Consider the following 115,343-nt stretch of genomic DNA (forward strand, 5'->3'; position numbering starts at 1 on the left):
TCCAAAATCATGTTATTCACTCTGCGTCCATTAGCATTTAACGTAAAATAAAACGCATCATCTCTAACCTTTCCACGTATAGTCATTGTCTTCATACTCATTTGAATTCCCCCAATTGAAATAGTCGTTACATTAGCAAACTATGATCAACCATTTAATAGAGTGTCGGCAATTGTACTAGCTATAGGGGAATTCAACTTTAATCCAATTGGAACGCGGGGACGGTTCTTCCGTTTCACCTAAATGAAACGGAAGAACCGTCCCCGCGTTCCACTCTGCGTTCCACTGCGTTTTTCTAATTCAAACCTAATTCTGTTAGTTTATTGTTAATTAAGTCTAATACGTAAGCACGATCTTCTGAATTATTTTCAAAGTCTAAGTCATCGACATTAATTTTAAGGACAGGTGAGATGGTGTACTGGGAGAAGTAGTCCCGGTATTCATGATTCAATCGGATCCAGTAGTCCGCTTCTACAACATCTTTCTGTTCATAATCACGTCCGCGTTTTTCAATTCGTTTCATCGCCTCTTCAGGAGATATTTCCAAATAAATCATCAAAGCGGGGGGTTTACAATGTTCGATCATATTATGAAATAAATCCAAATAGATTTGAAACTCCTCTTCAGACATGTCTCCACTATCTCTTAGCAATTTAGCAAAAATTAAATCTCCATAGATTGAGCGATCTAATACTGCTTTTTCATGGGTACTGGCAGATTTAATATTCTTGAACCGTTCGTTCAAGAAGAAGACTTGAAGCGGAAACGAATATCTCTCTCGATCATGATAAAATTTATCTAAAATAGGATTATTTACCACAGGCTCGATATAAGGGACATATCCCTTTGCATCCGTAAGAATAGCCATTAAAGTTGTTTTACCTACACCGACGACACCATCTATTGCAATCATGCGATAATTGACCTCTCCTTCTGTATATTTACCTAGACTTGATAAGTGATTGAAATAAAACACCCACTTTCACCTCAGGCTTCTCTTATTGACGTCCCCCTTTTCACAGGGGACAACAACTCTATTTTGTCTTGCAGTTTGAGATTGGGCAGAAAAAGTGACCCCCTAGAGAGGTCACAGTCCTCTTTGATTATACCAATTTTGAATGAAAGTTTTACAAAAAAGTTGACTAGATTGGTTCTCAAAAAAACTTAAGACTAGTTTCAGGATAATTTATTCCTGTTTGTTTTCACCCAGACTGCATGGAAATGGAAAACGCCAATTAAATTTGATAGCCAACATACGTAAGGAAACCACGCCAAATACAACCAAAGTTAATTGGATCGGATTATCCCAATCAAGCCAAATGCATAGTCCACAGAGAATGGTCAAAACAGCATGAACTTCTTCCTTAAGGGCAAGCGGTTTTTTTCCAGCCAAAATATCTCGAATCATCCCCCCGCCTAGCCCTGTAAACATAGCCGAAAGGAGCAGCAGCCCTAAATAATCATGAACCATTTTGGCTGACATTGCGCCCTGTAAGGCAAATGTGGCGAGACCAATGGAGTCAAAAAACAGCCCCCACTTTTTCCAATGTTGGGTCCATTTCGTAGGTAAAAAGACAATGACTGTAAGAGTCAAAAAGACGATCGTGATCGTCGTTGAATTCCATATGGAAGAAAGAGGTGCCCCAATTATTATATTTCGAATGACTGCCCCACCGAAAGAAGTTGATAAACCCAAAACATAGATTCCAATAAAAGAATACTTTGCCTCAATGGCAACAAGAGCCCCACTTACTGCATAAGCCACTATTCCAATGATGTGCAAAACAATCCAAGACACCGACAAGACCTCCGTTTTCTAACAAAAAAAACTCCCCATAAAGACCATATACGTTTGTATAGTCCTTAAATAGGGAGTGAGTAAATCAGCATTCCATACTAAATTACCATTCACCGATTCTATTAAGTTCCAATAACTGCGTTGCCTAAATATCCCATAAATTAATGTTATAAGTATATCTATTCATAATCAGTATTTCAATAGTTATTAAGAGTTATATTTTACAAAGTTTTCCTGAAACACGGGGACGGTTCTTGCGTTTCGTTCGAAAGTCGAATGAAACGCAAGAACCGTCCCTCTGTTTCACTTTTCGTGTCAAATTATCTAACAGGTTTATTTTAAATCTTGGGAATTCCTTTAGAATCTTAATTATAAAGTTAATTTTTAATATTTAGAAATCCTCTTTTGTAACTCGTTTGACTTAATTTTATTATGGAGAGGGGTCCCCATTTGGAAAATAGTACTTTACTAACATCTAAAAAAGAAGGGTTCCGCTTTGAAGAGGTAACTGTGAATGAACTGTTAGCGGGATATGAGGAAGGCAGCTTCACGGTACAAGAGGTTGTTCAGTCCTATCTCGATCGAATTGAAGAATTCGAAGACTCTTATAACGCTTTTACTTTTTTGAACCCAAATGCTTTAGAAGAGGCAAAGGACATGGACCGTTTGCGCGAAGAAGGATCTAGACTTGGACCTTTGGCAGGTATTCCTATTGTGATTAAGGAAGCCGTCGATGTGAAGGGCTACCCTTCCACATTTGGCTGGGCTCCTCTTAGCAAGAGCTGTGGAGGAATTGAACTATTACCTGAAAAGGATGCGGAAGTAACGGCACGTTTAAAAGAAGCCGGTGCCATCATCCTTGGAAAAACAAATATCCCTGCATTTAGCTGCGCCTATAATGCCAACACTAGTTGGGATGGTCCAACTTATAATGCGGTGAATCGCGAGCTTTCACCTGGTGGAAGCAGCAGCGGCACAGCTATGGCTGTCTCAGGGAACTTTGCCGTCCTTGGTGTGGCTGAAGAGACTGCGGGCTCAATACAGGTACCCGCTGCCGCTCAAGCACTGGTCGGGATCAAACCCTCCTTTGGTCTAATTCCTACCACTGGCGTGACACCCCTCGCTGGGAGCACTAGAGATGTTTTAGGACCGCATGCACGTACCGTTCAAGACGCCGCCATCATGCTTGATGTCATGGCCGGTTATTCTGAAGAAGATCCGAAGACCAAAGCTTCAATCGGCAAGGTTCCAGAAGTTGGCTACACGACTTTCATTAATACGTCTGCCCTTAAAGGAAAACGTGTCGGGTTATATGGTCCCGGTTGGCGCACAGAGTCCCTATCCCAAGAGACGCAAGACTTATACGAACAAGCCATAAGAGAATTAAAAAATCAAGGGGCAGAAGTCATTGAAGATCCCTTTGCTGGAACCGATTTTGCGGCATACATGAAGTCTAAAAATAGTTTTATCGGAATGGAGACCTTCTTCCACGACTTAGAAAAATACTTAAACCATTTAAATCCTGATCTTGATAGTCAAACTGTTTTTGAAAAGGCAGGTCAAGTACCTTGGGCAGAAGGTGGCCCTTTAAATTTAGCTCATGACATGCTTAATCCTGAAACCGCAATGGCCGACCCCAGTCTTTTACCAGATTTGACTGAATTTAATGAAGTCAAAACCGAGTTATTATATCTCGTTAACAAAGTGATGAAGAGGTATGAGTTAGACGCTTTCGTTTATCCTCAAATGCCTGAAGCGATTCCTGCCCTTAACGTTGAAGAGATCAAATCAACAACGATATCTGAGATCAATATCAGCGGGTTGCCTCTCATCACCGTTCCAGCAGGCTATTATGAAAGCGGCTCTCCCTTCGCACTCGCCTTCTGGGGGAAAATGTGGAGTGAAGCTGAACTCATAGGTATGGCGTATGCTTATGAACAAGCCACAAAACACCGAATGGCTCCAAACCTGTCAAAAATATAATCCTGTTTTGTACACTCCCTATTCCAATGGGGAGTTTTTTTATTGAAGAAAAGCGTGATGGCCCGGATTCCTCCTCATGCTTTCTAGTCGGTTGCTTCAGAACTCATGATCTAAGCTTCAAACAGCAGGCCTCCTGTACCTTCAAGAGGACTTTCCCCAACCCGAAAAAATGACCTCAGGACTCATCATCCTAAGGTCGTCACTTCGAATTAAACATTTTAAAATCCTTTCATCAAGCCTCTATTCTATTCAATCATTCCAATTTGAAAAACAGGCATTGATTAAGGGACATTTTTTACTGGAGGTTTCCGGTGATGGGTCGCTTGTTCATAGGCATAGGCGAGTTCGATTAATTTCGGTTCTTGGTACATCCGGGCACACAATTCCATGCCAACAGGTAATCCATCCTCCGTAAAACCTGCCGGAACAGCGATTGCCGGAAGTCCGGAATAGGCGCTTAAAGCACCATTATTATACGCCCATCTCTCCTGTCCAATAAGCGGTGGAGGTGACTGAAAGGTCGGATACAAAATCGCGTCAATGTCAGAGTCATCCATCGCCTGTTCCACCGATTCTCGAAACTTAAGCCGTTTTTCTAATCCGGCTTTATAATCGGGGTCCTCCATCGATTTTCCTAATGCAGATGTGAGAGCTTCCATAATCCCAGGAATACACAGGCCAGAATCCACGATTTCTTGTAACGTTGATACAGGTCGATCTTCACCAAGCTCCATTAAATAACGCTCAATAGCTGTTTGAAATTCATACTTGGGTAAATCCCCCTCTTTTGCTTCATGGAGTTGTGAGAGTTCAATGTCAAGGCAATTCGCTCCTTCACCTTCTAGTTCTTGAATCGACTGTTCGATTACACGATTGGCAGGTTCTGTTTCATTACTCTCACCAAAACAGGCTCTCAGAATTCCAATGCGAGCTCCTTTTAACCCATCCCTCTTCAGAAAAGCCGTATAGGTATCTGGCCTCTTATCTACCCCAAGTTTAGTCGACGGATCTCTTGGATCTTCAAAGCCTGCTAAGCGATCCATGACAATGGCAATGTCCGTTACTGTTTTAGCCATAGGCCCTCCGACATCTTGCGTTATGGAGATCGGAATAATTCCTGCGCGACTTGTTAATCCATATGATGAACGCAAACCAACTAAACTATTATAAGAAGAAGGATTTCGAATCGAACAACCTGTATCGCTCCCCATCCCGAAGACTGCAAAATTAGCTGCAATGGCGGCCCCAGTCCCGCCGCTTGATCCTCCTGGATGATGATTGAGCCCATAAGGATTAAAGGTTTGCCCGCCTAGAGAGCTCATACTGGAAATCCCATAAGCAAATTCATGGAGATTTGATTTCCCCAAAATCACTACACCTGCCTCGCGCAACCTCGCAGTAAGAAAGGCATCCCGAAGCGGAATCGAGCCCTCCAAAGTTTTTGAGGAAGCCGTTGTCGGCATATCGTACGTGTCATAATTATCTTTTAAAATGATAGGGATCCCATGCAAGGGGCCTCTAGACCCTTTTTCCATGCGCTCTTGGTCAAGCGCCCGCGCCGTCTCTATTGCTTCCGGGTTCACATAAACAAGCGCATTAAGTGCAGGACCCTTTTTGTCATATCTTTCAATGCGATCTAAGTAGAACTTCACTAATTCTTCCGATGACACAAGCCCTTGTTCCATTGCGATTTGTAAATCCTGAATAGAAGCTTCGAGAATCGAAAATTCCGATAATTGCAGCAAGTCTTGTTCCTTTTTCATGAGCAGTCCCCTTCCTATTTTAAAGTGCCAAGCTTTAGTTTAGATTTAAAGCTTGCGTTAATGAAGGCTATTAACCTTCCATTGGTTGCGTTTATTCAATGACAAACCGTTTGATTAGCACCACCCTTCAGTCCTTTTGTCAGTTCGTCCCTACTTATACAACCTTTTCGATCTCTTGCGGATGAAAACACGCATAATGGTGATCGCCATTTACGCTATTCATAGGAGGATGATCACTTAGACAAAGCTCAGTCGCATGGGGACATTTTGCAGAGAAAACACATCCTGATTGATGATCAGTCATAACCAATTCCTTCTCCTCCTCAATCGACTCCTTTTCCTCCTCTAGTTCTTTATCCAGCGTTAAAACGGAAGCCAACAAGAGTCTCGATACCGGATGAAGGGCTTTAGAATAAAGGCTGGTACTGTCTGCCAATTCTACTAATCTCCCTTTATACAAGACAGCAACTCGGTCACAGAAGAACTCAATCACACTCAAATTGTGTCCAATAAAAAGATAGGTTAGTTGAAACTCTTCCTGCAAATCTAATAAGAGATTGAGAATTTGAGCTTGAATCGACACATCAAGAGCAGAAGTCGGTTCATCCAATACAAGGAATTCCGGTTTTAGAGCCAGCGCTCTTGCAATGCCGATTCTTTGACGTTGGCCACCTGAGAATTCATGCGGATAGCGATAGAAATGCTCCCGTTTTAAACCTACTTTTTCGAGCATTCTCTGCACCTGTTCCTCTGCTTTCTTGCGAGAGACCTCGACACCCAGACGCAGCATTGGGGTCACTATTTGATCACCTATATTCTTTCTTGGATTAAAAGAGGATGCGCTGTCTTGAAAGATAATTTGCATTTTTTGATAATAAGCCATCATCTCCCTATGAGTGAGACGGGTGATGTCCTTTCCGTCATAAAGAATGTGTCCTGAAGTCGGTTCAATCAGTTTCAAAATCATTCTCCCGATAGTCGATTTCCCTGAACCAGACTCACCAATTAAGCCAATGATTTCACCCTTCTGTATCGTTAAATTGAATTGGTCCACAGCAGTAAACGTTCCTTTACTCTTAAGCAGCGAGGTCTTAGTCGTTGAAAAAGTCTTCGTCAGATCACGAATTTCAATTAAATTAGACATAGATTTCCTCCTCATGGAAGCATCTTACAAGATGATCTTTATCCTGCTTCACCTCAGGAAAAGCTTGCAGACACTGGCTGGTGGCGCGTTCACACCGTTCATAGAAATGGCAGCCAGACGGCAAATCTAATAGATCAGGGGGGGAGCCCGTTATTTGTTTGAGCCGGAATTTCTTTGAACTGCCTTTTGTTGATAGAAAAGCTTCCAATGAGGTTTCAGGCATGGCATCCATTAATCCTTTTGTATAAGGATGCTTTGGTCGTTTTAAAATCTCTTCCGTTTTGCCATATTCAAGAATACGGCCTGCATACATGACACCCACTCGATCGCAAAGATTCGCCACCACTCCGAAATCGTGGGTGATGAATAAAATACTCGTATTCAATTCTTGATTAATCTTCTTAAGTAGAGATAAAATTTGTTTTTGTATCGTGGCATCAAGCGCTGTGGTCGGTTCATCGGCAATTAATAGCTTCGGCTTACAGCTTAATGCCATCGCAATCATTGCTCGTTGCCGCATCCCGCCGCTTAGGGCGTGAGGATAAGCGTTCAGAACCCGGTTATGATCATGAATCCCAACTAGATCAAGGAGTTTCTTGGCTTCATTTAATGCCGCAACCCTTGAAAGCCCTTGACGATCCCTTATAATTTCCAACAATTGATTACCGACTGTAAAAGAAGGATCCATAGCGGATAATGGATTTTGGAAAATCATAGCAATTTCTTGACCGCGAATTTTCCGATAATGCTTCTCCGTTTTGCCAACCAGGTCTTCGCCGTTAAATAAAATACGTCCATTTACGACCTTACCATTGGGCTTTGGGACGAGACCCAAGATCGACAACCCTGTAATACTTTTACCGGAACCGGATTCACCAACGAGCGCCATTATTTCACCTGAACCAATTGAAAAATCAACCCCATTGACTGCTTTAACAACCCCGTTTGCTGTTGAAAAGTGTACCTCAAGGTCCGATATGGTGAGTACATCCATGAATTCTGCCCCCTTTATAGTTGTGTGCGTTTAAAAGGATCAAGCGCACTTTGCAGACCATCTCCAATCCAGTTAAAGGCAGTCGCCACAATTAAAATAACTAGGCCCGGGATGGTTGCAATATGCGGAGCACCTTCTGTTAAAACACTGATTCCACCTGTCACCATGCGCCCCCAATCGGCTTGAGGCGGTTGAATGCCGAGTCCAATGAAACTAAGACCCGCTGCAAAAACAATCGTTGTGCCCATTAAAGTGGTTGAATACACGATTAGATCCGTCATCACATTCGGGCAAATTTCCTTAAACAAGATCTCGAGTTTATTTGCCCCGAGCGCTTTTGCTGCTTCGACATATTCCTTGTTTTTTTCATTTAATGTCGAGGTATACACCACACGAGTCATATAGGGAAGCATGACGATACAGACCGAAAGCATTATGGTTGTTAGTCCTGTTCCGATGATTGCTGAAATAGCAATAGCAAGTAAGGCAGTAGGAAAAGCAAACAAAACATCCAAAACCCTCATGATCACTTCACCGACTTTTGCAAAATAACCGGCGATTAAACCAAGACCCAAACTTATGAAAAACATAATTACGATAGGGAAAACGGCTGAAGCTAAAGAAAGTCTCCCGCCATAGATTAACCGGCTTAAGATATCACGTCCTTCTTCGTCTAAACCGAGGATATGGCCCGGAGTTCCAATCGGAAGTAATCGCTTGGTTCCATCACCAATGTTTGGATTATAAGGCGTTATCATGGGAGCAAAAATGGCAGCTGCTGCGACAATAAAGATAATAATTGCTCCAATAACCGCCAACCGGTCTTTTGAATAGACCCGTGCAGTTTGCAAAAATTTGCTGCGCCTGATTCTTTCAGCGCGTTCTCTTTTCAAGGCGACCTTCTTATCAATAACCACAACATCCCGATTCATCATAAACATTCCTCCCATTAACTTTTGGCCGTTTCCAAAAGGATTGCTGCTTTTGCTTTGCCCCTAGAAACTGTCCCTACCTAGGAATAGAGCCTACTTGCAACAATGTTTACAAGAACAGCCTAACTTTTTAATCTAGGATTCAAAAAAGCAATTATGATATCATTGATCAGGTTAATTAAGACAAAACAGGCCGCAATGAAAAGGACACCCGCTTGAACCATTGGCATATCTTCCGAAGTAATAGACGCGTAGATCTGGCTGCCAATTCCCGGCCAATTGAATACCACTTCTACAAATAGAGCGCCTCCTAACAGATAACCAATTTGTAAACCTATCATGTTAAGGAGCGGGGCTAAAATATTTCGGAAGGCATGCTTCCAGATAATTTTGGATTCAGAGATCCCATTTGCACGGAAAGTTTTAATAAACTCAGCATTCATGACATCAATCAGACTACTGCGGGTTAAACGCGCAATCACTGCAAGGGAAACGGTGGCGGTAGCAAAGGCTGGCATGATGAGGTGTTTTATTAAACCTATAAAACTCGGACCTGTACGGACATCATACATGCCAGTTGATGGCAGCCAGCCTAGCTTTGTCGCAAATAACCACATCAAAGTAATGGCTAACCAAAACCCAGGGGTATTCGCACCAAACTGTGCCAAAAACATTAAGACTCGGTCGATCCAGGTATACTTTCTAAGGGCTGAGATTAAGCCCATTCCAATTCCGATGACGACACAAACGATCAACCCACCGGCTGCAAGGATTAAAGTATTGATTAATTTAGGAAACAAATAAGCGGAAACCGGAATTTGCATCGTAATCGATGTCCCCAAATCGCCTCTTAAAATATTTGATAGCCAATGAATATATTGAACTAGAAAGGGTTGATTCAGACCTAATTTCGTTCTTAAAGCTTCAATCGCAGCGGGTGCCGCCTGCTGACCGAGCATCATTCTCGCTGGGTCACCCGGCATCAAGTGCATCATGGAAAAGACGAGAAACGAGACGCCAAATAAAATCGGAATCATATAAAGAAGTCTCTTGGCTAAATAAGCTCCCATCCTGAACCCCTCCTCATTTTTTTTTAAAACGTTGTACGCGTTATGAGTGACCGTTACATTTGGATAACGTTCAGACTAACCTATCTAATTTGATTTTTTAATATAAACATTGGTCAGGTCATACCATTCTTCGTTTGGTACGACAAAGCCTTTGACATAGTTGGCCATTGCATATGGAGCCTTATCACTCACAATCGGAATGATGGCCGCATCTTTTGCGATCAGTTCATTTGCTTTTTTCCAATCCTCCGTTGCTGTTTCTGTGTTGGTTGCGGTCATGGCCTCATTAACGACTTTATCAAAAGCAGGATTTGAGTATTTCCCGGCATTGGCCCCGCTAGTGGAATAAGCAATATTGTATAAGTAATAAGGTGTGGACATCCCCCAAGACATTTGGTTAAAGCCAACAGATGAAGACATATCCGACCATTTTCCGAGATAAGAGATCCATTCATAGGTTTGCAGCTTTACCTTTATCCCAATCTTCGCAAGATCCTGCTGAATCCATTCCGCCATTGGCACCGGAATGAGTTGTCCTGAGCCATCTACAGAGGTCTCAAAGGTCGTGGTAAAACCATTTGGATAGCCTGCCTCAGCGAGAAGCTGTTTGGCTTTTTTAGGATCATAAGGATAATCCACAAAGCTTGGATCATACGCATCATTGGCCGGTGATTGAGCGCTATAAGCGGGTGTGACGGTATTTTTCAGCAGCTCTTTAGCCATCCCTTTTCGATCGATCGCCATCGCAATGGCTTGGCGGACTTTCAAGTTTTTCATATAGGGGTTATTGAAGTTCGGACTTAAAAACCACACATGCGGTGGTGCCCCGTACTCAATGTTAAAGCCCTTCTCCTTCAAACTCTTGATAGCATCAGGCGGTGGAACGGCAATCATATCCACTTGCCCGGACTCAAGAGCTGCAACACGGGCTGAATCATCAGACAGTGGGACGAAGATGACACGCTGAAGTTTAGGTTCTTTGCCCCAATAATTCGGATTACGGACTAGAACGATTTTTTCCCCTTTGACGCGCTCCTGAAATTCAAATGGCCCCGTGCCAACCGGGTGTTCTGAGTAGCCGTTATTTCCATATTTTTTCAATGCTGTCGGGCTAATCATAGCGACTTGACTGGAACCGGCTAACATTCTCAAAAAGGCGGAAAATGGTTTTTTCATAGTGAATTCAATGGTGTTATCATCAATGAGTTTCATGCTCTTAATATCACTAACCGTATTAGTCAAATTGCTGGCACTTCGTTGATCATAGTATTTAAAATTCTTATCGATGAGTCTTCTGAAATTGAATTCAACGGCTTGAGCATTAAAAGGCGTGCCGTCTTGAAATTTGACATTTTTTCTCAAATGAAAAGTATAATGGAGACCATCTTTCGAAACATCCCAGGAGGTTGCTAAGCTTGGTTTTAGCGGGGGAACTGATTGACTTTTGGAAGCCGCAGACAAATCCTCAGTCAGTAGACCTTCATGAATTTGCCTATTAATTCTATAAGTGACCCATCCTCCAGCACGATCAGGATCAAGAACATCAGCTTCAGATTCAATGCCAATAACTAGAGTTTTATTAATGTTAGATTGTGTCGTACCAGAAGTTTGAGAGGAACAGCCCTGCAAAAAGACTAGCAATAAAACAACTAATAGAATCAGATATTTCTTCATCCTGTTTCGCCCCATTTCTCTCTTAAAATAAACGTCTTCTAAAAACTCCCTTTCGAATAAAGTTTGGTTGAACTAGTTTTAGCTTAGTTTAATAACTGAAATTTTTAAAATAATTAGTCAAATTATCTAACAATCTTATTTTGTCGAAAAATCAGACCCGCGCCCCACTGAAACCCCTGCCATTCTTGATGTACCGGGCAAATCTGGCATGAAACAGAGGGACGGTTCTCCCGTTTCAAAAAACAGGAGAACCGCCCCATATTAACTAGCCTATCATCGATTTGATAATGGGGTGAAACGGGAGATCCGTCCCCGCGTTTCACTGTGCGACTTCAGAAGTAATTAATCCATATTGCTCGTGTTTGCGTTTATAGACGATACTCATCTGCTCTGTTTCAGCATCTTGGAAAACAAAAAAGTTATGGTCGAGTAGATTCATTTGCAAAATAGCTTCTTCGACATCCATTGGTTTTAATTGAAAGTGTTTGATCCGAACAATTTCCTCATTCTCTTGGTCTTTTGACCGATCATTTAGCTCCAGTTCCTGAACGAAACGCTCTTTTCGAATTCGATTGACTTTTGTTTTATATTTTCTTAATTGCCGTTTAAGCTTATCTTCAACTAGATCAATGGATTTATATAGATCATTCGTTGTCTCTTCCGCGCGAATTGTCAGATCACCTAATGGAATAGTCACTTCTATGCAATGATTTTTCTTAAAGGCTGACAAATTGATGTGAACAGGAATAGCTTCTGTTTCCGTTAAATACTGGTTCACGATTTTGCTTATTTTTGTCTCAATCGTTTTCTTCATTCCATCTGTCAATTGGAGATTTTTATAGTGCATGATCATAGTCATTACGTTTTCCTCCTATCAATGCAGAGCTTTAAGCTTTAGAGTAAAAATGTTAAGTCTGACCAAGAGATTTACGCGTTTAACGGGTCAGCTTTGAATGAAACAGGAGATCCGTCCCTGCGTTCCACTCTTAAATGAAACAGGAGATCCGTCCCTGCGTTCCTGTTAGACATGTCCCCCAAGGTGAGGATGGTGGTGATTGTTCGTGTGGAATTTGTGGGCTAGTTTTTCGTATGTTAAGATTTGGCGAAGATAATAATCTAAACCTAATTTACCTGCATTTGCCCCTGCAACAAGTATGAACATGGTTAAGAGGACCATTTGTGGGTTCGTACTGGTTGTACCAGATAACATATAAGCGAAATTCATAACAGCTCCCATGAGAGCGGCAAAGGTTGTTAAACCACCAAGGATTAAACCAAGACCGACTAAGAATTCACCCCAAGGGATTAGGAAGTTAAAAATTCCGGCATTTGGTAGTGCTACACCATTTAAGAAGCTCGCCCACCAATGCTGAACAGCTGGGTTTTCACCCGTTGCTTTTTTAATAGCTCCAATTAAAAATCCATTGGCTTCAAATTGACCTGTAAGTTTTTCCAGACCTGCCTTCATCCATTCGTACCCAATATAAAATCTTAGGACTAGGAGAAGGTAAGAAGCGATTTTATTTTCTCTTAAAAATTTGACGATCATGACGATCACCAACCTTTGATTTAGTAGGAAGGTTTATTTCCTTCCTTGACTTTAATTTACGCCTATCTTAGTAATAAGTTTGTGATATTATTCACAATCTTTTTTGACAAAACCGTGGCAATCAGATTGGGAAGCGGGTGTGAAATTTGGGGACGGTTCTCCTGTTTCTGAAACGGGAGAACCGTCCCCGCGTTCCACACCGTTCCACAACAAAAAAAAACAATTCCCCCTGTTTAGTTGAGAAATTGTTTTTCGTTTTTTCTTATAGAACTATACTTACAATTACAGCTGATAAGACACTTACTAAGGTTGCGTCATAGAGGAGTTTTAGGCCAAATTTAGCCACGACGTTTCCGTTTTTTTCATTGAGACTTTTGACGGCTCCGGCAATAATACCAATCGATGAGAAGTTAGCAAAAGAAACAAGAAAGACGGAAATAATGCCAAGTGTTCGCGGGTCAAACGATTTGGACATTTTCGAAAGGTCCATCATCGCCACAAACTCATTCGTTACAAGCTTCTCGGCCATAATACCGCCTGCTTGTACTGCCTCTGACATTGGAACTCCCATAATGACAGCAACTGGTGAGAAGATATAGCCTAATAGCTGCTGGAATGTAATATGGAAAATTAAATTGAAAACATCATTAATAGCAGCCATCAGGGCAACAAATCCGATTAACATCGCCCCAACTATAATCGCGACTTTAAATCCATCCAGTATATATTCACCTAACATTTCAAAGAAGCTTTGCCTTTCAGTTTCTTGAATGTCCAAAATATCTTCATTAGGATCCACTGTGTAAGGGTTGATTATGGAACTGATAATAAATCCGCCAAATAAATTAATGACGAGTGCGGTTACAACATATTTAGGTTGGATCATCGTCATATAGGAACCAACAATGGACATCGATACCGTTGACATGGCGGATGCACATAGGGTATACAAACGATTGGCCGGCAATAACCCCAGTTGTTTTTTCACAGTAATAAATACTTCGGATTGCCCTAGCATTGCAGAAGCAATCGCGTTGTAAGATTCCAATTTCCCCATCCCATTGACTTTACTTAAAACAAAGCCAATCCATTTCATGATAAACGGCAAGATTTTCAAGTACTGGAAAATTCCAATTAAGACCGAAATGAACACGATCGGCATGAGGACATCGAGGAAAAATGGTGCTTGTCCTTTGTTTGCAATGCCGGCAAATACGAAGGAGACACCCGCATCTGCATATTCCAATAATTTATTAAATATATCAGCAAAGACCTTGATTAAGGCATAGCCTAATGTTGTGTTTAATAGTAAAAAGGCCAAGACAATTTGAATAATAATCATTAGAATAACAGGCTTGATCTTAATATTTTTTCGATTGTTACTTGCAATAAAAGCAAGTCCAAAAACGACAAGTAAACCAACAAGTGCAATTACATACTTCATCAAATCGATCCTCCATTGATGTACTAACTCTTAAGTTGCAGCTTATAACGGCCTTACAATTCACAAAAAAACGGTTTGACTTAATAAGAACTGGACGAAGCTTGGCCGTTCATGATTTTCACACCTGAGCTCGCTCCAATTCGATTGGCGCCCGCATTCACAACTGCTTCTGCGTCCGCCAAACTTCTAACACCACCAGAAGCCTTAACACCTATCTCCGGACCTACTGTTTTTCTCATTAACTTAACATCTTCCACCGTTGCACCGCCTGTAGAAAAACCAGTCGAAGTTTTAACAAAATTAGCCCCTGCTTTGACAGCCAGCTGACAAGCTTTTACTTTCTCTTCATCCGTTAAAAGACAGGTTTCAATAATGACTTTTGTTAAAGCTTTTCCTTCTGCAGCCTTCACGACCGCCCTTATATCCTCTTCGACAAGATCATATTGGCCATCTTTTAAAGCACCGATATTAATGACCATATCGACTTCATTTGCCCCATTTTCGATCGCGTTTTTGGTTTCAAAGGCTTTTACTTCTGATGTGGTAGCCCCAAGCGGGAAGCCAATTACCGTACACACCTTTACTTCAGGTGTGTCTTTTAGGAATTCAGCAGCTGTTTTCACCCAAGTTGGATTAAGGCAGACTGAAGCAAATTTGTAAGTTTGAGCCTCTTCAAGTAGTTTTAGGACATCAGCTTTTGTTGCGTCAGCTTTAAGTAACGTATGATCTATGAGTCCTGCTAGATTTTCCATCGTGATCGTCTCCTTTACGACTAGTGTTAATAAGCTTTAATTCGTTCTACCTGGTCTCCCCTAAGGGCAACGCTTTCATTCTGGATGAAACTTTAAGTAAGCAAATAGAGATAAATTCCTATGTATACTTAGATTTTCAAGGTCTCTAGAAACCATCCCGATAACTATATCAATAGAAAACAGACTGTGTAAAGAGGCTTGGAAATAGTTTAAATTTTAAAATGATTGGAGCGAAACCATTCAACATGTAATGATTAATGGAATAGTAAGTTCGGTATTAAAAAATGGTAAGTGCAAGGTTTTAATTTGAAAAATGGATTGCTTAGGCAAAGTGCCAGCACTAGATAAATGAAAAAGGGTATCCTTCAACCACAAGCCATCCAAATTGAACTTATTTTCAGGGGAGTATTCCGAACAAATAATGCTTAGTTAGGATAACCAACAATTTTGTTAACTTTTGTTCCATAAACACTCAATCAGATGAATCATAATAATTGAAAGCCTCTCGTTTCTCCTTCATAATCATAAGTAATGGGATCGGGATAGTAGTTCTTGAGAGAGTATTCTTCTTGATAAAATTGACCGGTTATTCCCAACAAATTAATAGTAACAACCAATTTTTTAAGGATTACAGGAGGTTAAATATGATTAATGTGAAAGCACGCGCAACATTCACCCCAGAAGGTCCGTTTCAATTGACCACGATCGAACGAAGAGATCTCCAACCTCATGATGTCCTCATTGAGATTAAGTACGCTGGTATTTGTCACTCTGATATACATACTGCCCGCGGTGAGTGGGGTCCGGTTAACTATCCTCTTGTTCCTGGCCACGAAATCGCAGGAATTGTCACTCAGATAGGTTCTGAGGTAACCAAATATGCTATTGGCGACCGCGTTGGTGTCGGCTGTATGGTGGACTCCTGTGGAGAGTGTGTCAATTGCCATCAAGGCGAGGAGCAATTTTGTCTTGAAGGGAATACAGGTACTTATGCCTCTGTCGACAGATACGGACAGTACACACAAGGCGGTTATTCCACCCACATCGTCGTGACGGAGGACTTTGTACTTCGAATTCCTGAAGCAATCGAGTTAGATGTCGCAGCACCACTGCTCTGTGCCGGCATTACCACCTACTCCCCACTTCGTCACTGGGGTGCCGCACCTGGCAAGAAAGTAGCCATTGTAGGACTTGGCGGGCTCGGACATATGGCTGTGAAACTTGCTCACGCCATGGGAGCTGAGGTTACTGTTTTATCACAAACTTTAAAGAAAAAAGAAGACGGATTGAGGCTTGGCGCCGATCATTATTATGCGACGAGCGATCCAGAGACATTTAAAAGTCTGGCGGGTTCCTTCGATCTTATCGTTAACACCGTCAGCGCTAAGCTTGATCTTAATGCCTTCCTTTCTTTACTAGCATTGGATGGTACATTAGTTAACGTCGGTGCACCAGCAGAACCATTAGAAGTTAATGTCTTCTCACTAATCGGCCAGCGCCGTTCATTTGCCGGATCCTTAATAGGCGGCATTCGCGAGACACAAGAAATGCTTGACTTCTGTGCCGAACACAACATTGGCCCAGAAATCGAAGTTATTTCCGCCAATCAAATCGACGAAGCATGGGAGCGAGTACTCGCATCCGACGTCCGCTACCGATTCGTCATCGACATCAGCACCATGGAAGACTAACTGAAACGCAGGTGAAACGCAGGTGAAACGCAGGTGAAACGCAGGGACGGTTCTTCTGTTTCAAAAACAGAAGAACCGTCTTTTTCTTTTAAACTAGGAGTGAAACGCGAGAACCGTCCCCGCGTTTCAAACTTGTTGACTTCGACAAAAAGTTCCAGATAATTCGGAGGTCTCCAGATGAGTGATTATTTAATAGGCGAAGCGGCGGCAAAATTCAATCTCCCACAATCAACATTGCGTTATTATGAAAAGAAAGGTCTGCTACCGCTCATCAAGCGTGATGAATCTGGTAATCGTCTATTTTCAGAAGATCAAATAGCGCTCTTTGAAACGGTGATGTGTTTAAAAAGTACGCATATGCCAATAAGCAGTATTAAAAAGTATATTGATTGGGTGGTCGAAGGTGAGACCACCGTTGAAAAAAGACTTGAAATGATGAATCAGCACAAACAGGATGTTTTAGCTGAAATAGCATTAATGACAGACTCATTAAAAGGAATTGACTACAAGATTGAGCGTTATACTAAGCAGATGCAGGAAAGTAACTAACCATTTTAAGAATTTTACGCAGGGCATCATGAGGAAGTCTCCGGATTCGAACTTATGCTGAATTCTATCAGTAGCCTGACTCGCGGATTGCCGCGGAAAGCGAACCTATTTTCATTTTGTAAAAAGCAATAACGTTTACGAAAACAGCCTAATTAAAAGAAAGAAGGAATTAGAATGAAACTTACGGGAAATACAATACTGATTACTGGCGGAAATGCTGGAATTGGCCTGGCTTTTGCAGAACGCTTTTTAAAAGCTGGAAATAATGTTATTGTGTGCGGACGACGTGAAGAAGTCCTTCAAAAGGCAAAGGAAAATTTTCCGAATCTGATAACTCGAGTGTGTGATTTGTCCATTGAATCCGAGCGTGTTGCCCTCTTTGATTGGGTAACTTCTAATTATCCTGATGTGAATGTGTTAGTTAATAATGCAGGGATCCAACAACGGTTTAATTTGCTAAACGCAGACGCAAAGAACGATTGGAGTTATTTCAATAAAGAAATCGCAATTAATATTGAAGCTCCCTTCCAACTTTCTATGTTGTTCGCTCCCTATTTTGCTACAAAAGAAGATGCCGCTATTATTAATGTGACATCTGGGTTAGCCTTCACTCCATTTGTGATTGCTCCTATCTATTCCGCAACGAAAGCAGCCCTTCATTCCTTTACAATGAGCCTCAGACACCAGCTTTCTGAAACATCAGTGGAGGTGATTGAAGTGGCTCCACCTGCTGTGAATACTGATTTGGGCGGAACTGGCCTGCATACGTCTGGAGAACCTCTAGATGCATTCGCAGATGGTATTTTCAAAGGATTAGCTGAGGGTAAAAAAGAAATCGGATATGGGTCTTCAGTTGATCGCTTGCGTATGTCCCGTGACGATATCGATCTATACGTAGAGAAAATGTACCAAGCAACGAAAAACTTTATTCAATAAAGAACAAAATGTCTGTAATACGGGGACGGTTCTCCCGTTTCTGAAACGCGAGAACCGTCCCCGCGTTTCGAGCGCATAAATTGCTTTTGAGCACATTAAATTAGAACATTTTCAAATGGGAGGACTTCAAGATGAACACTAAATATAATTCCTTGTTTGAGTCATTGACTCTTGCGAATGGGCTTCAATTAAAGAATCGATTAGTGATGGCGCCTATGACTCACTTTTCATCAAATCCAAATGGAACCGTATCTGATGCTGAGATCGGCTATTATAACCACCATGCTAAAGATCTTGGCATGGTAATTACGGCTTGTATCAATGTTTCTGAAAACGGCAAAGGATTTCCCGGCCAATTTTCAGGTACGAGCGATGACAAGATTCCCGGCCTCAAGAAACTAGCAGCCGGGATTCAAGAACAAGGGGCTGCGGCGATTCTGCAAATATTCCATGGCGGTCGAAGCTGCCCGCCTGACCTTGTTCCAAACGGGGACATTGTCAGCAGCAGTGCAGTTCCTGGTGTTCAACTTGATGGAAGTCAAGGCCCTACTCCTAGAGAACTAGAGGCGCTTGAAATTGAACAAATTATTCGCGATTTTGGAGAAACAACACGCCGAGCAATCGAGGCAGGATTCGATGGTGTTGAGATTCACGGAGCAAATGGCTATTTAATTCAACAATTCTTCTCCCCTCACTCCAATCAGCGTGAGGATCGATTTGGGGGTACTCTCGAAAAACGAATGACCTTTCCTTTAGAAATCATTAAAGAGGTCAAAAGGGTTGTGGATGCACATGCAAAAACACCTTTTATTATTGGTTATCGTTTTTCTCCTGAAGAACCAACTGAACCGGGCATTACAATGGCCGATACACTCGCTTTTGTAGATGCCTTATCTGAACAGCCGCTCGATTATCTCCATGTCTCGTTAATCGACTATAAGTCAGAACCAAGACGCGGTGTCGTCACGAACAAAACACGATTAGAATTACTGGCAGACAAAATTAATGGACGTGTTCCTTTAATTGGTGTTGGATCCGTTCAAACAGCCGAAGATGCCCTAAATGTATTGCAAACCGGTAGCGACTTAATTGCATTAGGCCGGGAAATCATCATCGATCCAGACTGGGTTCAGAAGATAAAAAATGAACAAGAAGATCAAATTGAAACCGAATTAGATCTTAATGGACAAGAACGCCTTGTCATCCCAGACCCACTATGGAAAGCCATTATTGGCGCCCCAGGCTGGTTCCCAGGAGTAAAATAAAGCGCAAGGGGAACGCAGGTGGGAACGCAGGGACGGTTCTCGCGTTTCAATGGGGTTCTCCTGTCCCCCACTTCCCGAGCAAGGTGGACAGGGATTAATTAAATAGAAGAAAACACAACAACCCTTCAGTATTCATCAACTGAGGGGCTTTTGTGTTTCGTTGAAAAAAAACGGCTTGCCCTTAAGGACTACTGATGTGACTTTTAAGAAAGTCACATCAGAGGAAGTCGCCAAGTCCTGGCTAAAGCTTTAGATAAAAGTGGGGATTTTGCGTAATCCAGCACGGAGATAAAAGTCTTGAAATACTCCATGCTTGTACTTTGTAAAGAGCTGTTGTCCCGGCGTCTACAAGTCTATGCTAACGGAGCGGGCTTCCTCGGGACAAGCCAGCACGGAGTCGTTCCAAGATGTGAAATCACGAGGTTGATTCAAGGAGTAGGCTTACTATCTCCGTAATCGTGAAAGTTTAGGCTTTCTGATCGTACAAAGAAAACGGTTCTCAAGTGAAACGCGAGAACCGTCCCCGCGTTTCATCTTCAAAAAAATGCAGCACATATTCATAGAAGACTTTTTCTGAAGGTGAGAGGTCTCTGTTTTTTGGGATGATGACTCCGACTGTTCTTTTAACTAGCGGCTGGCGAATTTTTAGTTTTTTTGTGCCAGTGGGCAGATTTCCAAAGAGAGTCGTATCGGGTAAAAGGGTGACACCCATTCCGGCTGAAACAAGACCTTTAATGGCATCCAGATCTTCTCCTTCAAAAGGAATTAAGGGGCGAAAACCGGCTTGATGGCACGCATCAACCGCTATTTTACGTAAAATAAATCCGTTTGGAAACAAAATAAAAGAATCCTTTTCTAATTGATCTAGAGTCAAGCTTTCTTCTTTAGCAAGCGGATGCGTTTCAGGCAGAAGAGCGAAAATATCTTCTGAAAAAAGAACATTTGCCTGTAAATCAGGATCATCAATCGGGACAGGGCCTATAAATGTTAACCCTACCTCTCCACTTTTTATGGCTTCAGTTAGAAATTTATAGGAACCTTGGCGTAAATTAAACCGAACATCTGGATGTTCTATTTTAAAAGCCGAAATGACTGCCGGCAGCAAACTGCTTGCTAAACTCGAAGGAAACCCAATCCGGATCACCCCGCGTTCTGGGTCCAAATATTCTTCAATGAGTTTGGTCGAATTTTCAATGGCCTTTAGGGCAATCTGCGCTTGATCTAAGAATAAGCTCCCAATAAAAGTCAGTTTGACATTCCGACCTTCTCTTTCAAACAATTCGACTCCTAATTCTTTTTCCAAAAGTTTAACCTGGCGACTTATTGCGCTCTGTGCGACATGTAACGTTTCTGAAGCCATTGAGACATGTTCATTTCTTGCCACTTCAACAAAATATTCGAGCTGTCTTAATTCCATAATTTAGTCACCTGTATCATTACCTGAGGTTTATTTTTAGTGCAAATATGATCAAGATTACCTTTTATGTGTCTGAACAAATGGGTAAATCACTTAATTAGTCGAAATAGTATAATTAAATCTATCTTATTTTACCATAAAAAAATAGAAATCTTGCTAATCCCTTTTATGTCAATTCGATTGACAAAAAACCACATTCTGTAATGGCAGCCCGTTCCCTTTCTTTGGACTTACCAATAACGGGGATTGGGAGTTGTAAAAAGGACTGGATGAACTAAATGAACGTCTACCCTTAAATTCTCCTAAGATGTGTCCTAAGGTGATGAAAAACATGGTTCTCCAACATTTAGGGCCTAAATAGAACTTATAATAAATTGCTAGAATGTGATTGATTGACACCGCTCCTTTTTAAGCTAAGTTAAATAATTTACAGAATATAACAAATGTTAAAATCAGAGGCAAGTAAACTTCCTTTGTGTTCGATTTGAAACGCGAGAACCGTCCCTGCGTTCCATTCCTCCGTTCTATTCTGTATTCCACTTTCCTACTGTGCCCTTTGAAACGCGAGAACCGTCCCTCCGTTCCATAAAATCTATTAAATGAATCATATTTACTGAGGGTTGTTCATACCTATTAATATCTGACTTAATATTACTAGGAGAGTGACCCATTACTATGAAAAGATTAATCCTTCTATTAACTGTTGCAGCCTCTTTATTTGTTTCAGCATCTCCCTCGTTCGCGGAAAACTTGTATACAGTAAAAGCTGGAGATACCATGAGCCAGATTGCGTCTGAGTTTCATCTTACCCTTCAGGAATTGTTAGCAGCAAACCCTCAAATAGAGAATGCTAATCTCATTCATCCTGGAGAAAGCATACATATAAATAAAGAAAATGGACAAGCCTCTTCTTCTAAAAAGGTTGGGGTTTCTAAGCAAAGCAGTTCAATTATAAGTTCTGCAGATCGCGATTTGTTAGCACGCTTAGTTCATGCAGAAGCGGGAGGAGAACCTTTTGCCGGCCAAGTTGAAGTGGCTAACGTTGTCCTCAATCGAGTAGATTCCAATCAATTTCCAAATTCGATACCTGAAGTTATTAATCAGCCAGGACAATTCCAAGCCGTTTCCGATGGAGCAATCAGTCAGGAGCCCGATAGCACCAATTATAAAGCTGTTGATGAAGCCATCAACAATCGACATAATGATGGGAGCTTATATTACTATAACCCGGCGCTTTCTACTCCTGCCAACTGTGATTGGTTTGCAACCTTACCAACCGTCACCATTATTGGCCATCATATCTTTAAGAAATAAAAAGATGAATTAATCACGTGGGGGGGTCTCCTTTTTGAAACAGGAGAACCGTCCCTGCGTTCCAGTCGCCCGCGTTCCAGTCTGTGCCCCTTTGAAACGCGAGAACCGTCCCTGCGTTCCAGTCGCCTGCGTTCCGGTTCATAAAAAAAGGCCTACTTAAAGTAGACTTTTTGGGGTTTTATATAGGGTTCTGTTAGTGCCTATAATAAAGGTCAAAAGTTTAGTTCATCGGGGCAACCTTTTCTTTGAGATTTGTTTTTTTAGGAAAAGCAGTAGGTCTTCGGTTTGGCTTCTTCTATTTGCTTCAAGTTGTGAAAGGGTTGGGATCGGTGAATAAACTCTTGATTTTTTTTGAAATTGCTTCAAACATCATCACCCAATTTAGTGTATTTAGTACCTTGAATAGTGTATGCAAATTGGGGGTAAATATGAACTAAGACAACAACCATGGGCTATTGTCTATCCAGAACAGAACGTTATTGATCCGCATCTTCTTTTGGACGAATAAATTTTGAACGCTTCTTACCGTACGTTTCAATAATTCGTTCATTCTCTTCCATTAATCTCAAGGTGCTTGGGCTAATTGAAACGGTTGGTGATTGAACTCTTGACCGCTTCTTAAAAGGCCTCTTTGTATCTTGATCATCATTTTCTCTAAGCAGGATAGCTGAATCATTTTTACTCAACAAAGTCACCGCCTACAAATAAAAGTCTTATGATTTTCAGTGGTCTTCAGGGACTGCTAAATCATAAATATGTATCATTACGACAAAAAGTAAACAATCCATTTCAGAAATAGGCCTTTTCCCCGTAATTTTCAACACATACAACTCATTATCAAAAAGATAGACAGGGTGCAAAGCATACATTTCTTTGGTATTATAAACCGTTTCCTCCCGATCGAGTTTGGCACGAATAGAATCGGGATTGGCAAAGGACAGCAGAGCCTGCTCTTTTTCAGATAGGGTTGTAAATGGGAGCAGATTGACCGTCATATCTTCTTTCTTGGCATATGACTCTAGAACGTCCCTTAAACCTAATAGGTATGCTTCCTTAGTACCATAATAACCTATTATTCCTTCATTATTCAAGGTATGCACCATATTTTTGGTCATGGAGAGGTGATCTTGGATTAAATTTTCATTAGCAGAAACGGTATTTGTAAACCGATCCAATTCATAATCCCCTGCTCTTTTCAAGTACATGTTCAAAAAAATAAAGGCATCGACGCCAAAAAAGATAATGACAACAATCAGATAATTCTTCCATTCCGTAAAAATACTCTCAGGATACTGTGTCCAATAAATTAACGCCCCCAGAATGTAAAACAAATACCAAATCTTTCGAATGAGAAAGACTTTACCATCCATCTTTTCTTCGTTTCTTCCATAAAGAATGGTATAAAGGATCAAGGCAGCAAAACACATCCACACGCCTATCTTAAATAGCATGACCAATTCAACCACTCCTTTCTCATCCGATCACAAAATTATCATTTTTTTCATTCTACCATGAAAAATTAGGAAATTCGGTGATTCTTTAGACCTGTTTTAGAAGAAACAAGAGTTGAATTCGTATTTTCGGTCTCTACACTGTAGGTGATGTAAGATTTCAAAGCTTGCATTACTTCCATTTTTTTCTATTCAGAAATGCCTCTACTTCAGAACTAGTGGGCATTCCGGCCTGCGCGCCGATCCGGGTGATGGATAAGGCCGCAGCCGCATTCGCATACTTAACGGCCTCTATCATCACCGTTTCACCTTGTCCCAGTTTATAAGCGAGAGCTTCGTTAAACGAATCACCCGCTCCTGTTGTATCCACAATGTATACTGGATGGGCAGGAATGAGGGTTTCAACGTCATCGTTGTAAACAGCAACCCTTTCTTTTCCTTTCTCGCGTTTTTCATTTATTGATTCATAGCCAAGGTGAAACGATCAGGGGAACGATCTCTAGTGAAACGCGAGATCCGTCCCTGTGGTTCCCCCTGTTTCAGTGAAACGCGAGATCCGTCCCCGCGTTTCAAGGGCGTTTGGCAGCTAGGATGAGGCTGGATAGGACGGCTCCGAGGCTGGATAGGAAGATGACGATTCCCATCGAAATGGCGGGGTTTTGTCCTAGTCCAACGAGGGGGGAGGCACTGCCTCCAAGTACGAACATTAGAACGCCTAGTAATGCTGAGGCGCTTCCGGCTGACTTCCTTTGATTTTGCATGGCTAATGACGTTCCGGATGTGCTTATAATTCCAACGCTTGCAACGACAAAGAACAACGGGATAAGGATAAAAAATAAACCTGCATGCAAAAGGAGTAAAAGTAATAAGGCACATGCTCCTATAAATGATAGGGTTAAGCCTGCAAAGAAGAGGCGTCTGACCTTTAAACGTTCCGCCAATCGGCCTGTAATTTGGCTAAAAAGGATAATTCCAATCCCATTTATGGCAAACATCATACTGAAAAGCTGTGGTGAAGCGCCATATATGTTTTGCAAGACAAAAGGTGACCCCGAAATATAGGCAAACATAGAGGCATAGACAAGACCTTGTGACAATGCATATCCGATAAAGCTTCGATCAACAAAAAGCTTTTTAAAGGTTTTCAGGGTGTTCGACACTCCTCCAACCGATCGTGAATCTTTATCCAGCGTTTCGGGCAAACGGAAGAGAACAACCAAAAACATAACGAATCCAATACCGCTCAAGACGAGGAAAATCCCGTTCCATGGTGCAAAACGTAGGAGTTGCCCTCCAAAAATCGGTGCCAGAATGGGAGCTACCCCATTCACTAGAGCAAGTAATGAGAAAAATTGGGTCAGTTCTTTTCCGGAATACAGATCGCGAACAATCGCCCGTGAAATAACAATCCCTGCTGCGCCGGAAAGACCTTGAATAAATCTGAAACCAATTAAAAACCAAACTGAGGGACTGTACGCACACAAGAGTGAGGCTACAAAATAGACGAGCAGCCCTATTAGAAGGAGATGCCGGCGACCGCGTACATCACTTAGCGGACCTATGATCAATTGGCCGAGGGATAAACCAATTAAAATAAAAGTTAAGCTAAGTTGGACGAATGAAGGCATGGTGTGGAGCTCCTTGGCAATATGCGGAAGGGCCGGTAAGTACATGTCAATGGATAATGGCCCAAAAGCGCATAACGTCCCTAAAAGAACCGCTAACTGAAGTCGGCTTAGGTGAACAGGGTTGCCCTCTTCCTTTATTTTTTTCAATGAATCATTCATTAAGACATATCCTTCCTTTCTATAAAGGTCAACAATCGTGTTTAAAGCGCAGAAAAAAGTGACCTTATGATGACTATCCAAATAAAATGAGTCACTTATTTAAATTCGACAGACCTAGTTCGCTTCCTCTTTTAAATCGATCATTTGAAAGTCTAAAAAATACTCCAAAATAGTTTTTCTCCAAGGAAAAAGCATCAGCATTGTTTTGATCGTCCCTCCCCTGAAATAAGTCCAGAGCATTCATTGGTGGCAGTGCGCCACGAAAGGTTGCTTTCTGTAATTGTAAACCTGATACACTCACTATTAATATAGACTTTATGATGCGCGGCTTTTTTGATTGACCGGCACCTATTATTGTTATGAGGTTGGCATCAAAAATTTAACGGCTCCCCTGTTCAAATAACAGGAGAGCCGCCGATCTTTCTTCTTCCTTCGATTTTCGAATGAAACGGGAGAACCGTCCCCCTATTTCATGGCCACTGCAATCTGCAAGGCGGTCAGTGGGTTGCGGCTTGATACTTGATAGACCATTTGGTGATATTGCCATTGGACGGTTGTCAGGGTGGATTGATTCCAATTAGTAATGGTGACAACGCCAATCATTTGGGGAGCTGGAAGGGCATTATCGTGTAAATAAGCAACAACGTTTTCAGCTAATTTTTTACTGTCTGGGTAGGCTTTATTTTGATAGGCCGGATCAGTCGGACTATCGACTCTGATGCACCAACGACCTTCATTCCAGTACAAAAAAGCATGTCCGGCAGCCCCTTCACTTAAAGCTTGAATCCCATTTCCAAGATCAACCATTTGCCCTTCGGTTGCTTGGACTTCTGTATATCCAGTTATTTGTTTTTGTGCCTCTGCTGAGCTTTTATACTCTGTGCCTTCAACTGTCGCAATCGCTGTCCCGGCGGAAGCTTCCTTCGAATTGATACTTGCCGGCTTGTTTGTCTCGAATAATTGGGCTTTGTAATACCAAGTTTCGGAATGGGTGGCCGCTGTCAAATAGTGACCTTTTGCAACGGGAACATCGGTGGGTAACATCACAGGAACCTTCGTCTGTATCGATTTTGACACATCATTTAAAGCCCTTTTGATTGTGGTCGGTGCAGTGTTGGTTTGCCCATTGCTTGAGCCGTTTCCACTGTTAGCTGTTGACCCCTTTGTTGAACTTGACCCGTTGTCCGTATTTGCTTCAGTCGATTGACCGGAATTTTGAGTTTGACTGGATTCAGAAGACGGTTCCGACTTTTGGGATGAAACTGAACCGTTGTTTGCTGACTTGTTTTCCTTCGTTGTTGACGCGTTGGTGGTTCCAGTCGATTGACTGGTAGATGGTGTTTGCTCTTTAGTGGACTTTGATGCCTGATCCGAGCTGCATCCACTTAAACCCAATATCAAGGCACATAAAAGACTAGCACCAACGCCTAGTTTAATTCTCATATGAACGAGTTCCTCCTTTTTTTACGTTCACTATATAGTCGTTTCAGTCGAACGATTGTTTCAGTGGAACGCGGGGACGGTTCTCGCGTTTCAGTCCGCGCAAAAAAATTGGAACGGGTCAACCTTCTCTTGCCATAATTTATTGTGAGCATTGGTTAGACAGGAGGCCATTTTATGAATTCGAATGATCCTTATTACTCAAATGTGAATCCGTATGAGGTTAGTCCTTACCAAGATGAGACGAATTTTGTTCAACAACAGAGCAGCACTATGGAACGCGAAAAACCGGTCAAAGGGGAAGCCACTTGGACAGATGGCGGAAGCATTACAAAATGTAATATTCCTTGGTCTGATAACCATTATATGACAGCAGGAGTTGGAACCAATAGTCCTTATAAATGCGGCGAGATGCTTCATGTGAAGAATTTATCCAACCAAAAAGAGATAAACGTAATAGTCGTAGATGAGATTTCTAGTAATCACCCCAAACGGATTACCCTACATCGAAAAGCCTTCGAAGCCCTGGGTGCCAAATTAGAAGAAGGTCTCATCCATATTGAAATAGTACCAGTCTCGAAGTCTGCTAGTCATACTACTGGACGAAGCGAATGGGTGAATTATTTAGTAAACGTGACGAGAGCCGCCTTTCCTCACTATATAGTAAAAGGCTACCGACCTATTGAAGAAAGACAATACACGCCTTCACACATTCAAGAATCCTTTGACTTCTTTCTGCAATCGCAGTCAGGTACCAAATTTGTTCGAGGAACTGTCCTTTTCGATGTCACATCCAATCAAGTCCTCTCAGTTGATTTGAAAGAGCTTTGATCATCAACGACGCTCACATTTTTAGAAAAACAAAAGGACGGTTCCCCCATTAAAATAAGAGAATCGTCCTTTGTTTAAGTGTTTATTTCAACTTCCGAATGAAACGTGAGAACCGTCCCCGCGTTTCCCCGCGTTTCAAACCTCTAATTTTTTAAGCTGGCGGTAGGCCTTCTCACGTGATAGGTTGTAGGAGCGCCAGTCGGCATGATGGGTGTTTGCTTCTATCTTGCGTTCTTGCAGCAGGTTTTTTAATCCTGGGATATCGGGATTTGTTTTATACAATTGTATGAGCCCTTCAACACCGGTGTAGGACAGTTGGTTCAAGTAATCTATGTCGATTTTGTTCGTGGCCTGATAACGCTGGATATTGTGGTCGACGATTAAGCGATCGAGCGGCATGATATTAATTAATACATAGAAGACAAGGGCAGCAATAAGATAAAAGTGAATAAGCGGCAAGCGCCGGATCCAAATTTTAATTAACGTATAAGCGAAAATCACGGCAAGGAACACCATAAAACAATGAACAAGAATTCGGATAGTGGTAAACCCGTAAGCTTCTTCATACATCGATAAGCGCATCCAAGAGGAGACAAGCATAATGCCGCTGAAGATAACGAGGCAGGATAAAATCATTTGAATGGTTCGTTGTAAACCTCGACTCGCTTCCTTCACAAAAGTCACAACCGCAATGAGGATCGACAAATTAATCAAGGTAACAACCATCAACTCACCAAAACCGTGCCTAGCGTACTCCGCATAGGTCATATCCGATTGCAGCGACTGGCCAAAGAAATACTTGAATTGAACAATCGTAAACAATAAGTATACAAGATTCAATAAAATGAGCACGGTGCTCGCCATAATCCCGCTCCAACTAACAGTCTCACTATCTGGCTGAGCTTTCCGGACAAGGCCTTTTTTATAAAAAGCGACTTGCATGACGCCAAAGAAACCTAACGTGTACAGGAGAATGATAATCCCGCGACCGATGAATTCCTGTAACTGAAAGCCTAGCAGCCACTTTGGCACACTGGTCAATAATCGACTAAAGGCGAGATCGGCCGACGAAAGTAAGACTAGAATGATGCCAAGCAGCGGCACTGCAATGACAAGACCCAAGATCACCTGCTTGACGACAGCGGCCTGCTCCGTGTTCAGCCCTTTAGTTAAGGCCTTTAAAAGGAGGCCAAAAAATTTAACCACATAGACGATCGCGGCTCCCATTTTCACAAACAAGTAGCCAATGAATGAACGCCTGAACCAAGATAAAAACTTTGGGCTTGTCACCAAGATGAGATGAACGAAAACCAGAAACGGGATCGCCAGTATATTCAAAGCATAAAATACCATGTTCGAATAGCCAAAATAAGTGAGCGCTAAGAACCAAATAGAAAAATAGATCAGATACCCAAGGCGTTTATTCGTAAAACGATAGCCCTTAAAGCGCACAAAAAACACCAGATAAAAGCCTGCCAAGAAGATAAGATAAGACACACCAATTTGACTCTGGAAGAACATCTCCTCTGCCAAAGCACCAAGACCCAAACAAACCAATAAAAACCAGCCATCGTATTTATGAATACGTATTTTCATTGAAAAGCCTCCATATGTCGTTTTTCTATGTATATAGTTATTCTAGGTATTACCTTAAAAAAAGAGCACCTGTATCATGTTTCTTTGTATATAGAATTGCTAGGTAAACACTCAAAAAAATGTATATACATCCGTTTTTTTATGTATATACCACTAAACCGATGCCCTTCTCCCCCACCGGTAGCCAAGCCAGCTGATTGGATAAAGAATCATCGTTGAAACGATACACCCTATTATAAAAGGACGACTCAGCAGCGGGTCAAACCAATAATAAGGAATCAGATGAAAGACCGTTAAGGCCATAAGAGAAAGGTTTGGAACAAGCGCTAGTAAAAACGTGTTCTTGAGTAAACGGCGTCCGCTATGACCAAACGCTTTGCCGACTTCATAGCCTAATAGCGCCCAAAAGAACATGTAGATGAGCATAATCATCATTGGAATGGAAGTCAAATACCGCCAGACAAGCTCAGCCGGACGCCAATCAAAGATGTTACACGTCAGCGTCAACAGCCCCCCTGCCGCAAAAAAAATCAAATTCGCGATCAGAAAAAGTTTATTTAGTTTGGAAGGCGTGACAACCGCCTCTTCCCTCCACATGTCACTAATTTCTTCTGGGGAACCAAGCCTTTCAATGATGTAATCCAGTTCTGTTAATCCCTGTTCATCTGCAGACCGTTCTAAGAGGATTTCATTAATATGAACCGCATACTCTTCAAGAATGGACTCCTTTTCCGAGTGATCTTTTAGACCTTGCGCCAACTGGGACAAGAACATTTCACTCGCTTGACTCATGGTTTTGGATCCTGTATGACTTGATTCATAACCCGAACAAATTGCTGCCATTCGCTTGTCTTTTCAGCCAAAATCTCTCGGCCAGCATCGGTAATTTTATAATACTTTCGAGCTGGGCCCTTCTCTTGCTCCTGCCAGTAGTAGATGATATAGTCTTGCTTTTCCAGCTTATGCAAGGCGGGATATAACGTCCCTTCCTTCACCTGCAAATGATGCCCGCTCCGCTTATCCAGCTCCTTTACCAACTCATAACCGTACATATCGCGTTCATTTAATAACTGCAGAAGGATTAACGATGTGCTCCCCTTCACTAACTCTCGGTTGAACATTTTTGACGTTCACCTACCTCGTATTCATATGTATATAGATATACTACATGATCCTTTATATAAATGTAAAGGGGTTTGGAAAATTAAGATCCACTTTTTACTCATTAAATGGCTAAAGCGAACTTTCTAAATAAGCGGAGAAATTCCGCTTATTTAGAAATCAACATTGAAAATAGCTAAAATAGACGGAAGAATTCCGACTATTGACTCGAAAAACATAAAAATAGGTCATTTCTTTTGGTTTAAACGGAAAAACTCCGCTTATTTACGACGAACTGAACGCTACTTTGGTTGATAACGGAAAAATCTCCGCTTATTTCAACGTTCACAGGTGCCGCTAAAATTTCTTGTTAACCATGACAGTCCGTTTTTTACTTTAAGAACAATTCGATAATCCAACTTCTATTTTAACATATTTATCCAAATACCTTGGTAATCCCCCTACCTTTCACTTGCTCAATCACAGGTTAATTCACACACCGCCAATAATTATATCCACACCATGTAAATTACACTGTGCTTTGAAAAGGTCAATAAACATTGATCTTACAATAAAAATCGCACGGTGAATGACTATGTGAACCCGTGCGATTTACCTTGATAGTTAATGTTTGCACCTCTGAAGTGAACCCGTTAGCTTTAGAGCTTAACGGTTTTTTCTATGTATAGAATTGAAAATCAATTAATCCGAGATGACTAGTTATTCGTTCAATCCAAATAGCGTTTCGGCTTCCTGCTTATCTTGTTTCATTTGTTCTATAAGGGGTTCTAATCCGTCGAACTTGATTTCTCCCCTCATGTAACTTAAAAAGGAAACGGAAACCTGTTTACCGTATAAATCTCCGGAATAGTTCAGTAAATAAGCTTCAATTAAGTAATGCTTGCCATTTACTGTGGGGCGATATCCCGAACTAATTAAGGTATTCCAATAGTCGGTTATCCCCTGTGATTCGTCATGGATACCTACGATCCCGATATAAACGCCCGGTTTTGGAGTCACGTAGGATTCGACATTCCCTAAGTTGATCGTTGGGAACCCAAGCTCTCTTCCTAGCTTTTCTCCATGTATAACTGTACCAGCAACTGTAAAGGGACGTCCCATTAACGTTTGAACAGCTTCCATTTTGCCTTCTTCAACGAGACGAATGATCTTGCTGGTTTCTATAGGATGTCCGTTAACCGTTAGCTCTGGAACGACTTGAACCTCTATATTAACTTGCCGACAGAGATCCACTAACTCTTTAAAACTCGACATCCCCATTTCTTCCACGCGGTACGATTGTCCGACAATAATCTGTTTAATAGACAATTTTGCCAGACACTCTAACACCCATTTTTTTGCTGTATCTGCCAATCCATCTTCTGGTAAAAATGAATTATAATATTTTTGAACACCTAGATTTTCTAGCCTCTCTAACTTTTCACTAAAGGATGTTAAAGCGTTTGAATGGCTTGATTCCTGATGAGCCGAGGAAAAACCAATAATAGCCAAATGATCCTTTTCCCCGATTAATTTCTTTGCAGAACGAAGAATCGCTTCATGGCCTAAATGAACGCCGTCAAAATTCCCCAGAACCGCAACCAATGACTCCGAATCACCCTTTAATTCAGGTGTTAATTCAATGACTTCCACACTCTCACCCACCAATTAGACTAATGACTATTGATAACTAAACATAGAGTTTGCTTTGAATTCTCTTTAACAGGAGAAGCTCTTTTAATAGGAATGGTTCTTAGATCGAGAGCGCGTTCTTTAATTCTTCTCGAGTGTTTTCCAATAATGAAGAGTGATTTTTCACTAAGAAATCTTTTAATAGGTCTTTGGATTTGGCATCCATTTTATCTAGAATAATATGTCCCTTTAATGCCTTATCCATATTGTTGACGTGTTCAGGCATCGATTTATAGCCAGGTCGAATCCGGCGTTCTTCTTTTGAAACCCTTAATTCACAGGCTGCTATCCCACTAATTTTTGGCCCCTTAAGGTCTCTATCCACAACCACCCAAACGATCCAATACAAATTCGAATTTTCTAACATCGCTTCTCTGTCCGGTGAAAAACGAACACGCTTTTCAATCTTGCTTCTTCCATGCATCGCCTGCATATCGATATAAGCCTCACCCTGCTGCGGATCGATAATTACCGGCGTGACATTATCTAAATTGATGGTGCCGACTCCAAAGCTGCCATCCCCATCTGTTGAGTCCCCGCTCAGTATGGTAAATTGCTCTTTGCTTTTATTTCCGGAAATATCTTCTGACATGTTTTGACCTCCATCTCTAAAGCTTTGACAATCTCTAATTGAAAAATGCCAACTCTTCTTCAATTTTTTGTTTTATTTTAATTAAACACTCCTCTGCTGAATTTGCAAAAATCCGTTTATTATTGACCATCGCATACGGCTTGAGCCGGCAAATTCCGCAGAAAGATAAACAATCACTTGTGATCACCGAAACTTCAGGGTAAATGGATTCAATCTCTTCTTCAATATTTAGATTATTAATGAGACTGGCTTCGCAAATCTCAACAACCACAATCCCCATTGCATTCATATCATATCATTTCCTAATCATTTTATTTAGTTTTAAAATTCCCATCAACCGTTAAGTTAACATTATTCTTATTAAACCGCAAAATTTTTGTATTGGATAGCTTGGCTTACTGCCAAATTATTAGTGGAGGAAAACTTAGAGGGCCCGCTGCTTCAACTTATCAGAGGTTAGCTTCCTAGATCTTTCCTCATGTTGGCTTGTCCCGAGGAAACACGTTGCGACGTCTAGTGGTTAGTCAAGGGACAAGTCGTTCGTTCACTGCGAAAAATCCCCTTCTTTTAACTTAGGATTTTAAATGAGTGTAAAAAAGGACGGTTCTCCTGTGAAAGGAAAACCACCCCTTTGATTTTAACGTTTCATTCGGTTTTTGAATGAAACGGGAGAACCGTCCCCCTGTTTCAATTCGTCGAGGGTTTCTTGCCAGCGGGCGATGACGGTTGAACTGTCTTTCAGGTGGATTTGGACGCCCGATGTAATGTCCGCATATTTGGCTTGATCTTCTTTGATATGTGTGAGGTCCGCTTGAAAGCGAGCGCGATTATGCTTAGGATTCTCAAGCTGGGACATTGGACGAAGCTCAAGGTTTAGATAGCACGCTTTACCCTTGTAAAATAAAACAACCATGGCTTTTCCGGTTCTTAAGATATTTTGGGTTGTTTGCGTAGTGGGCCATAAGGCGAGTCTCAGATGGCTCGAATCCATGGCAATGATTTCTCCCACACTGATCATGGCGGTATGCGGCCAGCCGTCTTCGTTCACCGTTTCAAGCATGAAGGCTTCATGCTGCTTCTTCTCTAAATGTTCTCCATTCAAAAGGTCATAAAGATCATCAGACAATTTAGGCTGAACATCGGTCATTGTGGTTCTCCTCCCCTTGAACTGCTTTTAATTAGGCTTTACGTTCTGGGATTGGCGGAACATTGATGGCATTTGCAATGTCAGCCGGATTAATTTTAAAGGCTTTCTTATATTTTTCTGGATTCGTGATCGTTTCGGGTTCGCTTGAACGCCAAGTAAAAATACAAACCGGACAGAGATAAATTTCCCAAGCCCCTTTTACTGGAGATTCGAATACGACTTCTGCTTCTTTTGACTCACAACGAGGACACACATGCATCATAGAACACTCCTTATTATTTGTTCATCAAGTCACTTAAGATTTTTTCCCACTTATCCACAGCTAATGGGGCATCTAATGGCTGAGAATAGTGGCCTCTTACATCAGGGGCAACCGGTGTGGTGGCATCGAGAATCATTTTATGGGTGATTCCAGCCGGTTCCGATCCTGGGTCCAACGGAAGAACAGAGAGATCTGGAACGATGACAACATCATGCTTCGGATGCATTTTCGTCGAAAGTGCCCACATGACCTGCGGCAGGTTGAATGGATCGACGTCTTCATCAACAACAATCACTAATTTACAATACCCGAGGCCATGAGGAGTGGTTAGGGCGCGCATTCCAACTGCCTTAGCAAATCCACCGTAACGACTCTTTGTTGAAATGATCGCCACTAAACCATGAGTATACATGGCATTTACTGCTTTCACTTCGTTCGGATACGCTTCGGTTAATTGTTGATAAAGAGGAACGCTTGTATTGATACCGATCATATAATCCGTTTCTGTCCAAGGCATCCCAATGTATAAGTGTTCAAAGATCAAATCTTTTCTATGATAGACTCGATTTATTTTAATAATTGGCATTTTACGACCGCCCGAATAGTGGCCCGTAAATTCACCAAACGGTCCTTCAATTTCACGTTCACCTGCAAGAATTTCACCTTCAAGGATGATTTCAGCACCCCATGGAAGGTCGAGATCAGAATCCTTAGCTTTAACAATTTTATAAGGGGCCTGTTGAATGGCAGCGGCCATTTCATATTCAGATTGATCATATAACAATGGCGTTGCGGCGGCTGTCACAATGGCAGGTTCATTTCCAAGTGCAATAGCAACCGGCAGATTCTCTCCGCGCTCTTCGGCTTGGCGAAGGTGAATCGCGATATCATGCTGCGGTACTGGCTGAATGCCTAAGCGATCCTTCCCTTTCACCTCCATACGATAAATCCCTACATTTTGTTTTCCGAAATTTTCAGGGTCGTCTAGGTCACGGGAAATCACACAAGCTTTATCTAAATAAAACCCGCCATCCCCTTGATTCAATCGGAAAAGAGGAAGGATTTCAAAGAGATTAATATCCTCGGTCATTTCGACCTCATGAAATGGTGCAGTTTCTTCGCGTTGAATCTCTCCAGGAAATTGCTTGTAACGCTTAGCAAATTCAAAAAATTGTTCTTTGATCGGTGTATTTTTTGGCATACCCATCATAAGCGCATGGTTTGGCCAAGAACCCATCACGTTCATGGCCACTTTTGCCTTGTTGTAACCATTAATAGTGTTAAACACAAGGGCTGGTGTTTTATCACCAAAACGCCCCATAGCGGCAGCCGCTGAAGCAATATCCGGTTCTGGCAGTACTTCTTGGTCAATCGTTAGTAACTGACCCTCTTCTTCTAATTTTTTAAGGAAGTCACGAAAATCTTTGTAAGCCATTACTGTAATATCTCCCTTTTTTTAAGTATTTTTGATGCCGGCCCATCTCTTGGCATTCGGCAAGCGAATCCCAAACTGATCAAGCGTCCGGTAGGCGATATGATTGACTAAGTCATCAATCGTATTAGGTTGGTTATAGAAGGTCAGCATTGGCGGCATAATGATCGCTCCCATGCGTGACAATTCCAACATGTTTTCAAGATGGATGTTATTAAAAGGGGTCTCTCGGGTGAGCAGTACCAACTTCTTTCGTTCTTTCAACATTACATCCGCTGCTCGAGTCAGGAGATTATCTGCCAGTCCAATACGAATAGAGGCAAGTGATTTCATGCTGCAAGGTGCGACAATCATCCCATCCACATGGTAGGAGCCACTTGAGATTCTGGCGGCCTGATCGTTGTAGGCATAAGAAAAATCCGCCATTTGCTTAACCTCATTTGCAAGGTATGGAGTCTCCAATTGGACCGTCGCTGTCGCCCATTGAGATAGGATTAAATGCGTTTCAACGCCGGCATCCTTCAACATTTCTAGAATTCGTATGCCAATGATGGCACCGGTTGCGCCGGTGATGCCTACAATCAATTTCAAATGTCATCCCCCCTCAGGGTCCCTTTCACCTTCTTAAGATGACCCTATAAATTAAGTGTACTCCTAGGATAATCATACTTAAAATATATAGAAAATATGGACTGCATAGGTTTAATGTATGGAGTGTCAAGTTTCAAGCACAACATTTACAGAATAGGGCAATGGAAGATCGGGGACATTGAGGATGTTTATGATTTGTGAAAAAGCCGTCTTCAATTATAAAATGAGAGTAGGTTAGAAAATGGTAAATAAGTACCAATGTCATGCCTTTTTGGCCGATTTACCAGCTAAGCGGGAGATTTTAACTGTTTTTTGCAAGGTGGACGGTTATACAAAAGAAACTGCTATTGAAAAGATTCAAAAGGAATTATCGGTACACAAGCCTGACAATACCTATGATGCCAAATATATTGGTGTTGTCGATTTCCATGATATTGATAAAGATCTTATAGAGCGTCAAAATGAGATTTTTGATAAACATGATTCAGTTTGGATTTTAAACTGTTCATATAAGAAAGATTGACTATATTACGCAGATATTTTTATAGAAATTGGGGAGAGGCATGGATATTCGTCAATTGCGTTACTTCTGTACCATTTATGAGGAAAAACAGATTACGAAGGCCGCAAAAATCTTACACATGGCTCAACCACCGTTGAGCCATCAGTTGCGGCAATTAGAAGAGGAATTAGGTGTTCCGCTCATAATTAGAGACCTCAAGAAATGGGAAGTGACCGAAGCGGGTCACCGATTGTATGAACGGGCCAAAAAGGTACTAACTTTCTTAGAGGATACAAAAAAGGAAATTACTGAAATACATAACGGAATGAGCGGGACTTTATCGATTGGAACCTCTTCCATTTGTATGTCCTACTTAACTGAACACTTAAATAAGTTTCATAAGGCTTATCCGAATGTCTATATAAAAATTTATCACGGAGATACGAACTATTTGGAGGGGCTTCTGCAGCAAAAGCAAATTGATGTCGCGCTTCTGCTCTTACCTGTAGAGGAATCGAACTACTCGATTTATCCGCTCACTGAAGATCCCTTTGTGGTTTTAGCGCCACGCCAATGGGAACATAATTTTCCTGAAGAGTTTATCAGCCTTAAAGACGTCACTCAGTATGACCTGTTGTTAACGAAACGAACCTCTGGAGTCGGCATTTACGAAACCATATTAAATCAGTTTCATAAAGCCCACTTAGAACCAAAAGTTGTCTTAGACAGTCCGGACATTTCGACTATTCTTACCCTCGTTGCCACTGGTATGGGGATTACGATCATCCCCCAATCACAAGTTCATCAGATTTATCGCGACCAATTTAAAGTTCTTCAATTGGATGAACCGGCTTTTTCAACTCGCCCTGTCCTCATTTGGTTAACCGATCATTATCAATCCAGTGCCGCAAAAAAGCTGATTGAGTATTTTAAGTGAAGCGGAAAATCTTGTTAAAGTGGCATGGACGTTTTTTCATTTCCTTTTCTAGAACAATTGAAAAACCCTATTAAGTTAGTGTCACTTAATAGGGTCATTTTATTTAGAATGTTCTTCTAAAAGCAGACTTTAGATCGAAATATCTTTTGAGCGGCCAAATTTGTAAACCGCAATGAGGAAAAAGGCGGCCGCAAAGGCTAACAGAATCAAATAATTTAAATATAAACTCAACATGGAGTGCCCTGCTTGCAATTGATCAATAATGTCTAACAACCAATGCTGGGGTAAGAAATCAGCAATCTCTTTCAGCACTTTCGGCATTGTGTCGATAGGAAAATAGCAGCCGGCAATCAAACAAGTCGGCGTTACTAATAGAGTCTGTAAAGCATTTGCTGCTGTAGAACGGCCGGCAATTGAGACAACGACAAGTGATAATCCTATTGAAACAAAGGCAAAGAGCACCAAACTTACAAATAATTGCAAGAGTGGAATATGAGGCGAAATATGAAAAACCACTATCATAAAGAAAAGAGCAACGATGATTTGAAGAATCATAACCATAAGATTTACAATAATATTTGCCAGAACATAAAGTCTGTTATTCACAGGAGTTGACATTAAACGGAAGTAAGTTCCATTTTCTTTATCTTTTATGATTATACTAGATAAATTAAACGCCGATAGCATCATAAATAAGATCAACCAGCCAATCGTTTGATAGGTCATGTCTTTGTTTTTTGACTTATCATTGAGAGGAGTTGCACGTACCTTAAAACTCGATTGCTCATATTGTTGATACATCTGATCAAACCGTTTGTCATTCCCATTCGCGGCATGGCCGATCGACGTGATATTTCCAATGTAATTGTTCAAATCAGCTTTAAGATAGGCTGTTACACTCGAACCTTTGATGGACATAATTCGAAGAGAGATCGGATCACCTCGCTTCAGACTTTGAGAAAACCCTTTTGGAAAGACGACCACACAATCGAGTTTACCTGATGAGATCTCGTCCCGCGCCGCTTTTTCCTGTACATTGCTCACTTGAACATGATTCAACTCGCTAATAAATTGAATGGTATTGGACGTCAGTTTACTAGGATCTTGATTGACAATCCCCACATGCAGAGTTGTTGCACCCGATCCCCCGTAAATCAGAAGAGAAACAAAAATACCGAGCAAGGGCATTCCTGTCATCATGATGAATTTTCTTTTATTCTTTAAAAGCCGGAGGATCATATTTTGAACCAACCATTGAATATCTCTCATTTATAATCCCTCCCGTCTTTGCAAAGAGACACTTGCAAGTATGAGAAAAAGTAACGATATACAGATATTTAACAAAATGGTGTGAACAGCAGGAATCATATTATGAGTATAGATCAGCTGATTAATAGCGGAAATCGTCCAATTAATCGGGGAAAGATGACTCACAAAACCAAGAATGCCATCAATCCCATTTAGTTGGAAATAAGCTCCTCCAAAAAAGGCGGCCAACTGCACGAATACATTGATAAAGGCAGATGCAGCGGTTTCTGATTTTGCAATAAAACTCAAAGCGAGTCCAATGCTCGTTGCCAAGATAATTTCAGAGAAAAGGATCAAAAAAGCGACACCCAAATGCTGACCCCAATCCGCCTTAAAGGCGTATTTACTAAAGAAGATCACCATTAACATGCAGAGCGCATTTGTAAGAAGACTTCCAAGGAGCTTCCCTAAAAGAATTTCACCCTTCGTTATAGGTGCCGCTAATAATCGGTTTCCCGTTCCTCGGACACGCTCACCACTGATAAGGTGGATCGCTGGCATAGCCGCAAACATGGCCACCATGGCTGCAATCGAAATCGCATAATAATCCATTGCTCCTGGCTTTTTCTGAGCACCCAATGAGGTTTCCCGAATAGCGTTTGCAGCGGTCTGACTTTGAAGGACAGCACTAACCTGACTTGGCGCCACCTTCGCCACAGCTGTCACCACTTTATATTTATCCGCAAAAGCACCGAGCATCCCTTGTATTAGACTAGCTTCAACACTATTGCGATCATTTTCAAATAATTGAATGCCTTTTTTCGAAACCACAACATAGCCATCTGTCTGGTCTTCCTTAACGGCATTCTTACTCGCCGCAGCATTTGAAACCTTTTTAAAATGAATTCCCGAATGATCGGTTCCTTTTGTAAAAGATTCAAACGCAGATGAAACGGGACTGTTATCTGTTACGGTATACAGAACATGGATGTTGCTGACAGATACCTGATCGTTGAAGGCACTGTTTAGAGCCGTACCCAAAATAAGAATGAGTAGAATAGGAAACGCCAAGAGAAAAATGAGTGTTTTTTTATCACGATACTCCATTTTAATTTTAGTTAATGCGATATTAACAATGTTCATGTTCACCCTCCTTCACCATGAATTCATCAATCCCTAAGCATCCGTCCGGTTAAGGTTAAAAATACAGTTTCGAGATTAGGGGCTTTTTCTTCTAATGAGCGAATTTCGATCTCATTGCTTATAAAAAATTGTATGATTTTATTTAAATTTTGGCTCTCTGCTTCCGAGTGAATTTTGATCCTATTGTCTTCCACACTGACTTCCTTAATTCCAACAAGATTTTTTAATTCATCTAGGTTTAAGTGACTCGTCGATTTCACCTCAACCCATATATCCTTTGTGTCCGTAATGATCGTTTTGAGTTGAGCCTGAGTCCCCTCTGCAATAATTTTGCCGTGGTCAATGATGGCGATTCTTGAACAGATCTCTTCGACCTCTTCCATATAGTGACTTGTATAAATAATGGTACAGCCCATTTCATTTAGCTTACGGACGGAATTTAGAATATAATTTCTGGACTGCGGGTCAATGCCGACGGTCGGTTCATCCATAATGATCAGCTTTGGCTGATGGGCGATCGCACAAGCAATGTTCAATCTGCGCTTCATCCCTCCGGAAAATTGCTTGGGATACATTTTTTGCTTATCTGTAAGCCCAACAAACTCCAAAGCCTCTTCCACACGCTGATTTAGTTCAGAACCGCGAAGTCCAAATAACCCTGCAAAAAACTTTACATTCTCATAAGCTGTTAACTCTGTGTAAATCGCGATATCCTGTGGAACAATTCCGATGTTACGTTTAGCCAATTTTTTATTTTTCCGAATGGTTTTTCCAAGAAATTTTATATCACCATCATTAATGTTCAAGAGCCCTGCGATCATATTGATGGTTGTGCTCTTACCTGCTCCATTTGCCCCGAGAAAGCCGAAGATCTCTCCCTCTGCTACGGATAAGGACATATTATCCACTGCAATAAAATCTCCAAATTTCTTTGTGAGATTTTTTATTTCTAAAATGTTCATCTCTTCACCTCATATCGTTACTTTCGCTTGCCGCCATGGATGGCGAAAGCATCCGTTTTATTTTTCTTAATCACCTTTGGCTAAGTTTTAAGCTTTCTTAAAGTATAAAAAGAAAAGATGAACCATGACAGTGCATAAGTTCATCCTTTTCACATGAGATTATTCACTTTTTAATGTGAGACTCCTCATCACTCACTGGCAGTAAGGTAGTCACAGAAAAACCATTTGATCCATCCACAATGATCTTGCCGTTTAACGAAGCCGTTCTTTCCTCCATTCCGGAAATTCCCAACCCTTTTTTGATCTTCAGAGCCCCTTTCCCATTGTCCTTCACATCGACTTTGACAACTTTATTTAAAACCGTCAAATCAATCGAAACAGCCGTCGCTTCAGCGTATTTCAGCAAATTTGTAAGGGATTCTCCCACATTCTCCAGAATCACTTTCCATTGAATTGGTGTGACGACATCCAAGTTTCCCTTGTATGTAAAAGCGGTATGAATAGGATGCTTGGATGAAAACTCATCGATCAAGAGCCTCACTCGATTAATCCCCATTTGCTCAGATGGCGGTTTCATATTTTTTAAAGTTTGCCTGATCTCCTCAATGCCCGATTTCGAGATATTAATCGCATTCTGCAAAAGATCATAGGCTTGTTTCTTATCCGTATTGGCAATGGCCTTTGCCGCTTCCATTTGGATGAGGGCCCCCGTCATTGAATGGCCAATTTTATCGTGAATCTCTTGGGATAACCGGTTCCGTTCCTCTAACTTAAATGTGTATTCCGATTGTCTCATGTATTCTTTATTTTCGTTCAAACTCTTAGATAACCGTTGTACGGCCTTTCGCAGGTCATCGGATTGATGTTCAAGTCTCATCAGTTTTTTTGTAGTAATAGCCCCCATCAGAAAAATAATAAAACAGAGCAAACTGATTAACCCATAAGTCATATGAAGTGGCTTTTCAATAAAAGTTTCAGGGATCCATGCAACAACGACAAGCATCCACTTTTTTCTTAAACGATCAAAACCAAGCTCATAGATATTCATCGGAAACAGCAAAATGATGAGGGGATCAATCCATAAGGAAGCAAGGATTGTAAGAGCGAGTGATAAGCCATGCACCACCCGCTTGACCACTTCTTTAGTTACTATGTACAGGACAAGATTCAAACAGAAATAAATTAATAAGGCCAATACAATCCAGGGTAATCCGGGATGATTAGAGAGTGAAAAGATGAGATAGACAAATAAAATTAATTTTGTAAAGATGATCCATGTCTCCATCAGTTAGTCCTCATAAGCTATTCCAAACTGCCTTTAAGATAATAAATGGCAATTTGCGTGCGATGCTCAAGCCCCGTTTTTGATAAAATGGACGAAATATAATTAGCGATGGTACCTTCAGATATGTAAAGATGTTTCGACATTTCTTTGTTGGAAAGTCCCTTCGCTATGGCGGCCATAATATCAAGCTCGCGCTTTGTAAAAAGGCTTTGATCAATTGCAGGTGCTGCCCCTGATTCATCTTTTGTTTGCAGATTGGTTCTTAGTTTATCTAATACCACATCCTGAAGAACCGTGTGACCGTTGTAAACGCTCTTGATGGCATCTCTAATCCTTTCAGGGTCCGTATTTTTCAATAAGTAACCCTTCGCCCCGCTTTTTACGGCATCCAAAATAGACTCATCATCATCAAACGTCGTTAGAATAATCGGCTGCGTACTCGTATCTTCTGAGATTAGCTTTGTTGCCTCTACCCCATTCATTTCAGGCATCCGAACATCTAACAATGCGATATCCACCTTATTATGTAAACAATAATTAACGGCTTCCTTTCCATTTTCGACTGTAGCCAACACCTCAATCTCATCATAAGTATTTAAAATAATTTTCATCCCTTCCCTTACGAAAGAATTATCATCCGCAATGAGAACTTTAACTTTTTTAGTGTCGCCATTTTCTTTTTCGACCAAGCAAGTCACATCCTTTTCATAAACCTTGCCCCCAGATACTGCGAGCCTTTTATAACTAGTTCCCGTAATTATCTGCTCCCATTTATTTAGCAGTCGATGAGAAGAACTTTTTTTCAAGCTCTTTGATCAACCGATTTTACTAACAAAATTAATTGCTATTTCACGAACCAAGTTAAGAGGAGTCTATAAGATTTTTATGATGCAAGTAGCTGTAGGAAAGCTCTCGACTTAACCACCTTCATTTATTATATCAATCTTTATGTTCCATATTTAATTATCGAACAATCGTTGCACTATTTTGCTTAGCCTTCTCATTTTAACATTACCCAATCGCAGTTCTAAATAGAGAAGTTCCTGCCGCTTTGATTAACCTCTTCTAATTCTGGGAGGGCTTTGTTTGTACGCTAGCCTAAACAAAAAGACCACCTAGAATTAAATCCTAGATGGCCTTTTTTTAAGAGTAAAAGCATTTGCTTAGCTTTAATTTGCGGTGACTATCGAACTTTAGTCTCCATTTCCTTGTGAAATAAATTAATAGGGGTTAACCCATAAAATTTTTTATCCGTGATCCATCTTGCCTTCCATACTTTTTCCATATATAGTCACCTCTAGTTATAGGGAAACCATAAAACTAATAAACACGAAACAAACAATCTATTGCAGTGATTGATTGCTACATCTTCCGTTTTTTAGTAACTCTTTATGCTTTTGTCAATCATGTCAACATCAACCTGTCATTACTCAACCACTATGGATTCTTCCCCCTTATTTAGGCTATCATTTAATTCTTGTATTAGTTTTTTTATTTGATTCTCTGACAGACTGAATAAGGAGTGATCTAACAAATCAGAAAGCTTATGTTTCTTTAATTGACTTAAAATATTACGATCTTCTAAAATTGGTAAATATTTTACCAGTAAATTTCTTTGACCCTCATTGTCAAATAATTCAAGCAGTCTAGTTTCTAATGTCACCTTAGCTAATAGTCTATTATGATGTGGATAAATAAATTTATAGGAACCGGAACCTAATTCAAGTAGAAGGCCCTGCTCACTTTCTGTAAAAGGAGCTTCTCCAATTTCTGCAATTCCCCTGTTGCATTCTATTAAATGTTCGTAAGTGGCAAAAGGTAAAAAAACTTCAGCTGTAGTGTTAGCTGGAAGTTCAATTTCGACTGTAATAGTTTCTGTATCCACTTCCCACCCAGACACCACCTTACCATATAGCGAGTAAAAGCTTGCTTTTGCTTTTGTTAACTCTTTATTTCCTAAATGGGGTGAAATACGAATGCTTTTAAAGCCAGGATCGGCTTCATTAATGTCTAATCCCGCTACACTTCGATACAGCCAATCACCAATAGCTCCGTATGCATAATGATTAAATGAGTTCATGTCGTCACTCCAAAAGGATCCATCTAATTTTATTCCATCCCAATGCTCCCAAATTGTTGTTGCGCCTTTGGTTATAGGATAGAGCCAAGATGGATAGGTCTTTTGAAGAAGCAGCTTTAAAGCTGTCTGATGATAACCATTTTGAGTTAAAGCAAAACAAATATAAGGAGTTCCAACAAATCCAGTCGTTAAATGATAATCACTTTCTATAACGAGTTCATTTAAATCATGTGCAATTCTTTTCTTAATGTCTCCATCCACTAAATTAAAAACTAGAGGCAGTACATGAGCGGTTTGCGTTGGAGCGACCATTCTTCCATTTGGTGAGATAAACTCGTTACTAAAATTTTCCTTGATTTTATTTAATAGCTTACTATAAGTCCGTACCTCTTCTACTTTATTAAGAACTTCTGCTGCATCTCTGAGAATTCGAGTCGAATAGGCATAGTAAGCTGTAGAAACTAGATCATTAGGCGTTGCACCAAAATAACTGTTTTCTTTGGCATCAAGTGCAAGCCAATCCCCAAAATGAAAGCCTGTATTCCATAGATATTCATTTTTCCCCTGTTTGCGAATATAGTCTACCCATGCCTTCATACTTGGGAATTGTTCTTCTAATAATCTTTTATCTCCATACATCATATAGACCGTCCACGGGCAAATAACTGAAGCATCTCCCCATGCCGATGAGGAAGCCCCCTCCAAAACATTTGGTATAACAAAAGGGACCCCGCCATCATCAAGTTGATCGGCTTTAAGATCTCGAAGCCATTTTGTAAAGAAAGGGCCTCCTTGATAATTAAATAAAGCCGTTCTTATAAAGACTTGAGCATCTCCCGTCCAGCCTAAACGTTCATCACGTTGTGGACAATCAGTTGGAACATCAACAAAATTACCTCTTTGCCCCCACCTAATATTTTGTTGTAATTGGTTTACTAGTGGGTGAGACGATTCAAAATGCCCAATTTCCTCCATATCAGTATGCATCACTTCACCAACGAATTTATCAACCGGTAGTTCTAGTCCCGGATACCCTTCCACCTTTACATATCTGAATCCTTGAAAAGTAAAAAATGGGGCATATTCCTCTTTTCCTTTTCCATTGGTAATATACCTTATCGTTTGTTTAGCCGTTCGAAGGTTTCCAAAATAAATAGTCCCTTCCTTATCAAGGATCTCAGCATGTTTTAGAACGATTTCGGTCCCTTCAGGTGCTTCAACTTCAAAGCGGATTCTTCCCACCATATTTTGCCCCATATCAATAACCTGGTCTCCATTTGGAGTCAAGAGAACTCGAACAGGCTTAATTTTTTCTGTTACTCGAACGGGATCATTTTCTTGTGCAATTAAGTGATCGAAAGCAAGATCCAGTGTCGATACACTCGACCAATCCGAATCATCAAATGAATAAGAGCACCAGCCCTCCTTAATGAGACGTGCATCAAAAGTTTCACCGTGATAAATTTCTGAGTAACGGATTGGACCAGTTGAAGCTTTCCAAGAAGAATCTGAAACGATGATTTCTTCTGTTCCATCAACATAATTAAGACAAATTTGTACAAGTGCTGCCCTGCGATTACCATAAATATTCCTTTTACCTTCCCAAGCTAGATTTCCCTTATACCAGCCATTTGCTAAAACAATTCCTATACTATTTTGATTTTCCTGGAAGTTGTCCGTTATATCATAAACTTGGTATTGAAGTCTCTTATTATAAGACGTCCAACCTGGTGCTAAGTAGTCATTCCCAACTTTTTCCCCATTTAAGTAAAGTTCATACAAACCTAGACATGTCACATAAGCACGGGCGGAAGCAACGGGCTTTTTCAATTCAAAGGGTTTTCTCAAATAAAAGGCTTCTTCCATGTTGGGATCCATTTCTAATTCGTTTGGAGTTATCCATGTCGCTTTCCATTCCTCTCGTTCAAAAAAAGCGGTTTCAAAATAATGGATCGTACTCCAATCAGACTCTCTTTCATAATTATCTTTGATTTTTACTCGATAAAAATATCTAGTTTGTGAACTTAGTTCAGTTCCATTATAGTCAACCTGTACCGACTGATCTGATTCTAAAAATTGCGAATCATAAAAAGGGTTTGTAAAAGAAGCGTTTAATGACACCTGCAATCGATAGGCCGTTTGCTTCGTTCCGCGTTTTTCGGACATCATTTCCCAACTAAACCGTGGCTTTTTCACGTCAATCCCTATAGGGTTTAGTTTATACTCACACCGTATCCTGCTTATAGTTAAATCAGCCATTTACATTAACTCCTCTACTAAAAGTTTTTTCTATTAATCTTTTAAAGCCTAATATTTTATTCAACTAAACATGATTAACAAACACACCTATTTTCACCTCAAAAAAAGAGCATGAGATTGATTGGAAACTCGGGAAGGTTATTTAACTTTTTCAATTTCAATAACAGCCCCATTCTCTTCGTGTGAACGGATCGCTGCCTCTATCACCTGTTGGGCCGCTAAAGCATCCTTTCCAGATCCTTCAACCTCCTCTGGGGAGACCCCCTCCTTAATTTGTTGGATAAAATGATTAATTCGATTTTTAAATGTATCATTAAATCCATCCATACCGGTCAATATTGAATTTCTAACTCCTTTAATTTCTTCACTACCATGAGGATACATGGTGATAGTCTCAAAAACATTATCGATTACAAATCTCCCCTTATTTCCTCCAACTTCACAATACTCAATGGGATGACCATTATACATATCATAACTTCCCATTAGGTGACCAACAGCTCCCGACTCAAATTCGAGATTAATAGAAGCAGTAGACCAAACGGATCTTCCAGGTGCTCGCGTCATAAAGGCTTGAACTCGTCGTACATCTCCGCAAAAATAGCGCATAACATCAACGGAATGTGGGTGAAGCGCTCTTAAATGAATCCAAGGTGTCGACTCATTCGGATTTCCAATTGTTAATTTCATGTTCATAAAGAGCGGTGTTCCAAGTTCTCCATTATTAATCCATTCTTTACCTTTATAAGCTACCGGTACAAAACGATGATTTAGATTACAAGCCAATCGCACCTTTTTTTCTTTTGCATATTGGATCATTTCTGTTGCTTCAGTTAATTGATTGGACAATGGTTTTTCCACTAATACGTCTTTTCCTGCTCGAATAGCCATCATGGCAGGTTCAAAATGATGAGACCCATTTTCTACCCCGCCTGTTGCTATACTTATGACGTCAATTTCTTCTTTTTCAAGCATCACAGGGAGACTATCGTATGTCTTCACCCCTAGATCTTTTCCTACCGACTCGACAAGTGCTTGATTTAAATCACAAATGGCAACGAGTTCGACATTTTGGTTTTGCTGATAGGCTTGACAATGAATTTGGCCAATATGATTAACTCCTACTACGGCAGCCTTTATCATTCTACAACATCCTTCCCTGTTTAACTCTTTCGAAAAGTCCCTTTAAAGGAAAACCCCACACAAGTGCTTATCACTTCATTCAACCTATATAAAAAAAGGGGGAAACTTCCCCCTCATTTTTTAAAACTTATTTTTTGACCTTGGCCTGTAGTCTAGCGGCGTTATTAATCGATCCTATATACAATGAATCATAGGCTTCTTGTGAGGATTCAAAAGGGCCTCGGTCTAGTCCATGCCAATTAAGATTGGTATACATTGGGTTTTGACGCCCTGTCACCTGTTCTCTTTTGGCAATATGGTTTTCCATTCTGGCCGTCAACAACTCGACCATTTCAGGTTCTTCACTTGCCACATTGTGTTCTTCTTTTGGATCCTTAATTAGATTGTACAGTTCCACCTCTGGCTTAAAATGAAAATCCGGTTCTAAAGCCCGTATCAGTTTCCATTCAGGTGTTCTCCAACCATGTTTACGCATCCATGTACATTCCGTCATGTAAAACTCTGGTTCTTGATTAAATCCGTCTTCCTGATTAATTACCTGAACAAGGTTCCTCCCATCAAAACAAATATCTGTTTCGACTCCGAGAATACTTAGAATTGTGGGCATCACATCTTTGATTTGGGTGGTATCGGATATCCTTTTCCCCGCAGGCAATTTACCCGGGTAACGCAAAATCAAAGGAACAACAAGTGTACATTCATATAACCCATGGTGATCATACCAACAATCATGTTCATTCAATGTCTCACCGTGATCCGAGGTGACAATAACCAACGTTTCATCTTTAATCCCTAATTCGTCGATCGATGTAAAAATAGATTGAATGCAAGCATCCATATATGCCACCGCGCCATCATATTGAGCGTTAACGTAATTGGCATCCGTACAGCCTTCAGGAATCCAAGATTTTAGGAAATCCGCAAAAGGTTTAAAATTATACATCTCTTTTAATGACTCATTATCTGAATCAAACTCATCCCCTTCGTAAAACATCCGCTCAAAAGGTGCAGGCGGCAGATAAGGTGAGTGGGGATCCATGTGTCTTAAGAATAGAAAGAAAGGTTGATCTTCATTTGCTAACCTCTTTAGTTCAGGAATGGCGACCTCATTAATATGATCCGCTTTTGCTGCACGACCCGTTTCGTCTGGCTCCCAAGCTTCGTAATCTAAGTAATTTTGAAATCCCCTAGAAGAAGGGTTCCCTGTAAATCCAATACAACTCGTGGCATAACCCGCTTCACCTAATACTTCTGCTAAGGTTTTATTATGCTCTCCCAAGTTTCCTGAGTGTCTCAAAGCCACGACATCTGTTCCAAAACAATCCATACCTGTTAACATAGACGCGTAGCCTGGCGTCGTTGGTATATTAGGACTAAAGTGATTTTCAAACAAGACGCCCTCTTCTGCAAATTTACTAATATGAGGAGTTGTTAGACGCTCATAACCATATGCACTCATGCGGTCACGCCTTAAGCTGTCAATTCCAAGAAGAATTACATTCGGTTGGTTTCCCATTGCTAAACATCCTTTCTCTTATCGGTTACCTTGCATCGAGGGCTTTTAAACAGGCATTTAAATACCCATAACTTTCTGCAGCAATTATGGATACTTCTGCTAAAGAATGATTATTTGCTCCAATTACTTCTAAACAAACAGGACCAGAATAATTTCCCTCAACCATTGCCTGACAATATGCAAACAAATTGATGTCACCACGGCCACAAGCTTGATTCTGAATCTCGCCAGGTCCTTTTGTTCGACCTTTACAATCTCTAATATGAATGTGCTTAACTCGGTTTAAAATTTTCGGTAATGCTGATTCTGGATCCTCATTGCTCCGATAGATATGACTTGGATCCATGTCAACTCCAAAAGCAGGTGATGAGATTCGATTCATTGCCTGTAAAGTCGTTGCTGTGTTATGAATCGCATTTCCAAAATGAGCTTTAACACAAAGAGTAACACCATAACTCTCTGCTTTTTTAGCTAAGTGATGAAGAGTTTCAATGGAGTGATTCAAATCCTCTTCAACACCGGATTTTCCACCTGGTCCAACATTAATTACTGGAATCCCTAATTCGGCACCTGCTTCAAAAGCTTTTGTTAAACGATCTTCATCTAGAGAAGCTACTTCCATTGATAAAAACGCTAGCCCAGTTTCATCCCTAATAGCTCTTAATTCACTCACCTGTCTTTTCCAATTATCCAGTACTAAATGTTCACACATTCCTTTAATGGCTGCTATTTCAACACCATCATAACCACATAACGCGATGTGTTTAGCAGCTGTTGCAAAATCAAAGTCACGAAACAAAACAGAATTAGCACCAAGCTTAATCATTCCTTTTAAGCCCCCTCAGTTTTAGGTAAAATAGAGTTTGATAGCTCTACAATTTTTCCGGTTTCCCAAGATTCAATAGCGGCCTCAATAATGTTTTGAACTTTTAAGGCATCAGCCCCCGAACCATTAACTTCTTTATAATTAACACCGTCTCTTATCTGATCGACAAAAGAAGAAATTCGACTCTTAAAAGTTTCATTAAACGATCTCATGCCACCAAGGTAGTAGTAACTTTCTGTTTCAATACTGTGTCTTGGGTAAAAGGTAAGTTGTTCACACGCATCCTCGATTACAAACCGTCCTTTTGAACCGACAACCTCACATCGTTCCAAACCGTAGCTCGCACCAGCATCATAACTGCCCACAAGATTTCCAATGACACCGTTTTCAAACTCAAGCAGCACTTGAGTGTTAGACCAGATAGAACGTCCTTCCCCTTTCATCATAAAGGCGGCGACTCTTTTGACATCACCGCAAAAGTATCTCATGACATCAAAGGAATGCGGGTGTAGAGCTCGCAGATGAAACCATGGAGATGATTCAACTGGATTATTAATCCACATTCTCATGTTAATCATATGAAGTTTACCTAACCGACCTTGGTCAACCCACTTTCTTGCTTCCAAAGCTGCCGGTGTAAAACGATGATTGAGATTTATTCCATAGGGAACTCTATTCCTTTCTGCAAGTTCAACCATCTGTTTTCCTTGTTTGATAGTATTTGAAATCGGCTTCTCCCCTAAAACAGGAATACCTGCTTTCAATAATTGCATTGTCGGTTCATAATGCTCGCTTCCGTTTTCTTCTCCCTTTGTACAAACGCTTACAAGATCTAGTTCTATTCCACTATTGAGCATTTCTTCAACATTATAAAATGGTTTTCCGCCAAATTTTTCGGCTGCAGCCAATGCTTTTTCTTGAACAAGATCACAGACCGCCACAATCTCAGTTTCTGGATTTTCTTTATATACTGATGCGTGAATACTTCCAATATTCCCCACACCTACAATTCCTACTTTAAGTACCATCTTTCTAACTCCTCTCAGTCTATTAAAAGACTTTAATGTCATTGGAAACCCTAGTTATTAAAGTCTAGGAATTCATTTTGGAAGACAGGCTGACCCTTTATATTTCCCATATGAACCATTTTTAAGAACAGACCCATTTATGGGCTTAGTCCAAAATAAAGATCTTAATTCCACTTCACCTACAACTCTTCATCTCTTCTCAAGTCTTTACATCACCCTTCTTTAGAGAACTCTAAACGCTTAATCAATCTATACTTATATTGTAAAAGTTAAACGTTCAGAAATCATAGCTTATTCAGCCATCTTAATTGTGTATTTCGCCTTTGATAGGGTCATTTTAATAACTCATCATTTTCTGTCTGTACTTCCCTGGTGAACACCCTATGTTTCTACTGAATAATCTTGAAAAGAAGGCCGGATCATCATACCCTACTTTAAAGGCAATGTTTATAATTTTTTCATCTGTATTTTCCAATAAATACTTGGCTCGTTCAATTCGAATCTTATGTACCATTTCTAAGACTGTTAAGCCTGTTTCTTGTTTGAAAAGTCGATTTAGATGTCTTGTGCTAATTGCAAATGAATCACATAGTTCAGAGGCGGATATTTTTGTGTCATAATGTCTTTCCAAATAGCCACAGATTCTTTTTATTAGAACCTTTTGTTCATTACATTGATAACTTTTAAGATTTCGGTTGGAAAGCGTCTCCTTAAAAATTCTCGATAATAAGATTAATAACTCAATCATTTTTAACCGAATTAAGGTTTGAGAATCAGGACGAAAAGAGTTACATTCTACAATCATGCCTTCTAATAGAGATTGAACAGCATAAGAATCCTGAACAGTTAGATTAAGATGGTTATGGAACCGTTCATTATGATCTAAAAAAGGATGTATATAGAAAAAATCCATGGAATCTGATATGCCTAATCCTTTTAATAAGGCATTATCTATTAGATTCGGTAAAAAGAGGCAATTAATGATTTCTAAATTGGTCTCTGGAGGGATATAGAACGTATGCTCTTCACCTGGATTGATCATAAAAACATCTGATTGTTTTAATCTGTAACGTTCTCCTTTAAAAAAATGTTCACTTTCACCGTTTACCACATAGACCAATTCCACAAAATCATGCTTATGAACAGGTGGTGAATTCTCATTATCGTGAACCCAACGATTTATATAAAATGGAAATTTTTCTTTCATGAATTCTTTACTAGTATACGTAATCATTTTTTATTCTCCCTTCACCAACCAGTATAAGTGAATAGGTAATTAAATAAGATCACCACTCCATTCATCCATCAAAAAACAATAAATGAATGGAGAGGATATAAGTTTTTTGTGAAGGCTTATTGGCAATATGTTTACACTCTGAATGTAGACTTAATTATAAACACCTCTTACATTTTTACAGCACCCGATGTAAGTCCCTTCATAAACAATCTCATTGTAAAAATAAATAGTATTAACAGTGGTAAAGACGCGATTGTATACCCGGCAAACATGGGTCCATATAAAGTTTGTTGAACAAACTGACTTTGAAATTGTACCAACCCAACTGTAATTGGAAATTTATTTGGATCACTGATTAAGACTAATGGCATCATATACTCATTCCAGATAGATAAGAGGTTCCAAATAGCCATTGTCCCAATAATTGGTTTAGATAGTGGGAGAACGATCTGCAAAAAGACTCGAAATTCTCCGCACCCATCCATTCTTGCCGCTTCGAATAACTCCTCTGGCAATGAGGCAAAGGATTGCTTCAGAACAAAGATCGTAAAAGCTTGCCCCCCTGCAGCAAATGCAATAATTAACCCTAAATAACTGTCCAATAAACCAAAGCTTTTTATTTCCAGAAATAAAGGAATTAATGTCAACAGTCCTGGAATCATTAATAGTGCAACAACCGACATAAACAGAAAATTTTTACCCCAGAAACGAAGTCTAGCGAAGGAGTAGCCGGCGAGTGACGCAAACACAATGATAATTAAAATACTGCTTAGACCAATAAAAACAGAATTAAAGATATAGGAACCAATCGCTTTCCAGGCAACCACATAATTCTCAAAATGTAACGGAAATGTGATTCCAAAAAAATGTTTATAAAATTGACCATTACTTTTAAAAGATGTAATCACCATATAAATAAATGGATACAACGAGATAAACGCTAAAATTATTAGAAAGATATGACTTGGTAAGTCTTTTCTTAAATTCTTTGTCATTGTTTAAAAAACCTCCTTTCAAAAATACTAGGCTTTATATTCAGTACTAGGGTTAATGTATTTCATTTGAATCCAAGTAAGAATAAGCACGATGATAAAAATAATCATAGAGACTGCCATCCCGAGGCCGAACTGCCCATTTTGAAAAGCAAGAAAATACATATATAACCCTGGAACATAAGAGGAATAGCCTGGTCCACCATTCGTCATAACTAGAGGAAGGGTCACATTTTGCAAGAGCTGAATAATGGTTAAAATCAAGATTAATTTGACTTGCCCCAAGACAAGTGGAACTTCTAATTTGAAGAATCGCTGAAATCTTGTAATTCCATCCAAACGTGCAGATTCATAAACACTTTCTGAAATGTTTTGCAAACCTGCAAAGAAAATAAGTAGATTAAAAGGAACTACAAATGGAAACCCAACAAACATTAGGGATATTAAGGCAATTTTTGAGCTCCCTAACCAGTTCAAAATAAAATGACCAAGACCAAGTGCATGTAATAAGGCATTCAACACACCTACGTTAGGATCATAGATAAAACTCCAGATCATGAACATGACAATTCCCGGGACAACAACAGGAATGACAAATAATACCCTGTAAATGTACTGCATGCGCTTACTTTTTAAATGAAAGATAACCACCGAAACAAAAAGCGGAACAAATAGTTCAATAAACGATTTTACGATCGCCCAGATGGATACGTTTCTCATAGAGATCCAAAATACCTTATCTGTCAATAAAGAGATATAGTTTTGTAATCCAGTAAATTGCGGAGGATTAAAGCCATCCCAATTTGTAAAAGAGAACCCAATTGCAACCATTGCCGGATAGTACATAAAAAGGATTAACAGAATGAAGGAAGGGATTAGCATTCCGTATCCTGCGCGCCAATTATATTTTAATTTACTCTTTTTTTTCAGTTGAGCCTCGGTCTGCACGGTCCCTATTTCTTCGAGAGTCTTTGCCATTCTCCTACTCCTTTCAAAAGGAGCGGGTTATCTCCTACATCATTCGATAACCCGCCCTTCCCTTATTGGTATTAGTTATTAAGATATTTAGAAAGATCCCAATGATTTTGGGCAATCAATTTATCCGCGGCTTGATTCATCTGAGTGTCACACGTCTGAGCAAATTGATTCAGTGTGACATCACCTGTAATATAGCTTTGGAAAGCTCTATATATAGCGTCCTGCTCTTCCTCCGTTAAATTAATGCCACCAAATACACTGTTTAATGGTTTATTTGTCAAAGCTGATAAATTTTTAAGTGCTGGTATTGCCTGAGCTCCCTTAACAGTTGGGACATATTGACCTAACTCGTTTACAATCGATTGATCATGTTCAGGTGTAGTAATAAACATTAACCAATCTATAATGGCCTTCTCTTTAGCTGGTGTGATTGTGTTATCCGCTTTCTGTGAAGCCACTGCAAATTGGAATGCAGAACTAGGTCCGCCAATTGAGGCTGAAGAATCAAAGTTAGTCGCATATTGGGAAGTAGATGGATCTGGATATGGATTTTTAAAGGAGCCCCAATTAAAACTAGGCTTAGCAGATGCGATTTGTGAAGCGGCCCATGAACCATCAAAATACATTCCCACGTTTCCTTTTACGAACGCTAACATGTTCCCTTGCCCATTGGAATCGCCACCCGTATAATCCTTCTGCCAATACTGCGAGAAACTTTTAATTATTGGATATAAAGCTAACCATTTCTTGTTCTTTGGACCAAAAATCCCCTTTTTAATAGCAATGACTTGATCTTCAGTTGTCATCGTTTCATTTCCAGTAAATAGAAGCTGTTTGTATTCACTTGAGTAAAAATTCGTATAGAACAAACGTGATAACCAAGTTAGCCGATCCATCCCTGTTGGTGTTGAGGCAAGATCCCATGAGAATGGGGTATAGCCAGCAGCCTTTAATTTCTTGCAAGCATCAATAAACTCGGACCAGGTTTCTGGTAATGTTGTAATTCCTGCTTTCTTAAACGCGTCTTTATTATAAAATGTTGCGGTCCCAACATAGTCTCCGTTTAAAACATAAGAGCTCCCATTAGGTGCTTTTGTTTCGGATACGATTTGACTATTCAAAAGCGAGCTCCACGGCTTGTTATCAGCATAGGGATCAGGTTGTTTATAATATTTAGATAGATCTTGCAATGTCCCTTGGGCTAATGAGGAATTCGCATCATACCATTGAGACCAAATGACATCTGGTAATTGTCCTCCCGCTGCTTTCGTTCGTACCCAAGTCATATAATCTTGACTGGCAGGCAACCCTTTTATAAATTCGATTTTGACTCCTGTTTTTTTATAGTACTCGTCAGCTAATTTTTTTAATTCTGTCGCTGGTTTCTGATTGGCTTGTAGGACTGCTGTCGGGCTATAGTTACCCGCATACATAGTAATCGTGCCTTTAAATTTTCCGTTAGCAGTTGTTGAAGTGCTATTGATCCCTGAACACCCTGCGAGTGCAACAACTAAAAGAATTCCGAGGAAAACAAAAAACATTTTTTTAATCGGACTCATTCTCATTCTCTCACCTCTTAATAATTTTTAAAAAGACCGGTGTAAAAAACATAATTTTCAGTAAATAAAATCAATGAGGTATAGATCTAACCTCCAACCTGGATGGGTCAGGGTTTTCACACCAATCCTCCCAAGTAATGCCAAAGTGTAAAAGAATTTTTTCAATTCTATTCTTAAAAGGTAAACCCTCTTCTCTAAGAATGGCTTGCATAGGGTCTTCTCTGTCACCTAATTTTCCCCTCGTCCATTCAGCTAACTTTTCTTCAAATCTGGTCGTTAGGTCTGGTAATGAGTCAGCTAAGTTAATCTTTTCATTTGGATCCGACATTAAATTATATAATTCTTGTTTTGGTCGAATAAAAGGCCCTGAATCAAATGTTTTGATATACTTATATTCTTTAGTTCGAATCCCTCTAGCTGCCTGCCATGAACATTCACTGAGAAATATTTCTTTTCGATAATTTCTATGTTTCCCCTCTATTAATGGCCACAAAGATTCACCGTCGAGTCCATTAGGTATATTAAGATTTAAGGCTTCTAATATTGTTGGCATAATATCGGCATGCTGAATAAGGTCAGTCGATCTGATGTCACTTGGTATTTTTTCTGGCCAACGCATAATGACCGGCACGTGGACCGTCGCGTCATACAAACCGCAGTGATCCCAAAAAATATTATGTTCAGTTAAACTTTCGCCATGGTCACCAAATAGAATTAATAAGGTCTCTTCCTTTATTCCTAATCCTTGTAAATGTAAATCCAAATCTTTAATTAAATCATCTAAGTATCGAATTTCAGCATTGTAGAGAGCGCTTACATAATCGGCATCCGTTATTCCACCTAATAAATCATAATGATGATATTTAAAGAAGGGGTATGCCCGATGATGAAAAGCTTCTCTCATACTCATGTTTTCGGGGTCTGAAGGATTTCGTTCATTACTATAAAATGGCGAAATGTATTGTTGTGGAGGTAAATAGGGTGTATGCGGGTCCCAGTAGTGTAAAAATAAAAAGAAATCTTCGTCTTTGTGTGCTTTGATCCATGGTTTAGCTAAATTATTAATATCTTGACCATCAATCCATCTCTTTTCTCCTTTTGTATTAATATAATAATTGTAACCTCTCGCAAACCATTCTTTTAAATGATACAGATTATCTATTGCACCTGTTAGATAGCCAGATGCTCTTAGGAGATTTGGCAACCATTCGACATTTTTAGGTAAGTATTGCGAATTCGAGCCATGGGCTACAATTCCTGTGGTTAAACCTACTTTTCCTGTAAAGAGGCTCGTATGGGCAACTTCTGTAGGGATATCAGATGCGAAAGCGTTTTCAAAAATAATACCTTGTCTTGCTATTTCATCTAGATGTGGGCTAGTTGGCAAATGATAACCATAACAGCCTAAATGGTCAGCTCTCAAGGTATCTAAAGAAATTAAAATGACTTTCAACCTTTCCCCTCCCCCCTTTATGTTATATAGAAATTTTATTATTTTTGAAAAATTAAATCATTGCCGAAACAGACATGAACCTGTTCAATTTAGCCATATTTACTCCTATCCCTGTTAACCACTTCAGCCTTAAATAAATTCAAGCTCCAAGAAAGTGAAAACTGAGTACCACAGCACTCAGTTTTCTTACCAATCTTTTAATAGTTCGCTCTCCTGTTAGCATTAAAAATTTACAACGGAATAGTTTTATTCCTTAGTGTGACGTGGATATCTTCTTCGCAGTGGCGGATAAGCTCGACTAGGTTATCAACCAGTTTGTAATGGTAGATCTCTCCGTTTTCTTTGTTTGATACGGTGGCGTCACCGACGACTCCGATATTTTTGGTTTTCGCGCGATAGGTGGCGACGTCGCTTGGTACAAAGACCGAATCTCCTTCTATGAATGGGTCATGATTGAAATAACGATGACTTGTGCTGTTATTTTCAATCGCCTTAGTCATGTCGCATAGTTCTGGATGTAAATACAGCATATGGGAGGTTTCCAATCCAGCTGCGTGCCCCGGTGCACCAGGATTCGGTGCCATCAATTCGGCCCCTATGGTTCTTGCAATATAGAATGGGTCTGCAACCGCTACAAAAGAACCTGTGTGATTCCGAATTTTAACTGCTGCATTCTTTATCGGTGGCAGATTAGCTTCTCGATGCCCGTTAAGGATAATGATTTTTTCAAAACCGTGATAGACCAAACTTTGTAACATATCCACTAAGAGATTGGTCAAAGTTTCAGGTCGGAGCGTAATCGTTCCGGGATAGGCCATGTGATGCGGAGCCAGTCCAAACCAAGTGGGCGGAGCAACCAGTGTTCCTGTTTTTTCTGCTGCAGCTTCAGCAACATCCCTTGCGACAAACGTATCAGTACCAAGCGGTAAATGAAGCGCATGCTGCTCGGTGCTTCCAACAGGGATGATAATCGTCTTCTTCTCCTCTAAATAAGCTTCAACATCGGACCATTTATTGTTTTGTAACCAAACATCCTTCATACTTGGCCTCTCCTTCTCATATCTATTTTTTAGATTCTTACTTGGATTTTCTTAGAAAGACGAGTTGCTGTCTCTCTCACTAAATCAATACACTGATCAAGATCACCTTTGTTAACAAATTCACGTTCTAAGCCAGCCACACTGATTGCCGCTATGACATCTTGATCTGAAATTAGGATCGGAGAAGCAACGGCAATTGTTCCCTCATGAAGTTCCCCATAGCTTATAGCAATCCCCTTTTCCTTAACATGGAGTAATTCTTCTTGCAGTCTTTCTTTTTTTGGAATTCTAGGATACAACGAATAATCGATTTGATTTAAAATACGCTCCTGCTCTGTCAAACTTAAAAATGCCAGTAAAGTCCTAGGGCAAGCGGCCGCGTATAAAGGAGCTCTCCTGCCTACCTGAGGGTAGATCTTGATTGGATTTAAGGATTCAATTTGATCAATGTAAACCGCTTCTTCCCCATCTCGAATAACCAGCTGCACCATCAGCCCTGTCTCATTTCGAAGCCGAACCATATCGTCATGAGCTTGTTCCCGAATATTGAGCTGGTTGAGGACGATATTAGATTTACTAAGAAATGCCCAGCCCAATGAATATAACGTTTCTTTATACCTTTTATGGCTTTTGATATAGCCATATTTTTCAAGAGACTTAAGTAATCTAAACGTTGTTGTCTTAGGAAAGCCTGTTTTCTCTACCAGTTCTTCCAAGGTTAAAAAGGGATGGGCATGATTAAAACACTCTAATAACTCGAGTCCTTTTTCCACACTATTATTCTTGCTCACAAAGTCAGTCATCGTTTTTCTCCTAGACATTAATTAGGCTGATTTTTTTTGAGTCGTATGTGCATTCTTGTTCGTAGCCTTGTTAATAAAATAAATGACGACACCTGTTGCCAACCAAATGATTCCCCAAAGAATGGCTTTTGGAGTGATGTAATACATCTCAGCAAGTGTACCGATAATTGCGAGAATCGGAAATGTATTACCTAATGGAATTTTAAATGGTCTCGGCTGATCTTTTCTCTTTTGACGAAGTATAATGACTGACACATTCACCCCCAAGAAAACGACCAAAGCGGTGAAAACACCAGCTGATGAAACAAGACCTAGATTTCCTGTGAGGGTTAGTAAAATAGCAAAGATACCACAAATTAGGGTTGCTGCGCTTGGTGATTTAAACTTTGGATGAATTCCACCAAAAAAGCCCCAAAGATGACCGCTTCTCGCCATAGCCAAACCAACACGCGGTCCGCCTATTAAACAACCAATCCCAGATGTAATGGTTGCTGCAATACCAGCTGCTGCTACAAAGTTAGATGCCCAACCGGATGTTACAGCGGCCAAAGCCGATGCCAGAGGAGCACTTAATGTTGGCAGAACATTTACTGGAACAAGTGTCACGACAACCCAGCCTACCAAACTATATAAAATGACAACACTTATAATAGCCCACACCGTTGCGCGAGGAATATCCTTATAGGGCCGTTTCGCTTCTTCTGCTAGAGTCGTGATAGCATCAATATGTATTTGACCAAATGCAATCAGCGCAGCGGCTGCCATTAAACCACCAACTCCATTCGGTAAAAATGGGTGTTGATGGATGGGCATAGGAAGTTTAGGATGCATAATCCCAATAACAATAAAAATGAGCAGTGCCAAAACCTTGAAAAAAACAAGAATATTAATGACATTTTTGGATAAGGAAATGCCTAAATACAACATGGCTACTGTTAATATCCCAATAATCACAGCCCAAGATGTCGTAGATAGTCCTGGTGCAAAATAACGGGCATAGAGACCAAATCCCAACCAAACCGCTGCCCCAACCGCCACATACTGCGTCATCATAGTCCAACCAATAATAGCCCCTACAAAATCTCCTGCCTTTTTCCCGAGCTCCGAGAATGCCTGTCTGCAATAGACGTAACTCGCCCCCGCCTGAGGAAACATCGATGATAGTTCGGCGTAAGACAAAGCTGTAAAAATGGCAATGATTCCCGCAATAATAAAACTGACAAACAAGCCGGCACCAGCTGGTTTAGCCGCAACACCTGTTACAACAAAAATCCCCGTCCCAATGAGCGCAGCCACTCCCATTGAATAAAGATCCCTAAAAGTTAGCGTACTCGCTAACTTTTGATCCTGCTTCTCCATTTCAAGCCCCCTCTATTCCATTATGCGGAATTAAAATTCCAAAATTAAAACTATAAACTAATATTAGAATTATAAAAATTAAATGTCAATTTTTAAAAAAAGAACAATTGACCATCCCAAATTCCACTTTGTACCCAAAACGTTTTGTGTTTTACTTTTGTGACGAAACGAACTACATCGATTGTTAATGGTGTCTTGTATATAAGAAATGACAAAGGAAATAATGGGGAGAACCTTTAAAAGAATGGATTGAATAGAATGGAAAGAGCCTTTGAATATAAACAGATTGTCAATAAAATCCTTACCACTAATCTCAACACAGTTCTCTAGATACCTCGGCGTAATAGTAACTGAACCACTTGGTAAAGGGTAAGGCGCAAAATCTGAGAAGGTCCAGCACTGACCCTGAGAGAAACAAACGTTCTCCTTGCAGCTGGCCTACTTGATGTTAGAGCGGAACATTTCAGACAGGTGAAATTTGTACTGGGACAAAATGATTTCTAAAATATCTCGATAGGATTCGAATTCTTCAGTAAGATCCCCGCTAAAGATAAGTTTATGCACCATGTTGATGCCGATCTCTAGGCTTTTCGCATCGTCTGGCAGATCCCAGATATGATAAGGAAAATCTTCGTAACCACAACTAAGCTGGGCGATTGAAAGGACTAATCGACTATTGATCGGTCGAAATAGAATTTCAGACCTTCTCGGATTTTTGGCGGACCTTCTATGATTTTTGTGTAACCTTCTTTGATTTTGCCTCAACCTTTTAGGATTGAGCACGCTCGCTTGCAGTTAGTGCTGGACCTTCTCGGATTTTGCGCCGACCTTTTAGGATTTTTGTGTAACCTTCTATGATTTTTCTTCAACCTTTTAGGATTGAGCATGCTCGCTTTTGGTCGGCGCTCGACCTTCTCGGATTTTGCGCCGACCTTCTTGGATTTTTGACCGACCTTTTAGGATTTTCGCGTAACCTTCTTTGATTTTTCCTCAACCTTTTAGGATTGGGCACGCTCGCTTGCGGTCAGTGCTGGACCTTCTCGGATTTTGCGCCGACCTTCTCGGATTTTTGGCCGACCTTTTAGGATTTTTGCGTAACCTTCTTTGATTTTTCCTCAACCTTTTAGGATTGGGCACGCTCGCTTTTGGTCGGCACAGGACCTTCTCAGATTTTGCGCCGACCTTCTTGGATTTTTGGCGGACCTTCTAGGATTTTTGTGTAACCTTCTAGGATTTTTCTTCAACCTTTTAGGATTGAGCACGCTCGCTTGTGGTCGGCGCTGGACCTTCTCAGATTTTGCGCCGACCTTCTATGATTTTTGAGTAACCTTCTTTGATTTTTCCTCAACCTTTTAGGATTGAGCACGCTCGCTTGCGGTCAGTGCTGGACCTTCTCGGATTTTTTGGTGACCTTCTTGGATAAATGGGGAAGCTTCTCGAATTTCGCTCCCTTGCATGTGGGCAGGGTTAGAGCTTCTGTGATTTTTCTGCCACCTTTTAAGATTTTTGACAAACCTTCTCAGATTTTTCCTCAACCTTTTAGGATTGAGCACGCTCGCTAGTGGTCGGCGCTGGACCTTCTTGGATTTTCAAGTCCACTTAGGTTCAAGTAGAATAGCGCTAAATCAAATCGAAATCCCCACCTTAAACTTTTGGTGGGGTGCTGCTATCTGATGCTTACACTATAATGCCCTCAACAAAAAACAAAACCGTCGTTCTAGGCCGCATCTAGCCGAAAACGACGATCCAATTTTATTTCCAGTCACACGATCTTCTACATGTAGACTTGAGTGGCCCTATTCCCTTGTATCAGTGGGATTCCTCCATTTTTTCTCCTGTTCCATACAACTTATTTAGGTTGATCCGCTTCCATCCTCCGTTAAAATAATAAATAAATAGTAAAATATCTGAAACAATGAAACTAATTGGGAAGCTCCACCAAACCCAATTAATTCCTAAGTGGTAAGCGAAAAGATAAGAAAATGGAATACGAATCACCCATAGAGTCACAAATGAAATGAGCAATGGGAATAAAACAGCACCAGTAGAGCGCACTGTGCTCACAAGAATATTCATGACTCCAAACAAAATAAAACTCCAGGCTGTAACATCATTAACATGTATTCCAAGTTGAACAACAGCAGGCTCCGTAACAAACAAGTGTAATATATCTTTGTTGAATAAATAGACAAGTCCTGCAAGTGCACCTGTCATAACCAGGTTGTACACAAGACCCGCTTCAAATGTACGCTTGACTCGATCCCACTGGTTAGCGCCAACATTTTGTGAACAAATATTCGAGACAGAAGCGCCGATCGCCATCGCCGGCATGCTGATATAATTCGTAATGTTCATTGAGGCACTAAACGCAGCTACTGCCGTGGAGCCAAACGTGTTTACCAAGTCGATCAGCGCCATAGAACTCGTAGAAGCCACCATCATCTGAAGCCCCATCGACATGCCGCGTTGTGTCATGAGCTTCACTAAATTTGGAATTGGCAATAAATACCTTAGCTCTTTAACGCGAAGTGACAATGGGTGATTAATATAATAGAGAAAACTAATTAAACAGGACAAACAAATAAATTGCGCCAATAATGTCGCAGTTGCCGACCCCTCAATTCCCATCTTCGGAAAAGGACCAAGACCAAAAATCAATACTGGATTCATAACGGTATCGATCACTACCGAAACTAATAGAAAATAAAAAGGTGTTTTTGAATCACCGGCACCCCGTAACGCCATTGTTATAAAGTTGTACAAGTTTCCAAACGTAACCGTTATCATAAAAGTTCTTAAATAAGGGACTGCGTATGGCATGACCGATTTTGGTGTATGCAACAATCCGAGGAGATCAGTGGCAAAAACTTCACTAAGAACGGTAATGACAAGAGAAAACAAGAGAAAAAAGGTAAATCCAGTTCCAATTACGCGTTTGGCTTCGTCATATCTTTTAGCGCCGTAGTGCTGTCCGACAACGATTGAAGACGCCATCGCAATGCCAAACGTTAAACTAAAAACTAGAAAATTGATATTATTGACATTCGCCGTTGCTGCGAAAGCATCGGCACCTAAATAGTGGCCGACCCAGATGGAATTAATGGTTCCATTTAATGACTGCAAAATGTTGCCGAGCAACAAAGGTAAAGAAAAGAAAAAAACAGTTCGGTAAATCGGGCCCTCGGTGAGTTGTCTGCGTTCCATAACCTTTCCTCCACAATATTCAGTTGTAACAGAAAATTATATTACTCTGCGCTCGAGTTTTATTATTTTCGAGTGATGAATGTCAGCGCTTCCGTAACTTCGATTGGCGATTGACATCGATTAAAAATCCTCCTTCTGCTTATTTAAGCATGGAATTATCATAATCGTCCATTTTTTTAACTTCATTTTAGATAATTGGCAAACTGCTGATTATTCAAGAAGGAATACGTAGAACGGTTCCCTTCAAATCCTGTGATTTCGACGCTGTTTGTATGTAATGACTGGAGAATTTCAAATGCCAATCCGCCATTTTTCTCCATGACTAAGAGTGTCACTGTGTAACAGATTCGACCTTTGGATTATTACACAACAGTCAGAAAGTTACACAGTATGGAATCTCACCAACTGGCACCTAGCAGCTTTCTAGCTTTACCAAAAGAGAAACTGAGCACCATAGTACTCAGCCCTCCTAATCTTTGCTATTTTGATTGCCTTACTTATGCCGCTTATATCTAATTGTAGATACTATATATGAGACGTTAACCAGATACCTCTTGGGTCTGGACCAAAAATTATAAGAGGCTGGGACAGAAGTAGTTGACGAATAGAAAAAACCGAACTTATTCACTGTTTAACGTGATGGGTTCGGTCTTTCATTTATAAGTTAAGTCACTTATGAAACGCTAGTCAAAATACGTTGCTTTCCGTGGGCACGGCCCAAGCCTCCTCAGCAAGGAAAATGCTTGCTTGCGGGGTCTTCGGACACGTGCGGTTCGAGCAGGAGTCTCCGTATTTTGACTGCGCTTCCTATTTGTTTGTGTCTAATAAAAATTTAGTGTTCGGAATTTAAGTCAGTTAGTTTAGTTTTGTCCCAGCCTCGATCACACAAAAAAGGTTTGACAATAATAAGTTCAACGATTTTAAATAGTTTTTGAAACCGGCCGATTCATACTTCCTGATTTATTTCCATTTAAATCAAAGATCACCTACATACCTATATTTTGAAGCGTCGAAGTCATGGTAACATGATTTCATTTCCCATTTTTCCAAGCCCAACAATAAATCTCGATTATGCCTTTCAATTGGCGTTTGAGTAATAAGGAATTTTGCTCAAAAATTTATTCTTCCTCATCATCTGTCATCCCCCCTAAACGTACGATCGCATCCTAGCCCATGAAAAATCTGTTTATAATATTAGTCCACTTGTATTTTAAAAACGACGGGTTGATCACTTGATACTTTGTTCGTTTTAATCATTAGGCCATTTTCACCTCTGCTCCACTGAGGCTGCTCTTCAAACCCTAATACTGTAATGCCCTTTATTACTCCATGGAAGTGAGGAAGCTTTGAAGCGTCTTTCTCCCCTAGAGATTCTATGATCACTTCACCGTTTTTGGGATAGTTCAAAACAATTGCGTACAAATACGAGCCATTAACAGTAAAGCGGATATCTTGTGGTGTAAAATGTTTTGAAACGCTATCAGTAAACTGCCCTTCAATAACTTTTGTGGGACCTTCCCCATACTTTCTCCAAACTTTACTACTATAAATGGCCTCTCCATTTATTTCAAGCCATCTCCCAATTTCCAATAAAATAGATTTATCCTCATCAGGAATCGTTCCATCAGATTTTGGTCCAATATTGAGTAATAAGGTTCCATTTTTACTTACAATATCTACAAGATCACAAATAATCTCATTAGGTTGCTTGTAGTCGTTATTTTTAGTATAACACCATGAATTTTTGGCTACAGAGGTATCTGTTTGCCAAAAATAGGGCTTCTGTTCTGAAAATTGCCCTCTCTCTATATCAACTACTGCACTTCCAAACATGAAGGCATCATGCTTATAATTGATCGCAACTTCGATCCCCCATTCATTCGCACGGTTATAATAATAAGCTGCAAACTTTTTTAAATAAGGCTTGACCGCATGGTGCTGAATCCACCAATCAAAGTAGACAATCTTGGGTCGGTAACGGTCTACGATTTCACAAGTTCGAACTAACCAATCTTCCATGAATTCTTTAGATGGGGAGGGACTAAATAAGTCATGATGATTGGGTTCAGGCATGGCTGCCCAATAAAAGTCTCCTCTTTCTAATGGTTCTTTAATATCGCTGTCAAAGTCTTTTCCATGTCCCATGAAGAACCAATGTTCAATTCTATGGGTAGACGCACAAAGAGGGATGTTTCTTTTCTCAAGTGATTGTCTAAGTTCACCTAAAATATCACGTTTAGGTCCCATTTCATAGGCATTATATTTAGACACATTACTTTTATACATTTGGAAACCATCATGATGTTCCGCAACTGGCATCACATACTTTGCTCCTGCCCTTTCAAAAAGGCTTGCCCATTCCTCAGCATCAAATTTTTCTGCCTTGAACATTGGAATAAAATCTTTGTAACCAAACTCTTTTTGTTTTCCATAAGTCTTAATATGATGGTCATACTCTTTGGAGCCTTGAATATACATGTTTCTCGGATACCACTCATTACCAAAAGCAGGAACAGAGTAAACGCCCCAATGAATAAATAATCCAAATTTGGCATTTTGGTACCATTCTGCTACTTTATATTGTCCAAGAGAATCCCAATCATCTTTGTACTTTCCATCTCTTATAACTTCGTCAATTTCCTGTAAATAGTCTTTGATCGTTTTCTCAATCTGAATATTAATAGTTAAGCCCTTCCTTCACTATAATTCACTTATATAAATAAGAAACTATTCCTTAATTGAGTACCAATCATATCCAAAAGCAACGCTCTTCAATTTCTGATAAACTTTATGTTTCAGAGTGTACCTTCAAAAGCCATTATTATTCTTTTTTAAATTTATTTTCTAGTTTCCCTAGATTCTCAACTTCAACAGTAACGACATCGCCGGGTTTTAAATAGACTTGTTTTTCTTCGGGGTAGCCTAGTACGACTCCTTCTGGTGTTCCTGTTAGAATAATGTCACCGGGTTCTAATGTCATATGGTCCGAAATGTAGCTGATAATTTCAGCACAGGAAAAAATCATGTCAGAGGTATTGGACTCTTGACGAACCTCTCCATTTACAATTGTCTTTAAAGATAAGTTATTAGGTTCTCTCACCTCGTCTGCCGAAACTAAATAAGGACCTAATGGGCTAAAATCATCACAAGATTTACCAGGCAGCCACTGAGGTGTTTTTAATTGCAAATCTCTTGCCGAAAGATCATTGGACGTACTATATCCGAAAACATAATTTAAGGCTTCGTCCTCGCTCACATATTTTGCCTTTTTTCCAATAATAACGGCTAATTCCACTTCATAATCGAGTTTGTCTGTCACTTTTGGTATGGCAATATCTTTTTTGTGTCCGGTTAAAGTATTGTTAAATTTGTTAAATAGAATTGGCATTTTAGGATAAGGGGCATTGGTTTCATCGGCATGTTTCCTATAATTGAGTCCAACACATATAATTTTGTTCGGCCGTGTCACACTGGGGCCCCATTCTATTGTTTCTTCATTAAGGACATAAGTCTTGTTTGATCTGTCAAGATTATTGATATAGTTTTGAAGACTTGCGAGCCTTTCTTGACCTCCTCGTATCACGTCCATAACATCCGACGTCAGATCCTGTGACGGCACTTCTTTCAATGCCTCCTCCATATCAATAATTCCCTCCTCGGTTTTAACACCGAGTATGTATGTTCCATTTTTATCGATCGAAAGCAGTTTCATTTGCTATTCCTCCTTTTAAATACCTTCTGAGACTTTAAAAACTAAGCGTTTTTACCAAATGTCACTCCACCATCAATAAATAAAGGAGAACCCATCATAAATTTAGATTCATCCGAGGCTAAGAATAATGCAGCATTTGCAACGTCTTCTGGTCTTCCTAGATCACCACTTAGCTGACGCATTTTAATTTGTTCAAGAGCTTCGTCCGGATCATCATAGGAGTTTTCTAAATAGTTCTCAACAAAAGGGGTTAAAATAGTACCTGGTAAAAGGGCATTAATTCGAATATTATATGGGGCATAATCTACTTGAGTTGATTTTGTAAGAGCAAGAACTGCTCCTTTAGATGTCGAATAGGAAGCCCTTTTAGCTAACCCTATTTCGGCAATGCAGGAGGACATATTAATGATTGAACCTTGTCTTTTTTCCATCATATGAGGCAAAACATATTTGCTAACAAGAAAAACCCCTTTAACATTAACGTTAATCACTCTATCAAAGTCATCCGGATCAACTTCATGCAGACGGCCTACACCACTGATACCCGCGTTGTTAAATAACACATCAATTCGACCATATTTATTTATGATCTCCTCGACCATACTTTGAACAGATTCTGGATGGGTAACGTCTGCTTTTATAAATCTGGCCTTTCCTCCATTCTGGATAATGTTAGCAACCGTTTCCTCACCTTTAATTGGATCAAGGTCATTCACGATCACCGTTGCCCCTTCTTTTGCAAAAAGGATCGCTGTACTTTTACCAATTCCCGAACCAGAGCCAGTTATTAAAGTTATTTTATTTTCTAATCTCACCAAAAATCCTCTCCCTTAGTTATTCATACCTTTATTAAAAGAGTTTTTTTAAACAAATTTCCATTCCGCCTTAATACCGGCGCCATACCCTAGAGTTGCACCACCATCGACCGTAACAACTTCACCTGTAATAAAACTCGAATCCCGGTTACTAAGAAATAACACAACACTTGCTATTTCCTCAGCTTCCGCTGTATAGCCCAACAAGTGTGAACGATCCTGTTCAAGTTTTGCTAGGTCTGGATCTGGTTGTTCCTCGAGCCATCTTTCAAGTAGTGGAGTCATGACGCCTGCAGGACATATGGCATTAATACGCACCCCTTTAGGTGCCATATCAACCGCCAATGACTTGGTTAAAGAAATGACGGCTCCTTTGGTGGCAGAATACGCTGGATTTCTTCTTTGGCCCGCAACACCTGTCATAGATGCCATGTTAACAATACGACCCTTCGTTTTTTCTAAAAAGGAAAGGCTATACTTAATGGTTAAATACATACTTTTTACATTAACTTCAAACAGTCGATCCCACTCATGGCTTTCTATTTCATCAATCCCCTTTGATAAAATCGTTCCTGCATTGTTAAAAAGGACATCCAGTTTTCCGAAGGTTTTAATAGTTGTATTAATCAAATGTTTCACTTGCGTTTCCTCTGAAACATCACCGCATACCCCAACCACTTCTCGCCCTTGGGCTTTTAACCGATTAACGACGGATTCTAATTTGTCCTTATTGAGATCAGCAATCACAACTTTAGCACCTTCAGCCGTGAAAAGGTCAACCGTTGCTTCACCTATTCCACTGGCACCGCCTGTAACAATCGCCACTTGACCATTTAATTTCAATTCCCTCACCACCTTAAAAAATGGACTCTATTAAAAACAATGTGACTTTCTATTAACCAATTCTATAGTCTTCTAATACTTTATTCGTAAATTTACAACCTAATCCCGGTTCTTCAGGAAGTGTATAATAACCGTCAATAACTTTAATGGGATTCTCCCATATATCTAGCAATGATTCGTAACAATATTCAACCATTGGGGCATTCGATGTGACAGCTGCAAGTTGAACATGTAATTTTTGCTGGACATTTGTATGCGGAATAACTTCCAAATTATAACAGCGTCCTAAAGCCGCAACATCAAGCCATTCATCAATGCCTGAAAGTTTGGTACAATCAGCTTGAACAATGTCAACAGCACCCATTTCAATATAGTCTCGGAAATCATATTTTGTATAAATCGTCTCCCCCACTGCTATCGGAACATCCAAACGATGGGCAAGCTCCGCATGTGCTTTTTTATCAAAGGGATGCATGGGTTCCTCTAACCATTCAATATTAAATTCTTCTAAACGCCGTCCCCATGTTATAGCTGTTTTCAAATCCCACACCGTATTAACATCAACCATTAGTTTGACGTCATCACCAAGTGCCTTTCTTACTGCTTTAACCCGTTCATAGTCTTCACGAGGATCAGGGCGTCCGAGCTTCATTTTCACAGCATCAAAACCACGATCAATAATACTAGACATGTCTTGAATCAATTCATCAGTGGTCCATGATAACCATCCGCCATCCGTATTGTAAGCCTTCACTTTAGTCTTGCATGACCCTAAATATTTCCATAAAGGTTGATTTGCAAGTTTCAACCGAATATCCCACAAAGCAAGATCTACTGCGCAAAGACCAACCTGTGTAATGCCTACACGCCCAATAAAGTGATTCGTATAGAAGAGATCTCTCATTAAATTCTTGTGTTCAAGCGGATCCCTCCCCTTTAGAAGAGGAGCATAATTATCTTCAATTACAGTTTGAACCGCTCTCATTCCCTTTGTGTAATTCCAGTTAAATCCCCATCCGGTGATCCCTTCGTCGGTATCCAATCGTACAGCAACAAATTCAACAGATTCAAGACGCGTTTGCGAATCTGTAATCGCTTTCTGTTTTAACGGGACATCTAGTAAGAACGTTTCAACATTTGTGATTTTCATAATAAGTCTCCCTTTAGTATATTTTATTTGAATCCTTTAATAATCTTGTATTTTTAGAGTGAATCAATTATTCCAGAGGCTTCATATTCAATTAAATAAGTTTCTCCAGGTTCTGTATTGAATAATAGGAAATTATTTTCAATGGTGTTAGAGACTCTTACGCCATTATTTGTAACAACAAAAGAATCTCCTTTTTTAATTTTTAGACGACAAGGGTTACCTTTTTTCGAATAAATGAAAACACGTTCAACCCTTCCTTCACGCCAGGAAAAATCAACCTCAAAACCTTTTCGGGCTCTTAGTCCTTTTACTTTGCCTGTCTCCCATTCTTCGGGTAGGGCGGGTAGTATTTCCATTACACCTGTGTGTGATTGCAACAGCATTTCAGCAACCCCTGCAGTAAATCCAAAATTACCATCGATTTGAAAAGGTGGATGAGCGTCAAAGAGATTAGCGTACAGTCCTCCACCATTTTGATAGTTAATATTACGCTCTGATACTAAGTTAAATAAATTCGAGATGATGGCTAAGGCATGATTTCCATCTTTAAATCGCGCCCAAAAACAAATCTTCCAGGCAAGGCTCCAACCCGTCCCCTCGTCTCCTCTAAGTTCTAAAGATCTTTTGGCAGCCTGGAACAAGTCGGGATGTTGACTTTCCGTAATTTGCCTTCCAGGATGGATCGCAAAAAGGTGAGAGGTATGACGATGATGGGGATCTTCTTCCTCAAAGTCTTTTGACCATTCTTGAAGTTGATTCAACTTCCCAACTTGGAAGGGATATAATTTATCTCGAGAAGACCTTAATTCGTTTGTTAGCGACTTATCCAGTTCTAGTACTTCTGCAGCATTAATGCAATTCGTAAACAAATCCCAAATTAATTCCATATCCATCGTGGACGCGACACCAACCCCAACCTTTTCACCATCTGGAGCTATGAAGAGATTTTCTGGTGACGTGGAGGGGGAAGTAATTAAGTAGCCTTCATCATCTTCTACTAACCAATCTAAATAAAATAATGCCGCTTCTTTCATAATAGGATAAGAGCATCTTAGGTAGTCCGTATCCCCAGAAAAATCATAATGTTCCCATAAATGCTGACATAACCAAGCTGATGCCATTGGCCAAATAGCCCAAACCGGACTCCCATGTCCAAAATCTCCTACGGGAGCCGTTTGCCTCCAAATGTCACTGTTATGGTGGGCCGTCCATCCTCTGCAACCATAATTAATTGTTGCTGTCTTTTTTCCATTTTCAACTAATTCTGAAATAAACCTTAATAAAGGTTCATGGCACTCTGATAGGTTGATAGTTTCTGCTGGCCAATAATTCATTTCAACATTAATATTATTGGTCATATTACTGCTCCATGGGGGACGAATATCTTGATTCCATATCCCTTGTAAATTGGCTGGTTGAGTACCTGGCCTTGAACTTGCAATTAAAAGATAGCGTCCATACTGAAACAAGAGCTCAATTAATGAACGGTCGCTTATACCATATTTTTCAATTCGTTGATCCGTAGGTAAAGGCTCCATACTCATATCTGAATTTAAATCCAATTCAACCCTTTTAAAAAGGGAATGATAGTCTTTTACGTGATCATCGAGCAGGTTATTATAGGTTTTGGTGCTGCATTTACTTAGGTGATCCATGACTAATTCTTCTGGGTTTCTTCCTTCTCTTGCAGGTGATCTATTAGATCCGTTAAAACTAGTGGTTGCGTCAAAAACTAAAGTGACATGGGTCGCATCTTTTATATGAAGCAGATGATTATCAAAATAAAGATCGCCGTCATTTTCTATGATACGCAGTCTTCCCTCAAAATGCATCGCTTCTGTACGATCAAGTTCTCCATAAACCACAGGTAAATCATGAGTATAATAGCTTGGTTTCACTTCTTCAGGAGCAATCCCCTTGATAACTAGGTCCTTATCCTCTAAAAACGTCGTATATCTCTGTTTACTAGAGAGTATTGCTGATAATCTTAATGCCTTTGGGTGACTTGCTTTTAAATGTATAACCAAAACTTGGTCAGGATAGGAAATAAACATTTCACGGGTATACAGAACATCACCAATTTGATAGTGAGTTCTCGTAATCGCATTTTCGATATCAAGCTCCCGTTTATAGTTGTCGTATTTATCCCCATGATGCATTTTCAAATAGAGATCTCCTAGAGGTTGATAGGATTGCGTATAAGGACCCATAATTTCATGACAAAGTTTTTCAGCCTCTGAAAACTTTTCCTCTTTTAATAAACTTCTAATCTTTGGCAAACTATTTTTAGCATTAGGGTTGTTTGAATCCTTTGGAAACCCTGACCAGAAAGTATCTTCATTAAGCTGAATATGTTCCTCCTCTACATGACCATATACCATAGCTCCCAGTCTGCCATTCCCTAACGGAAGAGCTTCTGTCCAGAATTCCGCTGACTTATCATATGTTAGTTTCAAGTCATTCACTCCTCTCAAGTATCAATTAGATGTAACTAAAGGATCATTAAAAAGATATACACCAAAGCATTGCTTAACTCAGCTGATAACCTTTTTCAATGTATATCTTGTTTTTAAATCTTCAACAAACGCGAGGGAATTCGCTGCTCTGATAATTAATAGAAAGGCACGCCACCTAATAATTAAGATGGCGCTTTTTCTGTTTAACTATTAAAAATCATTTGAATGATTTATCATAGGACTGCTGCATAATTTGCAAATAACGATTTATACCTAGTTTATCTAAACCTTTAACATAGGTATTCCAATCTTTATTAATGTCTAGGTCACCTGTTATAAATTTAAGGGTATTCTGCTGAACATAATCATCAATATTTGTTTGTAGCATTGCCTCTTCATCTGCAACGGATGGATCAATCCACACTGCCCAAGATGGAAAGACTTCACTAGGCTGTTTGCCATCATATAATTTGGTCGCATCTTGCAGTCTGCGTTCATAGCCATCAGCAGTATAAATTTGTGTAGATTGTACTTGTGCATCTCTAAAGGATTTAGGAGAACCATACTGAGCAGTTGGACCCCATGCGTTATTATCTGGCTTTGCTCCATCCGGTTGAGGAATTGTTGCATATTGAGGTGTGACATTTTTTCCTCCTAGAGCTACATCACCTGATTTCGGCTTACGCCAGTCCACGCCTTCTTTCCCAAATTGCCCTTCAATTTGTCCCTGAGTTGTAAATAAATAGTCGATGATTTTAATCGCAGCAATTTGGGCTTGTTTAGACGCTTTATTTGTTAACACAAAGTCTGCCCCTGGAGCCACAGGATAGTAGTAAGTCGAATAAGAGTCATTCGGACCTTGAAGTGGTGCTACTGCTTGATAGTTTGAGGAATATAGTCTTTTTGAATCATTAACGAACTCACCTGGATGTGTTGCAGCTCCTGCCCCGAGAATTTCCGTATTTGCATTGTTTCCTAGTTTTAGATAGGCATCACCATTTTGTGTAAAGGCACCTGGATCAATAAGTCCTTTTTGATATAAGGTGTGAATATACTCCAACCCTTGTTTCCACCCTGATTGATTGGCCGCAAAACTGACCTTCCCATTATTCATTAACAAGTATTGATGCCCGTCATCATAAATGAACCCATCCATTAAAAAAGGAATAATATTTTGATCCGATACGTTCGTAGATCCACTTAAAGGAATTTCATCAGCTTTTCCATCACCGTTTGGATCCTTTGTTTTAAAAGCTTCTAATACTTTTTCAAAATCCTGTGTGGTTTTCGGCATTGACAAGTTTAGCTTTTTCAACCAATCTGAGTTAATCCACATTTTTTGCGGATAGGAACAATGGTAGCATTCGTTCAATTCAGGGATCCCATAAATGTTTCCATCAGGTGAAACCGTCATAGCTTTAAAATTTTTATTTGTATCGAGTTCCTTCTGAATATGCGGGGCATACTTCTTTATTAAATCATTCAGAGGAATAAGAACACCTTGTTTCCCATACTTTAGGAGCTCATTCGTTGAAAATTGATCAACCCAGGGGATGAGCATATAGGCATCGGGATAATCTCCGCTGGCTAGTGAAATTTGTCGTTTTTGGCTCGCAGTTGTAGAATCCCAGGTAGTGGTTTGAAACTTGAGATTAACATCAAACTTCTTTTCCATTAATTTGGTAAATGAGTTCGTATTCAAATCAGTACCCGTATTTTCTTGAGCAAAGATCGTGAGTGTTGGTTTGCCATTACTAGCTGTTGCATCCGTTTTGTTTGAATTACCACATCCTGATAGCAAGACACTGCAGATTAACACTAAAATTAAACCAATAATCCCTTGCGTTTTCATTAGAAAACCTCTCCTTCATATTGTTTTCAACCTTTGATCGAGCCAATTAGTACACCTTTCATAAAATGTTTCTGAACAAATGGATATATAATTAGCACAGGCAAGCTTGCAACTACTATTAATGAATATTTCATTAAATCAGCTAGCTGTTGTAACTGCATCAACTGACTGGCATTCATTGTTGAATCAGTTGTATTTAAGATAATAATATCCCGAAGCACTAGTTGTAACGGAAAGAGTGAAGCAGACTTCAAATAAATCATGGCATCAAAATAAGAGTTCCATTGAAAAACAGCATACATAAGTACTAATACGGCAATAATCGGCTTCGCTAATGGGAGAACAACTGACCACAGAAAACGAAGATCACTGCATCCATCCATTTCACTTGCTTCCACCAACTCCTCTGGAATACTTAATTGAAAGAAGGTTCTCGCAATAATAACTTGCCAAACTGCTATTGCTTTTGGAATGATCATAGACCACCTTGTATCAAGCATGTGAAGATCTTTGACTAACAAATATTCAGGAATTAATCCACCAGAGAAAAGCATAGTAAATAAAATAAAGATCATGAGTATATTCTTCCCGAAAAAGGTTTTTCGTGAGAGTGGGTAAGCTAACACAACAGTTAACGTGACACTGACCAACGTACCGAAAACCGTATAAAAAAGAGAGTTTGCATAACCTACTAAAACTTCTGAATTACTCAATATTGCCTTATATCCTTTTAATGAAATATCAACTGGCCACAACCAAACTTTTCCTGATGAAACTGCCAGAGGACTGCTGATTGAAGAACTGATAATATATATTAGGGGGTACAGAATTATAATTAGCAGTAAAGATAAAACAATATAAACGATAGTTAAGAAAACCTTATCGCCAAATGTATTCTTTACTGAGCGTGCTTTAATCAATTTTTACACCCTCCTTTATAAAAAGTTACCATAGGCCGTTGCCTGTAACGCGCTTAGCTAAAAAGTTTGAAATCAAAATAAGAATTAAATTTACAAGAGAGTTAAATAGACCAATTGCAGCGGCTAAGCTATAATTAGCATTTAGGAGACCCATTTTAAATACATAAGTCGCTAAAACCTCGGATACACCTAAATTAAGCGGATTTTGTAACAAGTAAATTTTCTCAAAACCTACTGCCATGAGATTTCCTATAGTTAGAATCAATATAATGACCATAGCCGGCATAATACCAGGAAGATCTATGTGGAGAATCTTTTGAATTCGAGATGCCCCGTCCATTTTTGCCGCTTCATATAAAGATGGATCCACACCAGCAAGTGCGGCTAAATAAACAACAGCTGAATATCCTGTATTTTGCCAAGCATCCGACCATACATAGATAGACCTAAATAAATTTGGATCCCCCATAAAATTAACAGAATGAAAACCAAGAGCCACTAATATATGATTTATTACGCCCAATCTAGGTGAAGTCATCATAATAATCATTGAAACAAGCACGACAGTTGAAATAAAATAAGGGGCGTATGTTACCATTTGAACTGTTTTCTTAAATACACCCTGACGAATTTCATTCAATGCTAGAGCGAGTAAAATGGGTAACGGAAAACTTACTAAAATATGATATAGACTCAAAAACAATGTATTTTTAATGAGACTCCAAGCCATTGGATTATTAAAAAAAAGTTTAAAATACTTAAGTCCCGCCCACGGACTGCCCCAAATCCCCTGAACCACACTGTAATCTTTAAAAGCTATTATGGTTCCAAACATGGGGATATATTTGAAAATGATGAAGTAAAGAACTGAAGGTATAATCACCAGATAGAGTTGCCAATGTTTTCGGAAACTATATTTGGCTTTCTGCCCAAGAGTCTTTTTTTTATAAATTGTTGAAGTACTGTAACCTTTATTTAACACGAGGCTACTTTTTTGAATGTTCGTTTTCAGCATAAACTCCTCCCCTTAGTCAACTCCTTGAGTAAAATGAACTACCTTTAATAACATGCAAAAAAATAATTTTCTCCACTCCTTTTCGTTTAAATTTGACCATTTCGATCAGTTACAAGAGAATTAGTTTACCAGTTACGAAGGTAAGATGTTTCCGCTTTCATAAATTGTCAAAAAACTTTTTCTTTGTGATGATTAAGATACCATACGAGCTTAGTGATGTGTAGGTACAATCCATTTCTTATGGTACATCCTTCAGGAATAGCCTTTTTCTCCTACTTTCACACCCGGTAACACAATAAGGTACAATCGATTTATCAAGGTACACAATCGGTACCTATACTTACTGTTGGATTAGATTCCCATTTATTGCTTTCCTGTACTGATTCGGAGTCACATTTAACATTCGTTTAAAGGCTCTCCGAAAGGAATGCGAGCTATTGTATCCAACTGTGCAACCTATATCTTCAATTTTCATCTCTGTTTCAATTAAAAATTGAGCAGCTTTCTTCATTCTAATTTTCTCCAGATACTCCATAAGATACATGCCTGTTTGCTGCTTAAACATTTGTGCCACATATTTTTCCTGTAGATCAAGTTTTTCCGCAATTTCATTTAAAGTTAAGTTTGCATCTCCATAATTATCTTCTAAGAATTCTTTAATAATTCGGATCATCGCATTATCCAATTCAATTTTCTTTTTATTAAATGAACAACAGATCTCTTCAATAGCTTGATTAAATAATTGATGAATTTGTTCTAATCTATCCGTTGATTCCAAACTTTTTAATTTTGTTTGTAAGGCTATTAATTCACTTGATTCATTTTGCCTTTTTATATCTAATGTTTTAAGCAATGTTGCTTTTATTTCATTAATAAGCTGTAAAGCCATCTCAATGGATAATTGATTTTCACTAAAGTTTTCTTCGAAAACTCCATCGAGTAGCGCTTTAGCTGTGGACGCTTCTCCTGTTTTTAAAGCATTAATGATTTGCAATTCTTGATCGATCGTATATTTATATATAATGGTTTCTTTTTTAAATTCATCGTGCCAGAATAAACCAGATTGATTCATTAATACCGAATAATCCATTAATTGCTTAGAATCTTGGAAGGATTGATTCACATCTTCCAATGTTTCAAACATTGATCCAATGGCTATTGTTATAGAAAATTGATACTTCTCTTCAATACATTGAGTGATACTATTAATCTCATTTCTAATCTTTTGGAGATCCTTTGCTTTACTTTCCAATTCAATCCAATATATGAAGACGAGTTGATCAACACTGTAATTTGTAACTTGAATATTCTGATCCAATTGCATTAATGTATCTTTTGTTAATAATCGAGCAATAGCCAGTTCATTATTATGGATCTTGTTTAAATAACCATTGAATTTTAAAATGCCAACATATCCATAATTCTGAGGTTTCGAACCAAAATGTTCATTTATCTCTCTTATTTCATCTATTGAATAAACATCACCTTGAATAAGGCGTTTTAAGTACGTTTCTTTAAGTATAGGAAGCTGATGAGATAATTTATTTTCTAGGGATTTATTTTGGGAAAGAAGCTTCCCAATATTTCCTTGTAAAAAACGATACTCATCTTTTAATTTTTCTCCTTCTAATCCAAGGTGCTCTTTAACCGTTAAAACTAAACCATGTATTGGACCACTATTTTTTATTGCAAATACCAAGCAAATAAAACCACCTAATATTAAGGTCAATAAGGTAATCCAAAGAGACATTCTCTTTACAATATTCGCGCTTTTTAACAGACTACTCTTAGGTATACCGGCTACATAGTACCAACCATTATGAGGGGAATACGATGTTATAAGTAAGGTGTCATTATTTAAGAAACGATGCGTGTTCTTTTTGTACGCCCATGGCCTTAGATTCAAATTCTTTATTTGTCTATTACTAATTCCATTTTTTGCTAAAGTATTTCCATCTTGATCGGTGATGTAGGCCCAGCCGCCGTATAGTTTTTCAAAATTTGTTAAAAGATCATCAAATTGATTTTCATTGATCTGAACAACTAAAGTACCAATAGGTTGATTGAAACTATTTAAAGGAAGGGATTGGACATAATTTATTGTAGTATGTGCACCGTTAGTTTTTGACGTTAACGGAATAAAATCCCCATTATGATTTTTCTCTAGTACATTTTTCTTCCAATCTAAAAAAGAATTATGACTGTAGTTATTTAAAGAATAAAAATCCTTATCCCGATAAAACACAGATTTAGGAGTAATTACGGTTTGATCCCTTTTTATATATAGATAACAATTTTGCAAATAGTCATTCGTAGTCGCATAACTTAGTAAATCTTTTGAAATATTCCATGCGAGGAAAACTGAGCTTTTTTTATCCGAATCTCTTAAATTGAGCAACTCAATGACATCATTGTTAAACGCAAACTGTCTAGTAAAATTTCCAATTTCATTCATTCTCTGATCTAGAACAAGCTCACTTTGTTTTAACACAGAAAAACTGTTTGTAATTGAACTTGAAATTGCTAAATTAATCGAAATTCTATAGATAATAAAGCCCGTTATCATGGGAAGGATTAGAATTAAAAGGTAAGAAATCATAAACTTTTTAAATGTAACTGTGAATCTCATTAATTCTCACATCCTCTAAAAACACTTTTATAGAAAATAGTTTGTAATAAACAGATTTGGAAATACCAAAAAATTTTCTGGAAATGACTCTTGGCGATAGCAGTTATTATGGTAATAAATTTTCTTTGTAATTTCTTCCAAAGTCCTTATACCTTATAAGTATTAAAAAAATGGTGACTCAAGTAACCAAAATCACTGTATGCGAACTTCGAATAAACCCTTAAAATTATTAAATTTTAAAACTAGCTCCTAATTATAAACTCCGTGAGAGAAATGCAGTCTGCCACGGAGTTTTTTAAAATTATTAAGCTATATTTAGTTCATAAGGTTTTTTTCTAATTAACCCATTTTTAAATTCGAATATTCAGTCAACTATTTCGATATAACAAGGCTATCAAATAAAGAAAGGGGCGTCGTTCGAGTATAGTTTGAGCAATATTATCCAATTATGTTGGTTTCTTTTAAAAGGAATAAAGACTGGTCTTCCACCAATCCTATCTCTGTTGCCATTTAACCCTTTAGCCCTTTCAAGTATAGTCGGAAGGTATATGGTCTATTGGCAGGTAACGTAAATTCAGGATGTGTTCGAGAGCCCCAGCTGTCATCACCGCCTACACCCATTTGCTTATAGTTAACTCTAACTACCGTTTTACTAATTTCCGGTAGTTTATAAGCGTGATCGCACTCCTCTAGCTCAAATGGAGTGTACGGCAAAACATTCCATTCAAATGGTGTAGGTGCTGTAATCAAAAAGCCAACATCTTCTAAGTTGGTGACTTTTGCAAACCTAACTTCGGTTTTATTTCCGCATTCCTGGGGGCGGAGATATGGTACAAATTGCTCTTCTACTTTCCCATTATAACAGCCTATTTTTGCCCCTGTTTGACGATCCCAGTAAGACTCATGCGGTCCCTTCCCATACCATGAAATATGCTCAAAACAGGCCTCCATTTCAAAGCTAATGCCAACTGTCGGAATCTCTGGTAAGTATTGGGAGGGTATCAATTCTTGAAGTACTTCAACGGTTCCGTCACCAACTATTGTATAAGTGAGGTTACAGAAAGAAGCTGAGATCGTAGGCAATTGATAGGATGCCGTTACCTCAACATTACCGCCTGACTTTTTCCATTCAAACGCAAGTAATTGTCGATTCAAACTCGCATCACGCCAAGCAGCTAAACGTTGATTACTTCCATTTCCTCGATCGTTATCCGTATATGCTCTCCAAAAATTGGGTTCGAGTGCCCGTTTAAGCAACTCAGTACCCGCTATCAAATAAGAGATCATATTCCCTGTTTGCCTATTAAAGCAGATTGAGAAATCATTTCCGGTAACACGAAGTATTATATCTTCTTCGTCGGTATGCAACCCTAACTTTATGTTACTTTTTGATAAAAGATGGGATCTTAAGGGAGTGAGTTGAAATTGCTCAAATGCGATCTCATGTCCCTGTTTTGCCCACACTGTGTCCTTTGATAATTCCAACCGAACCGTTAACCAATATTCATTAGATCCAGACAAACTCAACGGGACAGTCATTGGAAGGGAAATCGTCTCTTTCTCACCAGGCAGAGTACGAATGCTCATAACTCCATCTTCAACAACTTTTCCGTTTTTGAGGACCTCCCACACTAAGTTAAATTCGCTGAGTGGTGTAAACAAATATCGATTCTCAATAGAGATCTTCCCCTTGCTAAGGTCAACCGAACTGAACTTAACACTTTGATAACACTTTTTAACCTCGTATAATTTTGGTGAGATAGACCTATCAGCAAAGATGAGACCGTTTCCGCAAAAATTGCCATCGTTTGGAGAGTCATCAAAATCGCCACCGTATGCAAAGTATTCGATCCCTTCGGCTGTTCTTGTTCGTATCGATTGGTCAACCCAATCCCAAATAAACCCTCCCTGAAGGACTGGATAACGATCAAACATTTCCCAGTACTTCTGCAATCCTCCGTTTGAATTTCCCATTGCATGACTGTATTCACACAAAATAAACGGTTTTTTAGGATTGCTTAGTGCATATTGTTCGATTTCCTCAATAGGAGAATACATCCGGCTCTCGATATCACTAGCCGCTTCTGATTCACGGTAGTGTACGACACCTTCGTAATGAACTAGACGGGTTGGATCGGCTTCCTTCAGATAATCATGCATCTTAATAAAGTTATCCCCACCAAACGATTCATTCCCAAGGGACCAAATAATGACGGAGGGATGATTCTTATCCCGCTGAAACATGGAGTTGCAACGATCCAGCACGTTTTCTGTCCACTCAGGGCTGCTGCCTGGTATCGCCGTTCCGAGACCTTTTTGCCCAAAAGTCCACGTCCCATGTGTCTCAAGATTGGTTTCATCAATCACATATAAGCCAAATTCATCGCACAATTCGTACCAACGTTGATCATTAGGATAATGTGACGTACGCACTGCATTGATATTATGCGCTTTCATTAATTGTATATCCTTAAGCATGTCTTCGTACGCCAGTGATCTTCCTGTATCACAGGAAAATTCATGCCGGTTTGTCCCTTTTAAAACAATACGCTTACCGTTTATCATCATTAAACCATTTCTTATTTCAATGTTTCGGAAGCCTAACTTGGAACGAACTGTTTCAAAGAGATGCCCCTTTTCATCTTTCAGAGTTATAACCAATATGTAAAGGTTTGGCGTCTCAGCACTCCATTTAAGTGGAGATTTAACATGTGCTGCTGTATGAATATGAATGGAACTCTTAGACCCTATATCCGCAGTGATTTCAAGTGGTTGATCAAACACTGGTTGATGTTCTCTATCAAAAAGAAATACTTCGGCTTTAAGTGTGCCCAGATTCTTTCCAAATTCGTTGAAGATTGTAGCATCCACAATTATTTCTGCATCTTGGTATAATTCATCTAAGTTGGCTTTAACAAAAAGGTCAAATATGTGGGCGTCAGGAGTCGTGTATAAATAAACATCACGAAAAATGCCACTAAGTCTCCAGAAGTCTTGATCTTCAAGCCAACTCGCGTCACACCAGCGGTACACTTCAACAGAAAGTTTGTTTTCACCCTCAATTAGATATGGAGTAAGATCAAATTCTGCGGGAGTGAAGGTGTCTTCACTGTAGCCGACAAACTCACCGTTTAACCATACATAAAAAGAGGATTCTACACCCTGAAAACTGATGAATACAGGCTGGTCTATCCATTCTTCTGGAATAATGAAGGATTTAATGTATGAACCGACAGGGTTATATTCAGTTGGAGCAATTGGTGGCTCAATGTTTTCCTTCCCGTGCCAAGGGTAGCGGATATTTGTGTACTGTGGATAATCATATCCTTGAAACTGCCAATGGCCAGGAACAGAAATGTCATCCCATCCACTTAAGTCATAGTCAGATTCATAGAAATTCTGAATACGTAATTCCGGGTTTGTTGCGAATGAAAATTTCCAAACGCCGTTAAGAGAAAAATAATTAATTGAAGAAGTATTATCTAGCCTTAGTGCTTCTTCCAACGTTCGAAACGGTATCAATGTGGCGTGCGCCGGCATGCGGTTTAATTGAAAAATTTCAGGATTATTATTCCATTCTGGATAGCCATTTTTCGGTGGTTTATAGAGGTATTTCTGTGGCATTTGATCATACTCCTACTTTATATAGTTAATTTGATCCTGATCCTTAGCATCGAGAAAAAATAAATACCTCCATTAATAAAAAAGTATTATATTTATGGATGTGATTCTATATTGTTTAAATATAATGTATCTTCCTTATAACGCGGACACAATAAATCCTTTTTAACAACCTTATTGACTGTTCTTTGTGGAATTCATTAATTGGTACCTCTTTAATCTTATTTAAAGAATCAAGTACCTGAAAAAGTTAAATAACCCCTTTTTTTAGCAAAATGTTTCCATACAGAGCGGTTTCTCCAGTTTGAATAACAGCGTATGTTGCTTTTGTTCTTTCATAGAAGGCAAATCGTTCAATATATTCGATTTTAAATGGCTCACCACTTTTCTTTAAAATGTTTTGATACTCATTCCAAATGTCTGGCTTTGCATGATCGCCCGGTACTACTTGCATGAGTCCCACTTGCGTTTTAGAATAACAATCTAACGGGAATAATTTCATAATGGATTCAAGAAGTCCCGGAATTCTTAGACCATCAGCGCGAATAACTCTAGAATTTAAAGAAGATCCGGGAAAATTAGCATCTGCTAAAACGACTTCATCACCATGGCCCATCTCCATAAGGACTTTTATCATCTCTGGAGATAAATTTTTAGGGATACTTTTAAGCAATTCCATTCCCCCTTTCACCCTAAGACGTTAAGTTATTTTTATGATATCGATAACATTAATGTATCTGAAAACACACCCCTCGTCAATCGTTGAAGACAGAAAATTATGTATGTTAGTCATTTTATTAGTAGCTACTTAACAACTTTGATTGTTTTTGTTACCGATAACATTAAATTCTTGCCAAAGTAATATCGTTAAACTAGAATAATAGTGGTAAAACTTAAGGGTGTCATAAGGAGTTGGACGATGGTTACAATTTATGATATAGCCAAAAAGGCAAACGTGTCTGCCATGACCGTTTCAAGGGTCATTAATAAATCTGGAAAAATTAGTAAAGAAACTAGAAAAAAAGTTGAATCAGTCATTAAAGAACTAAATTATATCCCTAATAACTCAGCTAGAAACTTAATCACTAAGAAAACAAAAATCCTATCCCTAATGATTACAGATATCTCTAACCCTTTTTTCACAAGTGTTGCAAGGGGGGCAGAAGATAAAGCCATGCAAATGGGTTACCAGTTACTATTGTGCAATAGTGACGAGAACTTTGAGAAAGAATCTAAATATATGGATATGTTAATATCTACTGGTACAGATGGGGTCTTGATTGCTCCAGCAAACGAATCTTCAAAGAAAAATATACAAAAATTGACTAAACATGCGATTCCATTTGTATTACTGGACCGAAACATCCAAGGTTTGGAATGTGATCAGGTTCTAAGTGATAATTCAGCAACAACTAGGACTTTAATTGAGCATTTAATTGATCAAGGACATAAAAGGATCGCCATCGTTAACGGACCTTTAGATGTCTCAACTGCACGTGAAAGACATCAAGCTTATATAGATACATTAAGGATTCACGGCTTAACCATTGACGAGAATCTCATTAAAGAAAGCCAATTCCGTGAAAGTAATGTGTCAGATACCATTCAACAGCTGCTTAATTTATCACCGGATCGGCGGCCTACTGCCATATTTGCAACGAATAACTTTATTGGTTTTAATACACTTAAATTTCTTTTCAAATTAGGTGTTAAAGTTCCAGAGGAGGTTGCAGTTGTCTCTTATGATGTCATTCCCAATTATTCCGAAAATGAATCGATCTTAACAGTTGCCGAACAGCCTGCCTATAACTTTGGATATATGGGGACACAATTATTAATCGAACGAATAGAGGGAACAGCACCCGAAAAGCCACGAAAAATTATACTGCCAGCTGAAATACATTTCAGAGCTTCTTCGCTTTTTACCAAATAAAAAGCCTTAAAACACTGCTTTAATAAAACACCTTTCTCAATTAAAATCTGATTACCTTCAGATTGAATGGAAGGTTTTTTTTATGAATTTATCTAAACTTTAAAGGTCAGTTTTAATTACTTCTATATATATCTGAATATTCAAGTTTACCACTTGGCCAGGTTTTGTTATGAATTGGTTTTAAAATATCGAGAACCATTTCTAATAGTTCCTCATCAATGGTTTCATCTGCCCATTTTACATTTTTTGTGATATTTTCAACGCTTGCCGAACTTACCAAGGTGGTTGGTATATTTGTATTTTGCACAGAATATTGAATTGCCAGCTTCGATAAATCGGCCCCTATTTCCTCACAAAACGCCGCTGCTTTTTTACATTGATCTCGAATCTCTTGATCGGCAGGATGCCATTCGGCAATTGGTCTTGAGCTTAAAAGCCCCATTGATAACGGAGAAGCGTTAATGATTCCTATATTTTGGCTTTCAAGTAAAGGAAGGCGTGATAAAAGAGAATTATCGTTTAGAGAATAATGACAATAAGACAGGATGACATCCAATTCGGCTTTTTCCAAGATTTTATCAAAGATCATCAATGGAAGACCTGAGACGCCAATGAAACGTGTTTTTCCTTGTTTTTTAAGTTCTTGTAAAGCAGGAATTCCGTCCTCCATTATTTGATCAAATGATCCAAATTCAATGTCATGAAGAAGAAGGATATCGACATAATCCGTCTGTAAACGTGAAAGACTCTCTTCTATGCTAGACAAAATTCGTTTTTTTGAGAAGTCGAATTCCTTCTCACCGTAACGGCCAGCTTTTGTAGATAAATAGAAGGTGTCTCTTGGAATGTCTTTGATCGCTTTTCCTAGAACTGTTTCAGCTTTGGTTAATCCATAGTAAGGCGATACATCAATAAGGTTAATCCCTTGATCTATTGCTGTGTGAACGGTTTTAATACCTTCACTCTCATCGATCTCCCGAAAAACAGATCCAAGTGAAGAAGCGCCAAAACTAAGAGACGATACATTTAATCCCGTTTTTCCCAGCTTTCGATAATCCATTTAAAAGGCCTCCCTTTAATTAAACGTTCTTTTTTTATAACTTATCTAGTTGATAAAACTCTATTGCGTTAGCTCCAAAAATTCGTTCTATCTCAACAGAAGTTATATTTCTTGGAAGTGTATCCTTCAGCAATTGATAAACTTGGTTATAACTGGCAGACAGTAAACAAACCGGCCAATCACTTCCATACATGACACGATTTGTTCCAAATTCCTCTATGATGTGATGAACATAAGGGATAAACTCTTCTATTCGCCAGTTATTGTGATTAGCTTCTGTCACCATCCCTGATAATTTACAGTAGATATTTGGATGTTTTGCAATTTCGGAAATCTGTCGTTTCCATGGTTCAAGCTCACCTTTTGCAATGTTTGGTTTTGCTATATGATCAATGACTCCTCGGATAGACACTTGATTTAGTAATTTTAAAAGAACAGGAAGTTGACTGGCTTTTACTAGCAAATCGATAGGAAGATCTAATTCCTCTAAATAGGCAAACGCTTCCAAATAATGCGGTTCTAAAATTCTACTTTCATCTGGCATATCTTGTATCATAATACGGATCCCGATGAATTTCGGATGTTCTCTAAACTTATTAAGCTGTTCCTTATAGGTTGGATCCTCTAAATCAACCCATCCTACGACGCCAGCGATTGAAGTAGAATGTGTACTCAAATCCAAAATGAATTCAGTTTCTTCAATTGTTGGAGCTGCTTGAACAACAATGGTTTTATCTATATTATTTTCTTCCAGGTGCTTCTTTAAATCGTTTACCATAAAATCTCGATATAGGACAGGGATATCTGGGGTAATCCAGCCATAATCAGCTCTGTTAATCTTCCAATAATGCTGGTGAGCATCAATTCGCATTGGAAAACTCCTTTCCTCTATTTCGATAATTCTAGCAGATAAGGCTCATATCACATTTGAACGATGGCCTTCACCACACCTGTCTCGGGCTTCATCCACTCATCAAAATGTTCAATCATTTCCTCAAAACTTGAACGATGGGTGATGTATGAACCCACATCAACTTTGCCTCTCTTAATCGAATTGATGACATGAACAAAGTCTTCTTTAGTCGCATTCCGGCTTCCCATTAAGGTAAGTTCTTTGGCATGAAAATCGGGATCAAAAAACATAATATTAGATCGGACTAATCCAACATAAATTAACTTTCCTCCATTTGCCGGATACTGAAAAGCTCCTTCCATGCTTTTTCGATTTCCTGTCGCGTCAAACACAATGGTTGGCAGATCCCCTCCCGTTATTTCTTGGATCGAATCAATAGGCGACTCTAAAGCATTTACGATAAAATCTACATTTGCCCAACGTTGACAAAAACCTAATCGCTCTTGATTTATATCCATTGCAATAACCTTTGCCCCCTCTTGTTGGGCAAAAGCCATCACACCCAATCCAATAGGGCCTGCACCTATAACAAGGGCATATTCACCTTTTTGAATGCCTGCTCTTCTCACGGCATGAGCGCCGATACTTAAGGGTTCGACTACGGTTGATTCATCGAGCGACAACCCATCAGTTTTGATGAGGTTCTCATGAGGGACAGAAATCTTTTCGGTCATTCCTCCATCAATATGTACACCTAATACCTTCATTTGCGCACAGCAATTGGTTTTGCCTCGCCGACATGCCACGCATTCACCGCATGCTAAATAAGGAATTACCGTAACCTGATCTCCTTCTTTTAATCCTGCGTCGTTTTCACCTACCCATTCAATTACACCGGCCAATTCATGCCCTAAAACTCTTGGATAGACAAAAAAAGGCTGATTGCCTTTATAAGCGTGATAATCAGTACCGCAAATACCAATTTGTTTTATGGCAACGATCGCTTCTCCTTGTTTTTGGGTTGGATGCTCCGCTATGACCGGTTTAAACTCGTTTGGTTGTTCACAAACGATGGTTTTCAATAATAATCTCCCCTTCTATATAAAGACTTATTTTCATTAGAGGTTCTGTTCAAGACCGTTGTTGATAATAGGAGGAAACAGGCCCGCTTTCCGTGAGAGTAGAGCCTCTTTCGTCTAATTCTAAAGCAATTAGAAAATCAACATTCAATATTAACAGAGTCTAATTAAAATAGGGTTAAGTTATCGATAACACTAATTTAACATCGCGTGTGACAACCGTCAACAAATTATTAATCATCCTCTCTCCTAGGGACCTTAAAAATTTTACGTTAAACAAAATCACAATTAAAAATCGTTTTTATACTTACTATTCATAATTGGTTAACAAACTAGATGGATTTTATAAAATTTAACAATAGCTATATTAATTGATCTTTCTCTATTTAAGTTCGGATTCAAAATTTTTGTTTGTTTATTAAATTGATAAACGCCCTCACTTGAAAAGGGACGGTTCTCCAGTGAAAGGAAAACCATCCCTTTGTTTTGAGGTTTCATTCGGTTTTCGAATGAGACGCGAGAACCGTCCCCCTGTTTCCTGAAAAGATCGGCAGTAGGACTTCATCCACTAACTGGATAAGGTAGTCTTTTGTTACAGTGCCACCGCTTATGATGTTCACAGAACGTAATAGATCAAAGGGTAAACTCATTTGCATCGAAGTGAATTCATGATTGATTTCTCCACGTTCTTTGGCAAACCCTTCTATCTTCTTCATTATTTCAATATTACTTTCACGTGCCCTAATTGACCACTGTTTAAATTTTTCATTTTTCTTGCTTAACTCCAACAACATGGCACTTAGAACTTCTGGACTAGCGGCGTCAAAAAATTGTTGGTAAACTTCTACAACACCTAGTAAGTCCAAACGCAGGCTGCCCTTTTCTTGCACTAAATCAATCATATTACCACCAAGAGCTTGTGTGAATTTATAACGAACCAATGCGTGCAATAGATCAACAGGTGTTTCATAGCGTCGATAGATGACTGTCCGACTGGTTTCAGCTAGTTTGGCTACATTTTGGAAGGTCATGCTCTCATAACCTGATTCATGAATAATTTTATCTGCCGCCTCTAATATCGCTACTTCTAATTCCTCACCGCGTTTTCGTTCATTTCCCATGGTATACCTCCCGCTTAGTTACTACTCATTATTTTACCATTAATTTAAGATACGCATTGTACTTTATATAATTCAGGTGTATACTTCTTAATATCAAGATACAGATTGTATCTTAGAAGAAGAGGAGTGTAAGTTATGACTAAGAATAAGAATGAGAAATTACCGAAAGAACTGATCAACATAGCGCTTGTGCTTGTACTTGGGGCAATTGCTCCCATGCTAGATACAACGATGGTGAATATAGCGGTTAATAAATTTGGTACTGACTTTCATACGTCACTTGATGTCATTCAGTGGGTCATTACGGGTTATGTTTTAGCAACCGGAATTGCCGTCCCGTTTTCTGGATGGCTCATCAATCGATTTGATGGAAAACACATTTATTTAGCGGCAGAATTCCTATTTTTAGTAAGTTCTATTCTTTCAGGGATTTCTTGGAACATCGATTCTCTTATTATTTTCCGTATTATACAAGGTTTTAGCGCAGGTCTTATCATTCCATTACTGACCACATTGTTAGTTCAAACGGCCGGACAAGAAAATATGGGGAAATTGATGTCGATCGTTGGATTGCCGATTATTCTTGGTCCCATACTTGGACCTGTAATTGGTGGAGGAATTGTCGAATACACTTCATGGCGCTGGATCTTTTTTATCAATATTCCAATCGGACTAATTGCCTTATTTTTTATATACAAAAAACTACCAAATTTTGCTGCATCTAATAAAGGTGCCAAGCTTGATTGGCTAGGTGTCATTTTGTTAGGGGGGCTATCCGCCAGTTATATATACGGGATTACCCAAGCCGCATCAGGTTCTGGATTCACTAATTCTAAAACAATCGGATTCATTCTATTGGGTCTTCTTCTAACGATTGTTTATGTGATTTACGCTTTATTAAAATCCAAGAAAGTCATTCTTCCTTTGAGTTTGTTTAAGTATAAGAGTTTTACAGCTTCCATTGTCGCCTTATTCTTAGCGGGAATTGGGACGAATGGACCTATGCTGCTTTTGCCTCTATTCTTTCAAAATATTAGACACGATTCCGTCATTCTTGCAGGTCTCTCGCTCATCCCACAAGGTCTTGGTATGCTGGTTGCTCGACCAATGATTGGTAAACTAACAGACAAAATAGGAGCAAAGCTCGTGGTGGTCGTCGCGATCGTTATTACTCTCATCGGGACTGTTCCTTTTCTATGGTTTTCACAGAGTGCTGACTATTGGCTAATCGGAGCGGTCTTATTTATTCGCGGAATTGGCGTAGGAGGCATTACGATTCCAGTTATGACGGATTCATACACAGGTCTTTCTAGGAGTCAAATACCGCAAGCTAGTATTGCGACGCGCATTATACAAAATATAGGCGGTGCTTTTGGTTCAGCGCTATTGGCCACGGTTGTTGCCAATCAAATGATGAATGTGGCTCCAAACCTAACCCATTTAACATCCGCCTATCAAACTGCCTTTTTGGTTGCCAATATTTTAACAGTCGTTATGTTCATTCCCGCCCTATTCTTAACAAATAAAGCAAAAAGGAAGGCAAAGGGTTGATGTAAGAACTATTATCTAATGGAATGAAACGGTTCAATGCGAGTCGTCTTATTTAGTATAAAAATTGATAATGGGGCGGATCTGATAGATTATGGACCGCCCTATAAAATTAAACACTCTGCTTGAGGCATGTGATGTATCGGCTAGCGTTTTGCTTTGCCCAGCTTGAAAACTCACCAAACCAAAATAAGAGCCTTCAATATTGTTAGTTTGTTTCTGACAGTTTACTATCTATCAATTCAAGTTTCTCTTCACCATCTCCTCAATCACTTTCCTGCTTTGCCTATTTTTATTGTTCTGTACTCTGTAACTATGGTCCTTGGTCAATCTCGGCCTTATTCCCAGCAACATCAATCGTTATGCAAATAAAAAGAAAGTTATCCTATTTCTGAAACAGAAGAACCGTCCCCGCGTTTTGCGTAGGTTCATCGAATTATTTATAATGGCTAGACATATATTTTAGTTTAAAAAGAGCAATCGTTTTACACTTTATCTGTAAGGAGGGATTGACAAGTATGGGTGTTGGGTATTTAACCGTACAATCCCGAACGGCTAATGGGGCGTTACCACTAGAAGGAGTTCGAGTGAGAATCAGCAATCAACAAGGTCAACTACTCTATGAACTAACCACAGATCGGAATGGAGAAACCAAACCAGTTCCTTTAGAAGCAGTAGACAGAAAATTTTCGCTGGATCCGACTTATTCAGGAGATCCATATTCTATTTATATTCTAGATGCAGAAAAAGAGGGCTATAATTCCTTACACATTGCAGATGTTCAAATTTTTGACGGCGAGAAAGCCATTCAACCTTTAGTATTGATCCCCATGCGTGCAGGGCAAAAAGTTCCTATCCAACAGACGCTCATTATTGGAAAACCTGCCATTCAAATGACAACCCCCAGAAACCCAGCTGGGCCAATCGTTGAACCTCGTATACTTCGACAAGTCATTATTCCAAATCCAATTACTGTTCATCTAGGTGCACCTAGTGAAGATGCTTCGAATGTGCAAGTGACCTTTATCGATTATGTTAAAAATGTTGGGAGCAGTGAAATTTATTCAACATGGCCAAAGGCTTCGCTTGAGGCTAATATTTATGCCATCATTACATTTGCTTTAAATAGGGTTTTTACTCAATGGTATAGAAGCCGCGGCTTTAATTTTGATATCACAAACAGTACCGCCTACGATCAATATTTTGTGTATGGGCGAACCATCTATGAATCTATAAGCCAGATTGTTGATCAAAACTTTAACCAATACGTTCGAAGAGAAGGCCAAATCGCCCCATTTTTCACCGCGTTTTGTAATGGCACGACTGTTACTTGCGATGGGTTATCCCAATGGGGGACCGTAACTTTAGCCGATCAAGGTATGTCAACAATGGAGATCTTGCGCTATTATTTTCCAGATGATATTGAATTATCACAAACCAATATCATCACAGGGATCGTTGAAGGATTTCCAGGTAATAATCTTCAGTTAGGCAGTACTGGACTCGATGTGCAAGTGGTTCAGTATAGTCTGAAACGGATTAAGCAAACCTATCCTGATCTTCCGGCTATTACTGATGAAGAGGGTAAATTTGGAGATAGTACAAAGGCAGCGGTCATGGAATTCCAGAGTGTGTTTGATTTAACTTCCGATGGTATTGTTGGAAAAGCAACATGGTATAAAATCTCTTATATATACGTTGCGGTAGCCAAGCTCGCCAGTTTAGAAAGTGAAGGGACTAACTTGGGCATTGGAACCATCCCACCGAACTCAGTCCTTCAAAAAGGATCCATTGGGATAGATGTGATCACCCTTCAATATATTCTAAGTGTTATAAGCGCGTTTTATCCTACTGTTCCAGATCTGACACCAGACGGCATTTTTGGTAGTGAGACAACTAACTCTGTTATGGCCTTTCAGAAAACAGTGGGCTTAACTGCGAACGGGATCGTCAATGCCTCAACCTGGAACGCGTTATATAATTCCTACTGGGGCATTAAGAATAATATCCCAATTAATTATACGGTTCAATCTGGAGACACACTATGGTTACTCGCTCGGAGGTTTAACACCACTGTTGAGGCCATAAAAGACTTAAATAACCTGACAAGTGATGTGCTCAATATTGGGCAGACGTTGAAAATTCCTGGTAGATTCATTACCTATACCGTCCAGTCAGGAGATACGCTTTGGTTACTGGCACAGAAGTTTAATACCACCGTTAATGCCATCAAAACGACGAATAACCTAAGTAGCGATCGAATACTAGTTGGGCAGACACTGTTTATCCAGCAGTGATTTCTATTATTTATTTCTCTATTAAAATGACACATCATCCAGTAGGACTTGACAATCACCAAAATATCCCAGCCTCCCATTTATCAATAACTTCTGACAAATGGCTCGCCTTTCCTACAAAATACGGCTTTTTCGCATTACTCTAACGGTTACCAACCAAAGAAGGCGGTGTCCCAAAAGGCTAAATTTTGAGACACCTCTTCATTTGCCTGACCTGAGCTATGACCAACTATCTGAGCTTTTCATCTTTTCAAGTGTATTTGATGCTTCTTGCTTTTGCGTTTTTTAAATAGGAACTATCCATTCTCTTTTTAAAGACCCACATCACTATTTCCCTGCGCCAATTTGACATTGGTGATTCGCTTTCAAATGTCATGTATTCGACCCACTCAGACATCTCTTGAACAGTCCCGCTTCCAACGTTGCCGCAAATATACGGTTCCGCGCCTAATAACTCGCACAGAAGCATAAATTCATGCGTTCCGAAGTGATTGTTCTCAACGACACCGCCCCAGTGCGTATTAACCATCTTTTTTCGCGTCTCTCTTGGTCCAATGCCATCCTTCCAGTGATATTCATCCGCAAAGCACCCACCTGGCCAACGGAGGACAGGCGCCTTAATATTCTTCAAAACAGTGAGAACGTCCTTTCGAATTCCATACGTGTTAGGAATCGGAGAATCTTCCCCTACCCAAATTCCTTCATAGATACACCTCCCGAGGTGCTCTGAGAAATGACCATATATGTTTTTATTAACAACAATAGACTGACTCAATCCCCCCCAAACCCAATCAATTTTTATTAAAAACTTGCTTATAAGGATAAGCGCTTTCCCAGACATTTCTACTATTTTATAAATTCCCTGTTCTGAACCAAGTTTCCAAAATGGGGGATCCCGTCCTCATCCCAATCAAATGGTTGAGCGCAAGTATGTCGATTCGGATCATATAAAGGGTTACCAGTTATTTCTTTATAGTTCCTGGCATGATAAATGAGGACATCTTTTAATCCATCTTCTGAAACGGTAAAACTATTATGTCCAGGACCAAATTTATTTACCTTTTCATCCGTTTGAAAAACAGGTTGCGGGCTTTTTGTCCAAGATGCGGGATCAAGAAGTGGACTTGACTCATCCGCCGATAACATCCCCATACAATAATGGTGATCGGTTGCGCTTGCCGAATAGGTGATGAATAGCTTTCCCTTTCTTTTTAATACCGCGGCTCCTTCATTCACAAGAAAACCACTCTTTTCCCAGTCATACTCAGGCTTAGAAAGCATCACTTGCGGGCTTTTGATCGTCCATGGGTTTTCCATCTCGGCAATGTAGAGATTAGAGTTTCCTTCGATAGTCGGATCTTTTTGAGCCCATACATAATACCGCTTAGACTGATGTTCAAAAGTTGTGGCATCTAAAGAGAAGGACTCCCAATCTGTTTTCACTTGCCCTCTCTCAGTCCATTGCCCCTCTAATGGATTGGATGAATGATTCTCAAGCACATACATACGATGATCAAACTCTGCCTCTACTCTTGCTGCCGCAAAATAGACGTACCAGCTCTTATTAATAAAATGAATTTCAGGCGCCCAAATATGTGAACTCATTGGGCCTTCTAAACGCTTGGTCCATACCGTTCTCTTCTTGGCCTCATTAAGACCTTGTATGGTTTTTGAACGCCTTAATTCAATCCGATCAAATTCAGGGACTGATGCGGTGAAATAATAGTAACCATCTGTGTGTTTATACACCCAAGGATCAGCTCGTTGTTCAACAATTGGGTTTTTAAGTTCATAGTCCATAAAAGCACCCCTAGAAGTTTATTTGATTAATTAATTAGTTAATCATTAATCTTTTTGTTTATAATTATTCTATTTCCAATAGATCAAACTGTCAAATAAAACGGTTTCAATAACCTGCTATTTTTATAGCGTAATTATTCAGAGACGAGAGGACCAAGTCCCCTCTTTATATTTGTTTAATTTATTTCTGAACAGTATTATTAACATAAGAAACTAAAAAGGAGATCGACATGAAATTAGATATTTCAGACCACTCACTGCCTGTTTATGAAGCGTTAGCCAGTAGTGTTCGGATCACTATTATCCAACTTCTATCAAAGAATTCCATGAATATAAAAGAACTTGCTGAAGCGTTAAATCTTAGCAGTGCCATCATGACTAAGCATGTTAAAAAATTAGAAAATGCAGGGCTTGTCCGTTCAGAAATGATCCCCGGTAAAGGCGGACTTCAAAAGAAATGTCTTCTAAACGAGGACTACATTGAAATTATTTTTCCGACAAAAAAGGCAGAAGAAAGAGAATTTATGGATCAAGAAGTATCCGTCGGGCATTTCACTGATTTTCAAATTAATCCAACATGCGGACTCGCCACTCAAGAAAAAATTATTGGCGAGTTTGATGAACCGCGCTATTTTTTAGATCCAGAGAGGGTTAATGCCAAGATCCTCTGGTTTGGACATGGGTATGTCGAGTACAAAATCGCTAATTTTCTACATTCAAAACACAAGGCTGAAGAATTGGATATATCGATGGAAATTTCTTCAGAGGCGCCTTTTACGAATGACAACTGGCCATCAGATATCACGTTTTACTTAAATAATGTGGAACTTGGGAAATGGACCAGTCCTGGGGATTTTGGGGATCAGCGCGGGAAATATACACCTTCATGGTGGCCAAGCGTCATCAACCAATACGGATTGCTTAAACACTTAAGAGTCAATGAAAAAGGAACATTTATGGATGGAAATTGGTTATCCGATGTCACCATCAAAGATATTCACATTGAAAATAAGCAATGGACGTTTCGAATATCAGTCGAACAAGATTCCGTACATGTAGGCGGTGTCACGCTTTTTGGGAAAGGCTTTGGAAACTATAACCAAGACCTCCTTTTCCGCCTCTATTATAGTTAACTGCCGCTCAAAAGATTCTTTTGTGTAGTTTCGGTAATTTGTGCCGCCTGACCACCCAATCTTTAGTTCATTCGTCTTTCAAAGAACCCCCTTATTAGAAATCACACTCATTTTCGCGGCAAACGACGCTTAAGCGGATGCAGCCTTCTTCTGAAAGGCAGACTTTGTCCACTTTTTTCTGCGATCGCCCTGCGTTGTAGCATTCCTTAGCGTTACCACCTCAAGAGACCAGAATGGATCCATGTGTGAGGGCCCCTTAAGTTCAACCAACTGCCTCATAAAAAATAGAGATTCTTAACGTAAAAAAACATGAGGAAGAAAAGACGTCACCATGCCTTTTCTCCCTCACTTTACTCATTACGAACGGTCTCAAAATGCGAAAACGAATGCATGAAACACTTTAAGTTATTAATCAGCAACAGGCTCTGCTTCTCTTCCACTCGTGACTTCCGTCTTATAATAAAGACGGAACAAAATATCCTGGTCGTAGTTCCCAAATCCTTTCCCGAACAGCGTAACCCCCCCAACGTGTACTTCTTCATCATGAACCGCTATACGAAATGTCCATTGTTTTTCACGTATTTTGATATCCTCGATGGTCACATCAGACAACCAGTTCCCATCCATATAGGTCCCTTCGTTAGTCACTCTTAAACGCTTTAAGAGTCCATACTGGTTTACAATTCCCGGCCACCAAGAAGGGGTATATTTGCCTCTATTGTCCCCAAAATCTCCCGGACTCGTCCATTTCCCCAATTCAATATCATTTAAGTAGAACGTGATATCGGATGGCCAATTATCATTTGTGAACGGTGCTTCCGAAGAAATCTCCATTGAAATTTCTAATTCTTCCGGAATGTATTTGGAATGCAAGAAATTAGGTACCTTGTATTCGATATACCCTTTACCAAACCAAAGAATTTTCGCGTTAACCCTCTCTTGATCTAAGAAATAACGAGGTTCATCGAATTCACCGATAATTTTTTCAGGTGTAGCAAGACCACATGTAGGCTCGACCGAAAAGTCCGTGTAATGCCCGACTGACAAGCTAGTTTCTTGATAGTCTCTGGATGCCAGATATTTTTGTGGAAAAAGCACTTCGATTTTGTCAACACCTAATTCGCAAATTTTTTGTACTCCGGCTTTTCCAGGAACCATTTTAGTTCGAATAATCCCCCCTCTTTCAAGTTTCTTGATATGCATCGTCATAATAGCCGTACTTAAACCAACCGACTCTGCTAGTGCGGTGATATTCATAGATTGTTTAGCTAAGATTTGAATGATCTGAATCCTCACTTTACTTGACAGCGCTTCAAATATTGGAAGTGATTCATTAGTCACATCTACTTTCATCCTCTGTTGCCCCCCTCCATCCTAAACTTAACAGTTACCTCTCCATTTTGCATGATAAGTGCTTTTCACAAAGAATCTTTTTAGTCTAGGCTGTTTTTACAAATTTTAATGGTTCTGACTATCCGAATGAGATGGCTCTCCAAACAGTCCCTCATTATTTAACATACGTCGCTTCAATTTGCCTGATCAACTTGCGTAAGACAAAGAACGTAATCATTGAAAACAAAGGCAATCCCCAAAATATCGCGATGTTAACAAAATGTTTATAAAATAAGAAAATAGCGATGACTAACAAGATAATCAGGATCGATTTTACCGGACGGTTGAATAATAAATAGAAAGAAAATCGGTGTATGTCCTTTACCTTCATGACAAATTTGCTATTTAAAATAAGCGCATAGACAAAACTGACGACCACCAAGACAAACACAAGGTATAAAAGAGGAAGTAAAAAGGTGTCTTTATGTGAGACGTTTAGGAAATAGAGATCGCAACACAAGATCAGCAGGACAATAAAGTAAGGCAACCATAACTTAATAGAAGATCTAAATCCCTTACGATAATGATGAAAATAAGTCCTCATCACTTTACATTCCAAGTCATTCAAACTATCAAAAACCGTTTGGAACATAGCCCCCATTGTAGGTCCTATTAAAAGGAAACCGATTAGATACAAGACACCTGTTAGAGCATTTAACGGAACACTTAAGAATAGACATACAAGAAGAAGACTTGTGATCAACGTGCAAATCCCTATCAAAAATAGATTCCAAACGATTTGAGTTAGACTAATAAATGGATTTTTAGTATACATGTTCTAGACACCTCTTTACTCGTTTTAACCTTTTACCCCGCCAATAGTCATACCTGAAATAAACGATTTCTGATTCAATAGGAAAATGATTAGAATTGGAATAATCGACATCACAGAACCAGCAAATACGATATCATAATTGTTCCCATACGGTGTCATCGCTGTTAATAATCCAGCTGGAATAACGAGATTCTGATCCGATTTCATGACAATTAATGGCCAAAGGAAATTATTCCAAGCATTCATGGACGTGAGAATGGTCATCGCTCCAAAAGCAGGCTTCATCATCGGGGTATAGATTTGCAAGAAGATACGAAATTCCCCGGCTCCATCAAGCCTTGCCGCCTCAGCAAAATCGTTAGGAATACCAATCGCATACTGTCTGAAGAAAAATACAGTTGCAGGTGGAACAATACCTGGCAAAATAACACCCGCATAAGTATCCATTAATCCGAGACTGGTCATTTCCTTATACAATGGAATCAATAAGATGTCACCAGGCACCATTAACATAATCAGGACGAGTGCAAAAATAAAGTTTCTTCCTTTAAATTTATATTGGGCTAATCCATATCCTACCATTGAGGACAAGGCTAAGACGATAACAGTCTGAAGAATGGTAATTAAGGCACTGTTTTTAAACCATACCCAGAATATTCCATTTTCATTAGTGAATAATTTCCCGTAGTTGTTAAAAGTCATTTTTGCAAGATCAATATGAATGTTTAATCCATTAGAGAAAATATCCTTGGCTGATTTAAATGAAGAGATCAATAAAAACCAAAAAGGAATTAAAATGATAATACCAACGATAAGAAGTACCACGAATGTAATAATTGAGATCAGTCTTTTTCTAGATCTGGTTTTCATGATTAACCCTCCTTAAACAAGCCTCTAATAGAAACCTGTATTAAATTGATGACGACAACAATCACAAACATGGCAACACCTAATGTAGCAGCATAGCCAAAGTCCCCATCACTAAAGGCACTTTTATAAATATAAGTCAAGAACGTTGTCCCAATATCACCAGGAGATGTCGCTCCCCAGTACACATAACTTTCATTAAAAAGAGAAAATCCGCCTAAAATCGAGATCGTAATGACATAAGTCGTGATCGGCTTAACCATTGGCAGGGTTATATTTTTGAACTTATCCCAAGAATTTGCCCCATCAATGTCCGCACACTCATAAAGATCTTTTGGGATACCTTGTAAACCCGATAAAAAATAAATCATATTAACCCCTAACCAACGCCAAACACAAATGACCACAAGGGCCAACATTCCCGTACCGGCATTATCAAGCCAATCAATGGGACCAATATGGATGTAATGTAACCAGGAGTTGAATACTCCAGATTTCTCTTTAGCAAAAGCATACTTAAAAATCAATCCAACAATAACCGTTGAAGTTAAAACAGGCAGAAAGAAAACAGATCGAAAAAGGGATTTAAACTTTGTCGTATCCTTATTCATTAAAATCGCAAGAAGTAAGGGTAATGGAACTAAGATTAAGATGGTCCAAAATGTATATTGGACGACATTCCATAAAGCTTTATAAAAGACCGGGTCTGTGATTAGGCGATGATAATTGGCCAAACCGATGAATTTGCTTTGACCGAAGTTGATGCTTTCCATACTCATCAAAATCGAATTAATGAACGGATACAATGAAAAAACAAGGAAGACAATGATAAATGGCGAGACAAAAAGATAAGGGACAAAAGTTTGTTTCGTTATTTTTTTTCTAGTCTTTGGCTTTTTATTTTTGGCTCTTTTCTTTAGCTCATCCTGTTGGTATTCGAATTTTTCAGCACTTGAGGACATTTTTCTTCCCTCCTTGAATATATAGGACAAGTCCCACATTGTGGGTATAGGCGGATGTGGAATATCCCGATCCGCCTATTTTCCTTATAAGTTTACTTTCCAGAAACTAGCCTCTTATCTGCATTTTCATCCACTGATTTTAAAGTTGAATCAACAGGGGCATCCTTTTGCATGATCTTAGGCATGCCGTTTGTCAAAAACTCATCCGTAACGGTTGGATAAGCATTATTCGTATAACTTAACGTACCCACTTGACCGTTTTGGATTAGGCTGCGAAGCGTATCAACAACATCTGGTCCAAAATATTGGATATATTTATTGTTTGGATCTTTCATTTGAGGCATATCCCATACTTGCTTATTAATTGGATCGAAGCCTAATAACGTCCATGTTTTGAGCGACCCTTCTTTGCTGGCCTTAGACTGAACAACAAACTTCGTGGCTAGATCTTGATCATGCGCCTGGTTAGTGACGACAGTAGCTGTACCACCGATACCAGCTGATGTTTGATCGCCACTATTGAAGACAGGCATTGGCGTCATTTCGATCTTTCCTTTTAGTTTTGGCATATAATCAACCATACGGCTCATATACCAAGCAGGCATTATAACGGAAGCGTATTCACCTTTATTAAAAGCTGCATAGTATTGCTCGTTATCCTGGTTACCGCCTTCTGTTTGTTTGGCAATATGATACTTATACTCGAGATCTTGCAAATATTGTAAGGTTTTTTCATTGACTTGTGAGGAAAAGTTCGACTTTCCATCCTTTATCACATCAGAATGTTGTTGTGAAACCATTGACGTGAAGACGGAATCTGCGTTAGTCTCAACAGATGTCATATATTTACCTGTTTTCTCTTTGACTGTTTGACCGGCCTTCACATAGTCATCCCATGTCTTAATAGTCTTTGGATCAATACCGGCCTGTTTCATAATGCCCATATTATAATAGACAACGTTTGCTCCAACATGATAATCTAAGCCGTAAATTTTACCGCCAACTGTGTAGTTATCGACACGTGCTTTTACTAGATTAGGTAAGTAAGGTTTGAGTTCTTTCGTCATATCCACGAAAGGCACATTATCTGGGTTCTTTGTATAATTGGCAAACTGACCAATTTCAACGTCCGCGATATCAGGTGCACCACTTCCAGAGTTAAGGGCAACTTGAAGCTTTTGGAACATTTGAGCAAAAGGTAACACGCTGACTTTCAAATCAATCTGTTGCTTAGGGTGGCTTTTATTCCATGTCTTCGCTGCGTCTTTCCAATAGTCCGCATGCTCCTTAACAAAAGTCCACATAACAAGCGTTGTTTTCCCATCTTTTGTAGTACTGGAGCCTTCTGTATTTTGGCTTCCGCAACCCGTTAAGAATAGGGCTGATACGACTAACAGTATGAGTAAGCTTGCTATAAACTTACGCGGCTTTTTATGCTTCATTTCAATTCCCTCCTAATTTGATCCGTTATTTGGTAGCCTTTTCAAAAAAAGTGTCCTCATAAGTAGAGGCGTCGGATTAAATGAGGCAAGTCGCTTTTGGACCCTAGGCAGCCCTCGCTGTTACCTTAGCATGCCAGTTCCTTTACTTGAACCTATCTTGTATTCTTGCGTCTAGACCTCTTAAACCTATAGACCGACTTCCTCGTAATAAGCCAGAACTTAAGCTGCCTAAAGTGCCTCATGGCAATCCGTCAAGTCGTGATCTACTTTCAATGTTCTTCAAAAGGAATTAGGACCAAAAGCAACCAAACCTCTAAAAAGCTAGCGTCTTATTTTTTTAAGCGGATGACATTCCATGATGCCTTAGGTAAGTGAGCAAATAACCTTCCATCTTGAAGACCAGCATTCCCATTAGAATGAGGCTTCACTTGCTGCTTTCCAACTGAATTAGCAACCTTTAAGTCTGAATTTTCAAGAACGATATGTTCAATAACTTGGTAATCTTCAAAGCTTCTAATATCACATTCAAGTTCTAGCTGTTCCTCTAAATGTCGATTGACTGCAAAAATGGTTAACTCTTCATTTGCTTCATTATAGACAGCAGCTGACTCAAGATAAGGAACATCCGTATATTCCTTACTGTCATATTTAGAAGATTGGATTACCGGATTAAGAGAAACTCCTCGTCCGTACACAGAAGCATGCATATAGGGATAGAAAATCGTTTGTTTCCAAGCGCCTCCCCCATTTTCAGTCATGATAGGTGCGATCACATTAACAAGCTGAGCCAAACAAGCCATCTTGACACGATCAGCATGCTTTAGGAAGGTAATAATTAACGTTCCTACTAATAAAGCGTCTTCAAAATTATAAATATCTTCTAATTGAGGCGGTGCGATTTCCCATGGCTCAATCTGTCTGTCTTGATCATTGGAATGGTACCAGACATTCCATTCATCAAAGCTTAAATTCATCGTTTTCTTACTTCGTTTCTTGGCCTTTACATAATCACAAGTTGCAATAACCGTTTTGATAAAATCATCCATAACCATTGATTTGGCTAAATAATTCGCCGTATCATCGCTTCGATTGCCATAATATTGGTGTAAGGAAATATAATCGACAGCCTCATAAGTATGATCCAATACGGTAGCTTCCCACTCAGGGAAAGTAGGCATATCAGAATTTGAACTCCCGCAAGCTACTAATTCAATAGTTGGGTCTACTAGTCTCATAGCTTTAGCTGTTTCAAGAGCAAGCCGTCCATATTCATCGGCTGTTTTGTGGCCAACCTGCCATGGTCCATCCATTTCATTTCCTAAACACCAGGTCTTAATCCGGTGAGGTTCCTTAAAGCCATGCTTAATGCGAAGATCACTGTAATAAGTGCCACTAGGATGATTGCAATACTCAATTAAATGACGGGCAGCATCAATCCCTCTTGTGCCCAAGTTCACCGCCATCATCACTTCAGCATTCACTTTATTGGCCCATTTCATAAATTCATTCGTTCCAACTTCATTTGTTTCGATTGTTCTCCAAGCTAGTTCTAGACGTCTCGGTCTAAGTTCTTTAGGCCCCACTCCGTCTTCCCAATTGTAAGCGGATACCATATTCCCGCCTGGATAACGAACGATTGGAAGTTTAAGTTCATTGACTAAATCAATAACATCTTTTCTGAAACCGTCTTCATCTGCATCCGGGTGGGTAGGATCGTAAATTCCTCCATACACCGCTCTCCCTAAATGTTCAATGAATGAACCATAGATGCGTTTGTCAACTTCTGCAATTTTATACTGTTTGTCTAAAACCATCTTCGCCGTGTTTGTCTTTATCTTAGTAGTCACTTTCCTTTTCTCCTCCACCCTGTCGATTTTGTAACATTAATAATTTTATTAATGTTTAACATTTTCAAATAGATAGTAACATAGGCGAAATTATCAGTCAATAACAAAAATAACATTTTTGAAAATAATTAATATAAATATTAATCAAAAGGCCTATATTACCACTAAGAAAAGGAAACGTCGATCAAATTACCTATTGCTGCACTTGTTCGATGTCTTTTGATCCTTGCCCAGAAACAGTTTTAATCTTGATTTAATCTGACATTCACCGTCGTTTATTGCATTTTCATTTTAAGTTTTGGTTCCTATAACCCTCCTACCCATCCTCATGAAGAATGAAATGATTCATTAATAAACATAAACATTAACGATCTTTGGATTAGTATAATAATTTATGAAAACGCTGTCAATGTATTTTCTTAATATTTAACCTTTTTATTAAAAATAAGGCTTGAATATAAAAAGACCGCGCAAGATAAGGCGCGGTCTCCTTACTTGTTGCAATTAAGATCGAGATAAACGGCTAATTTGCGCTGGGGTTAGTGCACCAGAATAGATGCGCAGATCGTCCATCATTCCTTTAAAAGGCGGATCCCAGTAATTGACCCCTAGACCGAAACTGGCATTTGTATCGGTAAATATATTCGGGAAATCCACTCCAGAAAACGCCTTCTCCCCGTTAACAAAGACATTCACCGTCCCATTATCAACAGTAAAAATGAGATTTGTCCAACTGCCAATAGGGACTTGTGAGCCGACATTGGCATCATACCAACTGGCACTTCCCGACCAAAGTTCGGTAGGATTGCCTCCTAATGGCCCATCAGGAACTAAGCTGATCCAGTGATTCGTATCTTCAGCCCCAAAGAAGGTTGTCGTATACTCTGTGAGTTGCTCTGGTTTAATCCAAAGAGAGACAGAATAAGTGTTACCCGAGATTAACCCATTTGGTAATCGAATCCCAGATTTCCCATCGAAAACAGCAGCTTGACCGTTTTCACCTTGGGCATAGGTGATGGAACCACCTGTGTTATCAAGTTTGTCACCCGTCACAGTTCCGGCCAAGAATTTTCCATTCGTTTCATTCAAATTACCTTCAAAATCATACTCGGCCAACATACCGGCAGGCTCATAAGGCAGAACTGTCATACTAAATTCTTTTGTCTTTGTCACACTCCCTTTAGTGATAGTCGCAGTAAGTGTTGCTGATACGGGGTTAGAGCCTGCATCAGGACGATGAATCACCCCTGAATCGGACACCACATTTGGGTCTGACGATTGCCATTTTATTTGAGAATCATGTGTTCCTTCTGTTGGCAAAGTTAAATTAGCGATCACCTGACTTGTATCTCCAAGGCTTAAGTCGTCATAAACTGCTTTCACAACTGTCTCATCGGACATATCCGTCTCTCTAGAACCCCAAATCGTGATTCCCGCTTTCGAAACAGCTGTAAACGTCATGACATAATCCTCTGAAACGGGATCCCAATCGCGCACAAAGACACCATTGTAGGTCCCTCCATCAATGTTAATTTCGGCTTGATTTTGTCCAACCTTCTTCCAAGTACCTGTGACAGAACCGGTAATTTTATTATTTTTATTTAGATGAATTGTCACAGGGGTTTCAATATCTTTGGTCGTCGCTTTTCCATGATTAATAAATTTATAGTCCCCAACAATGGACTGTCTATTGACTTTTTCTAACGATTCACCTGCGTAACGATAAGGTGAGACGACAGGCCAGCCCTCTTTATTCATAAAAATTTGCTGGACTCGAACTTCGTGATATTCCCCTTGCTCTGGAAATCTTGAATGGAACACGATAAACTTTTTACCTGTCTTCTTGTCATATAAGACAGAGTTACCTCCAGGAGACACATACCCAACACCAAGACCAGACCCCGGATCTCCTACTTGTCTATCAAATAAAAAGTTCCCCATTAATTTTTCACCATAATCGGCGTTGTTTGCTTGAGCATTCGGTAAGACGGCGTTCTTTCCATCAGGATCAAGATACGGTCCATCGGGTTGTTTTGACCGATAAACTCTCATGTTGTAGCCCCCATCAGAAGCTAACCCCCCAAGAGATTCGTATAAATAATAATAGTTTGTATCCTTGTCATAAATGATATAAGGTCCTTCTCCAGACTCTCCATAACCTCCAGAAATTTTCGTCCCAAAATAGCGATCTATATGATTGCCGCCAGTTGTTGTCCCGTCCTTCCCGGGGTATATAGGTTTACCCGTTTTTGAATTAATTGGAAGCACATATAATCCTCCCGACCAAGAGCCATAGACCATCCATAGCTTCCCCTTTTTATCTGGAAAAACAGTGGGGTCGATGGCGTTTGGCGCGTTGCTTGTATTATAGCTGCCGTCCGTATTGAACCAATTATCACTTGGTCCACTAATTTTCCCGCTTTTTATTAATTGTTGAATATTAGTGTTAGTATACCGAGTGTTAATTTTACTGTAACTCGTTGGCTGATTATTGAGAGTTATACCGCCACCGCTCGCTTGACCATCGTAATTACTCATCTTGGTAAAGCCAGAGTACATAATCGTATCGACATAAGTATAGGGGCCTTCAACATTCTGCGATACAGCATAACCGATAGCCGATCGCTTATAAGTGGACGACGTACAGTAATACATGATGTAGGCGCCTTTTTTACCATTACTGTTGACATAGGCCTTATCGTAGAAGACATCGGGTGCCCAGACTGAATAGCCGCTTGGGTTATCACCATCATGGTCCCCCGCCCAAGCAAATGAACCGGCTAAGTTCTTAGCAAGATCTCCAAACAGTTGATTATTAGGCGTCGTGTATCCATTCGAAAAATCGGTCCAGCTCATTAAATCCTTCGATTTCGCTGCCGTAATATGAGTACCGAACACATAATAGTCCCCATTATTTGCTTGCATGACAGAAGGATCATGTACGGATACATTTTGAAAAACAGGCGGTTTTTCTTTCTTGACAATTTTGGCGGGATCAGGTTTTGTCGAAAAATGACTAGGTCCCTTTCCAAAAACGAGACTTGGGATCATGACAGCTCCAATAATTAGAACCATGACAACAAGGACTGGAAGCTTCTTATTCATTGAAATAACAGTCTCCCTTCACATTCGGTTGAAAGCGCAAACATTTTATAACAGATCATACAAAAGAATTTTAAATGACCTCCTCTCCATTTGGGGTGTGGATGTTTTGGTTAATCATTAACTATTATGTTAATAATAATGAATCTTTTGTCAATTAGCAAGTTACTTTTTAGCGACTTATCTCCTATTTTTTTAGGTACATTGGACCTAAATAGGAGTCAAAGAAGTCCCATCAACAGTTGGCTCCTTAAGCGCTCTCTCTTGTTGCTCAGATAAACACTGTAAAAAATCCCAGATATGAGGATATGAAAAATTTCCGTTCGCAAATTGCCAAGAACCAACGTGTGTAGAGTTCTTTTTGTGTGATGCGGGCTCCAATACACAAAATCTTGGCGCAGCGGAGCCCCATTGTGTGCGATGGGGGCTCCAATACACAAAATCACGGCGTGGCGGAGCCCCATTGTGTGTGATGGGAGCTCCAATACACACAATCTTAGCTTGGCGGGACCTCTTTTTGTATGATGCGGGCTCCAATACACACAATCTTAGCTTGGCGGGGCCCCATTGTGTGTGATGGGAGCTCCAATACACAAAATCTTAGCTTGGCGGGAGCCCATTGTGTGCGATGGGAGCTCCAATACACAAAATCTTAGCTTGGCGGGAGCCCATTGTGTGTGATGTGGGCTCCATTACACAAAATCTTGGCGGGGCGGGACCTCTTTTTGTGTGATGGGAGCTCTAATACACAAAATCTTGGCGCAGCGGAGCCCCATTGTGTGCGATGGGGGCTCCAATACACAAAATCTTGGCGCGGCGGGGCCTCTTTTTGTGTGATGCGGGCTCCAATACACGTGTGACATTTATAATTTCCACAACAAAAAAAAGACAGATCCCCTTAAAATGGGAATTCTGTCCTTTTGCTAGTTTGGGATTTAGAGACGCCTTAAGTTATTTGCGGTAGACTCTCCTTCAATAATCGATTGGGTTTGTCCGTTCCTAAAATCAAATTTGGACGTTCCCATCTCATCTCCCTACAAAATAAGTTTCGGTTGGACCGAGGTAGCTAGTTGCCGGTTGCTTGCCTTCCGGATAAATGACAAGCTTTTCTAATACAAAGCCTGGACTCGCGGCATAGATCCTAAGTGTATTTAATCCTTCCTGACAAGTTATAAGGCTTGTGCTCCTGTGGATCTGATCAAGGACACCGGCTGCCCAGTTAGGATCATCAACGCGATAGCCTTCTGGAAGTGTATTTACTAGGTTAATGTCGGCGTCATTTAGTTGTATGCCACATAATAGCGCCTGATCTTTCACGACAGGGTTCGTTGGCTGCCTATATAATTCCAATTCATAAACGCCAGCTTCCTGAACGACGAACTGATAGTCCAAGTACGGTGCGTCTTTTCCTGGAGTAAAATACTGAGTTGTTGGAAAAGCCTTCATTGCCGATAAGGTCTTGCCGTATCCATGAATCACTTGGAAGCGATGTACGTCCCCCTGTTGGTTGGTTGTTTCCTTATTCAGTACATAATGTTCAGCTTCTATCGAAATATAGCCATTGGTTTCGATAAAGGTTCGATTAGGAAATTCACTAAAGTCCTGTTTCGCTGCGTTTACTATGATTGTACAGACCCCACACGGCATTTCCACGACAAGGTGGCCTTCTGTCTCATCATTCATGTTGCGGCGATCAATCGTGACAGTAATGACTTCAGTCGTTTTTTCTCTGCCATCTAAGCTGCCACTCGTCTTCGAACAGATCAGCCATGGATTGTGACTAGTAATCTTAAAATCGGCATGGCTATCACTCAAACTAGCCATCGTAAAGGAAGCTTCCTCCACATCCGGCTGCAAAAAATCATTTAAATAGAGTTTATTGTTATGCCAGGCACTCCCCTCTGAGTGCTGGTCCGTCCCATCAACCGAAACAATCAGTCTTGGCTTATTCGCCGGCCATACCTCCATTAGAATCGGATTCTGGCATTCCTCTTCATTCCAACGCGTAAAACCGATATGCTCAGAAAGACCCATCCCATACCACTTACCATTATCAATCGTATGATACTGCTCGACTAGCTCTTTATCTCGTATCAGACATTTTTTAATCTCTTCAGTCAGTTTATTTGCTTCCATTTTGCCCAATTTCGCATCATAATGATTCTTCCCAGTAAGGAGCCACATTTTTTGCAAATTTAGGTTTCCGACAGCAGGATAATAGACGAGAGAGAAATAAGTGGATAAGTTCATAAGATCCACATGCTTATATAATTCATCCGCCAGTTCTAGAAGAGAATCGATTTGCTGTAGGGTATGGTCCGTTTCTTTATAATTCACTGGATGATAGACTTCTGAATTCATGTGTTCGGGTCTGCGTTTATGAGCTAGTTTGGTATAGCCAGTTAACAGCTCGACTACCTTATTCTTTTGCTCCTCACTGAACACACCATTAAACTGCTTTTCCGTCCATTCTCTTGTATAGTAATCGGTTTTATTAATGGCATTTGTTCCCCATTTTTCAAAATCATACGCCAAATCCATAAAGTAAGCTAACGGGAATTCCTGTGTCGCAATATCACCGACATTCACGATCCATAGATCCCGAACGCCAAAGTCGTAAGCCATACTCATCTGCTCCCAAATCTTAGGAAGATAAGAGCTGTTAATCCATTCATATGAAATCGGTCCGCCATGGTAATCAAAATGATAATACATCCCATAGCCGCCTTTATGGCTACGCATTTCTTCGGTTGGTAGTGTCCTTAAATTGCCATGATTATCATCACAAAGCATCAAAATGACATCCTCAAGCTCCTCCGAATTCATTAACCCTGGTGTTTCCTCATCCCCATAGAAGAAAGGTTCGACTTCTTTATATAAAGCAAGCATTCTTGGAACCTCTGAAAGGTCAGGATTAACATGTTCCTTTATTAACTGGTTTTGTGTCTTGATGACCTCTCGTAGCAACTCAATATTATCTGCCAATGTCGCTTCTTTTCCCATAATGGAGGTGTCTTGTTCGCCGCGCATACCCACTGTAATGACATTTTCAAATTGGCCGCTGCGCTTTAGCCCGTCTTCCCAGAATTTTATAATGCCTTCTCGATTCGTGATAAAATTCCAGGCATCACCATATTTAGAATTCGCACCACGTAAATACTTGTATTCTTCTCCATAACGCAGACAAGGCTCATGATGAGAAGCCCCCATGACGACACCATATTCATCGGCAAGTTCAGCATTTGCCAAGCCCGGCCCATCGTCACTGAAACGAGCTGACCACATGGCAGGCCATAGGTAATTCCCTTTCAATCGAAGCAACAGTTCAAAAACATGATCATACATCTCGGCATTAAATCCGCCAAAATTCTTCATTGTCCAGTTACCAAAGGCGGGCCATTCATCATTGATAAAGAAACCGCGGTAACGAACAGAAGGCTCTTTTGATAGGTATTTTAAGTCGTTTTTTAAGGAAAAGGACTCTTTCCTCACCGGCAACACGCCAGACCAATCGACCAACGGAGAAACACCGAGCAGTTCTGACAAGTGAAAAAGCCCGTAGATCGTGCCTCGTTTATCACTTCCCGCGATAACGAGTGCTCGTTCAACCCCTTCAAACGGATGATCAATCACTTGAAATAAATAGACTTCTCTTTTACCTTTGATTTCGGATAGATCGATCATCTGTTTCTCTTGGAGCTCATGAAGCAGTGGGCTCTGCCCTGCCGTTCCATATAAAACAGCCTGCTTTCCCAGTTTTTTTCTGTCTGTGGTTGATTGTGGCGCATAGCCGAACACCAACTCTATATCATGCATGACCTTCTTGGCTATTCGTTTCACACCGCTAAAGGCTGCTTCTTCTTGATAAAATAAGGCATGACCCACTGAAATCGATTCATTTTTCAACATGTCTTGACTAATAATAAATTCCATAAATAAGTCCTTTCCCATAAATCTTTTTTTTTCCTTCTGAACGATTACTAGATGTTTTGTTTCAGTTGTCAGACCAATCTGACGCGTTACAGGGTATAGCCGAATCCTAAAATAGTAAAGCATTTGTCTTCATTTTGAGGCGCCATTTTGATTTCAACCTGATGTTCCCGGCACACATCTTCTTGATACAAGATAACTGCGTTGCAATGCGTCCAGTTCACTTCATGAGGGTCGGCGTTTTTTAAATGCTTGCCATCTACCCAAATCTCCGCACTTCCAAAATGACGGCTTCCGGAATCTTTAAAAACAAGCAGGAGGTTTCTGCTGTAGATCGACATTTTGAAGCTTTCATTTCCTGATGAAGCGGAATGCATCCAGTTATTTGGAAATTGAGGTGTTGCAAAAGGATTCACATCCATTTCTACCTTCTGTAAATCGTCATCCGTTTCCGAAAAACTGCCCATACGGATTGCTGCCCCTATTCGGTTCTCTTTCCTATCAAGTAACTGCACATCCTTAAAATCATGACCGATTACTGGCGGCTGATCGAGTTTTATATCCTCTCGATCTCGAATCGATTTCTTAGTTTCAGAGAATAGATACTGAAGACAATCCGCCATTATTCTATGACCGTCGTTGGTTGGATGATAGATATCATAGAAAAATTGCCGTTTGGTAATGACGTTTCCCTCTTCTTTTGTCAACCTAAACTGCTCGACCACTGCATCCTTGATACTTACCATCGGGAGATCATAATGCTTTCCAATAGGAGAAAGCCTATTCTGCAGATTCCAGTCGTTTTCAAACACACTGAATAATAAAATGACAGCTGGTTTGTTTTCCGAAGCGAGTATTTTTAAACAAAGGCTCTCATAACAGATTCCTTGTGTTTCGTCCCCTGCATCATTTACCGCAAATTCAACAATCACGATATCCGGCTTTACTTGTCCATTCCTTAAAATATCCCGATCGTAGCGAATCATGCCGAGTTCAGATGGTGTCCCTCCTACTCCTGCCTTCACAAAATGGACATTCTCCCCATCCTTTTTTTCAAACAGGTCTCTGAATTTTAAATAAGATTGATAGGCATAACAATGAGTATGAATCGGCTTGGCTCCCGCTCCCTGAGTAATAGAGCCCCCTATATAAGCAATCGTTACATCATCACCTCTTTCGGCTTTTTCAATAGCCGCTTTTAATCGATGATTGTTTCCTTTGCTTAGAAGAGATTTCCTGATCATTTCCTTGTAAATTCTTGAGTCGAAGGCAACCGGCGGCTCCATCGCCATTTCCGGAACCTTGTAGGAATCATGCACATAGAATTTGATAATAGCGGTGGCTAGTTCACCGGGTTGTTCAAATTCAAAGGCAAACTTACCCGGTACCTCATCGTCTACGGACCATTGGTGATCCCCGAGTTCTAAAAGGGTCTCGGTTCCATCTGTTGGACAAGGCACTCTCAGCAAGGTTCCCGTTTCATATTTGTTCTCTTTTCCATAGTGATGTAAGACAAAATGGACATCTCCTACGTATTCACCTGTTGTTTTTATACTTACACCGATACTGTGAACGAGCTTGTGAAATCCCTTACAATTATCAAGAAGCGTCAAGATCGCTTCATCTGTCACGCCGCCCACAAGCTTTGCGATACTTTTCAATCGTCCTTCATCTAAATAAATTTCCTGTGATGGCTTGCCCTCATGACGAGGAGTTGCTTCAATCACTTTCTCAAACATAACGAAAAAGCTATCCCGTTTTGCCACTGGATCTTTTGGTGCTCTGAAATCTTCCATTTTATCATTTATTTGTGATCTGCTCGTTTCGGTCATTTACCTATCTCTCCTATTAAGTAATCAGTTTGATTAGTGACACGTAATTGAATAAATGGGCAACATACTATAGATCTATCGATGCGTTAGTCTCGTTAATTGGGAACAGCCGAGGGCTAATTGAAGCGCTTAACTCCTTTTTCAAATGATGACTTAACCTACAATGTTTGATTAATCAACAAACAAACTCTGTCTCCTTTCATTTTATTATTATTTTCAGAGAGGTCAACGTATTTTTGAAATTGCTTTATAAACGACTTAAAGTTTGGTCGTCTCCGTATTCATTGAAATGTATTTAAGTTTAAGCAAATAAAGAGCACTATTTGGCGGTCTATTTCCGTTTCTAATTCTGCCAAAAGACGTCAAGCTCTCCTTGGTTTTTAATGAAAAATTGATGCCAGCGCTGATCTTTTGTATCACCAGGTACAGGTTGAAATGTTTCAAGATAATGGCTATACAATCTTTTCTTAAGTGGCTTTCCCTTCCCAATATAAAGAATTTCTTTTTTAGCGTTCTTATAGACAGACATATAGCCCATTATGATCTGCAACATTCTTCTCTATATAGGTCTTAACATTATTCATTTCTGTCTCATCTTTTGGTACAACATGTCTAATCCTGAAGTGTTTCCATTTACCGTCTTGAGAATCAATGGGCAAAATTTCACTTTCTTTCAGGATTTTTTCGTAATCCATAATATACACCTCTAATCTCCATTAATTATAAGATCCTCATTCTCCCGCAAGATTACCTAAAAAGTAGATTATCATTCAAATTTTCCCATAAATTTCAACAAAAGTTTTTAGCTGTTTAGTAAGGTATGCCAAAAAATAATTTGAATAAAAACATGCATTCACCTAATTGAGCGCATGTTTTCTAATTATTGGTATTATAACCTTACAATCCCGTTCTTTATTTGTTCCCATCGGCAAAACTTAACGGATGAAACACAAGAACCGTCCCCGCGTTTCCGCGTTTCAGAATCGGCCCCACTAATTCGTTCCATTTTCAACTGCCATTTGTGTAAATTTTCGTTCACTGTGCCAATAAGTAATGAAAATGGAAATACTCGAGAAAAAGAAGAAAAAGATGATTGGAACTCGTAAGGAAATAAAAAAGAGCGCATATAGACAAATCATATTGATTAAGGTCAGATGAAATTTATACAAGCCAAATTTCAAGGCATTTATAAGTAACTGTTTACCGGTATAATAACCATTTACCATTAATGGAAACACATGTAAGACAACTGCAAAATAGCAAACCATCATCAAACAGAAAAAAATGTAGAGAGCAAATTTTATGTTCGAGTCAATTTTTGTGGTGAAATAAAAATCTCCATAAAGCAACAAACCAATTATTACGATGAAAATACCGACAATCATGCTTTGTTTGAAATTTTCTTTCAATAATTGAATGTATGTGGTGATAATCTGCGGTTCTTTCTTTTTTATCCATTGTCTTGACACTCCAAAAGCAGCTGCCATAGCGGGAAATATTGTAATAATCGGTATACAGCTTAATAAGAATAGAAGGTTTAATAGTGCAAAGTGATAAATCCAAGTCCCTATCCGATATAACTTGCCATCTACCTTAAACATAAAAACACCCTTCCATCCTATTTACTATTGTAGTTACTTTGTATTTTAGTATGTATGCCGTTACATAGCAATAATAGTATATGTAATTTATAGAATTTTTACATAAATAAAACAAGTTTTTTTGAGCTATACCAGGTGACTTCTTATCGAGACTGTCTACTTTAAATTTTTTAGCATTAAAAGCAAACGTGTTGAGCACTATCTCTATCCAAATGGGAATTTACATACACGAATATCCACAACAAATAACTCAAATTCGGATAGGTTTGTTTCGACTGAAATCGAATTGGCAATAGCCAGATTGTGATAGGACGTTTGAAAATAAAAGAGCAATTTGATAATAGGAAAAATATATAAATAGGAAACTACCTAAAATGATTGATATTAAATTGATAGAATAGTCGCAGATAGTTTAATTTTCGAGCATTTTGTTAAAAAGATTCATAAAGCTTGTGTTATGATTAATGGATAAGGCGAATCAAGACGAATTTCCCCGAGATATGTAGAACATTTTACTAAAAGAGAATCTTGTTTAAATCTGCATTTGGCTTTAGTGAAAAAAAGAAACCACCTTTTAATGAGATGGTTTCCAAATTGGCAATCCATTTATTATTTATTTTGAGCCTTATAATTCTTTACATACTCATCATAAATGGCCTGACCACCTTGAGCCATGTACTGTTTAACCAATGATTTGTAAAGACTGTCTACATCAGATGACTTAGCCGTAATTAATTTCGCAAGCATCTGAGAAGATAAACTCGTTAGCTGTGTATTATATTTTGCCACTGCCGAATTTGGTGTTGAATAATAGTAAGGCTCATACAAATCCACAGATCCAACCTTATAGGCATTCTGAACTTGTTTTTGGTAACCCGGATAGCCTGCGGAAATAGCGGCGACATTCTTTTTCGGATCCCCAAGTTCAATACCATTTGAAAGAATATCATAGTCAAGGTTGTTTGCAACAGTCATCATCTTATCGCCCTTAGTTGTTGTTCCTGTCGGTTGTGGAACACCATTTACCATTTTGTAATCAACGCCTTCCTTACCATTCTGGAGGAAGAGGGTTACCTTCGAGTTGGCCATCCAGTTAAGATATTTTACTGCAAGGTCAGCATTTTTACTTGCTTTTGGTACAAGTATATACATACCGTTTGGAGCATACCCAGCCTTAGGATGCTGTCCTGCATCATTCCCCCAAGGATCAACAGGCACAAGTTCAGCACCAGGGACGTTCTTTGTTAGATTGGTAAGGTCACCAGGTGATGTTCTATACGGACCATCCCAGTTCGTCATGTAGGCACCTACTTTTCCATTGGAAATATCTGCATCCAACTGTTTTCCATCTTTGTCAGTAGCGAAACCTGGGCTAATCAAGCCTGCATTGTACATCTTGTTCATATATTGAACGGATTGTTCAAATCCAGGTAAATTCCAGTTTACATCGTAGCCTGGGTTTGTCTCCAGAGTCGCAAACTGTTCTTGTGTAAGATTAGATGGTTTAAAGGCTTCTGGTATGTAACCTAAGCCTGGATAAGCTGGTTGAAGTGAATAGCCGAACGGGATAACACCGCTTACATTGCCAGGGTTTTTCTCTTTGAATAAAACCATATCGTTATAGAACTCTTGTGGTGTAGTAGGAAGAGGGAGACCAAGTTTATCAAGCCAGTCTTTACGGATAAATGTATTCTCGCCCAGTAAGACAGTTCTCTTACCTGGTATCGCATATTGTTTACCATTAAATTGACCATACTTTAATAAATCATTACCAAGATAACTTGTGAGGGTAGATCCATACTTCTTAAGGAGTGAACTAAGGTCTGTCAACCCACCCTGCTGTACATAATTATATACAGTACCCTGGTCGTAGGTGAAGACAATATCAGGTGCCTGATTGGCTGCCATCATGACATTTAGTTTATCCACTTCCTGGCTTCTAGGAACGGTAACAAAATGAACGGTTACATTATTCTCCTTTCCGAAGGTACTGTTGATATACTTT

General features: G+C 39.6%; 90 protein-coding genes and 1 pseudogene (2 of these 91 only partly in view). 13 read left to right on the top strand and 78 right to left on the bottom strand.

From position 1 onward, the window contains the following. From PU629_RS12615 to PU629_RS12625, 3 genes are all read right to left on the bottom strand, one after another. A protein-coding gene (locus PU629_RS12615) for a retropepsin-like aspartic protease (RefSeq protein WP_275280426.1) crosses the window boundary here: on the bottom strand, positions 1-101 show its 5' portion. It extends 283 nt beyond the left edge of the window; the window shows 101 of its 384 coding nt (coding positions 1-101); it begins with the start codon at positions 99-101; its stop codon lies beyond the left edge, outside the window. A 194-nt stretch (positions 102-295) separates the two neighbouring features. After that, on the bottom strand, positions 296-976 hold the full coding sequence (locus PU629_RS12620) for a deoxynucleoside kinase (protein WP_275280427.1): 681 nt from the start codon (positions 974-976) through the stop codon (positions 296-298). Positions 977-1,186: 210 nt separating this feature from the next. Further along, positions 1,187-1,798, bottom strand: a complete 612-nt coding sequence (locus tag PU629_RS12625; RefSeq protein ID WP_275280428.1) for a trimeric intracellular cation channel family protein — start codon at positions 1,796-1,798, stop codon at positions 1,187-1,189. Between the two features lie 450 nt (positions 1,799-2,248). Between PU629_RS12625 and PU629_RS12630 the strand changes: the two genes are divergently transcribed. Then, positions 2,249-3,781, top strand: a complete 1,533-nt coding sequence (locus PU629_RS12630) for an amidase (protein ID WP_275280429.1) — start codon at positions 2,249-2,251, stop codon at positions 3,779-3,781. 281 nt (positions 3,782-4,062) lie between these two features. Here PU629_RS12630 and PU629_RS12635 read toward each other — a convergent pair whose 3' ends face one another. From PU629_RS12635 to deoC, 10 genes are all read right to left on the bottom strand, one after another. Further along, positions 4,063-5,544 (bottom strand): amidase family protein, encoded by a 1,482-nt coding sequence (locus PU629_RS12635; protein ID WP_275280430.1) that lies wholly within the window; start codon positions 5,542-5,544, stop codon positions 4,063-4,065. 154 nt (positions 5,545-5,698) lie between these two features. Next, positions 5,699-6,688 (bottom strand): oligopeptide/dipeptide ABC transporter ATP-binding protein, encoded by a 990-nt coding sequence (locus tag PU629_RS12640; RefSeq protein WP_275280431.1) that lies wholly within the window; start codon positions 6,686-6,688, stop codon positions 5,699-5,701. Then, entirely contained in the window at positions 6,681-7,682 is a 1,002-nt protein-coding gene (locus PU629_RS12645; RefSeq protein ID WP_275280432.1) for an ABC transporter ATP-binding protein, read from the bottom strand. The genes PU629_RS12640 and PU629_RS12645 overlap by 8 nt, the downstream gene beginning before the upstream one ends. A 14-nt stretch (positions 7,683-7,696) precedes the next feature. Next, a complete protein-coding gene (locus PU629_RS12650) occupies positions 7,697-8,617 on the bottom strand; it encodes an ABC transporter permease (protein WP_275280433.1) in 921 nt (306 codons plus the stop codon). 119 nt (positions 8,618-8,736) lie between these two features. Then, entirely contained in the window at positions 8,737-9,684 is a 948-nt protein-coding gene (locus tag PU629_RS12655) for an ABC transporter permease (protein ID WP_275280434.1), read from the bottom strand. A gap of 84 nt (positions 9,685-9,768) precedes the next feature. Further along, entirely contained in the window at positions 9,769-11,358 is a 1,590-nt protein-coding gene (locus tag PU629_RS12660; protein ID WP_275280435.1) for an ABC transporter substrate-binding protein, read from the bottom strand. Between the two features lie 319 nt (positions 11,359-11,677). After that, entirely contained in the window at positions 11,678-12,217 is a 540-nt protein-coding gene (hpf, locus tag PU629_RS12665) for a ribosome hibernation-promoting factor, HPF/YfiA family (protein WP_275280436.1), read from the bottom strand. A 162-nt stretch (positions 12,218-12,379) separates the two neighbouring features. Beyond that, positions 12,380-12,907 carry a DoxX family membrane protein gene (locus tag PU629_RS12670; RefSeq protein WP_275280437.1) on the bottom strand — a complete coding sequence of 176 codons (528 nt, stop codon included), beginning with the start codon at positions 12,905-12,907 and terminating at the stop codon, positions 12,380-12,382. A gap of 262 nt (positions 12,908-13,169) precedes the next feature. Continuing rightward, a complete protein-coding gene (locus tag PU629_RS12675; RefSeq protein ID WP_275280438.1) occupies positions 13,170-14,351 on the bottom strand; it encodes a NupC/NupG family nucleoside CNT transporter in 1,182 nt (393 codons plus the stop codon). A gap of 80 nt (positions 14,352-14,431) precedes the next feature. Beyond that, entirely contained in the window at positions 14,432-15,103 is a 672-nt protein-coding gene (deoC, locus tag PU629_RS12680; RefSeq protein ID WP_275280439.1) for a deoxyribose-phosphate aldolase, read from the bottom strand. A 644-nt stretch (positions 15,104-15,747) separates the two neighbouring features. On the opposite strand from deoC, the gene PU629_RS12685 reads away from it, so the two are divergent. From PU629_RS12685 to PU629_RS12700, 4 genes are all read left to right on the top strand, one after another. Further along, complete coding sequence (locus PU629_RS12685; RefSeq protein ID WP_275280440.1) at positions 15,748-16,794, top strand: NAD(P)-dependent alcohol dehydrogenase; 1,047 nt, start codon at positions 15,748-15,750, stop codon at positions 16,792-16,794. Positions 16,795-16,971: 177 nt separating this feature from the next. After that, positions 16,972-17,343, top strand: a complete 372-nt coding sequence (locus PU629_RS12690; protein ID WP_275280441.1) for a MerR family transcriptional regulator — start codon at positions 16,972-16,974, stop codon at positions 17,341-17,343. Positions 17,344-17,517: 174 nt separating this feature from the next. Next, positions 17,518-18,279 carry an SDR family oxidoreductase gene (locus tag PU629_RS12695; protein ID WP_275280443.1) on the top strand — a complete coding sequence of 254 codons (762 nt, stop codon included), beginning with the start codon at positions 17,518-17,520 and terminating at the stop codon, positions 18,277-18,279. Between the two features lie 131 nt (positions 18,280-18,410). Beyond that, positions 18,411-19,544: an NADH-dependent flavin oxidoreductase gene (locus PU629_RS12700; RefSeq protein ID WP_275280444.1), complete on the top strand. Its 1,134-nt coding sequence runs from the start codon at positions 18,411-18,413 to the stop codon at positions 19,542-19,544. Between the two features lie 499 nt (positions 19,545-20,043). Here PU629_RS12700 and gltC read toward each other — a convergent pair whose 3' ends face one another. Next, a complete protein-coding gene (gene gltC, locus PU629_RS12705) occupies positions 20,044-20,961 on the bottom strand; it encodes a glutamate biosynthesis transcriptional regulator GltC (RefSeq protein ID WP_275280445.1) in 918 nt (305 codons plus the stop codon). A 675-nt stretch (positions 20,962-21,636) separates the two neighbouring features. Here gltC and PU629_RS12710 point away from each other — a divergent pair. Next, the gene (locus PU629_RS12710) at positions 21,637-22,275 is read left to right on the top strand and encodes a cell wall hydrolase (protein WP_275280446.1); all 639 of its coding nucleotides are present in this window, start codon (positions 21,637-21,639) and stop codon (positions 22,273-22,275) included. Positions 22,276-22,751: 476 nt separating this feature from the next. Here the strand turns inward: PU629_RS12710 and PU629_RS12715 are convergent, their stop codons facing one another. From PU629_RS12715 to PU629_RS12735, 5 genes are all read right to left on the bottom strand, one after another. Then, the gene (locus tag PU629_RS12715; protein WP_275280447.1) at positions 22,752-22,961 is read right to left on the bottom strand and encodes a type II toxin-antitoxin system SpoIISB family antitoxin; all 210 of its coding nucleotides are present in this window, start codon (positions 22,959-22,961) and stop codon (positions 22,752-22,754) included. Between the two features lie 36 nt (positions 22,962-22,997). Then, on the bottom strand, positions 22,998-23,726 hold the full coding sequence (locus tag PU629_RS12720) for a type II toxin-antitoxin system SpoIISA family toxin (protein ID WP_275284416.1): 729 nt from the start codon (positions 23,724-23,726) through the stop codon (positions 22,998-23,000). 172 nt (positions 23,727-23,898) lie between these two features. Next, positions 23,899-24,186 carry a PfkB family carbohydrate kinase gene (locus PU629_RS12725; RefSeq protein WP_343076316.1) on the bottom strand — a complete coding sequence of 96 codons (288 nt, stop codon included), beginning with the start codon at positions 24,184-24,186 and terminating at the stop codon, positions 23,899-23,901. Between the two features lie 109 nt (positions 24,187-24,295). After that, a complete protein-coding gene (locus PU629_RS12730; protein ID WP_275280448.1) occupies positions 24,296-25,513 on the bottom strand; it encodes a multidrug effflux MFS transporter in 1,218 nt (405 codons plus the stop codon). A gap of 465 nt (positions 25,514-25,978) precedes the next feature. After that, the gene (locus PU629_RS12735; RefSeq protein ID WP_275280449.1) at positions 25,979-26,956 is read right to left on the bottom strand and encodes a hypothetical protein; all 978 of its coding nucleotides are present in this window, start codon (positions 26,954-26,956) and stop codon (positions 25,979-25,981) included. Positions 26,957-27,130: 174 nt separating this feature from the next. On the opposite strand from PU629_RS12735, the gene PU629_RS12740 reads away from it, so the two are divergent. Next, entirely contained in the window at positions 27,131-27,784 is a 654-nt protein-coding gene (locus PU629_RS12740) for an RlpA-like double-psi beta-barrel domain-containing protein (protein WP_275280450.1), read from the top strand. A gap of 135 nt (positions 27,785-27,919) precedes the next feature. On the opposite strand, the gene PU629_RS12745 is transcribed toward PU629_RS12740, so the two are convergent. From PU629_RS12745 to PU629_RS12790, 10 genes are all read right to left on the bottom strand, one after another. Further along, a complete protein-coding gene (locus PU629_RS12745; RefSeq protein ID WP_275280451.1) occupies positions 27,920-29,380 on the bottom strand; it encodes a DUF4153 domain-containing protein in 1,461 nt (486 codons plus the stop codon). Between the two features lie 153 nt (positions 29,381-29,533). After that, complete coding sequence (locus PU629_RS12750) at positions 29,534-30,172, bottom strand: HAAS signaling domain-containing protein (protein WP_275280452.1); 639 nt, start codon at positions 30,170-30,172, stop codon at positions 29,534-29,536. Next, the gene (locus PU629_RS12755) at positions 30,169-30,501 is read right to left on the bottom strand and encodes a PadR family transcriptional regulator (RefSeq protein ID WP_275280453.1); all 333 of its coding nucleotides are present in this window, start codon (positions 30,499-30,501) and stop codon (positions 30,169-30,171) included. The genes PU629_RS12750 and PU629_RS12755 overlap by 4 nt, the downstream gene beginning before the upstream one ends. 700 nt (positions 30,502-31,201) lie before the next feature. Continuing rightward, on the bottom strand, positions 31,202-32,134 hold the full coding sequence (locus PU629_RS12760; protein WP_275280454.1) for a riboflavin kinase: 933 nt from the start codon (positions 32,132-32,134) through the stop codon (positions 31,202-31,204). Positions 32,135-32,234: 100 nt separating this feature from the next. After that, positions 32,235-32,765, bottom strand: a complete 531-nt coding sequence (locus tag PU629_RS12765) for a YwhD family protein (RefSeq protein WP_275280455.1) — start codon at positions 32,763-32,765, stop codon at positions 32,235-32,237. A gap of 34 nt (positions 32,766-32,799) precedes the next feature. Further along, positions 32,800-33,045: a YuzB family protein gene (locus PU629_RS12770; protein ID WP_275284418.1), complete on the bottom strand. Its 246-nt coding sequence runs from the start codon at positions 33,043-33,045 to the stop codon at positions 32,800-32,802. Positions 33,046-33,402: 357 nt separating this feature from the next. Beyond that, positions 33,403-33,912: a PNPOx family protein gene (locus PU629_RS12775; RefSeq protein WP_275280456.1), complete on the bottom strand. Its 510-nt coding sequence runs from the start codon at positions 33,910-33,912 to the stop codon at positions 33,403-33,405. A 31-nt stretch (positions 33,913-33,943) separates the two neighbouring features. Beyond that, positions 33,944-34,171 carry a non-oxidative hydroxyarylic acid decarboxylases subunit D gene (locus PU629_RS12780; RefSeq protein ID WP_275284419.1) on the bottom strand — a complete coding sequence of 76 codons (228 nt, stop codon included), beginning with the start codon at positions 34,169-34,171 and terminating at the stop codon, positions 33,944-33,946. Between the two features lie 16 nt (positions 34,172-34,187). Next, positions 34,188-35,609 carry a non-oxidative hydroxyarylic acid decarboxylases subunit C gene (locus PU629_RS12785; RefSeq protein WP_275280457.1) on the bottom strand — a complete coding sequence of 474 codons (1,422 nt, stop codon included), beginning with the start codon at positions 35,607-35,609 and terminating at the stop codon, positions 34,188-34,190. Between the two features lie 21 nt (positions 35,610-35,630). Continuing rightward, on the bottom strand, positions 35,631-36,197 hold the full coding sequence (locus PU629_RS12790) for a non-oxidative hydroxyarylic acid decarboxylases subunit B (protein WP_275280458.1): 567 nt from the start codon (positions 36,195-36,197) through the stop codon (positions 35,631-35,633). Between the two features lie 241 nt (positions 36,198-36,438). Between PU629_RS12790 and PU629_RS12795 the strand changes: the two genes are divergently transcribed. After that, on the top strand, positions 36,439-36,720 hold the full coding sequence (locus PU629_RS12795) for a hypothetical protein (protein ID WP_275280459.1): 282 nt from the start codon (positions 36,439-36,441) through the stop codon (positions 36,718-36,720). Positions 36,721-36,760: 40 nt separating this feature from the next. After that, positions 36,761-37,636, top strand: a complete 876-nt coding sequence (locus PU629_RS12800; RefSeq protein WP_275280460.1) for a LysR family transcriptional regulator — start codon at positions 36,761-36,763, stop codon at positions 37,634-37,636. Positions 37,637-37,765: 129 nt separating this feature from the next. Here PU629_RS12800 and PU629_RS12805 read toward each other — a convergent pair whose 3' ends face one another. From PU629_RS12805 to fucU, 31 genes are all read right to left on the bottom strand, one after another. After that, positions 37,766-38,905 carry an ABC transporter permease gene (locus PU629_RS12805; RefSeq protein ID WP_275280461.1) on the bottom strand — a complete coding sequence of 380 codons (1,140 nt, stop codon included), beginning with the start codon at positions 38,903-38,905 and terminating at the stop codon, positions 37,766-37,768. Next, positions 38,906-40,027, bottom strand: coding sequence for an ABC transporter permease (locus PU629_RS12810; protein WP_275280462.1), 1,122 nt, complete (start codon positions 40,025-40,027; stop codon positions 38,906-38,908). Between the two features lie 26 nt (positions 40,028-40,053). Continuing rightward, positions 40,054-40,989: an ABC transporter ATP-binding protein gene (locus PU629_RS12815; RefSeq protein ID WP_275280463.1), complete on the bottom strand. Its 936-nt coding sequence runs from the start codon at positions 40,987-40,989 to the stop codon at positions 40,054-40,056. A 163-nt stretch (positions 40,990-41,152) separates the two neighbouring features. Further along, on the bottom strand, positions 41,153-42,274 hold the full coding sequence (locus PU629_RS12820; RefSeq protein ID WP_275280464.1) for a sensor histidine kinase: 1,122 nt from the start codon (positions 42,272-42,274) through the stop codon (positions 41,153-41,155). 17 nt (positions 42,275-42,291) lie between these two features. Next, positions 42,292-42,885 (bottom strand): response regulator, encoded by a 594-nt coding sequence (locus PU629_RS12825; protein ID WP_275284420.1) that lies wholly within the window; start codon positions 42,883-42,885, stop codon positions 42,292-42,294. Positions 42,886-43,700: 815 nt separating this feature from the next. Then, positions 43,701-46,613, bottom strand: coding sequence for an alpha-L-rhamnosidase (locus tag PU629_RS12830; protein ID WP_275280465.1), 2,913 nt, complete (start codon positions 46,611-46,613; stop codon positions 43,701-43,703). A 138-nt stretch (positions 46,614-46,751) separates the two neighbouring features. After that, on the bottom strand, positions 46,752-47,756 hold the full coding sequence (locus PU629_RS12835; protein ID WP_275280466.1) for a Gfo/Idh/MocA family protein: 1,005 nt from the start codon (positions 47,754-47,756) through the stop codon (positions 46,752-46,754). A 127-nt stretch (positions 47,757-47,883) separates the two neighbouring features. Continuing rightward, on the bottom strand, positions 47,884-49,272 hold the full coding sequence (locus PU629_RS12840) for a sulfatase family protein (RefSeq protein ID WP_275280467.1): 1,389 nt from the start codon (positions 49,270-49,272) through the stop codon (positions 47,884-47,886). Positions 49,273-49,297: 25 nt separating this feature from the next. After that, the gene (locus tag PU629_RS12845; RefSeq protein ID WP_275280468.1) at positions 49,298-50,098 is read right to left on the bottom strand and encodes a sugar phosphate isomerase/epimerase family protein; all 801 of its coding nucleotides are present in this window, start codon (positions 50,096-50,098) and stop codon (positions 49,298-49,300) included. A gap of 5 nt (positions 50,099-50,103) precedes the next feature. Then, positions 50,104-51,126: a Gfo/Idh/MocA family protein gene (locus tag PU629_RS12850; RefSeq protein WP_275280469.1), complete on the bottom strand. Its 1,023-nt coding sequence runs from the start codon at positions 51,124-51,126 to the stop codon at positions 50,104-50,106. A gap of 337 nt (positions 51,127-51,463) precedes the next feature. Beyond that, a complete protein-coding gene (locus PU629_RS12855; protein ID WP_275280470.1) occupies positions 51,464-52,360 on the bottom strand; it encodes an AraC family transcriptional regulator in 897 nt (298 codons plus the stop codon). Positions 52,361-52,530: 170 nt separating this feature from the next. Then, positions 52,531-53,358 carry a carbohydrate ABC transporter permease gene (locus PU629_RS12860; protein ID WP_275280471.1) on the bottom strand — a complete coding sequence of 276 codons (828 nt, stop codon included), beginning with the start codon at positions 53,356-53,358 and terminating at the stop codon, positions 52,531-52,533. A gap of 27 nt (positions 53,359-53,385) precedes the next feature. Continuing rightward, positions 53,386-54,333 carry a carbohydrate ABC transporter permease gene (locus PU629_RS12865; protein WP_275280472.1) on the bottom strand — a complete coding sequence of 316 codons (948 nt, stop codon included), beginning with the start codon at positions 54,331-54,333 and terminating at the stop codon, positions 53,386-53,388. Between the two features lie 71 nt (positions 54,334-54,404). Then, complete coding sequence (locus tag PU629_RS12870) at positions 54,405-55,898, bottom strand: ABC transporter substrate-binding protein (protein WP_275280473.1); 1,494 nt, start codon at positions 55,896-55,898, stop codon at positions 54,405-54,407. Between the two features lie 64 nt (positions 55,899-55,962). After that, complete coding sequence (locus PU629_RS12875) at positions 55,963-57,345, bottom strand: sulfatase family protein (protein ID WP_275280474.1); 1,383 nt, start codon at positions 57,343-57,345, stop codon at positions 55,963-55,965. Between the two features lie 230 nt (positions 57,346-57,575). After that, complete coding sequence (locus PU629_RS12880) at positions 57,576-58,385, bottom strand: creatininase family protein (RefSeq protein ID WP_275280475.1); 810 nt, start codon at positions 58,383-58,385, stop codon at positions 57,576-57,578. 29 nt (positions 58,386-58,414) lie between these two features. Then, complete coding sequence (locus tag PU629_RS12885; protein ID WP_275280476.1) at positions 58,415-59,188, bottom strand: IclR family transcriptional regulator; 774 nt, start codon at positions 59,186-59,188, stop codon at positions 58,415-58,417. A 21-nt stretch (positions 59,189-59,209) separates the two neighbouring features. Further along, positions 59,210-60,547, bottom strand: a complete 1,338-nt coding sequence (locus PU629_RS12890) for an APC family permease (protein ID WP_275280477.1) — start codon at positions 60,545-60,547, stop codon at positions 59,210-59,212. Positions 60,548-62,356: 1,809 nt separating this feature from the next. Then, positions 62,357-63,751: an MATE family efflux transporter gene (locus PU629_RS12895; RefSeq protein ID WP_275280478.1), complete on the bottom strand. Its 1,395-nt coding sequence runs from the start codon at positions 63,749-63,751 to the stop codon at positions 62,357-62,359. 1,194 nt (positions 63,752-64,945) lie between these two features. Beyond that, positions 64,946-66,433: an alpha-L-fucosidase gene (locus PU629_RS12900; protein ID WP_343076317.1), complete on the bottom strand. Its 1,488-nt coding sequence runs from the start codon at positions 66,431-66,433 to the stop codon at positions 64,946-64,948. Positions 66,434-66,572: 139 nt separating this feature from the next. Further along, the gene (locus PU629_RS12905; protein ID WP_275280479.1) at positions 66,573-67,463 is read right to left on the bottom strand and encodes a fumarylacetoacetate hydrolase family protein; all 891 of its coding nucleotides are present in this window, start codon (positions 67,461-67,463) and stop codon (positions 66,573-66,575) included. A 41-nt stretch (positions 67,464-67,504) separates the two neighbouring features. Next, positions 67,505-68,278, bottom strand: coding sequence for an SDR family NAD(P)-dependent oxidoreductase (locus PU629_RS12910; protein WP_275284422.1), 774 nt, complete (start codon positions 68,276-68,278; stop codon positions 67,505-67,507). Between the two features lie 48 nt (positions 68,279-68,326). Beyond that, positions 68,327-69,121, bottom strand: coding sequence for an SDR family NAD(P)-dependent oxidoreductase (locus tag PU629_RS12915; RefSeq protein WP_275280480.1), 795 nt, complete (start codon positions 69,119-69,121; stop codon positions 68,327-68,329). A 52-nt stretch (positions 69,122-69,173) separates the two neighbouring features. After that, positions 69,174-70,271 carry a mandelate racemase/muconate lactonizing enzyme family protein gene (locus PU629_RS12920; RefSeq protein WP_275280481.1) on the bottom strand — a complete coding sequence of 366 codons (1,098 nt, stop codon included), beginning with the start codon at positions 70,269-70,271 and terminating at the stop codon, positions 69,174-69,176. A gap of 53 nt (positions 70,272-70,324) precedes the next feature. Then, positions 70,325-72,727 carry a glycoside hydrolase family 95 protein gene (locus PU629_RS12925; RefSeq protein ID WP_481900431.1) on the bottom strand — a complete coding sequence of 801 codons (2,403 nt, stop codon included), beginning with the start codon at positions 72,725-72,727 and terminating at the stop codon, positions 70,325-70,327. A 217-nt stretch (positions 72,728-72,944) separates the two neighbouring features. Further along, entirely contained in the window at positions 72,945-74,579 is a 1,635-nt protein-coding gene (locus tag PU629_RS12930; RefSeq protein ID WP_275280483.1) for a type 2 periplasmic-binding domain-containing protein, read from the bottom strand. Positions 74,580-74,605: 26 nt separating this feature from the next. After that, positions 74,606-75,499: a carbohydrate ABC transporter permease gene (locus PU629_RS12935; RefSeq protein ID WP_275280484.1), complete on the bottom strand. Its 894-nt coding sequence runs from the start codon at positions 75,497-75,499 to the stop codon at positions 74,606-74,608. Positions 75,500-75,524: 25 nt separating this feature from the next. Continuing rightward, complete coding sequence (locus tag PU629_RS12940; RefSeq protein ID WP_481900513.1) at positions 75,525-76,379, bottom strand: ABC transporter permease; 855 nt, start codon at positions 76,377-76,379, stop codon at positions 75,525-75,527. Positions 76,380-76,854: 475 nt separating this feature from the next. After that, positions 76,855-79,143 carry an AraC family transcriptional regulator gene (locus PU629_RS12945; protein WP_275280486.1) on the bottom strand — a complete coding sequence of 763 codons (2,289 nt, stop codon included), beginning with the start codon at positions 79,141-79,143 and terminating at the stop codon, positions 76,855-76,857. 510 nt (positions 79,144-79,653) lie between these two features. Continuing rightward, the gene (lacZ, locus tag PU629_RS12950) at positions 79,654-82,767 is read right to left on the bottom strand and encodes a beta-galactosidase, LacZ type (RefSeq protein ID WP_275280487.1); all 3,114 of its coding nucleotides are present in this window, start codon (positions 82,765-82,767) and stop codon (positions 79,654-79,656) included. Positions 82,768-83,014: 247 nt separating this feature from the next. Then, positions 83,015-83,437: an L-fucose mutarotase gene (gene fucU / locus PU629_RS12955; protein ID WP_275280488.1), complete on the bottom strand. Its 423-nt coding sequence runs from the start codon at positions 83,435-83,437 to the stop codon at positions 83,015-83,017. A gap of 246 nt (positions 83,438-83,683) precedes the next feature. On the opposite strand from fucU, the gene PU629_RS12960 reads away from it, so the two are divergent. Further along, on the top strand, positions 83,684-84,697 hold the full coding sequence (locus PU629_RS12960) for a LacI family DNA-binding transcriptional regulator (protein ID WP_275280489.1): 1,014 nt from the start codon (positions 83,684-83,686) through the stop codon (positions 84,695-84,697). Between the two features lie 112 nt (positions 84,698-84,809). Here the strand turns inward: PU629_RS12960 and PU629_RS12965 are convergent, their stop codons facing one another. The 4 genes from PU629_RS12965 to PU629_RS12980 all read right to left on the bottom strand — a co-directional run bounded on the left by PU629_RS12965 (position 84,810) and on the right by PU629_RS12980 (position 88,810). After that, positions 84,810-85,757: an aldo/keto reductase gene (locus tag PU629_RS12965; RefSeq protein WP_275280490.1), complete on the bottom strand. Its 948-nt coding sequence runs from the start codon at positions 85,755-85,757 to the stop codon at positions 84,810-84,812. 34 nt (positions 85,758-85,791) lie between these two features. Continuing rightward, the gene (locus PU629_RS12970; RefSeq protein WP_275280491.1) at positions 85,792-86,628 is read right to left on the bottom strand and encodes an amidohydrolase family protein; all 837 of its coding nucleotides are present in this window, start codon (positions 86,626-86,628) and stop codon (positions 85,792-85,794) included. 50 nt (positions 86,629-86,678) lie between these two features. Continuing rightward, positions 86,679-87,692: a zinc-binding alcohol dehydrogenase family protein gene (locus tag PU629_RS12975; RefSeq protein ID WP_275280492.1), complete on the bottom strand. Its 1,014-nt coding sequence runs from the start codon at positions 87,690-87,692 to the stop codon at positions 86,679-86,681. A gap of 491 nt (positions 87,693-88,183) precedes the next feature. Next, on the bottom strand, positions 88,184-88,810 hold the full coding sequence (locus tag PU629_RS12980; RefSeq protein ID WP_275280493.1) for a TetR/AcrR family transcriptional regulator: 627 nt from the start codon (positions 88,808-88,810) through the stop codon (positions 88,184-88,186). 135 nt (positions 88,811-88,945) lie between these two features. On the opposite strand from PU629_RS12980, the gene PU629_RS12985 reads away from it, so the two are divergent. After that, a complete protein-coding gene (locus PU629_RS12985) occupies positions 88,946-90,361 on the top strand; it encodes an MDR family MFS transporter (RefSeq protein WP_275280494.1) in 1,416 nt (471 codons plus the stop codon). Positions 90,362-90,876: 515 nt separating this feature from the next. After that, a complete protein-coding gene (locus tag PU629_RS12990; protein WP_275280495.1) occupies positions 90,877-92,655 on the top strand; it encodes a LysM peptidoglycan-binding domain-containing protein in 1,779 nt (592 codons plus the stop codon). A 331-nt stretch (positions 92,656-92,986) separates the two neighbouring features. Here the strand turns inward: PU629_RS12990 and PU629_RS12995 are convergent. Both PU629_RS12995 and PU629_RS13000 read right to left on the bottom strand, forming a co-directional pair. Continuing rightward, positions 92,987-93,457: pseudogene (locus PU629_RS12995) on the bottom strand (alpha-N-arabinofuranosidase); the annotation flags it as partial. 44 nt (positions 93,458-93,501) lie between these two features. Beyond that, on the bottom strand, positions 93,502-94,455 hold the full coding sequence (locus PU629_RS13000; RefSeq protein ID WP_275280496.1) for a glycoside hydrolase family 43 protein: 954 nt from the start codon (positions 94,453-94,455) through the stop codon (positions 93,502-93,504). A gap of 230 nt (positions 94,456-94,685) precedes the next feature. On the opposite strand from PU629_RS13000, the gene PU629_RS13005 reads away from it, so the two are divergent. Then, complete coding sequence (locus PU629_RS13005; RefSeq protein WP_275280497.1) at positions 94,686-95,588, top strand: ArsR/SmtB family transcription factor; 903 nt, start codon at positions 94,686-94,688, stop codon at positions 95,586-95,588. 408 nt (positions 95,589-95,996) lie between these two features. On the opposite strand, the gene PU629_RS13010 is transcribed toward PU629_RS13005, so the two are convergent. The 12 genes from PU629_RS13010 to PU629_RS13065 all read right to left on the bottom strand — a co-directional run. After that, positions 95,997-96,941 carry an ArsR/SmtB family transcription factor gene (locus tag PU629_RS13010; RefSeq protein WP_275280498.1) on the bottom strand — a complete coding sequence of 315 codons (945 nt, stop codon included), beginning with the start codon at positions 96,939-96,941 and terminating at the stop codon, positions 95,997-95,999. A gap of 154 nt (positions 96,942-97,095) precedes the next feature. Further along, a complete protein-coding gene (locus PU629_RS13015; protein ID WP_275280499.1) occupies positions 97,096-97,755 on the bottom strand; it encodes a DUF624 domain-containing protein in 660 nt (219 codons plus the stop codon). 24 nt (positions 97,756-97,779) lie between these two features. Further along, positions 97,780-98,625 carry a carbohydrate ABC transporter permease gene (locus PU629_RS13020; protein WP_275280500.1) on the bottom strand — a complete coding sequence of 282 codons (846 nt, stop codon included), beginning with the start codon at positions 98,623-98,625 and terminating at the stop codon, positions 97,780-97,782. Positions 98,626-98,627: 2 nt separating this feature from the next. Beyond that, complete coding sequence (locus PU629_RS13025; protein ID WP_275280501.1) at positions 98,628-99,584, bottom strand: carbohydrate ABC transporter permease; 957 nt, start codon at positions 99,582-99,584, stop codon at positions 98,628-98,630. A gap of 92 nt (positions 99,585-99,676) precedes the next feature. Next, positions 99,677-101,026: an ABC transporter substrate-binding protein gene (locus PU629_RS13030; RefSeq protein ID WP_275280502.1), complete on the bottom strand. Its 1,350-nt coding sequence runs from the start codon at positions 101,024-101,026 to the stop codon at positions 99,677-99,679. 329 nt (positions 101,027-101,355) lie between these two features. Beyond that, a complete protein-coding gene (arfA, locus tag PU629_RS13035) occupies positions 101,356-102,840 on the bottom strand; it encodes an arabinosylfuranosidase ArfA (protein ID WP_275284423.1) in 1,485 nt (494 codons plus the stop codon). 537 nt (positions 102,841-103,377) lie between these two features. Continuing rightward, positions 103,378-105,978 carry a LamG-like jellyroll fold domain-containing protein gene (locus tag PU629_RS13040; protein WP_275280503.1) on the bottom strand — a complete coding sequence of 867 codons (2,601 nt, stop codon included), beginning with the start codon at positions 105,976-105,978 and terminating at the stop codon, positions 103,378-103,380. A gap of 1,023 nt (positions 105,979-107,001) precedes the next feature. After that, the gene (locus PU629_RS13045; protein WP_275280504.1) at positions 107,002-109,926 is read right to left on the bottom strand and encodes a glycosyl hydrolase 115 family protein; all 2,925 of its coding nucleotides are present in this window, start codon (positions 109,924-109,926) and stop codon (positions 107,002-107,004) included. A 68-nt stretch (positions 109,927-109,994) separates the two neighbouring features. Next, a complete protein-coding gene (locus tag PU629_RS13050) occupies positions 109,995-111,737 on the bottom strand; it encodes an SGNH/GDSL hydrolase family protein (RefSeq protein WP_275280505.1) in 1,743 nt (580 codons plus the stop codon). Between the two features lie 343 nt (positions 111,738-112,080). Then, positions 112,081-112,287 (bottom strand): hypothetical protein, encoded by a 207-nt coding sequence (locus PU629_RS13055; RefSeq protein ID WP_275280506.1) that lies wholly within the window; start codon positions 112,285-112,287, stop codon positions 112,081-112,083. A gap of 442 nt (positions 112,288-112,729) precedes the next feature. Beyond that, positions 112,730-113,338: a YesL family protein gene (locus PU629_RS13060; RefSeq protein WP_275280507.1), complete on the bottom strand. Its 609-nt coding sequence runs from the start codon at positions 113,336-113,338 to the stop codon at positions 112,730-112,732. A 609-nt stretch (positions 113,339-113,947) separates the two neighbouring features. Next, positions 113,948-115,343: the 3' portion of an extracellular solute-binding protein gene (locus tag PU629_RS13065; RefSeq protein ID WP_275280508.1), read on the bottom strand. Its footprint extends 194 nt past the window's final position; 1,396 of the gene's 1,590 nt are visible here — the last part of the coding sequence; its start codon lies beyond the right edge, outside the window — the gene reads right to left on this strand; it ends in the stop codon at positions 113,948-113,950.

Origin of the sequence: Pullulanibacillus sp. KACC 23026, assembly GCF_029094525.1 — a bacterium.
Lineage (GTDB): Bacteria > Bacillota > Bacilli > Bacillales > Sporolactobacillaceae > KACC-23026.

What these genes read in the sequence shown, in the direction of transcription:
- PU629_RS12635 (WP_275280430.1), bottom strand. Translation starts at nt 5,544, where the DNA reads ATGAAAAAGGAACAAGACTTGCTGCAATTATCGGAATTTTCGATTCTC.
- PU629_RS12640 (WP_275280431.1), bottom strand. Translation starts at nt 6,688, where the DNA reads ATGTCTAATTTAATTGAAATTCGTGATCTGACGAAGACTTTTTCAACG.
- PU629_RS12645 (WP_275280432.1), bottom strand. Translation starts at nt 7,682, where the DNA reads ATGGATGTACTCACCATATCGGACCTTGAGGTACACTTTTCAACAGCA.
- PU629_RS12650 (WP_275280433.1), bottom strand. Translation starts at nt 8,617, where the DNA reads ATGATGAATCGGGATGTTGTGGTTATTGATAAGAAGGTCGCCTTGAAA.
- PU629_RS12655 (WP_275280434.1), bottom strand. Translation starts at nt 9,684, where the DNA reads ATGGGAGCTTATTTAGCCAAGAGACTTCTTTATATGATTCCGATTTTA.
- PU629_RS12660 (WP_275280435.1), bottom strand. Translation starts at nt 11,358, where the DNA reads ATGAAGAAATATCTGATTCTATTAGTTGTTTTATTGCTAGTCTTTTTG.
- hpf (WP_275280436.1), bottom strand. Translation starts at nt 12,217, where the DNA reads ATGACTATGATCATGCACTATAAAAATCTCCAATTGACAGATGGAATG.
- PU629_RS12670 (WP_275280437.1), bottom strand. Translation starts at nt 12,907, where the DNA reads ATGATCGTCAAATTTTTAAGAGAAAATAAAATCGCTTCTTACCTTCTC.
- PU629_RS12675 (WP_275280438.1), bottom strand. Translation starts at nt 14,351, where the DNA reads ATGAAGTATGTAATTGCACTTGTTGGTTTACTTGTCGTTTTTGGACTT.
- deoC (WP_275280439.1), bottom strand. Translation starts at nt 15,103, where the DNA reads ATGGAAAATCTAGCAGGACTCATAGATCATACGTTACTTAAAGCTGAC.
- PU629_RS12685 (WP_275280440.1), top strand. Translation starts at nt 15,748, where the DNA reads ATGATTAATGTGAAAGCACGCGCAACATTCACCCCAGAAGGTCCGTTT.
- PU629_RS12690 (WP_275280441.1), top strand. Translation starts at nt 16,972, where the DNA reads ATGAGTGATTATTTAATAGGCGAAGCGGCGGCAAAATTCAATCTCCCA.
- PU629_RS12695 (WP_275280443.1), top strand. Translation starts at nt 17,518, where the DNA reads ATGAAACTTACGGGAAATACAATACTGATTACTGGCGGAAATGCTGGA.
- PU629_RS12700 (WP_275280444.1), top strand. Translation starts at nt 18,411, where the DNA reads ATGAACACTAAATATAATTCCTTGTTTGAGTCATTGACTCTTGCGAAT.
- gltC (WP_275280445.1), bottom strand. Translation starts at nt 20,961, where the DNA reads ATGGAATTAAGACAGCTCGAATATTTTGTTGAAGTGGCAAGAAATGAA.
- PU629_RS12710 (WP_275280446.1), top strand. Translation starts at nt 21,637, where the DNA reads ATGAAAAGATTAATCCTTCTATTAACTGTTGCAGCCTCTTTATTTGTT.
- PU629_RS12720 (WP_275284416.1), bottom strand. Translation starts at nt 23,726, where the DNA reads ATGCTATTTAAGATAGGCGTGTGGATGTGTTTTGCTGCCTTGATCCTT.
- PU629_RS12730 (WP_275280448.1), bottom strand. Translation starts at nt 25,513, where the DNA reads ATGAATGATTCATTGAAAAAAATAAAGGAAGAGGGCAACCCTGTTCAC.
- PU629_RS12735 (WP_275280449.1), bottom strand. Translation starts at nt 26,956, where the DNA reads ATGAGAATTAAACTAGGCGTTGGTGCTAGTCTTTTATGTGCCTTGATA.
- PU629_RS12740 (WP_275280450.1), top strand. Translation starts at nt 27,131, where the DNA reads ATGAATTCGAATGATCCTTATTACTCAAATGTGAATCCGTATGAGGTT.
- PU629_RS12745 (WP_275280451.1), bottom strand. Translation starts at nt 29,380, where the DNA reads ATGAAAATACGTATTCATAAATACGATGGCTGGTTTTTATTGGTTTGT.
- PU629_RS12750 (WP_275280452.1), bottom strand. Translation starts at nt 30,172, where the DNA reads ATGAGTCAAGCGAGTGAAATGTTCTTGTCCCAGTTGGCGCAAGGTCTA.
- PU629_RS12755 (WP_275280453.1), bottom strand. Translation starts at nt 30,501, where the DNA reads ATGTTCAACCGAGAGTTAGTGAAGGGGAGCACATCGTTAATCCTTCTG.
- PU629_RS12765 (WP_275280455.1), bottom strand. Translation starts at nt 32,765, where the DNA reads ATGTCAGAAGATATTTCCGGAAATAAAAGCAAAGAGCAATTTACCATA.
- PU629_RS12770 (WP_275284418.1), bottom strand. Translation starts at nt 33,045, where the DNA reads ATGGGGATTGTGGTTGTTGAGATTTGCGAAGCCAGTCTCATTAATAAT.
- PU629_RS12775 (WP_275280456.1), bottom strand. Translation starts at nt 33,912, where the DNA reads ATGACCGATGTTCAGCCTAAATTGTCTGATGATCTTTATGACCTTTTG.
- PU629_RS12780 (WP_275284419.1), bottom strand. Translation starts at nt 34,171, where the DNA reads ATGCATGTGTGTCCTCGTTGTGAGTCAAAAGAAGCAGAAGTCGTATTC.
- PU629_RS12785 (WP_275280457.1), bottom strand. Translation starts at nt 35,609, where the DNA reads ATGGCTTACAAAGATTTTCGTGACTTCCTTAAAAAATTAGAAGAAGAG.
- PU629_RS12795 (WP_275280459.1), top strand. Translation starts at nt 36,439, where the DNA reads ATGGTAAATAAGTACCAATGTCATGCCTTTTTGGCCGATTTACCAGCT.
- PU629_RS12800 (WP_275280460.1), top strand. Translation starts at nt 36,761, where the DNA reads ATGGATATTCGTCAATTGCGTTACTTCTGTACCATTTATGAGGAAAAA.
- PU629_RS12805 (WP_275280461.1), bottom strand. Translation starts at nt 38,905, where the DNA reads ATGAGAGATATTCAATGGTTGGTTCAAAATATGATCCTCCGGCTTTTA.
- PU629_RS12810 (WP_275280462.1), bottom strand. Translation starts at nt 40,027, where the DNA reads ATGAACATTGTTAATATCGCATTAACTAAAATTAAAATGGAGTATCGT.
- PU629_RS12815 (WP_275280463.1), bottom strand. Translation starts at nt 40,989, where the DNA reads ATGAACATTTTAGAAATAAAAAATCTCACAAAGAAATTTGGAGATTTT.
- PU629_RS12820 (WP_275280464.1), bottom strand. Translation starts at nt 42,274, where the DNA reads ATGGAGACATGGATCATCTTTACAAAATTAATTTTATTTGTCTATCTC.
- PU629_RS12825 (WP_275284420.1), bottom strand. Translation starts at nt 42,885, where the DNA reads ATGAAAATTATTTTAAATACTTATGATGAGATTGAGGTGTTGGCTACA.
- PU629_RS12830 (WP_275280465.1), bottom strand. Translation starts at nt 46,613, where the DNA reads ATGGCTGATTTAACTATAAGCAGGATACGGTGTGAGTATAAACTAAAC.
- PU629_RS12835 (WP_275280466.1), bottom strand. Translation starts at nt 47,756, where the DNA reads ATGATAAAGGCTGCCGTAGTAGGAGTTAATCATATTGGCCAAATTCAT.
- PU629_RS12840 (WP_275280467.1), bottom strand. Translation starts at nt 49,272, where the DNA reads ATGGGAAACCAACCGAATGTAATTCTTCTTGGAATTGACAGCTTAAGG.
- PU629_RS12845 (WP_275280468.1), bottom strand. Translation starts at nt 50,098, where the DNA reads ATGATTAAGCTTGGTGCTAATTCTGTTTTGTTTCGTGACTTTGATTTT.
- PU629_RS12850 (WP_275280469.1), bottom strand. Translation starts at nt 51,126, where the DNA reads ATGGTACTTAAAGTAGGAATTGTAGGTGTGGGGAATATTGGAAGTATT.
- PU629_RS12855 (WP_275280470.1), bottom strand. Translation starts at nt 52,360, where the DNA reads ATGATTACGTATACTAGTAAAGAATTCATGAAAGAAAAATTTCCATTT.
- PU629_RS12860 (WP_275280471.1), bottom strand. Translation starts at nt 53,358, where the DNA reads ATGACAAAGAATTTAAGAAAAGACTTACCAAGTCATATCTTTCTAATA.
- PU629_RS12865 (WP_275280472.1), bottom strand. Translation starts at nt 54,333, where the DNA reads ATGGCAAAGACTCTCGAAGAAATAGGGACCGTGCAGACCGAGGCTCAA.
- PU629_RS12870 (WP_275280473.1), bottom strand. Translation starts at nt 55,898, where the DNA reads ATGAGAATGAGTCCGATTAAAAAAATGTTTTTTGTTTTCCTCGGAATT.
- PU629_RS12880 (WP_275280475.1), bottom strand. Translation starts at nt 58,385, where the DNA reads ATGAAGGATGTTTGGTTACAAAACAATAAATGGTCCGATGTTGAAGCT.
- PU629_RS12885 (WP_275280476.1), bottom strand. Translation starts at nt 59,188, where the DNA reads ATGACTGACTTTGTGAGCAAGAATAATAGTGTGGAAAAAGGACTCGAG.
- PU629_RS12890 (WP_275280477.1), bottom strand. Translation starts at nt 60,547, where the DNA reads ATGGAGAAGCAGGATCAAAAGTTAGCGAGTACGCTAACTTTTAGGGAT.
- PU629_RS12895 (WP_275280478.1), bottom strand. Translation starts at nt 63,751, where the DNA reads ATGGAACGCAGACAACTCACCGAGGGCCCGATTTACCGAACTGTTTTT.
- PU629_RS12905 (WP_275280479.1), bottom strand. Translation starts at nt 67,463, where the DNA reads ATGAAACTGCTTTCGATCGATAAAAATGGAACATACATACTCGGTGTT.
- PU629_RS12920 (WP_275280481.1), bottom strand. Translation starts at nt 70,271, where the DNA reads ATGAAAATCACAAATGTTGAAACGTTCTTACTAGATGTCCCGTTAAAA.
- PU629_RS12930 (WP_275280483.1), bottom strand. Translation starts at nt 74,579, where the DNA reads ATGAAAACGCAAGGGATTATTGGTTTAATTTTAGTGTTAATCTGCAGT.
- PU629_RS12945 (WP_275280486.1), bottom strand. Translation starts at nt 79,143, where the DNA reads ATGAGATTCACAGTTACATTTAAAAAGTTTATGATTTCTTACCTTTTA.
- lacZ (WP_275280487.1), bottom strand. Translation starts at nt 82,767, where the DNA reads ATGCCACAGAAATACCTCTATAAACCACCGAAAAATGGCTATCCAGAA.
- PU629_RS12960 (WP_275280489.1), top strand. Translation starts at nt 83,684, where the DNA reads ATGGTTACAATTTATGATATAGCCAAAAAGGCAAACGTGTCTGCCATG.
- PU629_RS12965 (WP_275280490.1), bottom strand. Translation starts at nt 85,757, where the DNA reads ATGGATTATCGAAAGCTGGGAAAAACGGGATTAAATGTATCGTCTCTT.
- PU629_RS12970 (WP_275280491.1), bottom strand. Translation starts at nt 86,628, where the DNA reads ATGCGAATTGATGCTCACCAGCATTATTGGAAGATTAACAGAGCTGAT.
- PU629_RS12980 (WP_275280493.1), bottom strand. Translation starts at nt 88,810, where the DNA reads ATGGGAAATGAACGAAAACGCGGTGAGGAATTAGAAGTAGCGATATTA.
- PU629_RS12985 (WP_275280494.1), top strand. Translation starts at nt 88,946, where the DNA reads ATGACTAAGAATAAGAATGAGAAATTACCGAAAGAACTGATCAACATA.
- PU629_RS12990 (WP_275280495.1), top strand. Translation starts at nt 90,877, where the DNA reads ATGGGTGTTGGGTATTTAACCGTACAATCCCGAACGGCTAATGGGGCG.
- PU629_RS13000 (WP_275280496.1), bottom strand. Translation starts at nt 94,455, where the DNA reads ATGGACTATGAACTTAAAAACCCAATTGTTGAACAACGAGCTGATCCT.
- PU629_RS13005 (WP_275280497.1), top strand. Translation starts at nt 94,686, where the DNA reads ATGAAATTAGATATTTCAGACCACTCACTGCCTGTTTATGAAGCGTTA.
- PU629_RS13010 (WP_275280498.1), bottom strand. Translation starts at nt 96,941, where the DNA reads ATGAAAGTAGATGTGACTAATGAATCACTTCCAATATTTGAAGCGCTG.
- PU629_RS13015 (WP_275280499.1), bottom strand. Translation starts at nt 97,755, where the DNA reads ATGTATACTAAAAATCCATTTATTAGTCTAACTCAAATCGTTTGGAAT.
- PU629_RS13020 (WP_275280500.1), bottom strand. Translation starts at nt 98,625, where the DNA reads ATGAAAACCAGATCTAGAAAAAGACTGATCTCAATTATTACATTCGTG.
- PU629_RS13025 (WP_275280501.1), bottom strand. Translation starts at nt 99,584, where the DNA reads ATGTCCTCAAGTGCTGAAAAATTCGAATACCAACAGGATGAGCTAAAG.
- PU629_RS13030 (WP_275280502.1), bottom strand. Translation starts at nt 101,026, where the DNA reads ATGAAGCATAAAAAGCCGCGTAAGTTTATAGCAAGCTTACTCATACTG.
- arfA (WP_275284423.1), bottom strand. Translation starts at nt 102,840, where the DNA reads ATGGTTTTAGACAAACAGTATAAAATTGCAGAAGTTGACAAACGCATC.
- PU629_RS13040 (WP_275280503.1), bottom strand. Translation starts at nt 105,978, where the DNA reads ATGAATAAGAAGCTTCCAGTCCTTGTTGTCATGGTTCTAATTATTGGA.
- PU629_RS13045 (WP_275280504.1), bottom strand. Translation starts at nt 109,926, where the DNA reads ATGGGAAAGGACTTATTTATGGAATTTATTATTAGTCAAGACATGTTG.
- PU629_RS13050 (WP_275280505.1), bottom strand. Translation starts at nt 111,737, where the DNA reads ATGACCGAAACGAGCAGATCACAAATAAATGATAAAATGGAAGATTTC.
- PU629_RS13060 (WP_275280507.1), bottom strand. Translation starts at nt 113,338, where the DNA reads ATGTTTAAGGTAGATGGCAAGTTATATCGGATAGGGACTTGGATTTAT.